Origin of the sequence: Variovorax boronicumulans (assembly GCF_030812215.1) — a bacterium.
Classification (GTDB): Bacteria; Pseudomonadota; Gammaproteobacteria; order Burkholderiales; family Burkholderiaceae_C; genus Variovorax; species Variovorax boronicumulans_C.
Genome location: NZ_JAUSSG010000008.1, coordinates 113292 through 227735, shown reverse-complemented (window position 1 = coordinate 227735; position 114444 = coordinate 113292). Strand labels below are relative to the sequence as shown.

General features: G+C 67.2%; 96 protein-coding genes and 1 pseudogene (2 of these 97 running past the window's edge). 39 read left to right on the top strand and 58 right to left on the bottom strand.

The window, feature by feature from the left end; genetic code table 11:
- The 4 genes from J2W23_RS21700 to J2W23_RS21685 form a co-directional block, all read left to right on the top strand.
- On the top strand, positions 1–1052 hold the final stretch of the coding sequence (locus J2W23_RS21700; RefSeq protein ID WP_307650204.1) for a phosphocholine-specific phospholipase C. The gene continues 1195 nt to the left of window position 1, outside the view; only the last 1052 of its 2247 coding nucleotides appear in the window; its start codon lies off the left edge, out of view; it ends in the stop codon at positions 1050–1052.
- Between the two features lie 168 nt (positions 1053–1220).
- The gene (locus tag J2W23_RS21695; RefSeq protein ID WP_307650203.1) at positions 1221–1415 is read left to right on the top strand and encodes a hypothetical protein; all 195 of its coding nucleotides are present in this window, start codon (positions 1221–1223) and stop codon (positions 1413–1415) included.
- Between the two features lie 33 nt (positions 1416–1448).
- A complete protein-coding gene (locus tag J2W23_RS21690) occupies positions 1449–3719 on the top strand; it encodes a phosphocholine-specific phospholipase C (RefSeq protein ID WP_307650202.1) in 2271 nt (756 codons plus the stop codon).
- An 18-nt stretch (positions 3720–3737) separates the two neighbouring features.
- Positions 3738–5135 (top strand): 8-oxoguanine deaminase, encoded by a 1398-nt coding sequence (locus J2W23_RS21685; protein ID WP_307650201.1) that lies wholly within the window; start codon positions 3738–3740, stop codon positions 5133–5135.
- Positions 5136–5222: 87 nt separating this feature from the next.
- Here J2W23_RS21685 and J2W23_RS21680 read toward each other — a convergent pair whose 3' ends face one another.
- Genes J2W23_RS21680 through J2W23_RS21670 form a run of 3 tightly spaced genes read right to left on the bottom strand, consistent with a single transcriptional unit; the run spans position 5223 to position 7406 of the window.
- Complete coding sequence (locus J2W23_RS21680; protein ID WP_307650200.1) at positions 5223–6506, bottom strand: c-type cytochrome; 1284 nt, start codon at positions 6504–6506, stop codon at positions 5223–5225.
- Positions 6507–6513: 7 nt separating this feature from the next.
- A complete protein-coding gene (locus tag J2W23_RS21675) occupies positions 6514–7221 on the bottom strand; it encodes a c-type cytochrome (RefSeq protein WP_307650199.1) in 708 nt (235 codons plus the stop codon).
- Positions 7218–7406, bottom strand: coding sequence for a DUF2970 domain-containing protein (locus tag J2W23_RS21670; protein ID WP_176660299.1), 189 nt, complete (start codon positions 7404–7406; stop codon positions 7218–7220). The genes J2W23_RS21675 and J2W23_RS21670 overlap by 4 nt, the downstream gene beginning before the upstream one ends.
- Positions 7407–7504: 98 nt before the next feature.
- Here J2W23_RS21670 and J2W23_RS21665 point away from each other — a divergent pair, with 98 nt between their 5' ends.
- Positions 7505–8935 carry an aminotransferase-like domain-containing protein gene (locus J2W23_RS21665; protein WP_307650198.1) on the top strand — a complete coding sequence of 477 codons (1431 nt, stop codon included), beginning with the start codon at positions 7505–7507 and terminating at the stop codon, positions 8933–8935.
- Here the strand turns inward: J2W23_RS21665 and J2W23_RS21660 are convergent.
- From J2W23_RS21660 to J2W23_RS21640, 5 genes are all read right to left on the bottom strand, one after another.
- Positions 8883–10151 carry an MFS transporter gene (locus tag J2W23_RS21660; protein WP_307650196.1) on the bottom strand — a complete coding sequence of 423 codons (1269 nt, stop codon included), beginning with the start codon at positions 10149–10151 and terminating at the stop codon, positions 8883–8885. The two genes, J2W23_RS21665 and J2W23_RS21660, sit on opposite strands and share 53 nt — an antisense overlap.
- A gap of 94 nt (positions 10152–10245) precedes the next feature.
- The gene (locus tag J2W23_RS21655; RefSeq protein WP_307650195.1) at positions 10246–10380 is read right to left on the bottom strand and encodes a hypothetical protein; all 135 of its coding nucleotides are present in this window, start codon (positions 10378–10380) and stop codon (positions 10246–10248) included.
- 66 nt (positions 10381–10446) lie between these two features.
- Positions 10447–12162, bottom strand: a complete 1716-nt coding sequence (locus tag J2W23_RS21650) for a putative 2-aminoethylphosphonate ABC transporter permease subunit (protein WP_307650194.1) — start codon at positions 12160–12162, stop codon at positions 10447–10449.
- A 2-nt stretch (positions 12163–12164) separates the two neighbouring features.
- On the bottom strand, positions 12165–13238 hold the full coding sequence (locus J2W23_RS21645; protein ID WP_176660295.1) for an ABC transporter ATP-binding protein: 1074 nt from the start codon (positions 13236–13238) through the stop codon (positions 12165–12167).
- Between the two features lie 22 nt (positions 13239–13260).
- On the bottom strand, positions 13261–14295 hold the full coding sequence (locus J2W23_RS21640; RefSeq protein WP_307650193.1) for a putative 2-aminoethylphosphonate ABC transporter substrate-binding protein: 1035 nt from the start codon (positions 14293–14295) through the stop codon (positions 13261–13263).
- 175 nt (positions 14296–14470) lie between these two features.
- On the opposite strand from J2W23_RS21640, the gene J2W23_RS21635 reads away from it, so the two are divergent.
- Together J2W23_RS21635 and J2W23_RS21630 are read left to right on the top strand one after the other, a co-directional pair.
- Positions 14471–15031 carry a phosphonate degradation HD-domain oxygenase gene (locus tag J2W23_RS21635; protein ID WP_307650192.1) on the top strand — a complete coding sequence of 187 codons (561 nt, stop codon included), beginning with the start codon at positions 14471–14473 and terminating at the stop codon, positions 15029–15031.
- 108 nt (positions 15032–15139) lie between these two features.
- Positions 15140–16933 carry an ABC transporter ATP-binding protein/permease gene (locus J2W23_RS21630; protein ID WP_176660292.1) on the top strand — a complete coding sequence of 598 codons (1794 nt, stop codon included), beginning with the start codon at positions 15140–15142 and terminating at the stop codon, positions 16931–16933.
- On the opposite strand, the gene queC is transcribed toward J2W23_RS21630, so the two are convergent.
- Entirely contained in the window at positions 16915–17628 is a 714-nt protein-coding gene (gene queC, locus J2W23_RS21625; RefSeq protein ID WP_176660291.1) for a 7-cyano-7-deazaguanine synthase QueC, read from the bottom strand. The genes J2W23_RS21630 and queC overlap by 19 nt on opposite strands.
- A gap of 78 nt (positions 17629–17706) precedes the next feature.
- Between queC and J2W23_RS21620 the strand changes: the two genes are divergently transcribed.
- Both J2W23_RS21620 and J2W23_RS21615 read left to right on the top strand, forming a co-directional pair.
- Positions 17707–18117 carry a DUF2177 family protein gene (locus tag J2W23_RS21620; protein WP_176660290.1) on the top strand — a complete coding sequence of 137 codons (411 nt, stop codon included), beginning with the start codon at positions 17707–17709 and terminating at the stop codon, positions 18115–18117.
- An 86-nt stretch (positions 18118–18203) separates the two neighbouring features.
- Positions 18204–19349, top strand: coding sequence for an acyltransferase family protein (locus J2W23_RS21615; RefSeq protein WP_307650191.1), 1146 nt, complete (start codon positions 18204–18206; stop codon positions 19347–19349).
- A gap of 22 nt (positions 19350–19371) precedes the next feature.
- Here the strand turns inward: J2W23_RS21615 and J2W23_RS21610 are convergent, their stop codons facing one another.
- Both J2W23_RS21610 and J2W23_RS21605 read right to left on the bottom strand, forming a co-directional pair.
- On the bottom strand, positions 19372–19854 hold the full coding sequence (locus J2W23_RS21610) for a cyanophycin metabolism-associated DUF1854 family protein (protein ID WP_176660288.1): 483 nt from the start codon (positions 19852–19854) through the stop codon (positions 19372–19374).
- Positions 19851–22124: a cyanophycin metabolism-associated ABC transporter gene (locus tag J2W23_RS21605; RefSeq protein WP_176660287.1), complete on the bottom strand. Its 2274-nt coding sequence runs from the start codon at positions 22122–22124 to the stop codon at positions 19851–19853. Before J2W23_RS21605 ends, J2W23_RS21610 begins: the two co-directional genes overlap by 4 nt.
- A 139-nt stretch (positions 22125–22263) precedes the next feature.
- Between J2W23_RS21605 and J2W23_RS21600 the strand changes: the two genes are divergently transcribed.
- The 5 genes from J2W23_RS21600 to J2W23_RS21580 all read left to right on the top strand — a co-directional run bounded on the left by J2W23_RS21600 (position 22264) and on the right by J2W23_RS21580 (position 28572).
- Positions 22264–24501 carry a cyanophycin synthetase gene (locus J2W23_RS21600; RefSeq protein ID WP_307650190.1) on the top strand — a complete coding sequence of 746 codons (2238 nt, stop codon included), beginning with the start codon at positions 22264–22266 and terminating at the stop codon, positions 24499–24501.
- A 37-nt stretch (positions 24502–24538) separates the two neighbouring features.
- Positions 24539–27106, top strand: coding sequence for a cyanophycin synthetase (gene cphA, locus J2W23_RS21595; RefSeq protein WP_307650189.1), 2568 nt, complete (start codon positions 24539–24541; stop codon positions 27104–27106).
- Positions 27107–27256: 150 nt separating this feature from the next.
- A complete protein-coding gene (locus J2W23_RS21590) occupies positions 27257–27667 on the top strand; it encodes a hypothetical protein (RefSeq protein WP_176660284.1) in 411 nt (136 codons plus the stop codon).
- Between the two features lie 31 nt (positions 27668–27698).
- Positions 27699–28166, top strand: a complete 468-nt coding sequence (locus J2W23_RS21585) for a hypothetical protein (RefSeq protein WP_307650188.1) — start codon at positions 27699–27701, stop codon at positions 28164–28166.
- A 151-nt stretch (positions 28167–28317) separates the two neighbouring features.
- The gene (locus tag J2W23_RS21580) at positions 28318–28572 is read left to right on the top strand and encodes a hypothetical protein (RefSeq protein ID WP_176660282.1); all 255 of its coding nucleotides are present in this window, start codon (positions 28318–28320) and stop codon (positions 28570–28572) included.
- A 26-nt stretch (positions 28573–28598) separates the two neighbouring features.
- Here J2W23_RS21580 and J2W23_RS21575 read toward each other — a convergent pair whose 3' ends face one another.
- Complete coding sequence (locus J2W23_RS21575) at positions 28599–29345, bottom strand: SDR family NAD(P)-dependent oxidoreductase (protein ID WP_307650331.1); 747 nt, start codon at positions 29343–29345, stop codon at positions 28599–28601.
- A gap of 140 nt (positions 29346–29485) precedes the next feature.
- On the opposite strand from J2W23_RS21575, the pseudogene J2W23_RS21570 reads away from it, so the two are divergent.
- A pseudogene (locus J2W23_RS21570) lies at positions 29486–30355 on the top strand (LysR family transcriptional regulator); the annotation flags it as partial.
- A 46-nt stretch (positions 30356–30401) separates the two neighbouring features.
- Here J2W23_RS21570 and J2W23_RS21565 read toward each other — a convergent pair.
- The 10 genes from J2W23_RS21565 to J2W23_RS21520 form a co-directional block, all read right to left on the bottom strand.
- Positions 30402–31319 carry a dihydrodipicolinate synthase family protein gene (locus J2W23_RS21565; RefSeq protein ID WP_307650187.1) on the bottom strand — a complete coding sequence of 306 codons (918 nt, stop codon included), beginning with the start codon at positions 31317–31319 and terminating at the stop codon, positions 30402–30404.
- Between the two features lie 11 nt (positions 31320–31330).
- On the bottom strand, positions 31331–33079 hold the full coding sequence (locus J2W23_RS21560) for an IlvD/Edd family dehydratase (protein ID WP_307650186.1): 1749 nt from the start codon (positions 33077–33079) through the stop codon (positions 31331–31333).
- A 36-nt stretch (positions 33080–33115) separates the two neighbouring features.
- Positions 33116–34150, bottom strand: a complete 1035-nt coding sequence (gene yjfF / locus J2W23_RS21555) for a galactofuranose ABC transporter, permease protein YjfF (RefSeq protein ID WP_307650185.1) — start codon at positions 34148–34150, stop codon at positions 33116–33118.
- Positions 34147–35181: an ABC transporter permease gene (locus tag J2W23_RS21550; RefSeq protein ID WP_307650184.1), complete on the bottom strand. Its 1035-nt coding sequence runs from the start codon at positions 35179–35181 to the stop codon at positions 34147–34149. Before J2W23_RS21550 ends, yjfF begins: the two co-directional genes overlap by 4 nt.
- Complete coding sequence (locus J2W23_RS21545; protein WP_307650183.1) at positions 35178–36701, bottom strand: sugar ABC transporter ATP-binding protein; 1524 nt, start codon at positions 36699–36701, stop codon at positions 35178–35180. Before J2W23_RS21545 ends, J2W23_RS21550 begins: the two co-directional genes overlap by 4 nt.
- 4 nt (positions 36702–36705) lie before the next feature.
- A complete protein-coding gene (gene mmsB / locus J2W23_RS21540) occupies positions 36706–37920 on the bottom strand; it encodes a multiple monosaccharide ABC transporter permease (RefSeq protein ID WP_307650182.1) in 1215 nt (404 codons plus the stop codon).
- Positions 37907–39433, bottom strand: coding sequence for a multiple monosaccharide ABC transporter ATP-binding protein (mmsA, locus tag J2W23_RS21535; RefSeq protein WP_307650330.1), 1527 nt, complete (start codon positions 39431–39433; stop codon positions 37907–37909). Before mmsA ends, mmsB begins: the two co-directional genes overlap by 14 nt.
- Positions 39434–39468: 35 nt before the next feature.
- Positions 39469–40539, bottom strand: a complete 1071-nt coding sequence (chvE, locus tag J2W23_RS21530) for a multiple monosaccharide ABC transporter substrate-binding protein (protein WP_307650181.1) — start codon at positions 40537–40539, stop codon at positions 39469–39471.
- A gap of 142 nt (positions 40540–40681) precedes the next feature.
- Positions 40682–41647 (bottom strand): ABC transporter substrate-binding protein, encoded by a 966-nt coding sequence (locus tag J2W23_RS21525; RefSeq protein ID WP_307650180.1) that lies wholly within the window; start codon positions 41645–41647, stop codon positions 40682–40684.
- A 63-nt stretch (positions 41648–41710) separates the two neighbouring features.
- The gene (locus J2W23_RS21520) at positions 41711–43165 is read right to left on the bottom strand and encodes an aldehyde dehydrogenase family protein (protein WP_307650179.1); all 1455 of its coding nucleotides are present in this window, start codon (positions 43163–43165) and stop codon (positions 41711–41713) included.
- A 142-nt stretch (positions 43166–43307) separates the two neighbouring features.
- Here J2W23_RS21520 and J2W23_RS21515 point away from each other — a divergent pair, with 142 nt between their 5' ends.
- Positions 43308–44267 (top strand): LysR family transcriptional regulator, encoded by a 960-nt coding sequence (locus J2W23_RS21515; protein WP_307650178.1) that lies wholly within the window; start codon positions 43308–43310, stop codon positions 44265–44267.
- Between the two features lie 117 nt (positions 44268–44384).
- Here the strand turns inward: J2W23_RS21515 and J2W23_RS21510 are convergent, their stop codons facing one another.
- The gene (locus J2W23_RS21510) at positions 44385–45158 is read right to left on the bottom strand and encodes an SDR family NAD(P)-dependent oxidoreductase (RefSeq protein ID WP_176660271.1); all 774 of its coding nucleotides are present in this window, start codon (positions 45156–45158) and stop codon (positions 44385–44387) included.
- A 115-nt stretch (positions 45159–45273) separates the two neighbouring features.
- Here J2W23_RS21510 and J2W23_RS21505 point away from each other — a divergent pair, with 115 nt between their 5' ends.
- Positions 45274–46209 (top strand): SMP-30/gluconolactonase/LRE family protein, encoded by a 936-nt coding sequence (locus J2W23_RS21505; RefSeq protein ID WP_307650177.1) that lies wholly within the window; start codon positions 45274–45276, stop codon positions 46207–46209.
- Positions 46210–46218: 9 nt separating this feature from the next.
- Here the strand turns inward: J2W23_RS21505 and J2W23_RS21500 are convergent, their stop codons facing one another.
- The 5 genes from J2W23_RS21500 to J2W23_RS21480 all read right to left on the bottom strand — a co-directional run bounded on the left by J2W23_RS21500 (position 46219) and on the right by J2W23_RS21480 (position 55284).
- Positions 46219–47292 (bottom strand): aldose epimerase family protein, encoded by a 1074-nt coding sequence (locus tag J2W23_RS21500; protein ID WP_307650176.1) that lies wholly within the window; start codon positions 47290–47292, stop codon positions 46219–46221.
- The gene (locus J2W23_RS21495; protein ID WP_307650175.1) at positions 47289–48275 is read right to left on the bottom strand and encodes an alpha/beta hydrolase family protein; all 987 of its coding nucleotides are present in this window, start codon (positions 48273–48275) and stop codon (positions 47289–47291) included. The genes J2W23_RS21500 and J2W23_RS21495 overlap by 4 nt, the downstream gene beginning before the upstream one ends.
- A complete protein-coding gene (locus J2W23_RS21490) occupies positions 48272–53041 on the bottom strand; it encodes a CapA family protein (protein ID WP_373423970.1) in 4770 nt (1589 codons plus the stop codon). The genes J2W23_RS21495 and J2W23_RS21490 overlap by 4 nt, the downstream gene beginning before the upstream one ends.
- Positions 53042–53149: 108 nt before the next feature.
- The gene (locus J2W23_RS21485) at positions 53150–54196 is read right to left on the bottom strand and encodes an OmpA family protein (protein WP_307650173.1); all 1047 of its coding nucleotides are present in this window, start codon (positions 54194–54196) and stop codon (positions 53150–53152) included.
- A 209-nt stretch (positions 54197–54405) separates the two neighbouring features.
- Positions 54406–55284 (bottom strand): LysR family transcriptional regulator, encoded by an 879-nt coding sequence (locus J2W23_RS21480; RefSeq protein ID WP_307650172.1) that lies wholly within the window; start codon positions 55282–55284, stop codon positions 54406–54408.
- 133 nt (positions 55285–55417) lie between these two features.
- Between J2W23_RS21480 and J2W23_RS21475 the strand changes: the two genes are divergently transcribed.
- The 3 genes from J2W23_RS21475 (at position 55418) to J2W23_RS21465 (ending at position 58252) form a co-directional block, all read left to right on the top strand.
- Positions 55418–56401: a DMT family transporter gene (locus J2W23_RS21475; RefSeq protein WP_307650171.1), complete on the top strand. Its 984-nt coding sequence runs from the start codon at positions 55418–55420 to the stop codon at positions 56399–56401.
- A 4-nt stretch (positions 56402–56405) separates the two neighbouring features.
- Positions 56406–57527, top strand: coding sequence for an NADH:flavin oxidoreductase/NADH oxidase (locus J2W23_RS21470; RefSeq protein WP_307650170.1), 1122 nt, complete (start codon positions 56406–56408; stop codon positions 57525–57527).
- Positions 57528–57619: 92 nt separating this feature from the next.
- Positions 57620–58252, top strand: a complete 633-nt coding sequence (locus J2W23_RS21465; RefSeq protein WP_307650169.1) for a LysE family translocator — start codon at positions 57620–57622, stop codon at positions 58250–58252.
- A 14-nt stretch (positions 58253–58266) separates the two neighbouring features.
- Here J2W23_RS21465 and J2W23_RS21460 read toward each other — a convergent pair whose 3' ends face one another.
- The 3 genes from J2W23_RS21460 to J2W23_RS21450 form a co-directional block, all read right to left on the bottom strand.
- Positions 58267–58812: a DUF2147 domain-containing protein gene (locus J2W23_RS21460; protein ID WP_307650168.1), complete on the bottom strand. Its 546-nt coding sequence runs from the start codon at positions 58810–58812 to the stop codon at positions 58267–58269.
- Between the two features lie 111 nt (positions 58813–58923).
- Positions 58924–59463 (bottom strand): GNAT family N-acetyltransferase, encoded by a 540-nt coding sequence (locus tag J2W23_RS21455; RefSeq protein WP_373423969.1) that lies wholly within the window; start codon positions 59461–59463, stop codon positions 58924–58926.
- Positions 59464–59468: 5 nt separating this feature from the next.
- Positions 59469–60077: a helix-turn-helix domain-containing protein gene (locus J2W23_RS21450; RefSeq protein WP_307650166.1), complete on the bottom strand. Its 609-nt coding sequence runs from the start codon at positions 60075–60077 to the stop codon at positions 59469–59471.
- 130 nt (positions 60078–60207) lie between these two features.
- On the opposite strand from J2W23_RS21450, the gene putA reads away from it, so the two are divergent.
- Positions 60208–63969: a trifunctional transcriptional regulator/proline dehydrogenase/L-glutamate gamma-semialdehyde dehydrogenase gene (gene putA, locus J2W23_RS21445; protein WP_307650165.1), complete on the top strand. Its 3762-nt coding sequence runs from the start codon at positions 60208–60210 to the stop codon at positions 63967–63969.
- Positions 63970–64253: 284 nt separating this feature from the next.
- On the opposite strand, the gene J2W23_RS21440 is transcribed toward putA, so the two are convergent.
- The 14 genes from J2W23_RS21440 to J2W23_RS21375 all read right to left on the bottom strand — a co-directional run bounded on the left by J2W23_RS21440 (position 64254) and on the right by J2W23_RS21375 (position 82813).
- On the bottom strand, positions 64254–64646 hold the full coding sequence (locus J2W23_RS21440) for a carboxymuconolactone decarboxylase family protein (protein ID WP_307650164.1): 393 nt from the start codon (positions 64644–64646) through the stop codon (positions 64254–64256).
- Complete coding sequence (locus J2W23_RS21435) at positions 64643–65317, bottom strand: phytanoyl-CoA dioxygenase family protein (protein WP_307650163.1); 675 nt, start codon at positions 65315–65317, stop codon at positions 64643–64645. Before J2W23_RS21435 ends, J2W23_RS21440 begins: the two co-directional genes overlap by 4 nt.
- A gap of 22 nt (positions 65318–65339) precedes the next feature.
- Positions 65340–66572 (bottom strand): lipopolysaccharide biosynthesis protein, encoded by a 1233-nt coding sequence (locus J2W23_RS21430; protein WP_307650162.1) that lies wholly within the window; start codon positions 66570–66572, stop codon positions 65340–65342.
- A 5-nt stretch (positions 66573–66577) separates the two neighbouring features.
- Positions 66578–67843, bottom strand: coding sequence for a hypothetical protein (locus J2W23_RS21425; RefSeq protein ID WP_307650161.1), 1266 nt, complete (start codon positions 67841–67843; stop codon positions 66578–66580).
- Positions 67840–68910 carry a glycosyltransferase family 4 protein gene (locus J2W23_RS21420; RefSeq protein ID WP_176660256.1) on the bottom strand — a complete coding sequence of 357 codons (1071 nt, stop codon included), beginning with the start codon at positions 68908–68910 and terminating at the stop codon, positions 67840–67842. Before J2W23_RS21420 ends, J2W23_RS21425 begins: the two co-directional genes overlap by 4 nt.
- Before the next feature lie 10 nt (positions 68911–68920).
- The gene (locus J2W23_RS21415) at positions 68921–70084 is read right to left on the bottom strand and encodes a polysaccharide pyruvyl transferase family protein (protein WP_176660255.1); all 1164 of its coding nucleotides are present in this window, start codon (positions 70082–70084) and stop codon (positions 68921–68923) included.
- Complete coding sequence (locus J2W23_RS21410) at positions 70081–71160, bottom strand: hypothetical protein (RefSeq protein ID WP_307650160.1); 1080 nt, start codon at positions 71158–71160, stop codon at positions 70081–70083. The genes J2W23_RS21415 and J2W23_RS21410 overlap by 4 nt, the downstream gene beginning before the upstream one ends.
- Positions 71157–71882: a sugar transferase gene (locus J2W23_RS21405; protein WP_176660254.1), complete on the bottom strand. Its 726-nt coding sequence runs from the start codon at positions 71880–71882 to the stop codon at positions 71157–71159. Before J2W23_RS21405 ends, J2W23_RS21410 begins: the two co-directional genes overlap by 4 nt.
- A 329-nt stretch (positions 71883–72211) precedes the next feature.
- On the bottom strand, positions 72212–74473 hold the full coding sequence (locus J2W23_RS21400; protein ID WP_307650159.1) for a polysaccharide biosynthesis tyrosine autokinase: 2262 nt from the start codon (positions 74471–74473) through the stop codon (positions 72212–72214).
- Positions 74470–74925 (bottom strand): low molecular weight protein-tyrosine-phosphatase, encoded by a 456-nt coding sequence (locus tag J2W23_RS21395; protein WP_307650158.1) that lies wholly within the window; start codon positions 74923–74925, stop codon positions 74470–74472. Before J2W23_RS21395 ends, J2W23_RS21400 begins: the two co-directional genes overlap by 4 nt.
- Before the next feature lie 26 nt (positions 74926–74951).
- Positions 74952–76106, bottom strand: a complete 1155-nt coding sequence (locus J2W23_RS21390; protein WP_176660251.1) for a polysaccharide biosynthesis/export family protein — start codon at positions 76104–76106, stop codon at positions 74952–74954.
- Positions 76107–77013: 907 nt separating this feature from the next.
- Positions 77014–77217, bottom strand: coding sequence for a hypothetical protein (locus tag J2W23_RS21385; RefSeq protein ID WP_176660250.1), 204 nt, complete (start codon positions 77215–77217; stop codon positions 77014–77016).
- A 454-nt stretch (positions 77218–77671) separates the two neighbouring features.
- Entirely contained in the window at positions 77672–78556 is an 885-nt protein-coding gene (locus tag J2W23_RS21380) for a winged helix-turn-helix domain-containing protein (RefSeq protein WP_307650157.1), read from the bottom strand.
- A gap of 654 nt (positions 78557–79210) precedes the next feature.
- Positions 79211–82813 carry an indolepyruvate ferredoxin oxidoreductase family protein gene (locus J2W23_RS21375; protein WP_307650156.1) on the bottom strand — a complete coding sequence of 1201 codons (3603 nt, stop codon included), beginning with the start codon at positions 82811–82813 and terminating at the stop codon, positions 79211–79213.
- Between the two features lie 92 nt (positions 82814–82905).
- Here J2W23_RS21375 and J2W23_RS21370 point away from each other — a divergent pair, with 92 nt between their 5' ends.
- Entirely contained in the window at positions 82906–83430 is a 525-nt protein-coding gene (locus tag J2W23_RS21370; protein ID WP_307650155.1) for an Lrp/AsnC family transcriptional regulator, read from the top strand.
- Positions 83431–83444: 14 nt separating this feature from the next.
- Here the strand turns inward: J2W23_RS21370 and glmS are convergent, their stop codons facing one another.
- Entirely contained in the window at positions 83445–85325 is a 1881-nt protein-coding gene (glmS, locus tag J2W23_RS21365) for a glutamine--fructose-6-phosphate transaminase (isomerizing) (protein WP_176660246.1), read from the bottom strand.
- Positions 85326–85463: 138 nt separating this feature from the next.
- Here glmS and J2W23_RS21360 point away from each other — a divergent pair, with 138 nt between their 5' ends.
- Positions 85464–85946 carry an Lrp/AsnC family transcriptional regulator gene (locus J2W23_RS21360; RefSeq protein ID WP_307650154.1) on the top strand — a complete coding sequence of 161 codons (483 nt, stop codon included), beginning with the start codon at positions 85464–85466 and terminating at the stop codon, positions 85944–85946.
- A gap of 12 nt (positions 85947–85958) precedes the next feature.
- Here the strand turns inward: J2W23_RS21360 and glmU are convergent, their stop codons facing one another.
- Positions 85959–87401: a bifunctional UDP-N-acetylglucosamine diphosphorylase/glucosamine-1-phosphate N-acetyltransferase GlmU gene (gene glmU, locus J2W23_RS21355; RefSeq protein WP_307650153.1), complete on the bottom strand. Its 1443-nt coding sequence runs from the start codon at positions 87399–87401 to the stop codon at positions 85959–85961.
- Between glmU and J2W23_RS21350 the strand changes: the two genes are divergently transcribed.
- Positions 87400–88287, top strand: a complete 888-nt coding sequence (locus J2W23_RS21350; protein WP_307650152.1) for a DUF6279 family lipoprotein — start codon at positions 87400–87402, stop codon at positions 88285–88287. The two genes, glmU and J2W23_RS21350, sit on opposite strands and share 2 nt — an antisense overlap.
- Before the next feature lie 49 nt (positions 88288–88336).
- Here J2W23_RS21350 and J2W23_RS21345 read toward each other — a convergent pair whose 3' ends face one another.
- A complete protein-coding gene (locus tag J2W23_RS21345; protein ID WP_307650151.1) occupies positions 88337–89107 on the bottom strand; it encodes a Crp/Fnr family transcriptional regulator in 771 nt (256 codons plus the stop codon).
- 89 nt (positions 89108–89196) lie between these two features.
- Between J2W23_RS21345 and J2W23_RS21340 the strand changes: the two genes are divergently transcribed.
- Positions 89197–89601, top strand: coding sequence for a BLUF domain-containing protein (locus tag J2W23_RS21340; RefSeq protein WP_307650150.1), 405 nt, complete (start codon positions 89197–89199; stop codon positions 89599–89601).
- A 79-nt stretch (positions 89602–89680) separates the two neighbouring features.
- Here the strand turns inward: J2W23_RS21340 and J2W23_RS21335 are convergent, their stop codons facing one another.
- The gene (locus J2W23_RS21335) at positions 89681–90004 is read right to left on the bottom strand and encodes a DUF2917 domain-containing protein (RefSeq protein ID WP_176660242.1); all 324 of its coding nucleotides are present in this window, start codon (positions 90002–90004) and stop codon (positions 89681–89683) included.
- Between the two features lie 175 nt (positions 90005–90179).
- Here J2W23_RS21335 and J2W23_RS21330 point away from each other — a divergent pair, with 175 nt between their 5' ends.
- Positions 90180–91163 (top strand): LysR substrate-binding domain-containing protein, encoded by a 984-nt coding sequence (locus tag J2W23_RS21330; RefSeq protein WP_307650149.1) that lies wholly within the window; start codon positions 90180–90182, stop codon positions 91161–91163.
- A gap of 89 nt (positions 91164–91252) precedes the next feature.
- On the opposite strand, the gene J2W23_RS21325 is transcribed toward J2W23_RS21330, so the two are convergent.
- Positions 91253–91870, bottom strand: coding sequence for a 5-formyltetrahydrofolate cyclo-ligase (locus J2W23_RS21325; protein WP_176660240.1), 618 nt, complete (start codon positions 91868–91870; stop codon positions 91253–91255).
- Between the two features lie 36 nt (positions 91871–91906).
- On the opposite strand from J2W23_RS21325, the gene J2W23_RS21320 reads away from it, so the two are divergent.
- The 3 genes from J2W23_RS21320 to J2W23_RS21310 all read left to right on the top strand — a co-directional run bounded on the left by J2W23_RS21320 (position 91907) and on the right by J2W23_RS21310 (position 95251).
- Complete coding sequence (locus J2W23_RS21320) at positions 91907–93910, top strand: lytic transglycosylase domain-containing protein (RefSeq protein WP_307650148.1); 2004 nt, start codon at positions 91907–91909, stop codon at positions 93908–93910.
- Position 93911: 1 nt separating this feature from the next.
- Positions 93912–94469, top strand: a complete 558-nt coding sequence (locus J2W23_RS21315) for an MgtC/SapB family protein (RefSeq protein WP_307650147.1) — start codon at positions 93912–93914, stop codon at positions 94467–94469.
- Between the two features lie 98 nt (positions 94470–94567).
- The gene (locus J2W23_RS21310; RefSeq protein WP_307650146.1) at positions 94568–95251 is read left to right on the top strand and encodes a glutathione S-transferase family protein; all 684 of its coding nucleotides are present in this window, start codon (positions 94568–94570) and stop codon (positions 95249–95251) included.
- A 25-nt stretch (positions 95252–95276) separates the two neighbouring features.
- Here the strand turns inward: J2W23_RS21310 and J2W23_RS21305 are convergent, their stop codons facing one another.
- A complete protein-coding gene (locus tag J2W23_RS21305; protein WP_307650145.1) occupies positions 95277–96002 on the bottom strand; it encodes an OmpW/AlkL family protein in 726 nt (241 codons plus the stop codon).
- Between the two features lie 200 nt (positions 96003–96202).
- Here J2W23_RS21305 and J2W23_RS21300 point away from each other — a divergent pair, with 200 nt between their 5' ends.
- From J2W23_RS21300 to otsA, 5 genes are all read left to right on the top strand, one after another.
- Complete coding sequence (locus J2W23_RS21300) at positions 96203–97468, top strand: multifunctional CCA addition/repair protein (protein ID WP_307650143.1); 1266 nt, start codon at positions 96203–96205, stop codon at positions 97466–97468.
- A 142-nt stretch (positions 97469–97610) separates the two neighbouring features.
- Positions 97611–99434, top strand: coding sequence for an ATP-binding response regulator (locus tag J2W23_RS21295; protein WP_307650142.1), 1824 nt, complete (start codon positions 97611–97613; stop codon positions 99432–99434).
- A gap of 159 nt (positions 99435–99593) precedes the next feature.
- Positions 99594–100412 (top strand): trehalose-phosphatase, encoded by an 819-nt coding sequence (otsB, locus tag J2W23_RS21290; protein ID WP_176660234.1) that lies wholly within the window; start codon positions 99594–99596, stop codon positions 100410–100412.
- Positions 100409–102331, top strand: coding sequence for a glycoside hydrolase family 15 protein (locus J2W23_RS21285; protein WP_307650141.1), 1923 nt, complete (start codon positions 100409–100411; stop codon positions 102329–102331). Before otsB ends, J2W23_RS21285 begins: the two co-directional genes overlap by 4 nt.
- 109 nt (positions 102332–102440) lie before the next feature.
- Positions 102441–103826 carry an alpha,alpha-trehalose-phosphate synthase (UDP-forming) gene (otsA, locus tag J2W23_RS21280; protein ID WP_176660232.1) on the top strand — a complete coding sequence of 462 codons (1386 nt, stop codon included), beginning with the start codon at positions 102441–102443 and terminating at the stop codon, positions 103824–103826.
- Positions 103827–103992: 166 nt separating this feature from the next.
- On the opposite strand, the gene J2W23_RS21275 is transcribed toward otsA, so the two are convergent.
- The gene (locus J2W23_RS21275) at positions 103993–104325 is read right to left on the bottom strand and encodes a hypothetical protein (RefSeq protein WP_307650140.1); all 333 of its coding nucleotides are present in this window, start codon (positions 104323–104325) and stop codon (positions 103993–103995) included.
- A gap of 201 nt (positions 104326–104526) precedes the next feature.
- Here J2W23_RS21275 and J2W23_RS21270 point away from each other — a divergent pair, with 201 nt between their 5' ends.
- Positions 104527–105990 (top strand): aminotransferase-like domain-containing protein, encoded by a 1464-nt coding sequence (locus J2W23_RS21270; protein WP_176660230.1) that lies wholly within the window; start codon positions 104527–104529, stop codon positions 105988–105990.
- Here J2W23_RS21270 and J2W23_RS21265 read toward each other — a convergent pair.
- The 5 genes from J2W23_RS21265 to hisN are packed head-to-tail and all read right to left on the bottom strand — an operon-like array spanning position 105987 to position 109930.
- Positions 105987–106436, bottom strand: coding sequence for a DUF1877 family protein (locus J2W23_RS21265; protein WP_176660229.1), 450 nt, complete (start codon positions 106434–106436; stop codon positions 105987–105989). The genes J2W23_RS21270 and J2W23_RS21265 overlap by 4 nt on opposite strands.
- Positions 106433–107971, bottom strand: coding sequence for a tetratricopeptide repeat protein (locus tag J2W23_RS21260; protein ID WP_307650139.1), 1539 nt, complete (start codon positions 107969–107971; stop codon positions 106433–106435). The genes J2W23_RS21265 and J2W23_RS21260 overlap by 4 nt, the downstream gene beginning before the upstream one ends.
- A 30-nt stretch (positions 107972–108001) precedes the next feature.
- Positions 108002–108928, bottom strand: a complete 927-nt coding sequence (locus J2W23_RS21255) for an ROK family protein (protein WP_176660227.1) — start codon at positions 108926–108928, stop codon at positions 108002–108004.
- Positions 108929–108949: 21 nt separating this feature from the next.
- The gene (locus J2W23_RS21250) at positions 108950–109144 is read right to left on the bottom strand and encodes a DUF2905 domain-containing protein (RefSeq protein WP_013539508.1); all 195 of its coding nucleotides are present in this window, start codon (positions 109142–109144) and stop codon (positions 108950–108952) included.
- A gap of 9 nt (positions 109145–109153) precedes the next feature.
- A complete protein-coding gene (hisN, locus tag J2W23_RS21245) occupies positions 109154–109930 on the bottom strand; it encodes a histidinol-phosphatase (protein ID WP_307650138.1) in 777 nt (258 codons plus the stop codon).
- A gap of 275 nt (positions 109931–110205) precedes the next feature.
- On the opposite strand from hisN, the gene J2W23_RS21240 reads away from it, so the two are divergent.
- From J2W23_RS21240 to J2W23_RS21225, 4 genes are all read left to right on the top strand, one after another.
- Entirely contained in the window at positions 110206–110604 is a 399-nt protein-coding gene (locus J2W23_RS21240; protein ID WP_307650137.1) for a DUF5329 family protein, read from the top strand.
- 183 nt (positions 110605–110787) lie between these two features.
- Complete coding sequence (locus J2W23_RS21235) at positions 110788–111636, top strand: lipase family protein (protein ID WP_307650136.1); 849 nt, start codon at positions 110788–110790, stop codon at positions 111634–111636.
- Positions 111633–113099, top strand: a complete 1467-nt coding sequence (locus J2W23_RS21230) for an alkaline phosphatase D family protein (protein WP_307650135.1) — start codon at positions 111633–111635, stop codon at positions 113097–113099. Before J2W23_RS21235 ends, J2W23_RS21230 begins: the two co-directional genes overlap by 4 nt.
- Before the next feature lie 9 nt (positions 113100–113108).
- Positions 113109–113930 carry a hypothetical protein gene (locus tag J2W23_RS21225; protein WP_307650134.1) on the top strand — a complete coding sequence of 274 codons (822 nt, stop codon included), beginning with the start codon at positions 113109–113111 and terminating at the stop codon, positions 113928–113930.
- 19 nt (positions 113931–113949) lie between these two features.
- Here the strand turns inward: J2W23_RS21225 and J2W23_RS21220 are convergent, their stop codons facing one another.
- Positions 113950–114444 carry the 3' portion of an ABC transporter permease gene (locus J2W23_RS21220; RefSeq protein WP_307650133.1) on the bottom strand. It continues 375 nt past the right edge of the window, so 495 of the gene's 870 nt are visible here — the last part of the coding sequence; the start codon falls outside the window, past its right edge — the gene reads right to left on this strand; it ends in the stop codon at positions 113950–113952.

Here is a 114444-nt window from a genome sequence, read left to right as displayed (position 1 = left end):
CCTACGCCGGCAAGACGACGCTGCCCGATGCGGACCTGGGCGCCGAGTACTTCACGCACCCGGCACCGGCCGGCAGCAGCAGCCAGCCCAAGCCCGACGGCCGCGTCTACGGTCCGGGGCCGCGCGTGCCGCTGTACGTGATCTCGCCGTGGAGCCGCGGCGGCTGGGTCAGCTCGCAGGCCTTCGACCACACCTCGGTGTTGCGCTTCCTCGAGACGCGCTTTGGCGTGAAGGAACCCAACATCTCGCCGTTCCGGCGCGCGGTGTGCGGCGATCTCACGAGCGCCTTCAACTTCGCGACGCCCAACACCGAGGCGCTGCCCACGCTCACGGGCCGCACGACGAAGGCCGATGCCGACAGGCTGCGCAACGACCAGCAGGCGCTGCCGCAGGTGCCGCTGCCGCTGGACCCGCAGCTGCCGCGCCAGTTCACCGGCACGCGGCCTTCGCGCGCGCTGCCTTACGAGCTGCATGCGAGCGCCAAGGCCGACACGATCGGCGGCAAGGTGCAACTGCTGTTCTCGAACACCGGCAAGGCGGCTGCGGTGTTCCACGTCTACGACAAGCTCAACCTCGACCGCTTGCCCCGCCGCTACATGGTGGAGCCAGGCAAGATGCTCGACGATTCGTGGAACGCGATGACCGACAACAGCGGTTTCTACGACCTGTGGGTGCTCGGGCCGAATGGCTTTCACCGTCACTTCAAGGGCGACCTCAACCGCCTTCGCGCGGGCGATGCGGCGGTGCCTGAAGTTCGCGTGTGCTACGACATCGCGAACGGCAACGTCTATGTGAGCATGCGCAACGACGGCAAGAATCCTTGCACGTTCACCGTGCGTGCGAAGGCCTACCGCAACGATGGTCCGTGGACCGCCACCGTCAATGGCGGCGCTGCTGTTGACCAGCACTGGGAGCTCGCCGCGAGTGGCCAGTGGTACGACTTCGCGGTGACCTGCGATGCCGATGCCGGCTACTACCGCCGCTTTGCGGGCCGCGTGGAAACCGGCAAGCACACGGTGAGCGATCCGGCGATGGGCTTGGCCGACCTCTGAGCGTTCGTGCCTCGTGGGCGAGGTGAAAAAAGAAGTGCGTGCAACGCGCGCTTACACCTCGCCCCCTCTGGTTCATGCCGATGTCATGGGCGCTTTCTAGCCTCGAGTGCAGCGGCCTCCACGACGTCCGTGGAGTGCCCGCTCAACACTCCAAGAGGATCTCCCCCGATGCGACTTCTTTCTTATTCCGCGCGGCTGGCACCCGCATTGATCGTGGCCTGCGTGCTCTCCGCCTGCGGCGGTGGCAGCGATGGCGGCGGTGGATTCTTCGGTGGCCTGCCCGGCGCCGGAGCACCCCCGACCACTCCGCCCGTCACGCCGCCCGACACCGGCGTCAAACCCGAGATGCGTTGCGCGCCCTGAAGATTGCGTTAAAAAAACCAGAACAACACGACCATGACCTCACGCCGCAAATTCCTCACCGGCACCGCCACCACCGGTGCCGCCGCACTCGCGCTCTCGGCCTTTCCGCCGAGCATCCGCCGCGCCCTCGCCATTCCGGCCAACAACAAGACCGGCACGATCATGGACGTCGAGCACGTCGTGATCCTGATGCAGGAGAACCGCTCGTTCGACCACTACTTCGGAACGCTCAAGGGCGTGCGCGGCTTCGGCGATCGCATGACCATCCCGCTGCCCAACGGCCTGGCCGTGTGGCAGCAACTCGACGATGCAGGCAAGCAGGTGGTGCCCTACCACCTCGATGCGACCAAGGGCAACGCGCAGCGCGTGAGCAGCACGCCGCACACCTGGGTCGACTCGCACAATGCATGGGACGGCGGCCGCCTCTATCAATGGCCGCGCTACAAGAAGGTGAACAACAAGGCGCCCTTCACGCAGTCGATGGGCTACCTCACGGAGGCCGAGCTTCCGTTCCAGTTCGCACTGGCCAACGCCTTCACGATCTGCGACGACTACCACTGCGCGATGCACACCGGCACGCACGCCAACCGCTCGTTCCACTGGACCGGCACCAATGGTCCCAACAGCTCGGCCGGTGGCAACCAGGCCTACGTGAACAACGTCAACCCGTGGAGCTCGACCGGCCCTTCGACCGAGGGCTACGAGTGGAAGACCTATGCGGAGCGCCTGCAGGAAGCCAACGTCAGCTGGATCGTCTACCAGAACATTCCGAACAACTACGGCTGCAATCCGCTCCTGGGCTTCAAGCCGTACCGCAAGGCGAACGAGGCCTCGGGCAAGCCGGTGAGCACCTCGCTGCCGCAAGGCGCATCGCCCGCCTACGCGCCCGGCGACGATGCCGGCAATCCACTCTACAAAGGCACCGCCAACACGCTGCCGGTGGCCGACCAGGCGGCCTTCGATGCGGGCGCGATCTTCGATGCGTTCCGCGCCGACGTGAAAGCCGGCCGCCTGCCGCAGGTGTCGTGGATCATTCCGCCGGACGTGTACTCCGAGCACCCCGGCCCGTCGAGCCCGGTGCAAGGCGCCTGGTACATCCAGGAAGTTCTGGACGCGCTCACCGCGGTGCCCGAGGTGTGGAGCAAGACGGTGTTCATCGTCAATTTCGACGAGAACGACGGCTACTTCGACCACGTGCCCTCGGCCTCCGCGCCCTCGCCCATTCCCTCGGCCGACCCCGGCGTGAAAACCTTCGCCGGCAAGACCACGCTGCCGGACGCGGACCTGAGCTACGAGTACTTCAACCATCCGAAGCCCCCGGGCATGACCGCCTCGCAGCCCACGCCCGACGGCAACGTCTACGGCCCGGGCATGCGCGTGCCGATGTATGTGATCTCGCCGTGGAGCCGCGGTGGCTGGGTCAACTCGCAGACCTTCGATCACACCTCTGTGCTGCGTTTCCTGGAAGCACGTTTCGGCGTGAAGGAAACCAACATCAGCCCGTTCCGCCGCGCGGTGAATGGCGACCTCACGAGCGCCTTCAACTTCGCCACGCCGAATGAAGAAGCGCTGCCCACGCTCGCAGGCCGCCGCAGCAAGGCCGAGGCCGACCAGGTGCGCGCCGCACAGGACGCGCTGCCGCAGGTCACGCCGCCGGGCGACGGCAAGCTGCCCGTGCAGGCCACCGGCACGCGGCCTTCGCGCGCGCTGCCCTATGAGCTGCACGCCAGCGCCAAGGTCGACACGGCCGGCGGCAAGGTGCAGTTGCTGTTCTCGAACACGGGCAAGGCCGCGGCTGTGTTCCATGTCTACGACAAGCTCAACCTCGACCGCCTGCCGCGCCGCTACATGGTGGAAGCGGGCAAGTCGCTGGACGACACCTGGGCCGCGGCTGCCGACAACGCCGGCAAGTACGACCTGTGGGTGCTCGGGCCGAATGGCTTTCATCGCCACTTCCAGGGCGACCTCGGCACCGTGCGCGCAAGCGGCGTGGCGATTCCCGAGGTGCGCGTGTGCTACGACATCGCCAACGGCAACGTCTACCTGAGCATGCGCAACGACGGCAAGGCCGCCTGCAAGTTCACCATCCGCGCCAAGGCCTACCGCGGCGACGGCCCGTGGACCGCGACCGTGAACGGCGGCGCCACCGTCGACCAGCATTGGGATCTTGCAGCGAGCGGCCAGTGGTACGACTTCGCGGTGACCTGCGATGCCGATGCCGGCTACTACCGCCGCTTCGCCGGCCGCGTGGAAACCGGCAAGCACACGGTGAGCGATCCGGCGATGGGCCTGCCCGACCTCTGAGCCGCGCAAAATGCCGGCATGCTGATCCTCCAACATGCCGACATCCTCGTCACCATGGACGCCGCCCGGCGCGAAATCGCCGACGGCGCCGTGGTGACCGACGGCCCCGCGGTGGCCTGGGCCGGCCCCACCACCGAGCTGCCCACCACCTACCTCGACGCCCTGCAGAGCGGCCAGGCCGAGGCTCTCGACATGCACGGCCATGTCGTGATGCCCGGCCTGGTCAACACGCACCACCACATGTACCAGAGCCTCACGCGCGCCGTGCCCGAGGCGCAGGACGCGGAGCTCTTCGGCTGGCTCACGAACCTGTATCTGCTGTGGGCGCGTCTCACGCCCGAGATGATCCGCGTCTCGACGCAGACCGCGATGGCCGAGCTGATGCGCTCGGGCTGCACCACCACCAGCGACCATCTCTACCTGTTCCCCAACGGCTCGAGGCTCGACGATTCGATCGAGGCGGCCGATGCGATGGGCATGCGCTTTCATGCCGCGCGCGGCAGCATGAGCGTGGGCCGCAGCGCCGGCGGCCTGCCGCCCGACGAGGTGGTGGAAACCGAAGAGGCCATCCTGCGCGACAGCGAGCGGCTCATCGGCCGCTGGCACGATGCCTCGCGCCATTCGATGCGCCGCATCGTGCTCGCACCCTGCTCGCCGTTCTCCGTCTCGCGCGACCTGATGCGCCTGTCGGCCGAGCTGGCGCGCGAGCGCGGCGTGTCGCTGCATACGCACCTGGCCGAGAATGACAACGACGTCGCCTACTCGCGCGAGAAGTTCGGCATGACACCCGCCGAGTACGCCGAAGACCTGGGCTGGGTCGGCCGCGACGTGTGGCACGCGCACTGCGTGAAGCTCGACGAGGCGGGCATCGCGCTCTTCGGCCGCACCGGCACCGGTGTGGCGCATTGCCCTTGCTCGAACATGCGGCTGGCCTCGGGCATCGCGCCCATCGGTGCGATGCGGCGCGCGGGCGTTCCCGTGGGCCTGGGCGTGGATGGCAGCGCGTCGAACGACGGCGCGCACATGCTGGGCGAAGCACGGCAGGCCATGCTGCTGCAGCGTGTGGGATACGGCCCCGCGGCGATGACAGCGCGCGAGGCGCTGGAGATCGCGACGCTCGGCGGTGCGCGCGTGCTGGGGCGCGACGACATCGGCGCGATCGAGCCGGGCATGTCGGCGGACATCGTCGCCTTCGACATGCGCGGCGTGGCGCATGCAGGGGCGTGGCATGACCCGGTGGCGGCGCTGGTGTTCTGTACGCCGGGGGAAGTCTCGCTGAGTGTGATCAACGGGAAGGTCCGCATCCGAGGCGGGCGCTTCACGGGGTTGGAGTTGGCGCCGTTGCTGGCGAGGCATCGAGGCCTGGCGCAAACGCTCTACGAAGGCGCGCGGCATCCGCACATGGCGGGGCGATGAGGGGAAAAAATCCAGTTCGAGCGAGCCGCTCGAACGAGCGCCTGCCGCCTGGGCCACGCGCCCTCGCGCACGGACATCCGGCGGCGCTCAGCGCCGCATGGTGTCCAGCTGCGTGACGGGCGCGCTGTCGTTGCCCCATGAGCCGCGGATGTAGGTGAGCACCGCCGCCACTTCCGCGGCATCGAGCACCTGCCCGAACGGCGGCATGCCGTAGGGACGCGGGTTGCCCGCCGTCGATGGCAGGAAGCCGCCGTGCGAGACGACCTGGATGAGGTTCGTCGGCGGCGACATGTTCACCGCGCGATTGCCCGCGAGCGGCGGGTAGGCGCCGCTCGCGCCCTGGCCCTGGTCGCCATGGCAGTAGGCGCAGCGCTGGTCGTAGATCTTGCCGCCGCGCGCCATCGCACCGGCATCGCGGCGGACGGGCGCCAAGGGGCGCGCAGGCTCGTCGACCTTGGGAACATCGGGCAGGTCTTTGAGGTAACCCGCCATCGCCGCGAGGTCGGCTTCGCTCAGGTGCTGCGTGCTGCGGAACACCACGTCGGCCATCGGCCCCATCACCGAGCCGCCCGGCGCGGTGCCGGTCTTGAGCAGCGCCACCACGTCGGCCGTGGGCCATCCGGCCACGCCGGCCTGGCGCTTGTCGGTGAGCGACGGCGCATACCAGTTCTCCACCGCGATCAGTCCGCCCGAAAGGCCGAGCTTGGTCTCGGTGGCACCCAGCGAATTGCGCGCGCCGTGGCAGGCGATGCAATGGCCGAGGCCATCGACAAGGTAGGCGCCGCGGTTCCATTCGGCCGGCTTGCCCGCGTTGGCCACGAAGGGCTCGGGCTTGAACGAGAGCGCACGCCACACGGCCAGCGCGGCCTGCGTGTCGTAGGGAAAGCGCAGCCGGTGCGCGAGGTTCGGTGCGGGCGCGGGAGCCACGGTGCGCAGGTACGCGTAGATGGCGTCCGAGTCCTCGCGCGTCACCTTGGTGAAGTTGGGGTACGGGAACGCCGGGTAGAGCAGGCGCCCGTCCTTGCTGCGGCCGTTGTGCATCGCGCGCCAGAAATGCGCGCTGCTCCAGCTGCCGATGCCCGTCTCGGGATCGGAGGTGAGATTGCTCGAGTAGATGGTGCCGAAGGGCGTCTCCAGCGGCAGCCCGCCCGCGTAGGGCTGGCCGCCGCGCGTGGTGTGGCAGCCGGCGCAGTTGCCGGCCAGCGCGAGGTAGCGGCCGCGCTCGACCTGTTGCGGCGTGGCGTCGAAGGCTTGCGGCTGCTCGGGCAGCGGGTCTTCGCCGCGCAGGTTCATCGCCACGAGCACGCCGGCGCACACGGCCGCAAGCACGATCAGGGTCAGCAGGGTCCAGCCGAGGTGTCGCAGTTTCATCGGCGGCTCACTTCGGCATGCCGCCGCAGGCGACGGGCAACGGTGCGGGCAACGAAGCCGCGGGCTTGGTGTTCGCCGGCATCGGCTGCACGGCCAGCCAGCTCGCGACCGCGTTGATGTCGGCCGTCGTCATGTGGCGTCCCACCTCGGCCATGCAGTCGGGCGCCATCGCATGCCGCTCGCTCGTGAGCCATGCGCCGAGCTGCGACGACACATAAAGCCGCGGCAGCCCGAGCAGCCCCGGGATGGCCGGCTGCACGCCGGTGAGCGCCGCGCCGTGGCATTGCACGCAGGCCGGAATGCCGCGCGCCGCGTCGCCTTCGAGCGCGAGCTTCCGGCCGCGCTGCAGCTGCTCGGGTGTCGCATCGCTGTTGGGGGAGATCGGCGGGTACGGCAGGTCGAGCCCCGCGAAGTACTCGGCCATCTCGCGGAGGTACGCGTCGGAGAGGTGCTGCACCATGTAGGCCATGTCGGCGTTGAAACGGCGGCCGTCGCGAAAGCTCACGAGCTGGTTGAAGAGGTAGCCCGCAGGCTTGCCGGCCAGGCGCGGAAAGAAACCCGCATTGGTGGTCGCGCCTTCGCGGCCGTGGCAGGCAATGCAGGCGGCCACGCGCTGCTCGATGGTGTCGGGCACGGTGGCCGGCGGCGCGGCACTCGCCATGCCCTGCACGAGGAACAGCAGCGCGAGCGCGAAGGAGCGGAGACCGGTGCTCATGTGCCGGCCACGAAGCGCGCCAATGTGATCAGGCCCGCAACCAGCAACAGCACCACGACCAGCGCGACGCCGATCAGCGGCAGGATGCCGACCTGCGCGGTCCGCTTGTCGGCGTCGGCACGGCGGCCACCCAGCCCGATGAAACTCCAGAGAACGGCGCGCACTGCGCGCAAGAGATTGGACATGCACCGACTGTGCCCTAGAAAGCCCCGAAAAAACAGATGCAGATCCGGCCTGATTCACCGGTGCAGATAAAGTCCGTGCGAATGACGAACCACGCGCCATGAAACGTTACGAAGCCCTCGCCGCCGACCTCGAGGCCTCGATTCGCAATGGCACGCTGAAGACCGGCGACCGCCTGCCCTCGGTGCGCCACACGGGCCAGAGCCGCGGCGTCAGCGCATCGACGGTGTTCCAGGCGTACTACCTGCTCGAAGCACGCGGCCTCGTGCGTGCGCGCGACCGCTCGGGCTACTACGTCACGGGCAGGGGCCTGCGCGATGCGCCGCCCGAATCCACCCTCACCTCGCGCCCCGCGGAGGGGCCGATGTCGCTCGACGTGAGCGACCGGGTGTTCGACATTCTCGAAGCCAGCATGTCGCGCAAGGTCGTGCCCTTCGGCTCGGCGTTTCCGAGCCCGCTGCTCTTTCCGCTGGCACGGCTCGGCCAGTTCATGGCCGCGAGCGCGAAGTCGCTCGACCCGTGGAGCACGGTGGACGACCTCACGCCGGGCAGCGCGGCGCTGCGACGGCAGATCGCGCTGCGCTACCTCGCTGACGGCATGCAGGTACCGGCCGAGGAGATCGTCATCACCAATGGCGCGCTCGAGGCGCTCAACCTCTGCCTCGCGGCGGTCACGCGGCCGGGCGATGCGGTGATCGTGGAGTCGCCCACCTTCTATGCCGCGCTGCAGGCGCTGCAGCGCATGGGGCTCAAGGCCATCGAGGTGCCGACGCATCCGGGCGAAGGCATCGACCTCGGCGCGCTCGAAGAAGCCATCGCGGCGCACAAACCCAAGGCCTGCTGGCTCATGACGACCTTCCAGAACCCGCTCGGCAGCCTGATGCCCGATGCGAAGAAGAAGGCCTTGGTCGAACTGCTCGCGCGCCACGAACTGCCGCTGATCGAAGACGACGTGTACGCCGAGCTCTACTTCGGCGAGCGCAAACCCGCGCCGGCCAAGGCCTTCGACACGCAGGGGCTGGTGCTGCATTGCTCGTCGTTCTCCAAATGCCTCGCGCCGGGCTACCGCATCGGCTGGACCTCGGCCGGGCGCTTTGCGCGCAAGGTGGCGCGGCAGAAACTCACGTCCACGCTCAGCACCTCGGCGCCCGCGCAGCTTGCGCTCGCGACGTACCTGGAAAAGGGCGGCCTCGACAAGCATCTGCGCAAGCTCCGCCAGACGCTCGCGATGCAGCAGGCGACTTTCGCACAGGCGGTGGGGCATTACTTTCCCGAGGGCACGCGCGCCACACGGCCGCTCGGCGGCTACTTCCTGTGGGTCGAATTGCCGGCGCAGGTGAACGCGCTCGAGATCCATCGCGAAGCGCTGGCGCTCGGCATCAGCGTTGCGCCGGGACCGATCTTTTCAGCGACGCGGGCCTTCACGCATTGCCTGCGCCTGAACTACGGCCACGCGTGGAATGCAGAGAGCGAAAAGGCTATGCGGACACTGGGCCGCCTGGTGGCCGAAGCTGGAGGCGATACAGCCTGAAGAGCAGGAACGATGCGATGCAGAGGTTCAGCAGGTTCCAGCCGATGCCGTTGACGAAAGCCGCGTGGTAGCTGCCGGTCAGGTCGAAGACCTTGCCCGACATCCACCCGCCCAGCGCCATGCCGAACAGCGAGAACATCAGCACCGTGCCCACGCGCGCGCCGGCTTCCTTCGGCGGAAAGTGCTCACGCACGATGATCGCGTAGGACGGCACGAGGCCGCCCTGGAAAAGCCCGAACAGCGCCGAGATCACATAGAGCGACACCAACCCGTCGAACGGCAGGAACAGCAGCAGCGCGATGCACTGCAGCACGCCGCCCAGCAGCAGCGTGCGCAGGCCTCCGATGCGGTCGCAGATCGCGCCCGACACCAGCCGGCTCACCACGCCGAAGCCGAGCATCAGCGACAGCATCATCGCGCCCTGCGTGGGCCCGTAGCCGAGGTCGCCGCAGTAGGCCACGATGTGCACCTGCGGCATGGCCATCGCCACGCAGCAGGCCACGGCCGCGACGCACAGGAGGCCTTGCGCGGTCGTCATGCTCAAGCCGAAGGGGCGTGTCATGTCGCGCGGCGCCGTTGCATTCGATGCATTGCCGGCGACCGGTGCAACGGCCACCGCCGGCGGCCGCGCGCGGAAGAAGAGCGCCAGCAGCGCCATCGCGACGCCGCAGAAGATGCCCATGCCGATGTAGGTCTGTCGCCAACCGACCGTCTCGATGAAATGCTGCGCAATGGGCGGCCAGATGGCACCGGCGACATAGTTGCCGCTCGCGCAGATCGCCACCGCGATGCCGCGCCGCTTGACGAACCACAGCGATGTGTCGGCCACCAGCGGCGCGAAGGCGGCCGAGCTGCCCAGCAGGCCGACCAGCAGGGCCTGTGCGACGGTGAACGAGACGATGCCGCCCGACAGCCCCGTGGCGATGTAGCCCGCACCAAGAAAAACCGAACCCATCAGCAGCGGCCACATCACGCCGAAACGGTCGGCCAGCCGGCCCATGAGCACGCCGCCGAAACCGAAGCCGAGCATCAGCCAGGTGTAGGGCAGCGAGGCATCGGCGCGGTCGATGCCGAACTCGGCCTGCACCGCGGGAAGCATCACCGAGACCACGTACATGCCGCTGCTGCCGACCGTCATGATCAGGAGCGTGAGGGCAAGGCGAAGCATGGCGTAGCGCGAATCCGCCGCGTGGGCGGTTGTCTCGGATGTCTTCATTGTTTTCTTCTCCTCGCCGAGGATACCCCTCGGCGCAAAGATGCGGGCGCGCCATGTCCGGCGGCACGGGCCGCCTTCGCGCGCGAGACGCGGATCAGCTCACCGAGACGACCGGCAGCGTGACGTTCGCCGAAGCCTTGGGCATCGGCCCACCCGGCTTGGGCTTGTCGTCGCAACCGGCCGCGATGAGGCCGATGCAGAACAGAAGAGCAAGTGCAGTGCTTCTCATCCGGAAGATGCTATGCCTGCCGCCTTGCCAGTCAAGTCGGACACCGCGCCGACAAGACCCTGTCGGCTACCGGCTTCTCCAGGCCTGCGTGCGCTTGAGCGCCCAGTGCCCGGCCAGCGCGAAGACGCCGCGCCCGATCGCCGCCGTGAGCATGATCAGCGAGGCCATGGCAGCCGCGGGCGCGACGTCGCCGGCATCGTCCATGTTGAGCACGGCGATGGCGGCCAGCGTGGTCTGCGGCGAATAGAGGAACACGACGGCCGACACGGTGGTCATCGCGTTGACGAAGAAATAGCCGCCCACGTTGAGCACCGTCGGCAGCGCCACCGGCAGGTGCACGCGCCAGAGCGTGCGCCAGAACGGCACGCCCATCGACTCGGACACGAGTTCGTACTCGCGGTCGAGCTGGCGCAGCGCGGCGAGTGAGGTGAGGTGCGCCACCGAGAAGAAGTGCGCCACCGTACAGATGACCAGGATCGTCATGCCGCCGTAGAGACCGTTCAACGGATTCGACGGCGAGATGAAGAAGAAGATGTAGCCCACACCCAGCACCAGCCCCGGCACCGCGAGCGGCAGGTTGGCGAGCAGGTTGAGCAGTTCGCGCAGCAGGCCGAAGTGGCGCGGCTTCTCCACTAGGTAGGCAGAAACGAAGGTGACGAGCGCGCCCGCCACCGCGGCACACAGCGCAAGGCGCAGCGAGTTGAAGTAGCTGCCCCAGCCGCCGCCGTCCATGTTGCTGAAGTCGTAGTTCTTCAGCGACGGCGTGAGCTTGTACGGCCAGTAGGTCGCGAGCGATGCGAACACCGCCATGCCGATCATCACGAGGATGGCGCAGGCCGTGAGCGTGCAGAACACGAGCAGCGCGCGGTCGCGCGACGCCACGGGTTCGGGCTGGTAAGGTGTGGCGCGCGCGGAGAGCGCCGCGGCCTGCTTGCTGCGCACGCGGCGCTCGACCAGGAAGGACAGCACCGCGGGAATCAGCAGCACGAGGCCGACCACCGCGCCCATCTGGAAGTTCTGCTGCCCGACCACCTGTTTGTAGATGTCGGTCGCGAGCACGCCGGTCTGGCCGCCCACCACCTTGGGCACGCCGAAGTCGGTGATGACGAGCACGAACACCACCATCGCGGCCACGATGAGGCCGTAGCGCGAGGACGGCAGCGTCACGGTGCGGAAGATGCGCCAGCGCGAGGCGCCGAGCGTCTGCGCCGCTTCGTACAGGCGGCCGTCGGACGTGGCCATGGCGGTCGTGAGGATCAAAAGCGCATGCGGCAGCGTCCAGAACACCGAGCCGAGCACGATGCCCAGCGGCCCGTAGATCGAGGCATCGCCCATCAGCCCCTTGAACAACCCCTGGTTGCCAAAGAGATAGACCAGGCTGATGGCCGGCAACAGCGAAGGCGCGAGCAGCGGAATGAGCGCCACCGCGCGCAGCACGCCCTTGGCCGACATGCACGAGAGCGTGAGCGCGTAGGCGTACACATAGGCGATGGCCGTGCAGATCACGGCGCTGATCGCGGCGAGCCACAGGCTGTTGAAGGCCGATTGCACGAGCGCCGGGCTGTCAAGGTAGCGCGCAAAGTTCGCGAGGCCGACAAAAGCGCCGGCGCGGTCGAAGAAGCTCTGGCCGACCAGCGCGCCGACGGGCAGCGCGACGATCACGACCAGCAGCAGGACGACGAGGGCAACGGCCGCGCCGGTGAGCCAGCGCTCGCGGTCGAATGCACTGCTGCGCGCCATCACCACCGGCACTGCGGCGATGGCGCCGGGAGAACTGCTCATGCTCAATGCGCCAGCACGGACAGCGCGTTCAGCGGCAGCTGGATGTGCACCATGCTGCTGGGCACCAGCGGCTCGTCGCCGCCGCTGCGCGCATCGGCGGGCAATTCGGCCTCGATCTCGATGCCCAGCGGTTCGCAGGCCAGCCGCGCCGAGGTGCGGTTGCCGAAGAACTCGGTGTCGAGCAGGCGTGCCGCAAAGCTGTTGGCGCCGAGCTCGGTGCCGAAGCGCTTGACCACCACATGTTCAGGGCGGATGCCCACGGTGGCTTGCGAGCCCACGCTGAGGTTGCCGGGCGCGCAGAAGAGTTCGCTGTCGCGCACGCGCACCTTGCCGTCGGCCAGCACGGTCGCGGGCAGCATGTTCATGCGGCCGACGAAACCGGCCACGAAGCGGGTGCGCGGCTGGCGGTACAGCTCGTCGGGCGTGCCGGCCTGCTCGATGCGGCCGTTGTGCATCAGCACCACGCGGTCGGCCATCGAGAGCGCTTCTTCCTGGTCGTGCGTGACCATGATGGTGACGATGCCCAGGCGCTTCTGCAGCGCGCGGATTTCGCTGCGCAGGCTCGCGCGCACCTGCGCGTCGAGCGCGGAGAGCGGCTCGTCGAGCAGCAACAGGCGCGGGTTCGGTGCAAGGGCGCGCGCCAGCGCGATGCGCTGCTGCTGGCCGCCCGAGAGCTGCACGGGGTACTTGTCTGCATGTGCCGTGAGGCCGACGAGGTCGAGCATTTCGCGCGAGCGCTTGGCCATCTCGCGTGCCAGCGCGCCGGTGGGGTGCAGGCCGTAGGCGATGTTCTGTGCCGCCGTGAGGTTCGGGAACAGCGCATACGACTGGAACACCACGCCGAAGCCGCGCGCCGCGGGCGGCAGGCCCGCGATGTCCTGCCCGCCGAGCAGGATCTGCCCGCCGTCGGCACGCTCGATGCCGCACACGATGCGCAGCAGCGTGGTCTTGCCGCAACCCGAGGGACCGAGCAGGCACACGAATTCGCCCGGCTCGATGTCCAGATCGATGCCGTCGAGCACGCGGGTGGCACCAAAGGACTTGCCGATGCCGCGAAGGGAGAGAAAGCTCGTCATGTGCTGCTGTCCGGAAACCTGATCACATCGGCTTCTTTTCGGACTTCGATTCGTAGCGCTTCGACCATTCGGTGAGGATGCGGTCGCGATTGGCAGCAGCCCAGGTGAAGTCGTTCTTGGCGAGCAGCTTCTCGACGTCGCCCGGCACGAACTCGAGCTTTTCCTGGATGCCCGGCAGCGCGAGCACGGCGAAGTTCTTGGCGTAGAGCTCGTTGGCCTGCTTGGTGACGGCCCAGTCGGCGAGCGCCTTGGCGGCGTCCTGCTTCTTGCTGGTCTTGATGATGCCGGTGGCTTCCATGTCCCAGCCGAGGCCTTCCTTGGGCAGCACGATGTCGATCGGCGCGCCGTCGCGCTTGGTCTTGTTGGCGCGGTATTCGAAGGACATGCCGAGCGCGAATTCACCCGCGCCGGCCTGGCGGCAGGGCTTGCTGCCCGATTGGCTGTAGATGCCGATGTTCTGGTGCAGCGCGTCCATGTACTTCCACGCCTTTTCCTCGCCCATCATCTGGATCCAGCCCGACACCATCAGGTAGCCGGTGCCCGATGCCGCGGGGTTGGGCATGGTGATCTGGCCCTTGTAGACCGGGTTGGTGAGGTCGGCCCAGCTCGTGGGCTTGGGCAGGTTCTTCTTCGTGGCTTCGGCGGTGTTGAAGCAGATGGCCGACGACCACACGTCCATGCCGACCCACTTGGGCGGGTTGGCCGGATCGCGCATGGTGGCCTTCACCGCATCGAGGCCCTTGGGCGCGTAGGGCTGGAGCATGCCTTCCTTGTCGAGCAGCATCAGCGAGGTGGCGGCCAGGCCCCACACCACGTCGGCCTGCGGGTTGGCCTTTTCGGCCAGCAGCTTGGCGGTGACGATGCCGGTGGAATCGCGCACGAACTTCAGTTCGATGGTCGGGTTTTCCTTTTCGAACGCGGCCTTGTAGGCCTGCACCTGGTCGGCTTCGAGCGCGGTGTAGACCAGCAGTTCGGTGCGGCCTTGCGCGGAAGCGGCGAACGCCAGCGAGAACAAGGCGGCCGGCACGGCGGCACGACGGATGAAGCGAAGCAGCATGATGGGAAATCCCTGGCGATGATGGAAATGACGCGGACAAAAGTACGCACGGCGTGGCCGTGACCGCGGCGATGCTCGCAGCGGCATGTGACAGGGGTTTGTCAGATGCGTCACACGGGGGTCATGGCACGGGGCGATGCTTCCCGGGCTGTCGCATGCGCTCCGTTTCACTTTCATGACACTCGACCTCGCCGAGATCGCCCGCCTGTTCGCCGAACGCGGCGGGGTTGCGTACGCGGGCGAGCCGGTGTCGCAGCTGGAGCATGCGCTGCAGTGCGCGTGGCTCGCCGAAGAGGCGGGTGCGAGCGATGCGCTGGTCACTGCCGCGCTGCTGCACGACCTCGGCCATCTGCTGATCGCCGAGCACCAGACGCTGTCGCAATCGCCCACCGAGCTGGGCATCGACGACCGCCATCAATACATCGCATTGCCTTTGCTGCGCGGCGCCTTCGACGTGGAAGTGCGCGAACCGATCCGGCTGCATGTGGACGCCAAGCGCTACCTGTGCGCGACGCGGCCGGACTATTTCTCGAAGCTCTCGCCGGATTCGGTGCGCAGCCTGGCCTTGCAGGGCGGGGTGATGGATGCGGAGGCGGCGAGCCGTTTTGCCGAGCATCGCTGGGCCGGCGATGCGGTGCGGCTGCGGCTGTGGGATGAAGAGGCGAAGGTCGAAGGGCTGAAGACGCCGCCGCTGGCGCACTTTCTGGCGACCGCTGCGCGGGTTCTGCTGCGCTGAAGAAGGGGTTTCCGCCCTTCGGCCGATTTCAGGCCGCTTTAAGAAACATTTGTCTACGATGGGTTCCTCACGATGTCCGGCGCACCCGCGCCCACCGAGGAACCCTGCATGTCTTCATCCGTCACGGCGCGAGCCGCCACGTTCGCCCAGGTTCTGAAGCGCGTCTTTGCGCTGTCTGCGCCCTATTTCAGGTCCGAGGAAAAGTGGCGTGCGCGCGTCATGCTGCTGGGCATCGTCGCGCTGAACCTGTTCTACGTGTACGTGGCGGTGCTGGGCAACGAGTGGTACGGGCGCTTCTATGACGCGCTGCAGAACAAGGATTCGGTGGCCTTCTGGCGCGAGGTGGGCGTCTTCGGCTGGATCGCCTTCTTCAACATCGCGGTGCAGGTGCTCAAGTTCTATGTGACGCAGTTGCTGCAGTTGCGCTGGCGCAGCTGGATGACGCGCGAATACCTGTCGCGCTGGATGGCCAACCACACCTTCTATCACCTGGAGCTCGCGCGCTACGCGAACCAGGACGGCCGCGTTCCCGACAACCCGGACCAGCGCATCCAAGAGGACATGCAGATGTTCACCAGCGCCACGATGTCGCTGTCGATGGGCCTGCTGAATGCAGTCGTCACCTTGGCGAGTTTCGTCGGCCTGCTCTGGGTGCTGTCGAGCAGCGTCTCCTTCACCGTCGCCGGCACGACCTACCAGGTCGTTGGCGCCATGGTCTGGATCGCGCTGGGCTACTCCGTCATCGGCACCGTCATCACGCATTTCATCGGCCGTCCGCTGATCAAGCTGAATTTCATGCAGCAGCGCTATGAAGCCGACTTCCGCCACCACCTGGTGCGCGTGCGCGAATACAGCGAGGCCATCGCGCTGGACAAGGGCGAGAAGGTCGAACGCGGACAACTCGATCTGCGCTTCTCCAGCGTGCTGCGCAACTACCTGCAACTGATCAAGCAGCAGAAGAACCTGGTCACCTTCACCGCGTTCTTTGGCCAGGCGGCCGTGATCTTTCCGTTCATCGTCGCGGGATACCAGTACTTTGCCGGCGCGTTCCAGCTCGGCCACCTGATGCAGATCCGGTCGGCTTTCGGCAGCGTGCAGGAAGCGCTCAGCTGGTTCGTCGACAACTACGACAGCCTGGCCGTGTGGCGAGCCGTCACGGACCGTCTCACCGGTTTCGACGACAGCATGACCGCCCATGCCGCGCAGGAACAGGCCCTGCAGCGCACGCCCGCAGCCGCACTGGATGCCGACGACCTGGCAATCGCCCTGCCCAACGGAACACCGCTGCTCGCCGGCGCCGCGCTGGCCGTGAAGCCCGGGGACAGCGTGCTGCTGCAGGGGCCCTCGGGCAGCGGCAAGTCCACGCTGTTCCGCACCTTCGCGGGCATCTGGCCTTTCTCGAAGGGCCGCCTGCAGGTGCCCGACAACGTCGCCTTCATGCCGCAACGCCCCTACGTGCCCGACGGCAAGCTGCGCGACGCCCTGACCTATCCGAACCCCGCCGCCGATTTCACCGACGACCAGCTGCGCCAGGCCCTGACCGACGCCCTGCTTCCCGACCTGGCCACCCGCCTCGACGACAGCGATTCATGGAGCCAGAAGCTCTCCGGCGGCGAGCAGCAACGTCTTGCCATCGCGCGCGTGCTGCTGAAAAAACCCGCGTGGCTCTTCGCCGACGAGATCACCAGCGCCCTCGACGCGAAGGCCGAGGGCGAGCTGTACAAGCGGTTGTCGGACACGGTGCATGCGGCGGGCGGCGCGATGGTGTCGATCGCGCACCGCGCGGCCGTGGGCGATTTCCACAACCAGCGCTGGACGCTGGTGCCGCAGGAAGAAGGCGCGGCCGGTGGGGCGCGCTACCGGTTGAACGTCTCCGCTGCCGCTCAGCCGGCAGCGGCCTGACCGGAATAGCGCTCCCAGCCCTTCTTGCGCAGGTCGCAGGCGGGGCATTCGCCGCAGCCGTAGCCCCAGGCCTGGCGGTGCACCCGGTCGCCGAGGTAGCAGGTGTGGGTCTCTTCCACGATCAGGTCGACCAGCGGTTCGCCGCCGAGGCGGTGCGCCATCTGCCAGGTCTCGGCCTTGTCGATCCACATGAGCGGCGTCTCGATGACGAGGCGGCGCTCCAGCCCGAGCGAGAGCGCGAGCTGCATCGCCTTCATGGTGTCGTCGCGGCAGTCGGGGTAGCCGGAGAAATCGGTCTCGCAGACGCCGGTGACGATCACCTGCAGCCCGCGGCGGTAGGCCAGCGCGCCGGCCAGCGTGAGGAACAGCAGGTTGCGCCCGGGCACGAAGGTGTTGGGCAGGCCGTCGGCCTGCATCGCGAACGCCACCTCCTCGGTGAGCGAGGAGCCGCCGAGCTGGGCCAGCGCGGCGAGCGTGAGCACATGGTCTTCGCCCAGGCGCGGCGCCCACTCGGGAAAGCGCTCGCGCATCTGCGCGAGGATGGTGCCGCGCACGTCGAGCTCGACGCGGTGGCGCTGCCCGTAGTCGAAGCCCAGCGTCTCGACGCGCTGGTACTTCGAGAGCGCGTCGGCCAGGCAGGTGGTCGAGTCCTGGCCGCCGGAGAACAAGACGAGGGCGGTGGTGTGCAGGGGCATGTGCGTCAGCGGAAGGCGCTGTAGTCCAAAGACGCGATTTTCGCAGGGCTCCCCCGGTGCGCGGATACGATCCCGCGAATGAGCACCAAACACCTCGTCGCATGGGCCGCCACCTTCATCGTGCTGTTGGTGATCGACATGCTCTGGCTCGGCGTCGTCGCCAAGAACATGTACCAGCAGGCCATGGGCGACCTGATGTCGCCGGAGCCCCGGTTGGCCTTCGCGGCGGTGTTCTACCTGCTCTACCCCGTCGGCTTGCTGATCTTCGCGATCCTGCCGGGCATCGAGGCGCAGAGCGTGACGCGGGCGGCGGTGCTGGGCGGGCTTTTCGGTCTCTTCTGCTACGCCACCTACGACCTGACCAACCTGGCGGTGATCCGCAACTGGCCGCTGGCCCTGTCGTTCATCGACATCGCCTGGGGCACGCTGGTGAGCGGCGTGGCCGCCGCGGCCGGCGCCCTGGCCTTGCGCTGGTTCGCCGGGCGTTGATTTCGTCCCAGACCATGACTTTAGTCAGGGGGCCGTAACCCCCTGCCGGGGCAAAATCCTGCACCAGCAATGCAGGGGACACAGGAATGAGCGAGCGCGGTACCGCGATCAGCTTCGAAGATTTTCAGGACACACGCAATTTCGCCGCGCTCGATGGCCTGCGGGCCGTCTCCGTCTTCCTTGTCTTCAGCGACCATTTCGGCGGCATCGGCTGGACGCGGTTCTCGGGCTGGCTCGGTGTCCACGCCTTCTTCGTGCTCTCGGGCTTCCTGATCACCACGCTGCTGTTGCGCGAGCGCGACGGCACCGGCGGCATCTCGCTCAAGGCCTTCTACATCCGCCGGGCCACACGGCTGCTGCCGCTCTACCTGCTGGTCTTCCTGGCGGTGCTGGGCCTGAGCCATGGCGCGCACGACGGCACCTGGGAGCAGATGAAGGCGGCCACGCCCTACTACCTGACGCTGCTCAACGAGCTGGCCGACATGGCCCCGCTGCACATGACCTGGACACTGGGCGTGGAGTGGAAGTACTACCTCCTCTGGCCCACGCTGCTCGTGGTCTTCGGCACGACGCTGCGCTCCGGGCTCGCCACCGTCGGCTTCGGCCTCGCGGCGCTGGCCATGATCGGCATCGGCGATTTCCAGTGGAAGCTGCTGCTTCCGCAGAACTATGTCGGCATGCTGTTCGGCTCGGGACTGGCCATCCTGATGCACGCGCGCCGCACCTTCGGGCTGGTTCGCTGCCTCATGAACCAGGGCGTGGCCATCGCGCTCGTGCTCGTGCTGCTGGTGGTGCACAGGCGCTATCCGGTGATCGCCGGGCGCATCGGCGATGCCTCGGCCATCGCGATCTACAGCCTGCTGATCGCAATGCTGATCCCCGCGCTCATCGCCGCCCGCACCTGGGTCGCCCGGGCGCTGGCGTCGAAGCCGCTGGTGTTCATCGGGCACCGCTCGTATGCGATGTACCTGGTGCAGTACACCGCCGCCCACGCGGTGATCGCGGTGCTGCCGGGTCCGACCATCGTGGGCGGCACCCTGCTCTTTCTCTCGTTCGCCGTGGCGCTGGTGCTCTCGGACCAGCTCTACCGCTGGTTCGAGAAGCCGATCACCGACTGGGGCCACCGCTGGGCCAAGGCGGTGAAGCAGGCGGCGTTGTCGAAAACGCCGCTGCCGGGCTGCGACGCAGCCGCCGCGGCGCTGCAGCCGGGCCGCAACCGCAGCCCCCTCTAGATAGATACAGGCGGGATCGGTTCTAGAGGAACCGCTCGAGCAGCTTGCGCGAAGGCCGGTCCAGCGCCTTCGCATCGGGAATCCGGAACTGCACGCCGTGCGCGCTGGCAATCAGCAGCGCGCCGCCTTCGAGCCGGCGGATGTCTTCCTCGGCCTTGAGCACGAAGCTGGTGTCGCCGCGGTCGGTGCTCACGGTCCAGGTGCTGGGCACGCCGAAGCTGGAAACCTTGTGCAGCTTCAGCAGCGTGGGCGCGAAGTCGCGCACCGCGAGCTCTTCCTCGAGCAGCGCCCGGATCGGCGCCGGCAACGTCTCGAGGCGATCGATCCAGACCAGCTCGCGGCCGTCGCCGCCGACCAGCGAAATGCCCTCGCCGGGCGCGGTGAGCGGAAAGGCGCGCACGGGCGTGATGCCCACATGGCGCTCGCCCTGGGCATCGGTCAGCACGAGGCGACCGAAGGCGTCGCGCGCCAGGGCGAAGGTGGGGGTGGTGTTGTCGGGTGTCATGCGTCACCTGCCGGATGGGCTGCGTGGCTGATCAGCGGCAACTGCGCGCCGGCGCGTTCGTCGACCGCGCCTTCGCTCGCATCGTCGTCGGCTTGGCGCAACTGCGCCTGGTAGAGCCGCCAGTAGGCGCCCTGCCTGGCCATGAGCGCATCGTGCGGCCCGACCTCGACCACCTCGCCGCGGTCCATGACCACGAGCCGGTCGGCCTTGCGCAGCGTCGACAGGCGGTGGGCGATGGCGATGGTGGTCCGGCCCTGCACGAGGTTGTCGAGCGCCTTCTGGATTTCCTTCTCGGTCTCGGTGTCCACCGCCGAGGTGGCCTCGTCCAGGATCAGGATGCGCGGGTCGATGAGCAGCGCGCGCGCAATGCTGATGCGCTGGCGCTCGCCGCCCGAGAGCCCCTGGCCGCGCTCGCCGACCAGCGAGTCGTAGCCGTGCGGCAGGCGCAGGATGAAGTCGTGCGCATGCGCGGCGCGGGCGGCGGCCACCACTTCTTCGCGCGTGGCGTCGGGCTTGCCGTAGGCGATGTTCTGGGCGATGGTGCCGAAGAAGAGGAACGGCTCCTGCAGCACCAGCCCCACGTGCCGGCGGTAGTCGGCCACGGCAAAGCGGCGGATGTCGGTGCCATCGACCTTGATTGCGCCGTCGGTCACGTCGTAGAAGCGGCAGATCAAATTGACCAGCGTGCTCTTGCCCGAGCCGCTGTGGCCCACGAGGCCGATCATCTCGCCGGGTTCGATCACGAGGTCCAGGTCGTGGATCACCGCGCGCGAGCCGTAGCGGAAACCGAGGCCGCTCATCTCGATGCGGCCCTGCACGCGCTCCACCTTCACCGGGTTCACCGGCTCGGGCACGTTGCTCACGTGGTCGAGGATGTCGAAGATGCGCTTGGCGCCGGCCGCGGCCTTCTGCGTGACCGAGACGATGCGGCTCATCGAATCCATGCGCGTGTAGAAGCGGCCGATGTAGGCGATGAAGGCGGTGAGCACACCCACGGTGATGCTGCCGCGCGCCACCTGCCAGATGCCGAAGCCCCACACCACGAGGAGGCCGATTTCGGTCAGGAGCGACACCGTCGGCGTGAACACCGACCAGGTGCGGTTGAGCTTGTCGTTCACCTGCAGGTTGTAGGCATTGGCGGTGCGGAAGCGGTCGGCTTCGCGGCGTTCCTGCGCAAAGGCCTTGACCACGCGGATGCCGGGAATGGTGTCGGCCAGCACGTTGGTCACCTCGGACCAGACGCGGTCGATCTTCTCGAACCCGGTGCGCAGACGGTCTCGCACCACGTGGATCATCCAGGCGATGAAGGGCAGCGGCACCAGCGTGACCACCGCCAGCAGCGGGTTGATGGAGATCAGGATGGCCGCCGTCATGACGATCATCAGCACGTCGTTGGCGAAATCCAGCGCGTGCAGCGACAGGAAGACGTTGATGCGGTCGGTTTCCGAACCGATGCGCGCCATCAGGTCGCCGGTGCGCTTGCCGCCGAAATAGTCGAGCGGCAGGGTCAGCAAGTGCTCGTAGGTGCTGGTGCGCAGGTCCGCGCCGATGCGCTCGGACACCAGCGCCAATAAGTAAGTGCGCGCCCAGCCGAGGCCCCAGCCCAGCAGCGCGGCGCCGAGCAGGCCGCCCAGGTAGAGACCCACCAGGCCCGGATCGATCTGCTTGCCGTTCTGGAACGGGATCAGGATGTCGTCCATCAGCGGGATGGTCAGGTACGGCGGCACCAGCGTGGCGGCGGTGGAGAGCAGGGTGAGGAAAAACCCCAGGAAAAGCTGCTTGCGGTACGGCTTGGCGAAGCGGCCCAGGCGCAGCAGCACCCAAGTCGAGGGCGGGGTCTGGAGTTCGGTGTCGGCTGGCTCGTCGCCGTCGATGGCTTCGGGTGTCGCTTCCGTGACACCGGCCGCGCGCTGGCCGAACAACTTGAGGAGGCGCAGCGCATTGGCCTGGCTGGCCAGGGTGTAGCGCCAGCGGGCCAGGCGGCCGTCGGGGCCGATCAGGTCGAGCGTGCCGACCCCTGAATGGTCGGCCAGCAGCAGCTGAAGCGCGGATTCTGTGAGTGGCCACTCACGCCACTCGCCGCCCGGTTCCAGCGCAATCAGGCGCTGGTCAGTCAGGGCAACCAAGCCGGAAGCGAAACGAAGTTCGTAATCGAGGTCAACCGCCAGTGTTACCAGAACGTTTTCCGCGACTGCGAGCCGGTTTTTCAGCGCGCCTGAAGCCGCCTCGATTTCGCCCTCCCGGGTGCCGACTGGATCGTGATGTTGCATTGTGTTTCTTTGACTCTTGCCCGTCGCGGGCCGCAGGGACCGCGCCTTGGCGTCCTTTGTCGGGCGCCGATTCTGACCGATTGCCATGGGCGCGCTTGAAGGCGCCGTGGTGCTCGGCCAAAGCACATCGAACGTTTGCATGACCCGTTTCGACGACATCCGCCTGCTGCGCATCAACTATTTGCGCGGTCCCAACCTCTGGACCTACCGTCCGGTGCTCGAAGTCTGGCTCGATCTGGGCCAACTGGAAGACTTCCCCTCCAACAAGATCGACGGTTTCACCGACCGCCTCACGGCCCTGCTCCCGGCGCTCATCGAGCACCACTGCGGCGTGGGCGAGCGCGGCGGATTCATCCAGCGGCTGACCGAAGGCACCTGGTCAGGCCACGTGCTCGAACACGTCGTCATCGAACTGCTGAACCTGGCCGGCATGCCGACCGGATTCGGGCAAACCCGCAGTACTTCGGAGCACGGCGTCTACCGCATGGTGTTCCGGGCGCGCGACGAGCAGGTCGCCCGGGTGGCGCTGGCCGAGGGCCACAAGCTCCTGATGGCCGCCATCAACAACGATCCGTTCACCGCCGGCGACGTGCAGAAGGCCGTCGACGCGGTCAAGGCCAAGGTCGAGGACTGCTACCTCGGCCCGAGCACCGCCGCCATCGTGTCCGCCGCCACCGACCGCGGCATCCCGCACATGCGGCTCAACAGCGGCAACCTCGTGCAACTGGGCTACGGCGCCAACCAGCAGCGCATCTGGACCGCCGAGACCGACTACACCAGCGCCATCGGCGAATCGATCGCCAGCGACAAGGAACTGACCAAGTCCCTGCTCGCGAGCTGCGGCGTGCCGGTGCCCGAAGGCCAGATCGTCGCCAGCGCCGAAGAAGCCTGGGAAGCCGCCGAAGACATCGGCCTGCCGGTGGTCGTGAAACCCTCGGACGCCAACCACGGCCGCGGCGTGTCGCTCGAACTGACGACGCGCGAAGAAGTGATGGCCGCCTTCGCAGTTGCGGAGCCCGAAGGCAGCGATGTGATGGTCGAGCGCTTCATCCGCGGCCACGAACACCGCCTGCTGGTGGTGGGCGGCGAAGTGGTGGCGGCCGCGCGCGGCGAGATCATCACCGTGACCGGCGACGGCAAGCTCAGCGTGGCCGAACTCATCGAAAAGCAGCTCAACAGCGACCCGCGCCGCGGCGCCGAAGAGGAATACCCGCTCGACCTGATCGTGCTGGCCACCGACGCCAAGCTGCAGCTCGAGCTCAAGCGCCAGGAACTGGACGGCGCCTCGGTGCCGGCCGCCGGCCGCGTGGTCACGATCCAGCGCAACGGCAACATGGCCAACGACTGCACCGACCAAGTCCACCCCGAAGTCGCGCACGCCGCCGTGCTGGCCGCGCGCGTCGTGGGCCTCGATATCGCGGGCATCGACCTCGTGGCGCAGGACATCTCCAAGCCGCTCGGCCCGCAGCGCGGCGCGATCGTCGAAGTCAACGCCGGCCCGGGCCTCCTGATGCACCTGAAGCCGGCCGTCGGCTCGCCGCGCCCGGTGGGCCGCGCGATCTGCGACCACCTGTTCCCCAACGACGCGCCCGGCCGAATTCCCGTGGTCGGCGTAGCCGGCTCGCAGGACACCGCGGTGCTCGCACGCCTCGTGGCCTGGCTCATCAACCTGGGCGGGCGCCACACGGGCCTGGCCTGCCGCGACGGCCTGTTCCTCGAACGCCGCCGCGTCGATGCGCGCGACAGCGCCAATTGGGAAGCCGGCCACCGCCTGCTCGTGAACCGCGCCGTGCAGGCCGTGGTGATCGAGAACGGCGCCGAGACCATCCTGCGCGACGGCCTGGCCTACGACCGCTGCGAAGTCGGCATCGTCACCGACCTGGAAGGCGCCGAGGCGCTCGCCGACTACGACATCACCGAGAGCGACCAGATGGTCAAGGTGCTGCGCACGCAGGTCGACGTGGTGCTGGGCGAAGGCACGGCCGTGCTGAACGCGGCCGATGCGCGCGTGGCCGGCCTCGCGCCGCTGTGCGATGGCGCCGTCATCCTGTATTCGGCCGACCCGCAGGCCGCCGCGCTCACCGCGCACCAGACCGCCGGCGGCAAGGCCGTGCTGGTGCGGCAGGACCGCGTGGTGCTGGCCAACGGCAGCAGCGAATCGTTCCTGCCGGGCCTGGGGCGCCTGACGATCTGGCGCGCCACCCATGCCGGCGTGACGCTCGAAAGCCTGCTGGCCGCCGTGGCCGCCGCCTGGGCAATGGGCATTCCGCTGAACCTGATCGGCGCCGGCGTGGAGGCTTTCGAAGCCGACCTGCAGGCCGCCCTGGCTTCGCTGCAACTGTCGCAAACGCAGCCTCTTCAACCCCAATTCGTCTGAGGCGCCCAGCGCCCGACTGCCAGCTCCCGCAAGCCCCATGAAAGTCACCCGCATCCGAGCCCTTCGCGGGCCCAATCTCTGGAGCCGCCACACCGCCATCGAGGCGGTCGTGGCCTGCGAAGGCGATGAAAACGCCATCAGCAAGCTCGCCGGTTTCGAAGCGCGCCTGCGCGCCCGCTTCCCCACCATCGGCGAACTGCACCCGATGGTGCTGGGCCAGCCGCTGGCGCTTGCCCACGTGCTCGAAAACGCCGCCGTGGCGCTGCAGGCGCAGGCCGGCTGCGCCGTGAACTTCGGTCACACCTCGCAGACGGTGGAAGAAGGCGTCTACCAGGTCGTCTTCCAGTACAGCGAAGAAGCCGTGGGCCGCCGCGCGATCGAGCTGGCCGAGCAGTTGATCGCCGCCACGCTGGCCGACACACCCTTCGACGCCACCGCCGCCATCACCGATCTGCGCGACCTGGACGAATCCGAGCGCCTCGGCCCGAGCACCGGCTCCATCGTCGATGCAGCCGTGGCACGCGGCATTCCGTACCGGCGCCTCACGAGCGGCAGCCTGGTGCAGTTCGGCTGGGGCTCCAAGCAGCGCCGCATCCAGGCCGCGGAGGTCGACAGCACCAGCGGCGTGGCCGAATCGATCGCGCAGGACAAGGAACTGACCAAGCAGCTGCTCAACGCCGCCGGCGTGCCGGTGCCGCTGGGCCGCCCCGTCTCCAGCGCCGAAGACGGCTGGGCCGCCGCGGAAGAAATCGGCCTGCCGGTCGTGGTGAAGCCGCAGGACGGCAACCAGGGCAAGGGCGTCACCGTCAACATCACCACCAAAGAGCAACTGACCTCGGCCTACGACTCGGCCGCCGTCTACGGCGAGGTGATGGTCGAGAAATTCCTGCCGGGCTTCGACTTCCGCCTGCTGGTGGTGGGCGACCGGCTCGTGGCCGCCGCGCGGCGCGATCCGCCGCAGGTGATCGGCGACGGCCAGCTCACCGTGCGCCAGCTCGTGGACACCGTGAACCGCGATCCGCGCCGCGGCGAGGGCCACGCCACCTCGCTCACCAAGATCCGCCTGGACGACATCGCCATCGGCCGGCTCGAATCGCAAGGCCTCACGCCCGAGAGCGTGCCCGAGCGCGGCCAGCGCGTGGTGCTGCGCAACAACGCGAACCTTTCCACCGGCGGCACCGCCACCGACGTGACCGACACCGTGCACCCCGAAGTGGCCGCGCGCGCGGTCGATGCGGCGCAGATGGTGGGCCTGCACATCTGCGGCGTCGACATGGTCTGCGAGAACGTGCTGCGCCCGCTCGAAGAGCAGCACGGCGGCGTGGTCGAAGTGAATGCCGCCCCGGGCCTTCGCATGCACATCTCGCCCTCGTTCGGCCGCGGCCGCGCGGTCGGCGAAGCGGTGGTCGACACCCTGTTCGCCCACGGCGACGACGGCCGCATTCCCGTGGTCGCGGTCACCGGCACCAACGGCAAGACGACCACCGCGCGCCTCATCAACCACCTGCTCGCCTCCAGCGGCCTGCGCACCGGCATGACCAACACCGACGGCGTGTACGTCGATGGCCGCCAGACCGACAGCGGCGACTGCAGCGGCCCGAAGAGCGCGCGCAACGTGCTGATGCACCCCGACGTCGATGCGGCGGTGTTCGAAGTGGCCCGCGGCGGCGTGCTGCGCGAAGGCCTCGGCTTCGACCGCTGCCAGGTGGCCGTGGTCACCAACATCGGCAGCGGCGACCACCTGGGCCTGAACTACATCACCACCGTCGAAGACCTCGCGGTGCTGAAGCGCGTGATCGTGCGCAACGTGGCCGCCGACGGCTACGCGGTGCTCAACGCGGCCGACGTGAACGTCGCCGCGATGGCGGCCGGCTGCCCCGGCCACGTGATCTTCTTCACCGCCGACCGCATGCATCCGGTGATGGCCACGCACCGCGCACAGGGCAAGCGTACCGTGTACGTCGACCAGGACACGCTGGTCGCGGCCGAAGGTTCGTGGCGCGAGCGCATTGCGCTGCGCGATGTGCCGATCACGCGCAACGGCACCATCGGCTTCCAGGTCGACAACGTGATGGCCTCGGTCGCCGCTGCCTGGGCCGTGGGCCTGGACTGGGACACCATCCGCAGCGGCCTTGCAAGCTTCATGAACGATGCGGCCGGCGTGCCCGGGCGCTTCAACGTCATGGACTACCGCGGCGCCACCGTCATCGCCGACTACGGCCACAACACCGACGCGATGCGCGCGCTGGTCTCGGCCGTGGACACGATGCCGGCCAACAAGCGCTCGGTGGTGATCAGCGGCGCGGGCGACCGGCGCGATTCGGACATCCGCGACCAGACGGCCATCCTCGGCGAAGCCTTCGACGACGTGATCCTGTACCAGGACGCGGCGCAAAGGGGCCGCGCCGACGGCGAAGTCATGGCGCTGCTGCGCCAGGGCCTGCAGGGCGCGGGCCGCACGCGTTACATCGACGAGATCCGCGGCGAGTTCGTGGCGATCGACACGGCGCTGGCAAGGTTGCAGCCGGGCGACCTCTCGCTGATCCTCGTGGACCAGGTCGAGGAAGCGCTCGCTCACCTGGCACAGCGCATCGCAGCAGGCTGATACACGGGTTGACGGACATGTCCCACACACAGGGGCGTGTCCGGCCCGCCCGCTGAACGGGGCTGTCCCACAGACCCCGCACCCCGGCCAGCAGCAGACTGTGGCTCCGGTCGCGAACCTCTCGGAGGAGCGCCCCAACCAGGAGCCCGCATGACAACAACAGTTCGTTCCCTTCTTTCCGCCACGGCCCTCTTCGCCGCGAGTGGATTCATCGTCTTCGGCGCACAGACCGCCAGCGCGCAGGCGCCCGGCACCGACGCCCGCGCGCAGAAGGAACGCGCCGTGTGCGACGGCGTGCAGCAAGACCGTGCAGCGTGCCTGCGCGAAGCCGGCGCCGCGAAGCAGGAAGCCGGACGCGCCGGCCTCACCACGCCAAGCCCGGCCCGCGGCCAGGTCAACGCCCTCGCGCGCTGCGCCGAACAACCCGCAGCCGACCAGGCCGACTGCGAAGCCCGCATCAAGGGCGGCGCCCGCACCACCACCGAAGGCAGCGTGATGGGCGGCGGCGTGATCCGCGAAACCGTGACGCCTCTGCCGGCGCAACCCGCACCGGCACGTTGATTTGCAGATCGATCACTCCAAGGAGCACATCATGAAGAGCAACACCCGTTCGATCGTCCTCGCCCTGCTTGCCGTTGGCGGCATGGCAACCGCTGGCATCGCCTCCGCACAAGGTTCGCGCGGCAGCACCTACCAGCAGGAACTCGCGGTTTGCGGCCACAACCAGCAAGACCGCGCAGCCTGCATCCGCGAGGCCGGCGCAGCCCGCCAGGAAGCCGCACGCGGCGGCCTGACCGGCGCACCCGACTACCGCGCCAATGCGCTCGCGCGCTGCGGCCTGCAACAGTCGCCCGGTGACCGCAGGGATTGCGAAGCCCGTGTGCTTGGCGGCGCGGGCAACACCAGTGCCAGCGTCGAAGGCAGCGTGATGGGCGGCGGCGTGATCCGCGAATCGGTCACCACCATCGTGATGCCGGCGCCGACGCCCATGGAACGCGCGCCCGAACCGATCATGGCACCGCGTCCGATGCCGATGCCGATGCCGGCACCGATCCGCTGAATCGGCGCGGAAACGAAGCCATGGGCACTCGCTTGGGAGGCGGGTGGCTTCGGCCGCCGGGCGATGGCCTTGATTGTCACGAGACTGTCATAAAAGGCAGTCGCCTGCTAGCTATAGTTCTCGGTCCCTGCCCACCGAGGAACTCTTTCCCATGAATGCCATCAAGGTCGCTCGCCGATTCATAGAAACGGACCCGGCCAACGAATCGGCCAAGATCCTGGCCCAACTCGTGTTGGCCCTGGAGTCCGAACACAGCTTCGAGCTCGTCACGCTCTACTCCCTCGACTACAAGAGCTTCGAGCTCGCCATGGACATCCTGAAGGAATGGCGGCTCGACCGCTACTACGCCAGCAAGTCCAAGCTGTTCGACCTGTCGCTGCAGGTCACCGAACTCGAAAAGAGCTAGCAAGCATCTCCAGGGCGCGGGCGCGCTCAGACCATCATCCCGCCCGATACCTCGATGCGCTGGGCATTCACCCAGCGATTCCTCTCCCCGAGCAAGCCTGCGATCGCACCGCCGATGTCGTCGGGCTTGCCCGCGCGCCCCAGCGCGGTGAAGCCCGCCACCATTGCGTTCACCTGTGCGTTGTCGCGCACCATGCCGCCGCTGAAGTCGGTCTCGATCGCACCCGGCGCGATCGTGTTCGCCGCGATGCCGCGCGCGCCGAGTTCCTTGGCGAGGTAGCGCGTCAGCACTTCCACGGCGCCCTTCATCGCGGCATAGGCCGAAGCGCCCGCCATGGCGAAGCGCGTCAGCCCCGTCGACACGTTGACGATGCGCCCACCGTCGTTGATCAGCGGCAGCAGCTTCTGGGTGAGAAAGTATGTGCCCTTGAAGTGGATGTTGTAGAGCGTGTCGAACTGCGTTTCGGTCATGTCCTCGAAGTTCACATGCAGGCCCACTCCGGCGTTGTTCACCAGGAAGTCGAAACGCTCCCGCTGCCAAGCGGCCGCCAGCGCCGCCTTCACCGAATCGGCGAACGCGGCGAAGGCCTTGCTGTCGCCGACGTCGAGCCTGAGCGCGACGGCGCGGCGCCCTTTCGCTTCGATCTCCGACACCACCGCCTGCGCGGCGGCTTCGTTCGACACGTAGGTCAGGATCACATCGACGCCATCCGCGGCGAGCGCCAGCGCGGCGCTGCGGCCGAGGCCACGGCTGCCGCCGGTGATGAGTGCGATGCGGGATGCATGGGGGGGGTGGAAGCGGTCATTTCTAAGTCCTCGATGAGTGGATGGGTGGACTTTAAAAATTACCGGCAGCAAGATAAATCCCGCCAGGCGTTGCACACTGTTATCCAACAAGGAAACAATCTGCCGCCATGAACATCGACGAACTGCGCATCTTCTCGAGGGTCGCCGAGCTCGCGAGCTTCAGCCGCGCCGCGGACCAGCTCGGCCTGACGCGCGCACGCGTCTCGGTGGCCGTGCAGCACCTCGAAGAGCGCCTGGGCACGCGGCTCTTGCAGCGCACCACGCGCAGCGTGCGCCTGACCGAGGACGGCGAGCGGTTTCTCGACCGCTGCAAGGAATACCTGTCCGAAGGCGAACAGCTCGCCACCATGTTCCGCTCGAACATCGGCGGCCTCACGGGGCGCCTGCGCATCGACCTGCCCGCCACCGTGGCGCGCGACCTCGTCATTCCGCGCCTGCCTGAGTTCCTTGCGCGGCATCCCGCACTGGAGATCGGCATCAGCACCACCGACCGCCGCGTCGACCTCGTGAACGAGGGCTTCGACTGCGTGCTGCGCGTGGGCGTGCTGGGAGATTCCGAACTCGTCGCGCGGCCGCTCGGCCTGATGCGGATGGCCAACGCCGCCAGCCCGGCCTACCTGCAGGCGCATGGCACGCCGCAAACGCTGGCCGACCTCGCGCAGCACCGCATCGTGCACTTCGCGCAGACCCTCTCGCCGAACGACGCGGGCTGGGAATACTTCGACGCAGCCCAAGGCCGCTACCGGATGCAGCCGGTGCGCGCCATCGTCACGGTGAATGGCACCGATGCCTACAACGCCGCGGCGATCGCAGGCCTCGGGCTGATCCAGGCACCGATCGGCGGCCTCCTGCCCTGCTTTGCAGCCGGCTCGCTCGTGCAGGTTATGGCGGCCTTCACCGCGCGCCCGATGCCGGTGTCGCTGGTGTACGTCAACCGGCGCCAGCTCGCACCGCGCGTGGTCGCGGTGATGAACTGGCTGACCGAGATCCTCGCGCCCTACTTCGTCGAAGACAGCGAACTGGCTATCGCCCCCAGCGCAGCACCAGCGGATCGAGCCGCTTCGCCGTCTCGATCAGGCCGGCACGCGTCGCGGGATGCATCGCCGGCAGCGGATGCCGCGGCGCCTCGCAAGCGATCACGCCGCCCTCCTTCATGAGCGACTTGCAGGCCAGGAGGCCCGCCTGCCGGTTCTCGTAGTTGATGAGCGGCAGCCACTGCTGGTAGAGCGCAAAGGCCTTGTCGCGGTCGCCCGCGCGGTGCGCCTCGATGATCGGGCGAATGCCATCGGGATAGCCGCCGCCGGTCATCGAGCCGGTCGCGCCGGCATCGAGGTCGGGCATCAGCGTGATGGCCTCTTCGCCGTCCCACGGGCCTTCGATGGCGTCGCCGCCCAGGCGGATCAGTTCGCGCAACTTTGCCGCCGCACCGGCCGTCTCGATCTTGAAATACGCGACGTGCTCGATCTCCTTGGCCATCCGTGCAAGGAATGGCGCCGACAGCACCGTGCCGCTGGCAGGCGCGTCCTGGATCATGATCGGGATGCTCACCGCATCGGAGAGCCGTGCATAGAACTCGTGGATCTGCGGCTCGGGCACGCGGAAGGTGGCGCCGTGATACGGCGGCATCACCATCAGCATCGCCGCGCCCATGTCCTGTGCGCGGCGGCTGCGCTCGGCGCAGACCTTGGTGCTGTAGTGCGTGGTGGTCACGATCACCGGCACGCGGCCTTTCACGTGTTCGAGCATCGTGCGCGTGAGCACCTCGCGCTCTTCGTCCGACAGCACGAACTGCTCCGAGAAATTCGCGAGGATGCACAGGCCGTCGGAGCCCGCATCGATCATGAAATCGACACAGCGCTTCTGGCTTTCCAGGTCGAGCGCGCCCTGTTCGGTGAAGGTGGTCGGCACCACCGGGAAGATGCCGCGGTATCTGGGGGTCATGGTGTGTGTGGTCAGTGGGAATGACGTGGAACGGCGGAGCCTCTGCAGCCCACCAGAAAGTCGAAGTCGCAGCCTTCATCGGCCTGCAGCACGTGGTTGACGTAGAGCTTCTGGTAGCCGCCGCCGCGCGTGCTCATGGGCTGCGCATCGGATGCGGACAGCGAGGCCAGGCGCGATGCGAGCTCCTCGTCGCTGATGTCCAGGTGCAGGCGCCCCGCATCGCAGTCGAGCTCGATCCAGTCGCCATCGCGCACCGCCGCGAGCGGCCCGCCATCGGCGGCTTCGGGCGCGACGTGCAGCACCACCGTGCCGTAGGCCGTGCCGCTCATGCGCGCATCCGAGATGCGCACCATGTCCTTCACGCCCTGGCGCAGCAGCTTCGGCGGCAGCCCCATGTTGCCCACCTCGGCCATGCCGGGGTAGCCCTTGGGGCCGCAGTTCTTCAGCACCATCACCGAGCTCGCGTCGATGTCCAGCGACTCGTCGACGATGCGTTCCTTGTAGTGCTCCAGGTTCTCGAACACCACGGCACGGCCGCGGTGCCTGAGCAGCTCGGGCGTTGCCGCCGAGGGCTTGAGCACCGCGCCGCGCGGCGAAAGATTGCCGCGCAGGATGCGGATGCCGCCATCGGCGATCAACGGGTTGTCGAGCGGGCGGATCACCTCGTCGTTCAGGCTCGGCGCCTCGCGCACGTTGTCCCAGATCGACTGGCCGTTGACGGTGAGCGCGCCGGGGTGCGGCAGCAGGCCGCCCTCGCCCAGGCGGCGCAGCACCGCGGGCAGCCCGCCCGCGTAATAGAACTCTTCCATCAGGAAGCGCCCGGAGGGCATCAGGTCGACGATGGTCGGCGTGTGGCTGCCGATGCGCGTCCAGTCTTCCAGTTCGAGGTCGACGCCGATGCGGCCCGCGATCGCCTTCAGGTGGATCACCGCGTTGGTCGATCCGCCGATGGCCGCATTCACGCGAATCGCGTTCTCGAACGCCTCGCGCGTGAGGATCTTCGAGAGCGTGAGCCCTTCCTTGGCCATCTGCACCGCGCGCGCACCCGACATCTGCGCGAGCACGTAGCGCCGCGCATCGACCGCCGGAATCGCCGCGTTGTGCGGCAGCGAGGTGCCCAGCGCCTCGGCCATGCAGGCCATCGTCGAGGCGGTGCCCATCGTGTTGCAGGTGCCCGCCGAGCGCGACATGCCGCCCTCGGCCGAGAGGAACTGGTGCAGGTTGATCTCGCCCGCCTTCAGCGATTCGTGCAGCTGCCACACGGCGGTGCCCGAGCCGATGTCCTTGCCGTCGAGCTTGCCGTTGAGCATCGGCCCGCCCGTCACCACGATGGCCGGGATGTCGCAGCTTGCCGCGCCCATCAAGAGCGCCGGCGTGGTCTTGTCGCAGCCGGTGAGCAGCACGACGGCATCGACCGGATTGCCGCGGATGGCCTCTTCCACGTCCATGCTCGCGAGGTTGCGCGTGAGCATCGCGGTGGGGCGCAGGTTCGATTCGCCGTTCGAGAACACCGGGAACTCGACGGGGAAACCGCCGGCTTCGGAAATGCCGCGCTTCACATGCTCCGCGATCTTGCGGAAGTGCGCATTGCACGGCGTGAGCTCCGACCAGGTGTTGCAGATGCCGACGATCGGCCGGCCGTCGAACTCATGGTCCGGAATGCCCTGGTTCTTCATCCAGCTGCGGTACATGAAGCCGTTCTTGTCGGCCGAGCCGAACCATTCGGTCGAGCGCAGTTTCTTCGGAGGGGTGTCCGGCATGCGAAGGTGTCCTGAGAGAAAAGAGAGAAAAGAAGGTCAGCGCCGGGGTGCGCGCGAGGTGAAGAAGCGTTGCAGCAGGCAGAACACGAAGAGCAGCGCGCCCACCACGATGCGCGTCCACCACGAGCTCAGCGTGCCGTCGAAGGAAATCAGCGTCTGGATGATCCCGAGCATCAGCACGCCGAACAGCGTGCCCGCCACATAGCCCACGCCGCCGGTGAGCAGCGTGCCGCCGATCACCACCGCCGCGATGGCGTCGAGCTCCAGCCCGAGCGCATGCAGGCCGTAGCCCGAGAGCATGTAGAAAGTGAAGATCACGCCGGCCAGCGCCGAGCAGAAGCCCGAGAGCGTGTACACGCCCACGAGCGTGCGGCGCACCGGCAGGCCCATCAGCATCGCCGAATGCTCGCTGCCGCCGATGGCGTACACGGCGCGGCCGAACGGCGTGCAGTGCGCGATGAACACCGCGGCCAGCAGCACCACGATGGCGATCACCGCGCTGATCGAGACCGAGGCCTCGCCCCAGACCGGAATGCGGATCTGCGAGACCTCCGAGTAAAACTCGTTGGTGATGCTGATCGAATCGATGCTGATCAGATAGCAAAGCCCGCGCGCGAGGAACATGCCCGCGAGCGTGACGATGAAGGGCTGCAGCCGGAAGCGCTCGATGAGCAGGCCCATGAAGGCGCCGAAGGCCGTGCCCATCGCCAGCACCAGCGGGATCACGATCGCCGGGCTCCACCCGTGCTTTTCGACCAGCGAGGCCGACACCATCGTCGTGAGCGCGATCACCGAGCCCACCGAGAGGTCGATGCCGCCCGAGAGGATCACGAAGGTCATGCCGACCGCGACGACGATCAGGAACGCGTTGTCGATCAGCAGGTTGAGGAACACCTGTGCCGAGAAGAAGCCGTCGTAAAACACCGAGCCCAGCGTCGCCATCAGCATGAACAGCGAGATGGTCGCGGTGAGCGGCAGGTACTTCGGGTTGAGCCCTGCCTTGCCTCCTCTCCCGCTCGCGGGAGAGGGCTGGGGTGAGGTCGCAGCCACAGTTTCGATGACCGCGCTCATGCCCGTCCCCCTTCATGCGCAGGCCGCTGAACAAGCGACCTAACCTCTGCCCTGAACTCCGGCGACTGCAACAGCATCACCACGAACACCACCACCGCCTTCACCACGAGGTTGATTTCGGGCGGCACACCGAGCGAATAGATCGCATAGGTGAGCGTCTGGATGATGAGTGCGCCGATCACGCTGCCCACGAGGCTGAAGCGACCGCCCGTGAGCGCCGTTCCGCCGAGCGTGACCGCGAGGATGGCATCGAGCTCCAGCAGCTGGCCGGCGTTGTTGCCGTCCGCGCTCTTCACGTTCGAACTGATCAGAAGGCCCGCCACGCCCGCGCAGACGCCGCAGAACGCATACGCACCGACGACGAGCCGCCGCGACTGGATGCCCGCCACGCGCGCCGCGGTCGGGTTGATGCCCACCGCCTGGATGAACAGGCCGAGCGCCGTGCGCGTGATCGCGAGATACAGCAGCACGAACACCGCCGCCACGATGAACAGCGAGAACGGCAGGCCCAGCAGGTAGCCACTGCCGAGGAAGAAGAAGGGCTTGTAGTAGATCGTGATGATCTGCCCGTCCGCGACGAGCTGCGCGATGCCGCGGCCCGCGACCATGAGGATCAGCGTCGCGATGATCGGCTGCATGCCGACCTTGGCGACCAGCAAACCGTTCCACAGGCCGCACAGCAGCGCGACGCCGAGCGCCGCGAGGATCGCAAGCGGCATCGGGAAGCGGCTCACGTCGCTGGAGACGGAGCCGCCGATCATCCAGGCCGCGACCGCCGCCGCAATGGCCACCACTGCGCCGACCGAAATGTCGATGCCGCGCGTGGCGATCACCAGCGTCATGCCGAGCGAGACCAGCACCAGCGGCGCCGCTCGGTTCACGATGTCGATCAGGCTGCCGTAGAGATGGCCGTCGCGCCATTCGAGGTGCAGGAAGCTGGCGTTGAACGCGGTGTTGATCGCGAGCAGCAGCAGCAACGTGACAACGGGCCAGGCGAGCCGGTGGCTCATGAGGGACGAGAAGCGGTTCATGCGGCGGCAATCATTTCGTAGACCTCGTCCTCCGTGGAGCCGCCTGGCAGCTCGCCCACCTTCTGCCGGTCGCGCAGAACCACGATGCGATGCGCCACGCGCACCACTTCGCTCATCTCCGACGAGATGAAGATCACCGCCATGCCCGCACGCGCGAGGCGCAGGATCTCTTCCATGATTTCCTGCTTGGCGGCCACGTCGATGCCGCGCGTGGGTTCGTCGAGGATCAGGAGGCGCGGCTCGGTGGCGAGCCAGCGCGCGATCATGGCCTTCTGCTGGTTGCCGCCCGAGAGCAGGCCGATGGGGGTTTCGATGCTCGCCGTCTTGATGCCCAGCGAGGCGACGAATCGTTCGGCCATCGCGGTCTGCTCGGCATGCGAGAGAAATTTCCGCGTGCCGAGCCGGGCCTGCAAGGCCAGTGCGATGTTCTCTCGCACCGACAGCTCGGCCACGATGCCATCGGTCTTGCGCTCTTCGGGACACAGCGCGAGGCCTTCGCGGATCGCATCGGCCGGATTCGAGAAGCTGACGGAGCGGCCGTCGATCTTCAGCACGCCACGGTCGGGCGACTCCAGGCCGAACAGCAGGCGCGCAAGCTCGGTGCGGCCCGCGCCGAGCAGGCCGGCGATGCCGACGACCTCGCCGGCACGCACGCGCAGGTCAGTCGCCTGCAACTGCCCCGCCTGCCCCAATCCTTCGGTCTGCAGCAACGCCGACGCAGCCTCGTCGAACGCGGGCAGCGCGGCGGGCCGTGCCGATTGCGCGGCCAGCTCGCGCCCGAGCATCGCCGCGATCAGCGCCTGCGGGCCGAGGTCCGCCGCTTTCCATTCGCCCACCCAGTTGCCGTTGCGCAGCACCGTGATGCGGTCCGACACGGCATACATCTGGTTCAGGAAGTGCGTGACGAAGACGATGGCAAGGCCCTCGCCGCGCAGCCGACGCAGCACCTCGAACAGCTTCTCGACCTCGTCGTCGTCAAGGCTCGATGTCGGCTCGTCGAGGATCAGCACCTTCGACGACACGCCGAGCGCGCGCGCGATCGCCACCAGCTGCTGCACCGCGACCGAATAGCTGGACAGCAGGCGCGTCACGTCGATATCGAGCCCGATGCGCGCCAGCAATTCGGCCGCGCGGCGGTTCACCGCCGCCCAGTCGATGCGAAAACCCTGCATCGCGCCGCAGCGCGGATAGCGCCCCGCGAACACGTTCTCCGCCACCGAGAGGTTCGGGCACAGGTTCACCTCCTGGTAGACCGTGCTGATGCCCAGCTTCTGCGCCTCCAGCGGCGAGCCGGGCCGGATCGCCTGGCCGTCGAAGAACATCTCGCCGCCGCTGGACGGCAGCACGCCGGTGAGCACCTTGATGAGCGTCGACTTGCCCGCGCCGTTCTGCCCCATCAGCGCATGGACCTCGCCCGGGTACAACCGCAGCTGGACATCGTTCAACACCGGGATGCCGCCGAACTGCTTGCGGATGCCCCGCAGCTCGAGCACGGGGGCTGTGGTCGTGCGCTCGGTCATGCGGCTACTTGTTCTTGTTGTAGACGTCGATGAACACCGCCGCCAGCAGCACCAGCCCCTTGATGACCTGCTGGTAGTCGATGCCGATGCCCAGGATCGACATGCCGTTGTTCATCACGCCCATGATGAAGGCGCCGATCACCGCGCCCATCACCCGGCCCACGCCGCCCGAGGCCGAGGCACCGCCGATGAAGCAGGCCGCGATCACGTCGAGCTCGAAGCCCAGGCCCGCCTTGGGCGTGGCCGTGTTCAGGCGCGCCGCGAACACGAGGCCGGCCAACGCGGCGAGCGCGCCCATGTTCACGAAGGTGAGGAAGGCGAGCCGCTGCGTCTTCACGCCCGACAGCCGCGCCGCCTTCTCGTTGCCGCCCAGCGCATAGATGCGCCGGCCGATGGTCGTGCGGTTGGTGACGAAGTCGTACACCACGATCAAGACCGCCATCACCACCAGCACGTTGGGCAGGCCCTTGTAGGTGGAGAGCAGGTAGCTGAAGAAAAGGATGATCGCCGCGAAGAACAGGTTCTTCACGAGGAAGAAGGCATAGGGTTCCTGTTCCATGCCGTGCGCCTTGAGCTTGGCGCGCCCGCGCAGCTTGAAGAACACCAGCGCCGCCGCGGCCAGCGCGCCGACCACCAGCGAGGTGGTGCGCAAGGTGTCGCCGCCGAGCGGATCGGGAATGAAGCCCGAGCTCAGGCGCTGGAACTCCACCGGAAACGGCCCCACCGACTGCCCCGCCAGCAATGCCAGCGTGAGCCCCTTGAACACCAGCATGCCCGCGAGCGTGACGATGAACGAGGGGATCTTGCGGAACGCGACGAACCAGCCCTGCGCGGCACCGATGACGGCGCCGGCCACGATGCTGATGATCGCGGTCGGGATGAAGTGCCATTCGTACTCCACCATCAGCACCGCCGCGAGCGCGCCGATGAAACCGCACACCGAGCCCACCGACAGGTCGATGTGCCCCGCCACGATCACCAGCAGCATGCCCAGCGCCATGATGACCACGTAGCTGTTCTGCAGCAGCAGGTTGGTGAGGTTCAGCGGGCGCAGCAGCGTGCCGTCGGTCAGCACCTGGAACAGCACCATGATCGCGACCAGCGAGATCAGCATGCCGTATTCGCGCAAGTTGTTCTTCAAAAAGCCCACGTGGAGCTTCGCAGTGACCGGCGTCGTGGGTGCGGCGCCCTGCACCGCGTTGGCTTCAGGCTGCGACATGGACGGTGCTCCCTGCGCTCACGATCGCATGCATGATGCGCTCCTGCGACGCCTCGGCCGCGGTGAACTCGGCCACGAAGCGCCCCTCGTTCATCACGTAGATGCGGTCGCACATGCCCAAGAGCTCGGGCAGTTCGGAAGAAATCATGAGAATGCCTTTGCCCTCGTTCGCGAGCTGGTCGATGATGGTGTAGATCTCGTACTTGGCGCCCACGTCGATGCCGCGCGTGGGTTCGTCCAATATCAGCAGTTCCGGCTTGGTGAAGAGCCACTTGCTCAGCACCACCTTCTGCTGGTTGCCGCCCGACAGGTTGACCACCAGCTGCTCGACGCCCGAGCAGCGGATGTTCAGCGCCTTCCTGTAGTCGTTGGCGACCTTGAATTCGCGGCCGTCGTCGATCACCGAGCGTTCGGAAATCGCATCGAGGTTCGCGAGGCTGATGTTCTTGCGGATGCCTTCCTCCAGCACCAGCCCCAGGCCCTTGCGGTCCTCGGTGACGTAGGCGATGCCGTGGTCGATGGCACGGCGCACGGTGCTCACGTCCACCGGCTTGCCGTGCATGAGCACCGAGCCGCTGATGCGCTGCCCGTACGACTTGCCGAACACGCTCATCGCGAGCTCGGTGCGCCCCGCGCCCATGAGGCCCGCGATGCCGACGATCTCGCCCTGGCACACATGCAGGTTCACGCCCTTGATCTGCTCGCGGTCGGCGTGCAGCGCGTGGTGCACGCGCCAGTCGCGCACCTCGAACACCGTCTCGCCGATCTTCGGCGAGCGCTGCGGGTAGCGGTGCTCCATGTCGCGCCCGACCATGCCGCGGATGATGCGGTCTTCGCTGATCGGCGCACCGCGGCAGTCCATCGTCTCGACCGTGGCGCCGTCGCGCAGCACGGTGATCGAATCGGCCACCTTGGCGATCTCGTTGAGCTTGTGCGAGATGAGGATCGATGCGATGCCCTGGCGCTTGAGTTCGAGCAACAGGGTCAGCAGCGCATCGCTGTCGTTCTCGTTGAGGCTGGCGGTGGGCTCGTCGAGGATCAGGAGCTTCACCTCCTTGGCCAGCGCCTTCGCAATTTCCACCAGCTGCTGCTTGCCGACGCCCAGGTCGGTCACCAGCGTGGTGGGCAGCTCTTTCAGGCCCACCTTGGCGAGCAGCTCGCGCGTCTTCGCATAGGCGGCGAACCAGTCGATCACGCCGCCGCTCGCGATCTCGTTGCCCAGAAACAGGTTCTCGGCAATCGAGAGCAGCGGCACCAGCGCGAGCTCCTGGTGGATGATGATGATGCCCAGCTTCTCGCTGTCGGCAATCGTCTTGAAGCGGCGAAGCTCGCCCTCGAAATGGATCTCGCCGGTGTACGAGTCGCACGGGTAGACGCCGCTCAAAACCTTCATGAGCGTCGACTTGCCCGCGCCGTTCTCGCCGACCACCGCGTGGATTTCCCCCGCGCGCACCGCGAGGTTGACGTTGCTGAGCGCCTTCACGCCCGGGAACGTCTTGGTGATCCCGCGCATCTCGAGGATCGTGCCTCCGTCTCCGCTCACCGTGCTCACTTGACCTGGCTTTCCTTGTAGTAGCCGCTGTCCACCAGCACCTGCTTCCAGTTCGAGGCGTCCACGCTCACCGGCTTGAGCAGGTACGAGGGCACGACCTTGATGCCGTTGTTGTAGGTCTTGGTGTCGTTCACTTCGGGCGTCTTGCCCGAGAGCATGGCGTCGACCATCGCGACCGTCACCTTGGCCAGCTCGCGCGTGTCCTTGAACACGGTGGAGGTCTGTTCCTTGCGCAGGATCGACTTGACCGAAGGCACCTCGGCGTCCTGGCCCGAGACGACGGGCATCGGCTGCGAACCCGAGCCGTAGCCCACGCCCTTGAGCGACGACAGGATGCCGATGGACAGGCCGTCGTACGGCGACAGCACCGCATCCACGCGGTCCTTGGTGTAGTAGGCCGACAGCAGGTTGTCCATGCGCGCCTGCGCCACGGCGCCGTCCCAGCGCAGCGTGCCGACCTTGTCCATGCCCATCTGCTTGCTGCGCACCACGAGCTTGCCGCTCTTGATGTAGGGCTCCAGCACCGACATCGCGCCGTTGTAGAAGAAGAAGGCGTTGTTGTCGTCCGGCGAGCCGCCGAACAGCTCGATGTTGAACGGGCCCTTGCCGCTCTTCAACCCCAGCGCCGCCTCGATGGACTGCGCCTGCAGCACGCCGACCTGGAAGTTGTCGAAGGTGGCGTAGTAGTCGACGTTCTTGGAGCCCTTGATGAGCCGGTCGTACGCGATGACCTTCACGCCCTTGTCGGCCGCCTTCTGCAGCACGTCGGAGAGCGTGGTGCCGTCGATGGCCGCGATCACCAGCACCTTGGAGCCCTTGGTCACCATGTTCTCGATCTGCGCGAGCTGGTTCGGGATGTCGTCGTCCGCGTACTGCAGGTCGGTCTTGTAGCCCTTGTCCTTGAAGTACTTGACCATGTTCGCGCCGTCGGCGATCCAGCGGGCCGACGACTTGGTAGGCATCGAGATGGCGATCAGGCCCTTGTCCTGCGCATTGGCAAGGGGCGTGAAGCCGACGATGGCGAAGGCCAGGCCCGCGAGCGAGGCCTTGAGGAAGTTGCGTTTCATGGTGCGATGAACTCCGTCTTTCTTTGATGGGCGTTGTCTTTTTCAAGGAACACCGCGGAACCGGCTTTGCCGGGCCGCTGGTGTTGCCCCCGGCGAGGGGGTTGGCGAAGCGACACGAAGTGCGCGTAGCCTGGGGGAGTACTCAATATTTGCGGTTCGGGAATTCTTTTGCGGCCACTTCCATCGGGAAGATGCCCTCTTCGGTCACGATGCGCTTGGGCAGCGGCTTGCCGGCCTTGATGTCCTTCACGGCCTGCATGAGCTGCGGCCCGAGCAGCGGGCTGCATTCCACCGACACATTGAGCTTGCCGGCGATCATGGCTTCGAACGCGCCCTTCACCCCGTCGATGGAGATGATGGTGATGTCCTTCGCAGGCTTCATGCCGGCTTCCTCGATGGCCTGGATCGCGCCGATCGCCATGTCGTCGTTGTGCGCGAAGAGCACGTTGATCTTCTTGCCGTCGGCCTTGAGGAAGGCTTCCATCACTTCCTTGCCCTTGGCGCGGGTGAAGTCGCCGGTCTGCGAGCGGATGATCTTGAACTTCGGGTCGGCCTTGATGATTTCCTCGAAGCCCTTCTTGCGGTCGATGGCCGGCGCGGAGCCCACGGTGCCCTGCAGCTCGACGATGTTCACCTCGCCCTTCTGGTCCTTCATCTTCTCGACGAGCCAGCGGCCGGCCTTGCGGCCTTCCTCGACGAAGTCGGAGCCCATGAAGGTCACGTAGAGCGTGTCGTCCTTGGTGTTCACCGAGCGGTCGGTCAGCACCACCGGGATCTTGGCGGCCTTGGCTTCGCGCAGCACGGTTTCCCAACCCGATTCGACCACCGGCGAGAACGCGATCACGTCGACCTTCTGCGCGATGTACGAGCGGATCGCCTTGATCTGGTTCTCCTGCTTTTGCTGCGCGTCGGAGAACTTGAGCTCGATGCCCGCCTCCTTGGCCGAGGACTTGATCGACTCGGTGTTGGCGGTGCGCCATTCGCTCTCGGCGCCCACCTGCGCGAAGCCGAGCACGAGCTTCTTCTGCGCGAGGACGGAGGCCGGCAGCATGCCGCCGAGAGCGGCGGCGGCGAGCGCGGTGTTGAGGGTGCGGCGATTCATGGTCATGGCTGTCTCCTTCTTGATGAGTCTGTGGTTCGTGTGATGGCGTACTCGATGAAACCCCGTCCGTCAGGCCAGCATGTAGCCGGTCTTCACGGTCGTGTAGAACTCCGCGGCATGGCGCCCTTGTTCGCGCGGCCCGTAGCCCGACCCCTTGCGGCCGCCGAAGGGCACGTGGAAGTCCACCCCCGCGGTCGGCAGATTGACCATCGTCATGCCGACCACGGCATGGCGCCTGAAATGCATCGCGTGCTTGAGCGAATTGGTGCAGATGCCCGCGCAGAGCCCGAAGGGCGTGTCGTTGCACAGCGCCAGCGCCTGGTCGTAGTCGTCGGCGCGCAGCACGCAGGCCAGGGGGCCGAAGATTTCTTCCCGCGCGATGCGGTGCGCCGGCTTCGCGAGGAACAGCGCGGGGCTCATGTAGTGGCCGGGCGTCGAGCGCTCGAGCGCCTCGCCGCCCCACACATGCTCTGCCCCTTCTTCCCGCGCGATGTCGACCCACGCGAGATTCATCGCCAGGCGCTCTTCGTCGGCCACCGGGCCGATGTCGATGCCGCGCTCGAGGGCGTGGCCGATCTTCAGTGTCTTCAGGCGCTGGCGCAGCTTCGCCACGAAGGCGTCGTGCACAGCCGCCTCGACGATGAGCCGGCTCGATGCCGTGCAGCGCTGGCCGGCGGAAAAGTAGGCGCCCTGCACCGCGCAGTCGACCGCGCGGTCGAGGTCGGCATCGGCCAGCACCACGAGCGCGTTCTTGCCGCCGGTTTCCAGCTGCACCTTCGCGCGCCGGGTGGCGGCCGCCTGCAGCACGCGCTCGCCGTTGGCGGCGGAGCCTGTGAAGCTCAGCGCATCGACCAGTGCGCTGTCGACCAGCGCCTGGCCCACTTCGCGGCCGCTGCCCATCACGAGGTTGAAGGCGCCCGCCGGGAGGCCCGCGCGGCTGATGATCTCGGCCAGCGCCCAGCCGCAGGCCGGCACCAGCTCGGCCGGCTTGAACACCACGCTGTTGCCATGGGCCAGCGCGGGCGCGATCTTCCAGGCGGGAATCACGAAGGGTGCGTTCCACGGCGTGATGAGCCCGGTCACGCCGACCGCCTCGCGCGTCACGTCGACCTGCACGCCGGCGCGCGTGGAGGCCATGTTCTCGCCACCGCCGCCGCGCAGCGCTTCGCCCGCGAAGAACTTGAAGACCTGCCCCGCGCGCGCCGTCTCGGCCACGGCCTCGGGCAGCGTCTTGCCCTGCTCGCGCGCCAGCAGCAGGCCCAGTTCGTCCTTGCGCGCCAGGAGCTCGGCGCCGATGCGGTCGAGCACGTCGGCGCGGCGCTGCGGGGTGCTGTGGCTCCAGTGCGGAAAGGCCTCGGTGGCCGCGCGGATGGCGGCTTCGGCCTGGCGGCGGTCGGCACGTGCGTACTCGGCGACCACCTCGCTGGTGTCCGACGGATTGGCACTCACACCGGTGGTCGCGCTGGTTTCCCAGCGGCCGTTGATGTACTGCCGCACGTTCTGATGGATCTCACCGTGGATCACGAGGGCGCCGATCTTTGTCTCTTTGTTTGAAGTGGCGTGAGTCTAGGAACAGAATTGATATCGATCCAATCGTTTTTTCGACAAAATGCATATCGATCAAAGGATTCTGGAAAACCCGATAAGCCCTTAGTTCCACCAAGTCATGACCAACTACAACCACTGGTTTATTCGCGCGCGGCTCAAGACACGGCAGCTCCTGCTGCTGGTCGCGCTGGCGGAAGAAGGCAACATCCACCGCGCGGCGCAGGTGCTCAACATGACGCAGCCGGCCGCGTCGAAACTGCTCAAGGACCTGGAGGACGTGCTGGAGGTGCCGCTGTTCGATCGCCTGCCGCGCGGCATGCGGCCCACCTGGTACGGCGAGACGATGATCCGCCACGCCCGCGTCGCGCTCGCGAGCCTGAACCAGGCGCACGACGAACTCACCGCGCTCAAGGCCGGCCGCTTCGGGCAGGTGAGCGTGGGCGCCATCACCGCGCCGGGGCTGGCGCTGCTGCCGCCGGCCGTCGCGATGGTCAAGCGCGAGCAGCCCGACCTGCGCGTGTCGCTGGAAATCGAAACCAGCCCGGTGCTGATCGAGCGGCTCGAGCAGGGCAAGCTCGACATCCTCGTGGCCCGGCTCTTTGCCGAACACGACAAGTCGCAACTGCGCTACGAGGCGCTGAGCGAGGAGCCGGTGTGCGCGCTGGTGCGGCCGGGCCATCCGATGCTCGGCGAGAGCGGGCTCACGCTGCGCGACGTGGTCGGCGCCGGCTGGATCGTGCCGCCCGCGGGCAGCGTGCTGCGCCACCGCTTCGAGCTGATGTTCCAGGAAGAAGGCCTCGCGCCGCCGACCAACACCATCGAGAGCTCGGCGCTGCTCTTCATCACCCGCATGCTGCAGCAGAGCGACATGCTGGCGGTGCTCGCGACCGACGTGGCGCGCTACTACGCATCGCACGGCATCGTGTCGCTGCTGCCGCTGGACATGCCCTGCCACATGGACCAGTTCGGCATCATCACGCGCACCGACCGGCTGCTGTCGCCCGCGGCCCGCGTGATGATGAAGGCGCTCAAGACCGCCAGCATGAGCGTCTACGGCCGAAAACTCGAGATCGACTGACCGACGGGTTCATTCGGGGAATGCCGCGGAACCGGCTTCGCCGGGCCGCTGGCGTTGCCCCGGGCGAGGGGGTAGGAGAAGCGACACGAAGTGCGCGGAGCCTGGGGGAGTGCCTGTTCAGGTCCAACCGGCGTCCACAGTGAACTCCTGCGCGGTGCACATCTTCGCGTCGTCCGACGCGAGGAACAGCACCATGCGCGCGATGTCTTCCGGCATCAGCTTGTCGGGCAGGCATTGGTTGCGCTTGAGGGCCTTCTCACCCTCTTCATCGAGCCACAGCTTCACCTGCCGCTCGGTCATCACCCAGCCGGGCGACACGGTATTGATGCGGATGCGGTCCTTGCCCAGGTCCACCGCGAGACCGCGCGTGAGGCCGTTCACCGACGACTTCGCAATGGCATAGCAGGGATAGCCCGAGCCCTTCGTCTGCCAGCCCGTGGAGCCGAGGTTCACCACCGAGCCGAAGCCCAGCCGCTTCATGCCGGGCACCACCGATTGAATGGCGAACAGCGCCGGCCGCTCGTTGATCGCCATGCGGTTGTCGTAGTAGTCGGGCGTGACCGATTCGAGCGTGTGGCGGTCGTCGCTCGCCACGTTGTTGACCAGCACCGCGAAGTCGCCGAGCGCGGCGGCCGCATCGGCGATGGCGCCTTGCAGCGCGCCGATGTCGCGCACGTCGCAGGCGCGCCACCAGGGCGCCGCATGGCCGGCCTCGACGATCTGCTGCGCGAGCGCCGCGCTGGCGCTCTCGGCGATGTCGATGAAAGCCACCCGCGCGCCTTGCGCCGCAAAGGCGGCGACGATGGCCGCGCCGATGCCGCTGCCACCACCGGTGACGAACACGGTGCGGTCTTTCAGGCTCGGATGGATCGAGAGTTGGGGTGAATTCAAGAAGGGTCTCCGGTGAGATGGAAAACTGACATTGCAAAAAGCATATCGATCTATTCCATATTGTTTGATTTCAATTATCAATATGCCTTGATACGATCCGCCGCGTCAAGGAGACATGACAAGGAAAACAATGACGAGCTACACCGCGCCCTCGATCGAGGGCTCCCCCGAATGCATCTGGCCGGCCGAGGCGAACCTGGGCGAAGGCACGCTGTGGTCAGAGCGCGAGCAGGCGCTCTACTGGATCGACATCCTCACGCCGCGCCTGTTCTGGTTCCGCCCGTCGGACGGCGCGCGGCGGGCCTGGCAGTTCGATGAGGAGATCACCGCGATCTCGGAACGCGCGAACGCACCGGGCCTCGTGCTCACGCTGCGCCGCGGCTTCGCGCTCTTCGACACGACCCAGCTGCCGGGCGCCGGCGCGAAGCCGCGCTACCTGCACCAGCCCGAACCCGAGCGCACCAACAACCGCTTCAACGACGGCAAGTGCGACAGCCGCGGCCGCTTCTGGGGCGGCAGCATGGACTTCGACTGCAAGGCGCCCACCGGCGCGCTCTATCGCTACGACGCCGACGGCCGCTGCACGAAGCACGACGACGGCTTCGAGGTGACCAACGGCCCCACGTGGTCCGCCGACGGACGCACCATGTACTTCAACAACACGGTGCTCAACAACCTCTACGCCTACGACTTCGACATGGAAGCGGGCACCGTGTCGAACCGCCGCGTGTGGCACCGTTTTCCCAAGCCGGACGGCCTGCCCGACGGCATGACCACCGACGCGGCCGGGCGCCTGTGGATCGCGCACTGGGACGGCGCCTGTGTCACCTGCCACGACCCGGTGACCGCGGCGGAACTCGCCCGCATTCCGCTGCCCGCGAGCAACGTCACCGACTGCGCCTTCGGCGGCGCGGACATGCAGACGCTCTACATCACGACCGCGCGCAACGGCCGCACCGAAGAACAGTTGAAGAGCGAGCCGCTGGCCGGCGGCCTGTTCGCCGTGCGCATCGGCAGCCCCGGCGTGCCGGCCGCCTTGTTCGCCGGCTGACACGAGGCTTCAGCCGGCGACGCTGAAGCGGTGTTCCGTCGTGCTGCGGAACACCTCGCCCGGCCGCAGCACGGTCGATGGAAAGCCGGGCTGGTTCGGCGAATCCGGGTAGTGCTGCGTCTCCAGGCAGAGGCCGTCGCCCTGGCGCAGGCTCGCCCCCTGCGCCCCCATGAGGCTGCCGTCGAGGAAATTGCCCGAATAGAACTGCACGCCGGGTTCGGTGGTGTGCACTTCCATCACGCGGCCCGAGGCTTCGTGTAGCAGGCGCGCGGCCCATGCGAGGCCATCGCCGCCGCGGTCCCCATCGAGAACCCAGTTGTGGTCGTAGCCGTGCGCGCGCAGCAACTGCGCGTGCCCTTCGCGGATGCGCTCGCCGATGCGCGACGGTGCCCGGAAATCGAAGGGCGTCGCGCCCACCTCTTCCAGCCCGAGCGGGATCAGCGTCGCATCCACCGGGCAGTAGCGGCTTGCGGGCAGCGTCAGCACATGGTCCATCACATCGCCGCTGCCGGCGAGGTTGAAGTAGTCGTGGTGGCTCAGGTTCAGCACCGTCGGCTTGTCGGTCGTCGCGCGGTAGTCGATGCGCCAGGTGTTCTCGTTCGCCGAGAGCGTGTAGCGCACCGTGAGCTGCACTTCGCCCGGATAGCCTTCTTCGCCATCGGCGCTCGTGTAGCGCAGCTCGATGGCGATGTCGCCGCGCGCATCCTCCGCGGACACCGGCTCGATCTGCCAGAAGCGCGTGCCGAAACCCTTCGCGCCGCCGTGCAAGGAATTCGCGCCGTCGTTCAGGCCCACCTGGCAGGCGGCGCCATCGAGCGAGAACCGCCCGGCCGCGATGCGGTTCGCATAGCGGCCGACGATGGTGCCGAAGTGCGGATGCGGCTTAAGGTAGTCGTCGAGCGAGGGCAGCCCCAGCACGATGTTCGCAGCCTGTCCGTGCCGGTCGGGCACGCGCAGCGCGGTGACGATGCCGCCGTGGTTGATGGCGCGGAGGCTGAGGCCGCGGCCGTTGTCCAGGGTGTATTCGGTCACGACGCGCCCATCGGGCATGCGGCCGTATTCATGTGAAGTGATGCTGCTCATTCGGCTCCAGGGATGGGTGGAAACAGCGCCTCGCGCGCGCACAGCGATGCGGTCTGCAGGCCGATGCGATCGGTGAGGTCGTGGTAAGTGGGTGGCTCCGCCGCATGCGTTTTCAGCTCGATGCGATGGCCCGCCTTCGCCACCGCATCGCCGAAGCGCTGCTGCAGGGCGAAGGGCGTGTTCCTGTCGTTGGGATTGCCGATCAGCACGATGCGCCGCGCCGGGTCGCGCACGATGCCGTCCACATGATCGAGCGGATCGTAGAACTGCGTGCTGCCCGTGGTGTCGGTGCGTCCGCCCTTCGACATGCCCAGCATGCGCGCGCGCTCCAGCAGCCCGTAGGCGCCCGAGGTCAGTACCGCGCAGGCCACGCGCGTGCGGCCCATGGTGAGCAGCGCGGCACCGGCGGTCGCGCCGCCGCTGTGCCCCAGGATCACGATGCGCTGCAGCTGGTGGCGCTGCATGAGCGCATCGAGCGCCGCATCGAGCGCGTGGAACTCCACGGGCTCGCGGCGCCTCCGGTGGTCGCCCGAAGAGCCGTACGTGCCGGGCCGCGCCATGAAGATCCACGGCACGCCCGCGCGGTCGCGGCTGCGTTGCGCATCGAGCGTGCGCAGCGCCTCGGTGTTGCCGGAAATGCGCGTGGGCGGCTGGTCCATCACGCTGTCGCGATCGCCCGAGAACTGCACGATGGCCACGCGCGCGCCATCGATCTCGTCGCTCGCGAAGTAGCGGATGCAGGCCGGCCCCTCGACCGGCTGCACCCAGAGGTAGCCGCGGCGGTCGGGGCAGTTCGCGCGCACGGCCGGCTGGTTCCAGTGCAGCACCTCGTCTTCGGCGGCCGCCCCGCGTGCGGTCGGTGTGCCCGGCGCGCGCAGGTCGGCGCCGGCGCGCTGCGCACAGGCGGCCTGCATCAACGCGAGCAGCACGAACGCGAGGCGCCGATGTCGCCACAGGGCGGGCATGACAGGCGGCGTGGTCACAGCTTCTTCAACAGCGAAGGAATGGTGCCGAAGTCCGAGCGGTCGCGGTCGCCTTTCACCAGCAGCAGGTCGCCATCGCGCAGGAACTCGCCGAGGTAGAGGGTCAGTTCGGCCGCGTTGTCGAAATGCGGGCCGAGCAGGCTCGCGGGCACCTCTTCGCGCAGCCAGCGCATCTCGTCGCCGTGCGTCACCAGGTGCGCGATGCCCGAGGCCAGCAGCGGCTCGGCCAGCCCGCGGTGCATCGCCTCGGCCTGCTCGCCCAGGTTCACGATGCGCCCGAGCACGCCGACCTTGCGGGCGACCGGTGCATTGCCGGACGGTGCGCGGTAGCTGCGCACGAAGCTCATCGCGTTGCGCATCGACATGACCTCGGCGTTCCAGCTGTCGTCGACCAGCGTGACCAGCGCACCGCTGCGGGTGCGCAGCGGCTCCACCTGCATCACCGAGGCAGGCAGCCGCACGTGGGGCATGCGCGCGCTGGCTTCCTCGGCATCGAAGCCCATCGCCACGATCGCGGCGAAGGCCAGCGCCGAGTTGCGCACCAGCCCGATGCTGGCCACCGGAAACAGGTACTCGTGGATGCGCCCCTTGAACGAGAGCCGCACGCGGCAGCCCGAGGATTCGGGGCGCGCATCGAGCAGGCGGATGTTGTCGCCCGGCCCGGTGCCCACGGTCCACACCTTGGCGGCCGTGCGCATCACGGCCTTCACGACCTTCGCGAGGTAGGGAATGTGCCCGCTCACGACGGCGATGCCGCCGGGCTCCAGCCCGAGGAAGATGCGCGACTTGTACTCGGCCGTCTTCTCCAGCGTGTTGGTCTTGGCGGTTTGCGAGATCCCCACCTCGGTGAGGATCGCCACATGCGGGCGCGCCTCCAGCGAGATCGGCCCGCGGTCCATCCACAGCGCGCTCTGCGCCATCTCCAGGATGCAGACGTCCACGTCGGGCCCCAGGCTCGCCATGGCACCGGGCACGCCGACGCGCGAGTTGTTGTTCTCCACCGTGGTGAGCACGCGCGCGCCCGGCGGCAGCAGGTCGCGCACCATCGCGATGGTGGACGACTTGCCCACCGTGCCGGTGACGCCCACCACCAGCCCCTTGTAGCGCGCCCGCGCGGCCGCGCCGAGCGAGAGCAGCGCACGGATCGGGTCGGGCACCTGCAGCAGCGGAAAGTCCGGCGGCAGCCCTTCGACCGCGTGCTGCACGATCGCGCCCGCGCACTGGGTGTGCAGGCGCGGAAGGTCGTCGTGCTGGTCCCAGTCTTCCAGCGCGTGGCTGAAGTTCTCGTGCGCGGCCAGCGTGCGGTAGTCCGATGCGACGAACAGCGCCGGCCCCGGCCGCACCTTCAGGTGCATCGGAAGGCGCACCACCGACTGCACCGACCAGCCCGCGGGCGGCGGCACCAGCCACTGGCCGCCGGTGATCTGCGCGAGCTGCTCGGCCGTCCACACCGGTCCGGACTCGCGGCTGGCACCCGGCAGGTTGACCGAGAGCACCGGCGCGCGGGTCTCGGGCAGCGGCACCGGCACGCCGGGCATGCGCAGGCCGCACCACACGGGAAGCCGCCGCGCCGCGGGCAGCTCGGGCGCGCCGCGCAGGCGCACTTCGAGCTGCAGCACATCGCTTTCCATCTGGCGCGCGAGCGGCGGCCGCAGGCCGTAGCGGTCGCGGTAGATGCGCCCGGGCGTCCAGCGGCTGGTCGGCCACATCCAGTCGCAGGGGTCGTGGTCCATGCCCTCGCCCCAGGCCGGCATGGTCTTGCTGCGCATGGGCAGCGCGCGGAACTGCAAGCGCAGGTCGGCATCGACCGGCGCGTCGACCGTCCAGAACGACTCCACCCACAGCAGCTGGCGGCCGAAGACCTGGTTGGGCATGCAGCGCATGCCCACGAGGCGCAGCGGTCCGATCTTCAGCGGCGGCATGGCCGCGTCCGCGGGCACGGCATCGACGACCCAACCGGGCCTGGCGCTGCGCAAGGGCGGCGAGGCGGGGCGCGCCACCGTCGCTTCGGCCGTCACCGGTTGCAGCGGTTGTCGCGGCAGCACCTCCCGCGCCGGTGGCGCCAGGTGCAGCACGCAGCCGCCCTCCGGCGTCGGGAAGACCTGCGTGCCCAGCGCGTGGCATTGGGCGGCGAAGCGTTCGCTCGCAGCACGCGCGCGATCGCCTTCGTACGCTTCGGAAAAACCGAAGTCCACGCGGATGGGCGTGAACTGCACCCGCTCGACACCGTGCGGATGGAGCGTGAGCGAGAAGATGCCCGCGCTCCACGCATCGCCGCGCATCGCATCGAACAGCAGGTCGCCCGCGTCGTGGATGATCGGCCGCCCGCGGTAGATCTCGATGCCCTGCAGCACATGCGCCGAGGTGCCGAGGATGGCATCGGCGCCCGCATCGATGATCGCGTGGCCCACCGCGATCTCGGCGCGCGAGGGCACGGTCTCCAGGTTGTCGCCCCAGTGCACCGCCACCAGCACCACGTCGGCGTGCGACCGCGCCCGCGCGATGCGCGGCGCGAGCGTCGCGGTCCATTCGGCGGGGTCGGCCAGCGGCAGATACGCGCCGCCCGGATGCCAGGCCGTGGCCGCGAATTTCGGCTGCGTGGCATCGAGCGAGAACAGCGCCACGCGCACCTCGCCGGCGCGGGCCATCACCGGCTGCAGCGCGGCCTCGAGGTCGGGGCCGGTGCCCGCCGAACCGATGCCCGCGGCGTCCAGCAGCGTCTTCTGCTCCAGCAGGGCCTGCGGGCCGTAGTCGCCGCTGTGGTTGTTGGCGGTGCTCACGAGGTCGATGCGCGCGGCCGTCAGCACGTCGATCATCTCGGGCCGCGCACGGTAGTAGTAGGCGCCGGTCTCGTCCTTGTCGGCACCCTGCTCGCCGGTGGTCGCGACCACGCATTCGAGATTGACGATGCGCAGGTCCGCATCGCGCAACGCGGCGATGTTGCCGAGCATCGCCTGCGGTCCGCCCAGTTCGGCCACCCGGTAGTGCTGGCGCCGGCCCAGGTTCACGTCGCCGCCCCAGGCCACCACGCCGCGCGGGCCCGATGCGGCGGCCGTTTCCGCGGCACCGGCTTCGGCCTGCTGCGCCTCGCGCTTCTGCAGCATCCGGTGGTACGCCACATAGCCCGAGAGGTAGTGCTCCACGTCGTCGATGCGCACCCGGAAGCTGTGGTGCTTGATGAAGAACGAGCCCGCGATGCGGTCCGGGTTGCGGAAGAACATCGCCAGCTCGGGCCAGAAGTGGCCGTTGGCCAGATAGCGCGCGCGATGCTCCAGCGCGCGGTCGAACTTCTCGCGGTCCAGGCCCGCCAGCAACGGGCGCAGCGCCGGGTCGGCATCGATGCGCAGCACCATCTCGCGCGCCGCCATCATCAATTCGAGCAGCGTCGGGAAGGTGGTGATGCGCTCCAGCACGAAGTCCAGGTACCCGGCCACGTTCTGCAGGCCGAACTGGTAATAGCGCGTCTCGGGCCGGTAGCGCGTGAGCTCGTTGACGCAGTAGCTCAGCCAGTGGTCGTGCGCCTGCCAGTGCTTGGCGGCGATGAAATGGTCGAAGGCTTTTTCCACCACCGCGAGCCAGCGCTCGTCGCGCGTGAGCCCATAGAGGCGCATCAGCCCGAAGGCGGCCTCGCCGTCGTAGTAGATGACCCGGAACGCATCCTTGATGTCGAGCTTGGGGAAGTTGAGCACATGCACGAAGCGCCCGCTCTTCGTGTCCTGCATGGCGCGGATGCCCAGGGCGAGCTGCTCCATCAGCGTCATGTACTGCCGGTCGCCGGTGAGCTCGGTGTACTTCACCAGTGCGAGCAGGCAGACCGCGTTGCCGCCGAGCTTGACCTCGTTGCCGACGTCCACCAGAAGCGCCGCCTGCGCGCCGTCGGGCAATGGCACCTGCCGGATCAGCCGCTGCGTGAGGATGCCCAGCGAGCGGTCGATGGCCGCCTTCTGCGTGGCGCTGCGGGTGAGCTCCCAGGCTTCGAGCATCGCGTAGGTGGTGCTGGCGTGGCGCAGGGTGTTGTAGGTGGGAATGGCGCGGTCGAAGCAGGGGAACCAGCCGTAGTGGAATTCGCCCGTGGGCTTGACCTGTTCGGCGAGGTAGTCGCTCGCCGAATCGATCATGGCGCGCACCTGCCGCGCGTTCCAGTCGTCCAGCCGGCGAAAGCCCGCGGCCTGGCCTTCGGCGGTGATCGGCCAGGCGCCCGCGGCATCGACGTACACCGCGCGGGTGGTGAAGCACCACACGGGCGCGGCGTCGTCCGAGGGGAAGTCGATCTCCGTGCCGAAGCGGCGCTTGGCGTACAGCCGCAGGTTGGCGAGGTTGGGCAGTGCGTGCTCGACCTCGCCGCTGTAGAGAACCGCCGCGCCCTGCATCTCCTGGGCAAGCATCGCGTGCTTGAAGCGCGCGTCGAAGGCGATGCCGAGGTTGAAGTAGTTGCGCTTGGTTTGCGCCATCTTCGCCTTCAACTCGCCCCAGCTCATGGCCGTGACCGTGTCGACGATTTCCGCGCGCAGGCGCTCGAAAGGCCGGTCGCCGCGCTTGGCCTGGAGGGCCGCCGCATCGGCGCCCCGCTTCCATGCGGCCTCGATGTCCGGCCCGCGTCCGGACGCCACGCGGGCCCGGCTTTCGCCTTCGCCCATGGCGAAGAACACCACGCATCCCGCCTCCGCGGTGGCGGGCGATGCAAGGGGCAGTGCGCCCCCGGCATCGGCCAGGGCAAGCCTGGCGCGGTTCAACAGATCGGCGAGAGAGTTCGGTTCGTGCGTCATTCCACCGCGAATGATGACAGGGCACGACGCCGCCTGCCATCCCGATAACCCGGGACGCCGGGCACTCTTCGGGCGCTACTTCATTCAGGCAGTGCTCAGGTAGAGGGGCTAAAGGCGCATCAGCTCCACGCGCCGGTTTTTCGCGCGGCCCTCCTCGCTCGTGTTCGGTGCCACGGGCTCCTTCGATCCGGCGCCGCGCGAGGTGAATCGACGGCCATCGACACCCGTCTTCGCCAGCGCCGCGATGACCGACACGCTGCGGCGGCGCGAGAGGTCCGCGTTGTGCGGCTCCTCGCCCTGCGCATCGGTGTGGCCCACCACCTGCACGCGCAGTTGCGGGTTGGCGCGCATGAGCTTGGCGATCTCGTCGATGGTGGGCTGCGACTCGGGCTTGATCGTGTCCTTGTCCAGGTCGAAGTGAATGCCGTAGAGGTTGACGCGGCCTTTCTCCGCGAGCCCCTTCTGCATGGCGGTGGCATCGACGAAGACGATCTTGTCGGCTTCCATCGCCTTCGTCTCGACCACGCGAACGAAGGCGAAGTTGCCCTTGCCCGGCGTGCTCTCGGCCAGCGCGATGCTGGCGTACACCGTGCCGGTCGGGCCGTCGTACTGCGCGAGCACGTAGCGGCCGCTGTTCTCGAAGTAGTTGCTGACGAACTGGCGCCCGCGGCCGATCTGCGGCCACTCGGGCGTGTCGATGGCGTTGGCCAGGCCCGAGACATCGGTGTACGGGGTCTCGCGGTCCGGGTCCTTCCTGTAGCAGCTGCCATCGGTCGTCGCGCAGCTGAACTTCAGCTGGAAGCCCTTGGCCTTGAGGCTGGCTTCGTAGTTGCGCTGCACCTCGAGCAGCGAGCGCCCGTCAGGCAGCTTGTAGTAATAGAGCGAGACCTTGCCCGCCACCTTGAGCGCATCGGGGTTCGTCTTGTCCGCGTGCTTGATGGGCCCGCGGATGAGGCCGACTTCGTCATAGGCGTTGCTCTGGAACGCGTCGAGCACGGAACCTTCGTAGCGCCCGACCAGCGGATGGTCCTTGGCCGGTTCGGCGGCCGATGCGAAAGCGGTGGCCGCGAGCAGCGCGACCGAGGCCAGGAGGTGGTGCCAGCGCAGTCCGGCGCAGCCGGTCCGGACGGACGACGGCAGTGAAGAATGAGCCATGTAGTTTTCCGTTTTTCCAATGCAGATCGCGCTCCGGATGGAGCGCGATTCGAAGGTAGCGGCGGCGCGACGAGCCGGTCAATAAGCCGTTCGTCATGGCCGTAAGACGAAACTCGTAAGAACCGTGGCGGGCAGATGTAAATATTGCCGGGCGGTGTCGCGCACGCTACTTGCCGGGCGGTTCGGGGCGGGTGCCGCCCCGAACGATTTCAGGCCCAGGCGTCCATCACCGCGCCACGCACCGCATCGACCGACACGGCACGCCTGCCATCGACAGGCGCGACCCAGCACAGCCACGTGTGCGACCGCCAGCCATTCCATATCGCAAGCTCTCCATGGCGCGCCCCCTGCTCCGCCTGGTCGAGCCGCATCATCCCCGCGCCCATGCCGCTCGCGACCATGCTGCGGATCGCACTTTCGCCGTCGGCGGTGCGGCCCTGCTGGTACTCGCGGCCCGCGCTCGCGAAGAGCTTGTCGAGGTGCACGCGCAGGATGCAGGACGTCGGCGTGCCCACCCATGGCAGGTTCACGAGCTCGTCGAGCGAGAGATCGGGATGCGCCTCTGCCACCGGCAACGGCAGCACCACGGCCAGGTCGACCACGCCGAGGCGCCGCAGTTCCAGCCCTTCGGACTGCTCGCTGTCGCTGAGCACGTAGGCGCAGTCGAGGTCACCGCGCTGCACGCCGGCCAGCGTCTCGAACGACAGCCCCTGCTTGAGCTGCAGCGTGACCTGCGGATGCCGCTCCGCGAGCTTCACCAGCACCTCGCCCAGCTTGAGCGACACCGGATCGACCACCGTGCCGAAGCGCACCACGCCCTGCGCCGCGCCGCGCAGCTGGTCGGCGGCCGAGCGCATGCGCATCGCCGAGGCCAGCGTGCGCTCGGCCTCTTCGAGCAGGCTGTGGCCGGCTTCGGTGGGCACCATGCCGCGCGGAGTGCGGTCGAAGAGCTTCACGCCCAGTTCGTCTTCCAGTGCCTTGAGCTGCGCGCTGACCGCCGGCGCGCTGGTGAACACGCGCTCGGCGGCGCGGGTCAGGCTGCCCTCCTTGGCGATGGCGACAAAGGTCTTGAGTTGGTAGAGCTCCATGGCCCGGATTGTGAGCACTTCGGTGCAAGCCGGCCATTCGCTTTTTTGGAGGGCCCGGTCCAAAGAAGCGAATGGAAATCGGGCGGCAGAACCCCGATTCTTGGAGCCATCGATTCATTGCAAGAGGCTCCCCGTGTCGCTCACCATCTCCCCTCGTCAACGCCTGCTCGGCATCGCCGCGCTGCTGCTCGCCACCTCCAGCTGGGGCGGCATGTTCCTCGTCAGCAAGGGCGTGCTCCATCACGTCGAACCCGTGTGGTTCACGCTCACCCGCTACAGCATGTCCGCGCTGCTGTTCGTGCTGCTCATTCTTCCGCGCGGCATGGCGCCCTGGCGCAAGCTCCGGCTGCACGCGGGGCCGCTGGCGCTGCGCGGATTTGCAGGCTTCGGCATCTTCAGCGTGATGCTGCTGGTGGGCCTCGCGCATTCGGTGCCCTCGCACGGCGCGGTCATCGTGGCGACCACGCCCATGACCACGCAGTTGCTGCGCTGGGCGCTCGACGGCGTGCGCCCCGCGCGCTCGACGCTGCTGGCATCGGCGCTGGCGCTGCTTGGGGTGGCCATCGTGTCGGGGCTGCTGTTCGGCAACGCGGCAGCGGGTGAATCGACGCTCTTCGGCGATGCCGTGGCCTTCGTCGGCACGCTGGGCTGGGTCTGGTACACGCGCGGCGCGGCACGCTTTCCGGGGCTGGACGTGATCGAGTACAGCGCGCTCACCGTGCTGGCTGCGTGGCCACTGCTGCTGGCCACCGCCGTCGCGGCGAGCGCGCTGGGCCTCTCGCACATGCCGAGCGCGGAGGGCCTGCGCCTGTCGTGGGAAGCGCTGCTCTACGTCGGCCTGGTGTCTTCGGCCATCGCGGTGCTGGCTTTCAACTATGGGGTGAGCACCCTCGGGGCCGTGACGGGCACGGCCTTCTTCAACTTCGTGCCGGTGTCGGCGCTGCTGATGAGCATGGCGATGGGCAAGATGCCCACGGCGAACGAAGCCGTCGGCATGGCGATGGTGATCGCAGCGCTGCTGATCCATACCGCGGCGGGCCGCAAGGCTTCTGCGGCGCCGGCAGCAGAGGCCGTGCCGCCGCTCCAGAATCGCGGCACCTGCGCAGCCACTTCATGAAAACATGAGCCAAGCCCAACTCTTCACGCCCCTGCACCTCGGCACGCTTCGCCTGGACAACCGCATCGTCATCGCGCCGATGTGCCAGTACTCCGCCACCGAGGGCACGCCGGGCGACTGGCACCTGATCCACCTGGGCCACCTCGCGCTCTCGGGCGCGGGGCTGATGATCCTGGAGGCGACGGCGGTGGAGGCCGAAGGGCGCATCTCGCCGGGCGACCTCGGGCTCTACTCGGATGCCAATGAAGAGGGGCTGGCCCGCGTGCTCGCGGCGATGCTGGCCCACTCCCCCATCAAGATCGCGATGCAGCTCGGGCACGCGGGGCGCAAGGCATCGAGCCGTGCGCCATGGGAAGGCGGCAAGCAGATTGCGCCGGGCGAGCCGGATGGATGGAAGGCGTACGCCCCCTCCGCCGTGCCGCATGCGCCCACCGAAGACCCGCCGCTCGCACTCGACGCAGCAGGCCTCGCGCGCATCCGCAACGCTTTTGCCGATGCCGCACGGCGCGCGGCACGGCTGGGCCTCGACGGTCTGGAGATCCACGCGGCACACGGCTACCTGCTGCACCAGTTCCTCTCGCCATTGGCGAATCACCGCGACGACGAATACGGTGGCAGCCTCGAAAACCGCATGCGCTTTCCACTGGAGGTGTTCGATGCGGTGCGCGAGGCTTTCCCTGCCGACAAGCCTGTGTGGGTGCGCGTGTCGGCCGTCGACTGGGTGCCGGACGGGTGGGACCTCGAAGGCACCGTCGCTTTCGCGAAGGCGCTCGAAGCGCGCAGCTGCGCGGCGATTCATGTGTCCAGCGGTGGCGTCTCGCCAAAGCAGGCCATCGCACTCGGCGCGGGCTACCAGGTGCCGTTCGCCGAACGCGTGAAGTCCGAGGTCGGCATGCCGGTCATCGCCGTGGGCCTCATCACCGAACCGCGGCAGGCCGAGGAGATCATCGCGAAGGGACAGGCCGATGCGGTGTCCCTCGCACGCGCGATCCTGTACGACCCGCGCTGGCCCTGGCATGCGGCCGCCGAACTGGGCGCGCAGGTGAAGGCGCCGCACCAGTACTGGCGCTCGCAGCCGCGGGAGTTCAAGGACCTGTTCGAGAACGCGGCGTTCGGGGCGCGCTAATTGACTGGTTAATCAACCAGTCAATCAGGTCATCGGCGGCGAGGATCGCCCATGTACGATCCGCCGATCGCCCGCACCGAGGACATTCGGCCATGCCATCTTTCCAAGACCTGCTGACCTTCTCTCTGCTTGCGTTGGGGTTGGTCGCCACGCCGGGCCCCAACATGATCTACCTGGTATCGCGCACCTTGTCGCAGGGTCGCAAGGCGGGTTTTGTTTCCTATGCCGGCGTGGTGACCGGTTCGGTCTTCTACCTGGCATGCGCGGCGCTGGGCATCACGACGTTGCTGTTCGCGATCCCCTACGCCTATGACGCCCTGCGGTTCGCGGGCGCCATCTATCTCGGGTATCTGGCCTGGCAGACACTGAGGAAGAACGGGCCCTCCGCATTTCAGCTTCAGGACCTGCCTGCCGACAGTCCGCGCCGCCTGTACATCATGGGCTTCCTGACGAACCTCCTCAATCCGAAGCAGGCATTGTTTTTCCTCGCGGTCCTGCCGCAATTCATCGACGCACAGCGCGGCAGCATCGTCGGCCAGTTCCTGCTTCTTGGCGCCCTGCAGATCGCCATCAGCATGGTGGGCAACACGCTGATCATGCTGGCTGCCGCCCGGGCTGCTTCGGCGCTTCAGCGACGCAGCCGCTGGAGGCTGGCCCAGCGCTGGATCATGGGAACGGTGCTGGCCGGGCTTTCCGCAAAGCTCGCACTGCAATCGCGCAGCTGAGAGCTTCGCGCCGTTCAACGGTCGGCAGCGGCACGCACCCAGCGCTGCGTCTTGCCAAAGAGCGGAATGCCGACATACGCATGCAGCAGCAGCTCGCCGGCCGCATTGCCCGCAGTGCTCACCGTCATGTTGCAGCGGTAGGTCTTTCCGTTCTCGCGGTTGTAGATCTGGCCGGCCCATTCGGTGGGTGCGCGCGAAGGGTCGGTCGCATCGACGGGCGTGAAGTCCTTCAGCAGCGTCATGCCCAGCGCCGGGCGCTTGTCGGCCGCTTGCATGTCGCCGCCGCCGGGTGCCATCGAGCGGTTGCCGAAGACCTTGGTGACGGTGCCGCACAACGCGGCGCCGCAGGGCGCGACCTCCACTTCGAGATTGCCGTTCGCGGTGACCCAGCGGCCTCGCGGGTCGGAGGCCGGAGAAGACTGCGCCTGCGCGGCGAAAGTTGCAGCAAGCAGCAGGACCGCGGCGAACGCACGGCCTGAACGATGGAGCGAGGGCATGGTCATGGCGGGCTTCGTGTCGAGTGGATGAGGCGCCCATTCCATCGCGGCACGCGCCTTCATGTGTTTCGATCCGCCCGCTGATTCGTCGCGCTGCGTATCTGGCGGGGCGCCAGACACGGTGCGATACAAAAATCTGTGCCGTTCAGCTGGCCGCGATGTCCGGCGAACCGCTCATGCCTGCGCCTCCAGCGCGAGATAGAAGAAGGTAGTGCCGCACGGCTCGCCCTCCGGCAGCAGCGCGAAGCCGGGAATCACGCCCACGCGCTGCCAGCCCATGCGCGCATAGAGCCGTTCGGCCTCGGCGCTCGATGTGTCGAGCACCAGCAGCGTCTTGCGGTGCGCGCGCGCCGCGTCCTCGGCCGCCTGCATCAGCAGCGCGCCGATGCCCCGGCGCCGCGCCCGGCGGAACACGAGCATCTTGGAGACCTCGCCGCGGTGCGGCTGGTTCTCGGGCTGGTCGAGCACGACCTGCACCGTGCCCAAGAGGCCCTCGGCGTCTTCGGCCACGAGCAGCACGCGTTCGCCGCGCGCCACGCCGTCGGCCACCTTGCGCCAGAACGCGAGGGCGCGTTCGCGCGTGATCGGCAACATGAAGCTCACCGACGCGCCGCCTTCCACGCAATCGATCAGCAGATCGGCCAGTGCGTGCACCTCCGCATCGCTCACCACCGCAAGGGCACGGATGCGGGGCGTTTCTTCGGTCGTCGTCATGTCGTTCATCTCCAGGAGGTGGGTGCCGTGGTGATCACGACGGCGTAGCGCGCGCTCTTGCGCGTGGGGTTGTGATAGCTCATCGGGTGGTCGAGCGTGAGCGCGAGGCAGTCGCCCGCGTCGAGCCGGTGCAGGTCGTCGCCGACCGTGACCTCGATGCGGCCTTCGAGCACCCACACCTGCTGGTGGATGCGCGGCTCGCGCGCGCCGGTCTCGTAGGTCACGCGGGCCTTGGGTGGAAAGTTGACCTCGACGATCTGGATCGGCGAGATGGCGCCGCCGGGCGACACGTTCCGGCGCACGTAGCCGGAGTGTGGGTCGCGCCACTGGAGTTGATCGGCCAGGCGCGACACGGGACTGGCAACGGGCTCGGCTTGGTCGAACAGCGAGGCGAGCGGAACGCCGAGGCCGGTGGCGAGTTTTTCGAGCAGCACGGCGGTCGGACTGCTCTCTCCGCGCTCGATCAGAGAGATCATCGAGCGGCTGACACCGCAGTGCGTGGCCAATGCATCGAGCGACAGGCCGCGGGAGGCGCGAAGGTCGCGCACGCGCTGGGCGATGCGGTCGTTGAGGGTGGTGGCTGTGGCGGCCGGGCCTGGCGTTGATTCCGTCATATTGGATGAAATATCCATCAAATAAGAAACCTCGTCAACCCGTCATTTGCTCGGCCGCGTGGCCATTCTTCGAACGAATATTCGCCAAGAAGGTTGAGATCATTCAACAACTCACCAGCACGGATCCGACATGAGCGCCAACAACCCCGACCCTCTGCCCTCCTCGTTCATCGATTTCGCCGACGGGCTGGCCCCGCCTTCGGCATTGCGTGCGCCGATCACCGCCGCTTGCCGGCGCCCCGAAGCCGAGGCATTGCCGCCCCTTCTCGAACAGGCGCGCCTGCCGGCCGGCCAAGCCGAAGCAGCACACGCCCTCGCCCATCGCATCGCCGAGCAGTTGCGCAACCGCAAGAGCGCCGCCGGCCGCGCCGGCCTCGTGCAAGGCCTGCTGCAGGAATACGCGCTCTCCTCGCAGGAAGGCGTCGCGCTGATGTGCCTGGCCGAGGCGCTGCTGCGCATTCCCGATGCCGAAACGCGCAACGCCCTGATCCGCGACAAGATCGCGCACGGCCAGTGGCAGTCGCATGCGGGGCGCAGCCCCTCGGTGTTCGTCAACGCCGCGACCTGGGGCCTCTTGCTCACCGGCAAGCTGGTGGCCACGCACAGCGAGACGGGCCTGTCCACCGTGCTCACTCGCCTCATCGGCAAGGGCGGCGAGCCGCTGATCCGCAAGGGCGTGGACATGGCGATGCGCATGATGGGCGAGCAGTTCGTCACCGGCGAGACCATCGCGCAGGCGCTGGACAACGCGCGCGAGCTGGAGGCCGAGGGCTTTCGCTATTCGTACGACATGCTCGGCGAAGCGGCGCTCACCACCGAGGATGCGAAGCGCTATCGCATCGCGTACGAAGACGCGATCCACGCGATCGGCAAGGCAGCGAACCACCGCGGCGTGTATGCGGGGCCGGGCATCTCCATCAAGCTCTCGGCGCTGCACCCGCGCTACAGCCGCGCGCAATATGCACGCGCGATGGACGAGCTGTACCCGGTGCTGCGCGCGCTCACGCTGCTCGCGCAGCAGTACGACATCGGCATCAACATCGACGCGGAGGAAGCCGACCGCCTCGAACTCTCGCTCGACCTGCTGGAGCGCCTGTGCTTCGAGCCGGCGCTTGCGGGGTGGAACGGCATCGGCTTCGTGATCCAGGGCTACCAGAAGCGCTGCCCCTTCGTGATCGACTTCGTGATCGACCTTGCGCGCCGCAGCCGCCACCGGCTCATGGTGCGGCTCGTGAAAGGCGCGTATTGGGACAGCGAGATCAAGCGCGCGCAGATCGAAGGCCTGGAGGGCTACCCGGTCTACACGCGCAAGGCCTACACCGACGTCTCGTACCTCGCCTGCGCGCGCAAGCTGCTCGATGCGCCCGAGGCGGTCTACCCGCAGTTCGCGACGCACAACGCCCACACGCTCGCCGCGATCTACACGATGGCGGACCCGTCGCGCTACCAGCCGGGGCAGTACGAATTCCAGTGCCTGCACGGCATGGGCGAACCGCTCTACGAGCAGGTGGTCGGCCCACTCGGCCGGCCGTGCCGCATCTATGCCCCCGTGGGCACGCACGAGACGCTGCTCGCGTACCTCGTGCGGCGGCTGCTGGAGAACGGCGCGAACACCTCTTTCGTCAACCGCATCGCGGACCTGACGATTCCGCTCGAAGCACTGGTGGAAGACCCGGTCGCGACGGTGGAACGCATGGCCGCAAAGGAAGGCGCCCTCGGTCTGCCGCATCCGGCCATTCCATTGCCCGCTGCGCTCTACGGCAAGCAGCGCGTCAACTCGCAAGGGCTCGACCTCGCGAACAACGACAGCCTGCGCCTGCTGGGTGAAGCGCTCCGGGCCACGGCCGCCGAACCGTGGCGCGCAGAACCGCTGCTCGCCGAAGGCGCGCCGCGCGATGAAGCCTCTCATCGGTGGGCCGATGTGCTGAACCCCGCGGACCATCGCGATGTGGTCGGACAGGTACGCGAAGCCACGCTGGCCGATGTCGAATCCGCCGTATCCCAGGCCCAAGGCATCGCAACGACATGGGCTGCAACGCCGCCTGCGGAACGCGCCGCCCTGCTCGACCGCGCGGCCGGCCTGCTCGAAGCACAGCAACCCCGCCTGCTCGGCCTCCTCGCACGCGAGGCCGGAAAGACCTATGCCAACGCCATCGCCGAAGTGCGCGAGGCGGTGGACTTCCTGCGCTACTACGCGGCGCAGGCACGCACCGATTTCTCCAACGACACGCACCGCGCGCTCGGGCCGATGGTGTGCATCAGCCCGTGGAATTTTCCGCTCGCGATCTTCACCGGCCAGGTGGCCGCTTCGCTCGCGGCCGGCAACCCGGTGCTGGCCAAGCCCGCGGAGCAGACGCCGCTGGTCGCCGCCGAGGCGATCCGCATGCTGTGGCAGGCGGGTGTGCCGCACGCCGCCGTTCAACTGCTGCCGGGCCGCGGCGAGACTGTCGGCGCCGCACTGGTCGCGGATGTGCGCGTGCAAGGCGTGATGTTCACCGGCTCGACCGAGGTCGCGCGCATTCTTCAGAAGACGCTGTCGGCAAGGCTCGGCATCGACGGCGCGCCCGTGCCGCTCATCGCCGAGACAGGCGGACAGAACGCGATGATCGTGGACTCCTCCGCGCTGATCGAACAGGTCGTCACCGACGTGGTGGCCTCGGCCTTCGACAGCGCCGGCCAGCGTTGCTCGGCGCTGCGCGTGCTGTGCGTGCAGGAGGAAGCGGCCGACCGGCTCATCGAGATGCTCAAGGGCGCGATGGCCGAGAGCTGCATCGGCAACCCGGCGCGGCTGGCCGTCGACGTGGGCCCGGTGATCGACGCCGAGGCGCGCGACAACATCGAGCGCCACATCGCCACCATGCGCAGCCGCGGCCGCCGCGTCTACCGGCAGGGCCGCGAGTACGCGCACGACACGCGCCAGGGAACCTACGTGATGCCCACGCTGATCGAGCTCGACAACATCGCGGAGCTGCAGCGCGAGGTGTTCGGTCCGGTGCTGCACCTGGTGCGCTATCGCCGCCGCGACCTGGGCGCGCTGGTCGGCCAGATCAACGGCACCGGCTACGGGCTCACGCTGGGCGTGCACACGCGCATCGACGAAACCATTGCGCAGATCGTGGAACACGCGAAGGCGGGCAACGTCTATGTGAACCGGAACATCGTCGGTGCCGTGGTGGGCGTGCAGCCGTTCGGCGGCGAAGGCCTGTCGGGCACGGGGCCGAAGGCGGGCGGGCCGCTCTACATGTACCGCATGCTGTCGAAGCGGCCGGACGATGTGCTGGTGCGCGCGATGGCGGATGCGGACCCGGGCAACGCATCGCCGACGCGGGCCGGTGCATCACCCGTCGCGCTGTCGGCTTTGGCCCGTTGGGCCAGCGAAACGAACCGCGCGGCACTGGCCACCCAATGCCAGCGCTTCGGCGAACTCTCGCGCTCGGGCAGCTCGCGCACGCTGGCCGGCCCGACGGGCGAGCGCAACGTCTACACGCTGCAGCCGCGCGAAGCCGTGTTGTGCCTGGCCGATGCGGAAGCCGACCGGTTGACGCAGCTCGCGGCCGTGCTGTCGGTGGGCAGCACCGCGATCTGGCCGGCGGATGCGGGTGCGCAAGGTCTGCGTGCATCGCTGCCGGCCGAGGTGCAGCAGTCGGTGGCCGTTGCGAGCGACTGGACTTCGGAGACCGTGGTGTTCGACGCGGTTCTTCATCACGGCGATGCGGCAGGGCTCACTGGCGTCGTGCATCGCATCGCATCGCGGGCGGGGCCGATCGTCGGTGTGCGCGCGTTCGCTCTGGGGGACACGGGCATCCCGCTTGAAAGCCTTGTGGTGGAACGTGCGCTGAGCGTGAATACCGCGGCTGCTGGTGGAAATGCGAGCTTGATGACCATCGGTTGATGCTGTTGTCATTCAGGGCGGGTGCACAGGCCACCGGGTACTCCCCTCCGCGAATGTCCCCCGGGGCTTCGCCCCTCCTCCTTGATTTCGCTGCGGGGAGCACCCGATGCCCTGCGCACTTGGGCACGCTGCGGGTGTATCGCCGATCAACCACCGCTCTGAAAGCGCTCGCGCTGGCGGTGGGCTCTGTTTCGCGAAATCAAGGGGGAGGCCGCAGGCCGGAGGACATTCGCGAAACAGAGCCCACCGTCGGCGCGAGTGCCGCCCCGAACGAACCCAGCGCCCTACTTGTCGAACGCCGGATCGACAGGCACGCGATACCCGTTGACCAGCCGGTTGGTCTCGTTCGCCATCCCGACCACGGCCATGAGTTCGCCGAACATCTCGGGCGTCATGCCGGCTTTTTCCGCACCCGCGTGGTGGCTCGCGATGCAGTAGCCGCATCCGTTGGAAACGCTCACCGCGAGGTAGATCATTTCCTTGACCACCGGGTCGAGCGCGCCGGGCGCCATCACTTCCTTCAGGCTCGACCAGGTGCGCTTGAGCGTCGCGGGGTCGTTGGCCAGGTACTTCCAGAAGTTGTTGACGTCGGGCACGTTGCGCGATGCCTTGATGTCGTCGAACACGGCTTTCACTTCGGCCGAGGCGTCTGCGTAATCGATCGGTTGGGGTTTCATCGGGTCTCCTGGGTCATCGATGCCCCGAGGATAGGCCGTCCACCATGCCATGCGGCTCCGTGGGTCTCCAGCGGTGAGCGGTGCCTCAAGGCCAGTCGGTCGTCTGCATAGAGGATCGCGAAGGCCTTGCGCTTCTCGCTGAAGTTCACGTTGGCGCCCGCATGGTGCAGCGACCGGTAGTTGAAAGCCACCACGTCGCCCGCGTCGACCTCGTAGCCCACGATGTCGAAGGCGCGGCGGTTGGCCTCGATGTCGCGCACCTCGATGCGCCCGGCCCAGCCGCGCTCCACCTTCCAGAGGTGCGAGCCGCGCACGACCTCGATGCCGGTCTCGCGCGGCACGTGGTCCACCGGCATCCACACGCGCACGATGCGGTGGCTGTCGGCAAGGCCGTACGAGGTGTCCTGGTGCCAGGGGGTGCCCGCCACCGAATCGCCGGGGTCGCTGCTGTCGAACAGCTGGTCGTAGATCCAGCGCAGGCGTCGCGTCACGGTGAGCTGCCGCGCGACCTCGCCGGCGCCGGACTCGAACATCACCTGCTCGTGCTCGACACCGTCCTGCGCGCGCCGCACCCACTCCGGCGAGATGATCTGGCGCAGGCACACCACGCCGTCCCGCAAAAAGCGCAGGCGCTCGTCCAGGCGGACATCGCGGAGCAAGGGGTTGTGCATGGACATCTCCAGGGGTCACCTCTCAGGCGGCTCGCCTTGGCGCTCGCATGAGAAAGAACAGCCAGCCGATCATCAGCGCGGCCATGCAGGCAAAGCCCAGGGTCATCGCGTGGATGGTCTGGATGTACGAGACCGGCGGCCTGGCCGCGAGCATCGCGATGCCGAACACCACCGCGCCGACGACCGAGCAGAACAGCAGCGCACCCGGCCGCGCCGCGGCGCGGAAGCCCGTGCGCAGGCACATGGTGAGGCCGAAGATGGCGGGCGCGTAGTAGAACGGCGAGAAATCCATGTGGCGGTAGTTCTCGCCGAAGGCCAGCACCACGAGGTGCGGCCCGAGCAGGCCCAGCACCACGCCGGCGATCTCGGCGATCAGGAACCCCAGCAGCACGAACATCGCGAAGAGCCGGTGCACGCTCTTGCGGTCTTCGGCATGCCAGCGGGCCGCCAGTTGCGGCAGCAGGTAGTAGCCGAGCGCCGCGAGCACGTACTGCATCGGCAACAGAAAGGTGATGTAGATCTTGAGCAGCCCGCCCTGCTCCGAATCGGCCGACGAGCCCAGGAGCAGGATGGCGCCGCCGGTCATGATCCAGCTCATGAACTGCGAGAGGCTGGCCTTCCAGCCGTAGGCCATCGATTCCTTCACGGTGAGCCCTTGCGCATCTTTTGCGGCGGGCAGCGCGGGCATGACGTTGCGCAGGTTCAGCAGCACGAGCACCAGGAATGGAAGCTGCAGCGCCGAGACCAGCAGCAGCGCCTCGGCCCATGTCGCGGGCTTCTCCACGCCGAGCACCGCGACATACCCCGCGCAGATCAGCACGCCGGTGATGCACAGCATCGCGTAGCGCCGCCCGGTGAGCAGCAGGCTGCGCGAGAGCCAGAAGATCTCGTAGCCGACGATGAGCGCCACGCCCACCCAGCGCAGTTGCCCGGGAAACACGATGAGCTGCCAGCAGAGGTAACCCGCGAGCGAGAAAAGCGCCACGAGCCCCCAGCTCGTCCACGCCGCCGACCGGCTCACATAGAAGCGCCGGATCAGCAAGGGCTCGTGCACCATTGCCGTGTGCAGGATGTACTGGAAGCTCACCACCGCCAGGAACGCGGAGGCGATGCCGAAATCCGAAGGCGACAGCACGCGCGCGAGCGCAAAGCTCAGCAGCAGTTGGCTCGCGCTGTAGATGCACTGGTCGGCGATCGCGAAGACCGGGCCGCCCAGGCGCTTTCGGAGCCCCGAGAGGCGGGAGACGAGCGCCATCGCATCTAGTCCGAGATGGACAGCAGCACGGGATAGGCCGAGGCCTTCGCGGAGAACCCGCCTCCCGCGCGCGGCCCGCAGCTGCCGCGGCGCACCTGCGGGAAGAAATCGACGCGCGTGCACTTCTTGCCTTCGGCGACGGGGACGGTCACGTCTTTTTCGGAGCCGGGGGTCCACAGCACATGCAGCAGCGCGTCGTCGCGCTTGAGCACCAGCTGGTTCACGCCCTTCGCGTCGTCGTAGGAGACTTTCTTCGAGTGTCTGGCGATCTTCAGGAATTCGGTGAGCGCGGAGAACGCCTCCTTCTTCTCGCCCGCGTTCGACATGATCCCGAAGTTGTCTTCCTTGGAGAACGACGAACGGCCGCGGTCGCGCCAAGCGTAGAGGTTCAGCAGCTTGATGCCGGCTGCCGCGTTGATGAGGTATTCGCGAAACACCAGCGAGGCCTGCGTGCTCTGGCTGCGCACCGGCAGGTACGAGGCATAGCCCCATTCGGAGATGGCGATGCCGGTCTTCTGCAGTTGCCGCCGGTCGAGCTGCGCGCGCAGCTTCTCGTAGTCGCCGAAGGCCGTCTCGGGCACCGGACGGTACGGATGGATGGAGATGTCGGTCAGGCAATCGGACTTCGCGGCCGCGACGAAGGCGTTCTCCAGCTGCGCCGGCACCTTGCCGCCCACGAACGGCAGGTTCGCGAAACCGAAGCCGACGACGATGTTCGGCTGCACCTTCTGCCTGGCCATGTTGGCGCACAGCTCGGACGATGCGGCCTCGAAATCCGACAGCATCGCGGGGTTCAGGAAGGTCTTGTGATCGGGCTCGTTCCACACCTCCCACACGGCCACGTCGTCGGTGTGCGCCTTCATGAAGCCGACCGCGAAGTCGGAGAACAGGCTTTCCTTGCGGGCGCCCGCGCGCAGATCTTCGGGTTTTGCGCCCCAGATCGCGTTGCCGCCGAACAGCGTCACGATCGCTTCGAGCTTGGCGTTGCGCACGCGCTTGATGAGGCGCGGATAGTCGATGAGGCCGGGGTTCACGCTCTTGAGCGGCGGGCGCACGCCGAAGCGCACGAACTCGAAACCGGCCGCGCGGATTTCGTTGAGGTCGGCGTCGGTGATGGTGGCGGGGTCGATCTGCACGCTCAGTGCCACCGGGTAGTCCGTGTCGATGCCGTTCACGCCCCGGGCTTGCGCCGGCTGGCCCGCGAGCATCCACGCGCCCAACAACGCAAGGACCTGCAGGAAGCGCCCGGCGCGGCAGGAAAAAATCTTCATCGGAGAACCGACTCCTTGTACAGGTTGACGATGGCCGTGTTCATGCGCTGCGAGGTGAACTTCTCTTCGAAGATCCGCCGCCCGGCCTCGCCCATCTGCCGCAGGGCGGCATCGGAGAGGCCGTCGATGTCGCGCAGCGCCTGGTCCATCTGGTCGAGGGAAAAGAGCCGGCCGCTGGTGCCGTGCTCCACGATGTCGACGAGGCCGCCGACGGCCGAGGCGAACACGGGCTTGCCGCGCGCCATGGCTTCCACGGCGACGAGGCCGAAGCCTTCCCACCGCGACGGGACGATGGTGGCGTCGCACGCGCGATAGACGGCATCGAGCGCGTCTTTCTCGAGCCAGCCCTTGAACTCGACGTGCGCGGGCTGCGCGAGCTGCAGGTCCTTGCGCACGGAATCGCCGACCACGATGAGCTTGAAGTTCGGCCGCACTCTGGCGTAGGCATCGAGCAGCGCGTCGATGCCCTTCTGCTTGTCGAGCCGTCCGACGAAGAGCACCTTGCGCGGCTCGGCGGCGCCCGCTGGCTCGCTCTGCAACAGCACCGGCTGCTCGATGCGGTCGATGCCGTTCGGAATGCACTGGCAGCGCCGGATGCCGAACTCCTCGGCGATGCGGATCTCGTGCTTGCTGATGCAGATGATCGCGTCGCTGCGCCAGGAGAGCAGCCGCTCGATCCAGCGGTAGGCCATGTTCTTGTACGCGGGGCCGGTCTGGTCGAAGGCCCAGCCGTGCGAGCAATAGACGATCTTCACGCCGCGCGGAATCTGCCCGGCGAGGGCCATGGCGCGCACGACGCCGCCGGCAATCGAGCTGTGCAGGTGAAGAATCGCCGGGCGTTCCGCCGCGATGATCCTTCGCACGCTCCTGGCGTACCCGAGCAGCGCCGAAGCCTTGCGTGCCGTCGGCACGACATGCGTGTTTTCCGCGCCCAGCCAGTCGACCTGACCCGGCAGCACGAACTTCACCTGGCTGATGTCGGGCGAGGCAGCCTGGTGGCTCGCGACGATGCGCAGGTAAGTTTCCAGCCCGCCCTTGAGCGTCTCGGCAACGTGCAGTACTTTCATGAGGGCGCGCTCAGATGAGGGCGTGCGTGCCGGCGATGACTTCGCCCTGCAGCACGTCGAGCCGTTCGCGGTCGGCGTTCTTCTCGCGCAGCAGTTGCAGCACCGAGGCCTTGAGCTGGTCCGGGCGCGGCGACAGGTCGAACAGGTACTGCGTGCGGCCGGTGAGGCGGAAGAACGATTCGACCTTCTTGTCCCAGTTCATGCCCACCGAGGGAATGTTCAGGCTGTAGGCCACGATGTTCGCGTGCAGCCGGTGCGCCGCGATGCACGAGCACGCGCTGATGAGCGCGACCAGGTCGTCGGGCCGCTTGGGCACGAGGAAGGCGGTTTCCGCCGTGTTCGCGCCGGCACTGGCCGGACGCGACGAAATCTCGGCCATCACGCGGTTGTCTTCCGCCGCGCCGTTCGTGAAGTAGAGAACGCGCGCGCCCTCCTGCTGCAGCGCCTCGGCGAGGTTCGCGAAGAAATCGGCCGAGCCGATGGCGTTCGATTCGCCGTACTCCGAGTTCATGACCAGCGCATCGAGGCTGCTCACGCAGATGCCCACGTCCCATTTCTTCTCGGGCGAGAGCTCGCTCGAAAACGCGCTCTCGCAGACCAGCGCCGGATCGGGCACCACGCGGATGTCGGGCCGGGGAATGCGGAAGATGTCGTGCAGGTTCTTCGCCGACTCCGCGTCGCGGGTCGCGAAGAACACGGGCGCAGCGTTCTTGAAGAACTTGCCCACGAGCACCTTGCCCCAGTACGACCACTTGGCCGTGACGCCGACCGACACCACCGCCACCCGCTTGCCGCGCAGGAGCCGGCTCAGGAGAAAGAGCTTGGCCGGGAAGTTCAGCGCCACGTCGCAAAAGAGCTGCCCGCCGCCGACGATGACCAGATCGGCGTCGCTCACCGCCGCCTTCCAGTGCGCACGCCAGCGCAGGAAATAGTTCTTGAGGCAATAGGCGAACACGATGGCCGAACGCAGCAGCGCCGGCAGTTTCTGGAAAACGCCGAACGCACCGCCGCCGCGCAGGTTTTCTTCGTCGAATCCGTGCCGCCCGGCAATGTCGAGGAATTCGACGCGAGCATCCGGGTATTTGAGGCCGGCAATGTGCGCGAGCGACGCCGCAATGACCCCGTCACCGAGGTTGTCGCTGAATGGCACGGCGCAAATCAGGATTTTTTTCATCTGAGGAATGGTTTTCTCTCGGCCACCTTGATGGCAATGAGATAAAGCAGCACCGATGTCAAATGGCGGGTAAAGCTGCCGAGATCGGGCTCGAATATCAATTGCACCACGATGTGCGCAATGAAAAGGCTGGCAAAGAATCTGGCTTCGAAGCGGTCATGCCCGCGCCGCGCCTTTTTGCGGGCCCGGTAAAGAATGATCAGCATCGCGCCGATCATCAATTGCATGAAAAAGTCGCTCGGCGTCTGGAAATAAAGAACCGGCGTGATCAATACCGTGCCGGCATAGACGTAATTGACCAGGAATCCGGGGCCGGTGGCCGGCGACGCGATATTGGTAAATGCCGTCCGGTTGTCGCTGCCGATTTGCTCCGCATAGGCGTTCGACGTATCCCGTGGCGATTGCAGCGTCTGCAAGACACTGGACGGCGCCGCCAGAATTGCACCCGCCGCCATAATGGCCGCAAGCACATGGTATTTGAGCGGACGTCGCCAGAGCCAATAAACGACGAAGAACACGCCGACAATCAGCAAATAGTATTGGCGGACGAATATTCCATAAACTGCGTAAAGGAACAGAAACGAAATGAAGGTGTATTTCTTCGAAGTCCGGAAATAGATCGCCGATACGGTGATGAACATCGTCATGATGAGCACCACTGTTTCCTTCGACGGTGCAAACATGTTGAGCATGATGCACGGCGCAATCAGGAGCAATCTGGTAAAGAAATCCCCGGCCCGTCGAATATCGTGGGTCGCAAACAGCAGGAACAGCGCGCTCACGCTGCAGGTAAAGACATCCAGGTTGTCCACGCCAATGAGGCCGAACAGCGCCGCGGTCACCGCGAACGAATTGTCCAGGTCGCCGCCTGCGCCGCCGTAATTCAGGATCTCGATGATCTTTGCCGAATCGACGCTCCATTTATCGGGAAGCGAACCCCGAAAATAGACGTAGATGACCGTGTAGACGAACACGATCGAGATCCCGGCAATCGAATAGGGATTGACGCGCCCCGGATTTCTTTTTGTTCTTCTTGTTGCCGTCGCTGGATATCCCTGCTGGATGGCGTGGCTCACCGCGACCCATGGCCGACAGCGACCACCCATATCGTCCGGAGGAAGATATCGACGTCTTTCACGACGGAAAGCGTCTCGACATACCTCACGTCCAATGCGACGCGTGCGTTATAGGTCAGCTGATTGCGGCCACTCACTTGCCAGAGGCCCGTGATGCCTGGCCGCACGGCGCAGTAATGCACCCAGTCGTGCCCGTACAGCGCCTTCTGCTCGAGCATGCAGGGGCGCGGGCCGATCAGGCTCATTTCGCCGATGAGCACGTTCCAGAATTGCGGCAATTCATCGAGGCTGGTCTTGCGGATGAATTTTCCGAAAGGCGTGATCCGCGGGTCGTTTTCGAGCTTCTGGTATTCGTCCCACTGCCGGCGCGCCTCGGGGTTGTTTTTCAGGTGCTCCTCGAGCACCTGCGCCGAATTGGCCGTCATCGAGCGGAATTTCCAGAAGCGGAATACCCGTCCGTCTTTTCCATAGCGCGGCTGCGAATAGAAGACGGGCGCGCCGGAACTGATCATCACGCACAGGCCGATCAATACGAACACCCAGCCGAAGGCAATGAAGAAGAAAAGCGCGGCGGCAATGTCCACCGATCTTTTTCCAATTCGAAGCATGACCGGATGCTGCACCCGGTTCTGCCCGATGTCGTAGGGCGATTGGCTGTGCGGGTGTTCCGAACTGTCCCAACCTTGCGGGACCAGTGATTCTTCAGGTCGGAGGTTTCTCATGGCTTTCTCCATCCAGAGGTGAAACGCGAAAGAATTTCTTCAGCAAGGTATTTCATTGGCGACGCACCTTTCCACATGCGGGCAAAAACGCCCGCATCTCTTCGGTTATGGCCTTTGATTTTTTGGCCGACACGACCCGCGCAAATGCCTCGTAGCTTCTGCAGTGCAAAAGCTATTGCGCGGTCAACGGACTCGATAGACGTAGTAAAAATGAATTGCCGCTCATTGGTACTACATAGGTTTGACTGAATACAAATTGAGTATGAACTCAATGCGCCCATCTAAATGTCAAGCGCATCGAGGTGAATTTAACTCCAATTTTTCACGGTCTAGGTGGAATCCCTGTTGGCTTTGTATGTGTATTGTAAGTGCTTGTAAGCGCCGTACTTATAGCCCCCACTGCCTGCATGGCGGCGCGATAGGTCAATAGCATTCAGAATTACGCCATTTACCGAACGGCCCGCATGCGCGAGGCGCCGGACGCTTTCATTCAATTCGCCGAGCTGGGTCTTTTCGGCCCGCGCGACCAGAAGGAAGGTGCTTGCCAGCGGTGCCACCGAGGCGGTATCCGCGGCCACCAGAACGGGCGCCGTATCGATGACGACAAGGTCGTAGCCCGGCGAAAGCTTGTCCAGCACCTGCACGAAGGATTCGCTCATCAGCAATTCGGCCGGATTGGGCGGCAGCACGCCGGTGGTGATGATGTCCAGGTTCGGCAGCACCGAAGGGCGTACGGCCTTTTCGTAGCTGAGGGTTCCTGCTATCAATTCCGACAATCCCGAGGACCGGGGAATCGACAGGAATTGATTGACGCGGCCTTTTCGCAAATCCGCGTCAATCAAAAGAACTCTTTTTCCGGCGGCGGCGGTAATGGCCGCGAAATTGACCGAAATAAACGTTTTACCTACCCCGGGGGTCGCACCGGAAATCAGCAGGCGGTTGTTGGTCGCCTCCAGCATGGCGAACTGCAGCGCGGTGCGCAGGCTGCGCAGGCTCTCGACCGCCGGGTCTTCCGGCTGCAGGTGCGCAAGCACATGCACGCCGGCCACCTTGTTCTCGATGTTCCGGTCGATCGTGCGCTGGGCCGCGCTCAGCGGAATGCTGCTGTAGACGTTGAGCCCGGTGTGGGTCTCGATCTCGCCCGGGTTGCGGATGCCGCCGAAGAACGAGCTGCGCGCCACCGCCGCCGCCACGCCCGCGGCGAGCCCGAGGAGGAGCGCGAGCGCGATGACCAGCGGGCGCTTGGGCCACACCGCTTCTTCGGGAACGATGGCCTCGTCGAGCAGGCGCACGTTGCCGACCTTGCCTTCCTTGGCCAGGCGCATCTGCAGCGAGCTGTTGAGCAGCGACACGTAAAGGTCGGTGTTGACCTTGATGTCGCGCTGCATGCGCACGGTGTTCTGCTGCAGCTCGGGCATCTTGCGGATGCGCGCATCGATGGTGGCGAGCGCCGCCTTCCATGCCACGACCTGGGTGTCGAGCGTCTGCACCGCGGGGTGCTCGTCGGTGAATCGCGCGGCGAGCTCGCGCCGCTTCTGCTCGGCTTCGAGCAGCTTGGATTGCAGGTCGACGGTTTGCGTGAGCGCGTTCTTGGCCTCGTCGTCCAGGCTCACCGTGCCGTTCTGGTTGCGGTAGCGGTTGTAGATGTCTTCCGATTGCTCCAGCTGCTTCTTGAACTGCGGCAGCGCGGAGTCGAGGAAGCCCAGCGTTTTCTCGGCCTCGGCGGCCTTGCGCTCCATGTTCTGGCGCACGTAGAGGGTGCCGATCTCGTTGAGCAGCTGCGTGAGCTTTTCGGGGTCGGCGCTCTTCCAGCTCACGTCGAGCACGCCCGACTGCTTGCCCTTCTCGACGACCTTGAGCGCGTCCTGCAGCGCGAGCAGCGTCTGCTGCGTCGACGAGCGCACGAGCTGGAACTGCGCGCCCGGCTTGGCGCTGATGCTGGTGACCATCAGGCTCACGCTGCCGTTCGCGACATTCGGCACCTTCGCCGAGAGCAGCGTGCCGACCGTGCCTTTCATCGGCGTGTCGATGTCGGGGTTGCTCAGCTCGTACTGTCCGTTGGTGCCGACGGTCAGCGTGAAGGGCTTCTCTTCGAAGTCGGGCGGCACGTCGAAGCGCGGCACGAGGATTTTTTCGGTGCCGGTGACATAGCCCGAGAGCCCCATGAAGCCCGGCTCCGAGAGGTCGGTGGCGCGGCGCGAGAGGTAGCTGCCCACGAAGGGCGCATAGCGCGGCCGCGCGCTGATGTAGAGCCGGGTGTTCTCCACGGCCTTGCCGAGGATGGCGCGCGAGCGGAGGATTTCGATCTCGCCCGCGGCCGGCGTCTTCACGCTCAGGAGCGACGAGGCCGCGTCGCCGAGGAAGCTGCCGGCGGAGTTGCCGGAGTCTTCCACCTGCACCGCGAGGTTGGCTTCGTAGACGGGCTTGCCCAGCAGCGCGTAGGCCGTGCCGAGGAACAGGAAAACGGCCACCACGGCTGCGACCAGCCAGCGGTTGTCGACCAGGATGTCCCAGTACTCCGCGGGATTGATGCCTTCGCCTTCGTCGTCCGGCGCTTGCATCGGTGGGGCGGCTTGCGGGGATGCATTCATGTGAGTTGATGCTCGGGTTTTGTGATCTTCAGGACGCGCTCGATCCACGAGCGGGCGCCGGCCTCGATGAGGGCCAGCGCATCGGTGAATGCGGCTTCGCCTTGGCGGTAGGGATCGGGCACGTCTTGCGCCAGGGTGTCGGCGATGCGGAACACCTTGCCGCGCACGAAGGGATAGGTCGACTCGAGGTGGCGGCGCTGCGCGAGGTCCATCACCAGGATGAGGTCGGCCTGGCGGCACAGCAGCTGGCTCACCTGCTGCGCGACGTGGCCCGAGATGTCGATGCCGCGCGCCCGCATGAGCTTCTGCGCGGTGGCGTCGGCCGGCTGGCCCACGAGCGCGCCGGTGCCCGCGGACATCACGCGCAGGTGCGGCAGCCCCGCCGCGAGCAGGCCTTCGGCCATGGGGCTGCGGCAGATGTTGCCGATGCAGACTGTGAGCACTGATTTCATCGCTGCCTCATCAGGGTTCACCGGGTTCATCGGTGGTTCATGTAGATGCGGTCGCCGATGTCCAGCACCTGGGCGGCGGGCAGGATCAGGCTGGCCACGCGGTTCCAGCTCACGAGCGGCACCGAGTCGATGTAGACGACGTCGCGCGGCTGCAGCGGAAAGCGGTCGGCCAGCGCGAGCGCGGCGGGGTTCTTCGCGTTCAGGTGGAACACGGCCGGCGTGCCCTTGGCGGTGTTGCGCACCACGTAGATCTGCCCCGTGTTCGCGGTGCCCAGGCTCGCGCTGCCGGCTTCGCCCAGCGCCTCGTTCAGGCTCAGGCGCCCGTTGTGCATGAGCAGCGCCGAGGGGCGCAGCACCTCGCCCATCACCACGACCTTGTTCTCGTCGCGGTTGCGCACCAGCACCACGTCGCCGTTCTGCAGCGGAATGCTGCCGGCGCCGCTGCCCAGGTCCTGCAGGCGTGTGAGGTCGATGAGCGTGGTGCGATCGCCGCGCGTGAGCGTGACGAACGAACGGTCGCCGTTGGGGGTGATGCCGCCGGCGCGGTTGAGCGCTTCGGCCAGCGTCATCGGCACGTCGGTGAAGATCTGCAGCCCCGGCGAGCGCACCTCGCCTTCGACGAATGCGCGGCGGCTGCGGAACGACTGGATGCGCACCGTGACCTGCGGCTCCTTGATGTAGCGCGCGATGCGCTTGGCAATGAGGTCGGAGGCCTCGATCTCGGTGAGCCCCTGCATCTTCACGCGGCCGATGTAGGGAAAGCTGATCTCCCCGTTGGCGCCGACGATGAAGCCCGGCGCCACGCTGATGCCGGTCGGGTCGACCTGCTGGGTGATGACGGCGCCGGCGTTCGGGAGCAGCTCGGGGTGGTCGTAGACGATGACGCCCACGACGTCGCCCGGGCCGATGGTGTATGGGGCGGCCTCGCCGAACAGCGCCTTCACGTCGGCCGGCACCGCGGTCGATTGCGCATCGGCCATCGCGCGGATGAGCGCCGGCGAAATCGGCGTGAGCGCGCCTTCGGGCGAGCCGTCCGCGGACAGGGCGGGCGCCGGGCCGAGGTCGGGCTCGGAAGCCGCCATCTTGCCGAAGCCCGGCGCACAGCCCTGGAGCAACATCGCGCCGGCCAGGGCAGCGCTCCACCCCATCAGGTACACGTAGCGTGTCAAATTGATCTCCATTGCAAAACTGATTTCTTTCAACTGCGGCCCTATGCAAAGGTCGAGCCCGGTTGGAGGGTCGGCCTTTTGATCGCGGCGCACCACAAAGCGCAGCCCGGGTTTTATCGGCTGCGCAGGTCGAAAACCGAATTGTCGCTGCGCCCCAAGATGCATTTTTTCGTCGCGCAGGCGAAAAAAACGTGTCTATTCGTGGCGCAACCCTGTGCTATGCAGGGTTATCTGTCATCGCACTCTCCGGAACGGCGTTTTCATTGGGAAAACCGGCCTTGAAACAGCATTCCGGAATGCTGTTTTTTCGATTGAAATGGCGACTTATTAATTACCCCGCAGCGCGGGGAGATCGTGGCGCCTGTGCCACGAAATTGGTTTTTTGAGGGTTTTTGATATTGCACGTCTATTTGTAAGATTTTGTGTGTTCGTGCAGTGTAGGAGAACTTCCCGAGTGAAGAACGACTACCACATCCTTCGACCGGACGTGCAACAGCACCCGGAAGGGGCGCCGAAACGGTGATCCGTGCCCCGATTTGAATGGTTGTAGGTTTTTCGATTTACCTGGAATTCGTCCTGCCGAGGACGCAGATGGCACCAATACCGTGCAACCATTGCTCACAAAGTTAAATGAATAATTTCACATTCATTTTCCAGCTAAAACTTTTGCATTGTTTTTCAATTCAAGTCATCCAGATGCCATGAATCCTTCGCATTTCGGTCACGCAAATCCGATTCAATCATTCAACCGGCAGTCGAATGAGAAAAAAGAATTCAGGCCGAATATGGATATACGAATTCCACGATGAAAGCCATCGGGAATTGGAATACTGCGCGCGGGAAAATCAAATGAAAAAGGCCTCCCAAAGGAGGCCCAGTCGGTGATCGATGCAGGCTCGCGGGCCTGCAGGCGCGGCGCCTACGGCTCCTGGTCGTCGCCGGGCTGGCCCAGCTTCTCCTTGGTGGCGCGAACGCCCCGGAGCACGAGGAACAGGACGATGCCGACGAGGACGAGAAAGCCGGCGAGCGCCCAGCCGCCCATGCCGAAGGCCCACCACCAAAAAAGGCCGCTCAAGGGCAGCAGCACCAAGGCCAACAGCAATTCGATGAAGATCAAGCGCATTTGTCTCTCCCCCTTCGCTCGGGCACGCGTCAGCCCCATGGATGTGTAAAAAATCGCTACGCGTCGGGTGCGAGAGGATAGCCCAAGAAAAGCCGAGGATATGCAGGTCCCCTGACGCTGCATAGAGAGTATTTGCGCTGAACCTGCGCACTGGCTGACCGCGCTTTTCCCTCTTCTTCCGATCGTTGTTCGCCTGCTACGCCTTGCGCGGTGCGCGCACCGAAGTGGACGCCCAACCGCGCACCGCACGATTCGCCGGCACGCGGTCGGCGGTGAGCGCGGCGGATACGCGACCAGCGCGGCCAAGGTGCGGCGATTGACCATCCGCCTCGTGCTGGACGGCGGCGGCATCCACTGCACTACTGCACGCAGCAGCAGCAGCAGCCGCCGCCACCACCACCACCACCACCACCACCGCCACCGCCACCGCCACCGCCACCGCCACCGCGTTGAGTCACACCTGCGATTTCAAGTGCGCTCCGTTGCGCATTGAATTTATCTCGTAGCCGCGCCCGTAGATCGATCGCAGGATCAGCCCTCTTTCCGGCACGAGCTTCAGTTTTCTGCGCACATTGGAAATGCAGACATCGAGCGCCCTCGAGCCGGGCGAGCGGGGGCGCCCGCGCCACAGGAAGGCAAGCTTTTCGCGGGTGACCAATGAATTCATGTTTCGGAAAAGCTCGAGCGCCAGATGAAATTCCATGGGTTTCAAAGGCACGCTTTGCTCTTCGAGCCACACCTGGCGCCGGTCGATTTCGAAGCGGTATTCATCCCACACGAAATCCCGGACGCTCTGACTGGCAGCCTGCTTGCGGTGAACCAGCATTTCCAGTCTCCATTCGATCTCCCGATCGCTGGAGAAAGGAAGCACGACATCCATTTTTCCAAAGCTTGCCATTTCTTCCTTCAAATCGGAAAGGGCGCCCAGGTATTCGGGAAGCGCGACCAGGAGCAAAGGCACGTCGGAATCGATGAGGATCGATTTCAATTGAGGCTTGAATTCCTTGTTGGAAATTGCCATCACGATGCATTCGAACTTCTTTCCTGCGCGCAGGTTGGCGAAGAGGTCGTCTATCGAATCGAGTGCCAGGGACGCGCATCCGAGCGCATCGAGGCGACCACGCAGCAGGTTTCTTTGTGTCGCATCGCTGTCCACCAGCGCGACAAAGAGGCTTTTCTCCTTGATGGCGGCGTGCGATTGCCTTGATTGATCCAATGAAGTCATGAATTCATTTTTGATAAGAAGGGAAAACTCGGCTTCATCACAAGCCCCGGTCATCTTCGATTTATTTTTGACCGATTGCACTGATTCGAAAGCACGGCGCAGCCGTTTTGGCAAGCTTTTGAGAATATTCGGGAAAACAGTTTTTCAATGTGAACTTGAATTCAAGCGGCTCCATCTACGGAAGCTTGAAATGAAAACAAAAGCCAATTTTTTCGCCTGCTCGGAGCCTCGTCATTGAATGACTTTCGACCCGGTGCATTCAGCGCGGCGCCCAATGAGAAAGAAGGAGAATGCGATGGTCGAATCCGGCCTTGATCTTTCCGGCGGCCATTGCTCAAAAAGGTGAGAAATTCTTCACCTATCTAAACCAGGCCCAGTTTTTGAATGTCAAGGAAACGACTTTTTGGCGGGAAAACTTCTCAAGCTTGGAAGTATTTCACTTAAGAATCCGGCCATCTTTCGCCGCGCGGGACGGTCAACCGGGAGTGCTTTTCAGCGGTGCAGCTATTGCGCAGTGCCCCGGCCAACGGTGGGCGGTGCAGTGCTCGGCGCGTCGTTCAGCGCGCCACGCGCCTGCGGCGGACAGGTCGCGAGCTGTCTTGGCTGGGCGCCGGCCAGCGCCTGCGGCCGATGGGCGCGCGCAGACTCGATTTCGACATGGACATGGAAGCGCATGAAGAGATCGAGGCAGGACCCGCGAGGAGAAAGATCGTCGCCGAGGTCCGCAGTCAACAGCAGCAGGCGCGCGGTTGCCGTGGGAATGGCCGCTCAGCGCGACACGACGGCGATTCCGCGGAACTGCCCCGCCTTCGCGTTCTTCTCGGGCCTCGGATAACGCTGCGGCGAGAAGCGGTGCAGCAATTCCGCCTCGCGGTCGGTGGCGAGCGCCAGGTTGGCCAGCTTCACATGCCCGAAGCCGCGGATCGTCAATGGCAGCGCCGCGATCTGCGCGGCGAGCGACTGGTTGGCGGCAGACAGATCGGCGGCCAGTTCGTCGAGCCGCCGGTCGAACTTGGCGATGAGCGCACGCTCCATCCGGCGCTCCTGCGTGTAGCCGAACAGGTCGAAGCCCGTGCCGCGCAGCCGCTTGCCGTGGGCCAGCCATTTCATCGCCGGCAGCATCCATGCGCCCAGGCGGATCTTGGCGGGCGCCTGACCGTGTGCCGGACGCGAGAGCAGCGGCGGGGCCATGTGGAATTCGAGCTTCAGGTCGCCTTCGAACTGGTCTTTCAGCTTCTGCAGGAACGCGCCGTCGGTGTAGAGGCGCGCGACCTCGTATTCGTCCTTGTAGCTCATGAGCTTCAGGAGGCTGCGCGCCGCGTTGCGCGTGAAGGGCAGGCGCGCATCGCCGCCCGGCAGCGCGGACTCGGCCGCCTGTAGTGCGCGGATGCGCTTGTCGAAGCGCGCGGCCCACGCGGCGTTCTGGTAGCCGGTGAGATGGCGGCGTGCATCGGCGAGCAGCGCGTCCAGCGGGCGCTCGTCGGCTTGCTGCGCCTGCGCATCCATCGGCGCGGCGCGCAGCTGGTCGAGCGCCGCGGGGTTCCCCGCCGCGAGCCGGCCCAGCGAGAACGCCGACTGGTTGGCCGCCACGGCCACGCCGTTGAGCTCGATCGCGTGCATCAGCGCCTCCAGGCTCAGCGGCACCAGGCCGCGCTGCCACGCATAGCCGGTCGCGACGATGTTTGCGGCGAGCGTGTCGCCGAGGAATTCCTCGGCCAGGCTCTGCGCGTCGAAGGTCTCGACTTGCTCTTCACCTGCGACAAAGCGCATCTTCTCCAGCAGCAGGTCGACGTGCAGGTCGGCATCGGGGTTGCGCAGCGACTCGGCCACCGGAATCTCGTGGATGTTCGCCAGCACGCGCGTGCGTCCGTGCCGCACGGTCTGCAGCGCGTCCGGCGAGGCGCCCACCACCACGTCGCACGCGAGGATGGCGTCGGCCTGCTGCGTGTCGATGCGCACCTGGTTCAACCGGTCGGGCGTGTCGGCCAGGCGCACGAAGCTCAGCACCGAGCCGCCCTTCTGCGCAAAGCCCATGAAGTCGAGCACGCTGGCGGACTTGCCCTCCAGGTGAGCCGCCATCGCGATGACCGCGCCCACCGTCACCACGCCGGTGCCGCCCACGCCGGTCACGAGCAGGTCGTAGGGGCCGGACCACGCATGCGACGCGGGATGCGCGAGCGCGGCCACGCGGTGCAGGAAGGCATCGCGCCCGGCCGCGAGCGCCCCGCTCTTTCGGCGCAGCTTGCCGCCGGTGACGCCCACGAAGCTCGGGCAGAAGCCCTTGGCGCAGGAATAGTCCTTGTTGCAGCTGGTCTGGTCGATCTTGCGCTTGCGGCCCATCGGCGTCTCGTGCGGGAGCACGGCCACGCAGTTGCTCTGCACGGTGCAGTCGCCGCAGCCTTCGCACACGGCCTCGTTGATGTAGAGGCGCTTGGGCGGATCGGCCAATTCGCCCTTCTTGCGGCGACGGCGCTTCTCGGCGGCGCAGGTCTGTTCGTAGATGAGCACGGTCACGCCGGGCATTTCGCGCAGGCGCCGCTGCACCTCGTCGAGCGCGGCGCGGTCGTGGAACTCGGTGCCGTGCGGAAAGCGGTTCCTGATGGCGTCGTACTTGCCGATGGCGTCGCTCACGACCACCACCTTGGTGACGCCTTCCGATTCGACCTGCCGCGCGATCGCATCGACGCTGATGACGCCATCGACCGGTTGCCCGCCGGTCATCGCGACCGCGTCGTTGAACAGGATCTTGTAGGTGAGCGTGGCCTTGGCCGCGACGGCCTGGCGGATCGCGAGATAGCCCGAGTGGTAGTAGGTGCCGTCACCGAGGTTCTGGAACACGTGCGGCGTCTTGGTGAACATCGCGTGCGAGATCCAGTCGACGCCCTCGCCGCCCATCTGGATGAGGCCCGCGGTGCTGCGGTCCATCCAGTTGGCCATGAAGTGGCAGCCGATGCCCGCGCGCGCCGTCGAGCCCTCGGGCACCTTGGTGCTGGTGTTGTGCGGACAGCCGGCGCAGAAGTACGGCAGGCGCTTGACGGCATCGCTCGCGTTGCCCAGCAGGTCGGGCGGCGTGAAGTCGCGCACATGCTGCAGGTGGTCGCCGAGGTCGTGGTTGTCGGGGAAGTGCACGGCCAGCCAGTGCGCGACCAGCTCGATGAGGCGCGAGGGGCGCAGCTCGCCGAGCGCCGACACCAGCGGCTGGCCTTCGCGGTCGTGCTTGCCCACGAGCACCGGGCGCGCATCGGGCGGCGCGTTGTAGAAGATGTCGCGCAGCTGCGTCTCGACCACCGCGCCCTTCTCTTCCACGACGAGGATCTCGTCGAGCCCGCGTGCGAATTCTTTCAGGCGCGTCTGCTCGAGTGGAAAGCTCAGCCCCACCTTGTAGAGCCGCACGCCGACGCGCGCGAGTTGCTCGGGCGAGAGCTCCAGGCGGCGCAGCACCTCCATCAAGTCGTGGTGCGCCTTGCCGCAGGTGACGATGCCCACCTTCGCATGCGGGCTCACGATGACGTGGCGGTCGATGCTGTTGCGTTGCGTGAACGCGGCCACGGCGGCGAGCTTGTCTTCCAGCCGCGACTCGATGCGCAGCGACGGCAGGTCGGGCCAGCGGTAGTGCAGGCCGTCAGGCGGCGCAGCGTGGCCGGTGGCCGTGCGCACGGCATCGGCGTCTTCCCAGGCGGCGACGCGCGCGTTCACCGCGTCGAGGTCCACGGTGCCCGCGCTCTCGACGATTTCGGACAGCGCCGCCATGCCGACCCACGCGCCCGAATAGCGCGAGAGCTCGTAGCCGTACAGGCCGAACTCCAGGTACTCGGCCACGCTCGCGGGCTGCATCACGGGCATGCGCCAGGCCATGAAGGCGTGGTCGCTCTGGTGCGGCATCGACGACGACACGCAGCCGTGGTCGTCGCCCGCCACCACCAGCACGCCGCCGTGCGGCGACGAGCCATACGCATTGCCGTGCTTGAGCGCATCGCCCGCACGGTCCACGCCCGGCCCCTTGCCGTACCACATGGCAAAGACGCCGTCGACGGTGCGCTCGGGATCGGACTCCACGCGCTGCGTGCCCAGCACCTGCGTGGCCGCAAGCTCCTCGTTCACCGCGGGCACGAAGCGGATGCCGGTCTCCTTGAAGCGATCGCCCGCCTTCCAGATGGCCTGGTCGACCATGCCCAGCGGCGAGCCGCGGTAGCCGCTCACGAAGCCTTGCGTGCGCAGGCCGCGCGCCGCGTCGCGCTGCTTTTGCATCGCCAGGATGCGGATCAGCGCCTGCGTGCCGGTGATGAAGACCGAGCCGGCGTCAGCCCAGAGGTTGTCGGAGAGCTGGTAGTCGGGCCGTCGAAGCGCGGCCGTCTTGTGTGGGGCGTTCATGCCCGGAATTGTTCTGCCGCACCCCGAGTAAGTGTTTCTTCAATACACTGGCGCAGACCCTTGTTTGAAGAAGAATCCCCTCGGAAATCACGATGAACGTCGATTCTGTTTCTCTGGATGAGCATTGCCTCAAGATCCTTTCTGCACTGCAGCACGACGGCCGGCAGACGGTGCAGCAGATTTCAGAGGCTGTCGGGCTCTCGCCCACACCCTGCTGGAAGCGCATCAAGGACATGGAGGCTGCGGGCGTGATTCGTGGCTACACAGCCATGATCGATCCCGAACTGGTGGGCCTGCACGTCTCGGCCGTGGCCGAGGTCAACCTCGACCGCCACAGCGAGGCGATGGTGCAGCGCTTCGAGGAGGTGGTGGCCGCGAGCCCGCAGATCATCCGCTGCGTCTCGGCCACCGGGCCGGCGGACTACATCCTCCACGTGACGGTGCCCGACATGAAGCACTACGAGCGCTTCCTGCACGAGGTGCTCTTCAGCCTGCCGGGCGTGACGCACGTGCGCTCGAGCATCGTGCTGCGCGAGATCAAGTCGGAGGTGGCGTTGCCGCTCGGGCACCTGACGGGTGCCAAGACGAAGGCGGGCGCTGCGCCGTCGCGGCGCTGACGCCCGCGGCGCGTTTACTCCACCGTCACGCTCTTCGCAAGATTCCGCGGCTTGTCCACATCGGTCCCCCGCGCGCACGCGGTGTGATACGCCAGCAGCTGCAGCGGCACCACATGCAGCAGCGGCGACAGTTGCCCGTAGTGCTCCGGCATGCGGATCACGTGCAGCCCTTCGCCGCTCTTGATCTTCGTGTCGCCGTCGGCCAGCACATAGAGAACGCCGCCGCGCGCGCGCACTTCCTGCAAGTTGCTCTTGAGCTTTTCGAGCAGCGCGTCGTTCGGCGCAACCGCGACCACCGGCATCTCGCTCGTGACCAGCGCGAGCGGGCCGTGCTTGAGCTCGCCCGCCGCATACGCCTCGGCGTGGATGTACGTCACTTCCTTGAGCTTGAGCGCACCTTCGAGCGCGATCGGGTAGTGCAGGCCGCGGCCGAGGAAGAGCGCGTTGTCCTTGCGCGCGAAGTCCTCGGCCCAGCCGATGATCTGCGGCTCCAGCGCGAGCACCGACTGCAGCGCGACCGGCAGGTGGCGCATTTCCTTCAGGTAGCGCGCCTCGTCGGCCTCGGTGAGATGGCCCTTGGTCTGCGCGATGGCCAGCGTCAGGAGGAACAGGCCGGCGAGCTGCGTGGTGAAGGCCTTGGTCGACGCCACGCCGATCTCCACGCCGGCGCGCGTGATGTACGCGAGCTTGCACTCGCGCACCATCGCGCTGGTCGCGACATTGCAGATCGTCAGCGTCTGCTCCATGCCGAGCGAGCGGGCATGCTTGAGCGCGGCGAGCGTGTCGGCCGTCTCGCCCGACTGGCTGATGGTGACCACCAGCGTCTTGGGGTCGGGCACCGACTCGCGGTAGCGGTATTCGCTCGCGATCTCGACCTGCGTGGAAATCTTCGCGATGCTCTCGAGCCAGTACTTGGCGGTGCAGCCGCTGTAGTAGCTGGTGCCGCAGGCGAGGATGAGGATCTTGTCGATGTCCTTGAAGACGCGGTGCGCGCTGGCGCCCGTGGCGCCGTCTTGCCCGATACCGTCGAACAGCTCCGGCACGATGCCCGCCACGCCTTCGAGCGTGTCGCCGATGGCGCGCGGCTGCTCGAAGATTTCCTTTTGCATGTAGTGACGGTACGGGCCGAGTTCGGCCGCGCCGCTGTGGGCCAGCACGGTGCGCACCTGCCGGGTCACGGGCTTGTGGTTCTTGTCGACGATCCAGTACTTGCCCGGCTGCAGGTCGACCACGTCGCCTTCTTCGAGATAGATGATCTGGTCGGTCACGCCCGCGAGCGCCATCGCGTCGCTCGCGAGGAAGTTCTCGCCGCCTTCCTTGCCCGCGCCCAGGATCAGCGGCGAGCCGGCGCGCGCGCCGACCACGCGCTGCGGCTCGTCGCGGCAGATGACGGCGATGGCGTAGGCGCCGTGCAGTTGCAGCACCGCGGCCTTCACGGCCTCGAACAGGTCGCCGTTGTAGAGGCTGTCGACCAGGTGGGCGATGACCTCGGTGTCGGTCTGGCTCTCGAACACGTAGCCCTTGGCCTCGAGTGCGGCGCGCAGCGTTTCGTGGTTTTCGATGATGCCGTTGTGCACCAGCGCAATGCGGCCGGGGCGCGCGCCCTGCGCATCGGCGCCGGGGCCGTGGCTGAAGTGCGGGTGGGCGTTGTGCACCGCCGGCGCGCCGTGCGTGGCCCAGCGCGTGTGGGCGATGCCGGTCAGGCCCTCGACCTTGTCTTCGCGCACCTGCGTGACAAGGTCCGCCACGCGCGAGGTGGTGCGTGCCCGGGTGAGACCGCCCGCATGCACCGCGACGCCGCAGGAGTCATAGCCGCGGTACTCGAGCCGCTGGAGGCCCTGGACGAGGACCGGAACGATGTTGCGATGGGACGCTGCCCCGACGATGCCGCACATGGTGAGCTGCCTTTGAATGAAGAGGAGGCCAGATGGTAGGGAAGCGAAGAAAAAATATGCCTTCGAAATTTCATGAATTTCAAAGTTTTATTTCATCATTTCTTCTATTTGTATTTTTATTCCATAATTTATCCAAATATGGAATCAATCTCCCTCGATGCAACAGACCTCCGTCTGCTCGATGCGCTCCAGCGCGACGCTTCGCAAACCAACCAGCGGCTGGCCGCCGACGTGGGCATCTCCCCGCCCACATGCCTGCGGCGGGTACAGCGGTTGAAGGACGAAGGCCTCATCGAGCGCCAGGTCGCGCTGCTCTCGCCCGACCGGCTGGCCACGGTGCGGGGCCACGGATTGCAGGCGGTGGTCGAGATTTCGCTGGACCGGCAGGACGCCGCCGCGCTCGACGCCTTCGAAACCCGCGTGATCGCCGACCACGCAGTGCAGCAGTGCTGGCGCGTCTCGCCCGGCCCCGACTTCGTGCTCGTTGTCGCGGCGCGCGACATGCCGGACTACGGCGCGCTGACCCAGCGCCTGTTCACGGCCGACGCCAACGTGCGCAACGTCAAGGCGTTCTTCAGCCTCAAGCGCGCGAAGTTCGAACCCGCGGTGCCGCTGGGCTGACGCCTTTTCTTCTCAGGCTTTCGGTTTTTTCTGCGGCCGCTTCCAGTTGGGAAAGCTCACCGGCTTGCTGCGCGCCACGGTCAGCGCGCCCGGTTCGGTCGACTTGTTGACCGTCGACCCGCCCCCGATGGTGCCGCCCGCGCCGATGGTGACCGGCGCCACCAGCACGCAGTTGCTGCCGATGTGCACGTCGGCCTCGATCACCGTGCGGTGCTTGTTGGCGCCGTCGTAGTTGGCGGTGATGCTGCCCGCGCCGTAGTTGACGCGCTCGCCCACCGTCGCATCGCCCAGGTAGGCCAGGTGGTTGGCCTTGGCGCCGGCGGCGAGCGTCGAGTTCTTCACCTCGACGAAGTTGCCGATGTGCACTTCGGTGCCGAGCTGCGCACCGGGCCGCAGGCGCGCGAACGGGCCGATCAGGGCGCGCTCGCCCACCGTCACGCCGGCCTTCTCGCCGTCGATGTGGGTGAACGGATGGATCACCGCGCCGGCCTCGATGCGTGCGTTGGCGATCACGCAATTCGCGCCGATGCGCACGCCCTCGCCCAGCGAGACCTGTCCCTCGAACACGCAGTTGACGTCGATCTCGACATCGGCCGCGCATGCCAGCGTGCCGCGCAGGTCGAAGCGCGCCGGGTCGGCCAGGCGCACGCCCTGCTCCATCAGTGCATTCGCCTGGCGCAGTTGCCACGCGCGCTCCAGCGCCGCGAGCTGCACCGGGCTGTTGATGCCCGCCACCTGCAGCGCATCGGTCGTGATGTGCGCGACCACCGGCACGCCATCGGCGGCGGCGAGCTTCACGACGTCGGTCAGGTAGTACTCGTTCTGCGCATTGCGGTTGTCCAGCCGTTCGAGCCAGCCCTTGAGCAGGCGCGCGGGCACGGCCATCACGCCGCTGTAGATCTCGCGCACCGCGCGCTGCGCCTCGTTGGCATCCTTGTGCTCGACGATGGCGGTGACCGCCCCGCCGGCCGCGCTGCGGATCACGCGGCCGTAGCCGCTCGGGTCGTCGAATTCGATGGTCAGCAGCGCAAGGCGCCCGCCCGCGCTGGCCGCGACCAGCGCGCGCAATGTTTCTTCGCCGATGAGCGGCACATCGCCCGAGAGCACGACCACCGTGCCGTCGTCCGGCAGCAGCGGCGTCGCCTGCTGCACGGCGTGGCCGGTGCCCAGCTGCGGCTCCTGGCGGGCAAAAAGCGGCGTCGCGCCGCCCACGGCCCCGGCCATCGCGGCCTCGACCTCGGCCGCGCCGTGACCGGTCACGACCACCACGTGGCGGGCGCCGATGCGCGCGGCGGTATTGGCCACATGCGCGATCAGTGCGCGGCCGCCCAAACGATGCAACACTTTGGGCAGCCTGCTTTTCATGCGCGTGCCCTTGCCGGCCGCCATGATCACCACGTCGATCGCCCCCTGGATGTCTTGCTGTTGTTGTTGCTGCTGCGGAGTCTGATTCATGCTTGTGTTTTCCCGGATGCGTTGCGCGGACCTGGCGCGAATTATCGGCGTGCTGCTGTTGGCCTTCGCGCTGGGCGCCTGCAGCGCAGTGAAGCTGGCCTACAACAACCTGCCCGAGGTGAGCTATTGGTGGCTGGACGGGTATTTCGACTTCGACAGCACCCAGACGCCCAAGGTGCGCGACGAACTCGCCCAGTTGCTGGCCTGGCACCGGCAGAACGAGCTGCCCAAGGTCATCGCCCTGCTGCAGGAGGCGCAAGGCCTCGCGCCGGGAGAGGTGACGCCGGCGCAGGCCTGCAAATTCGCCGACAGCATCCGCGAGCGCCTGCTGGCCGCGGTCGAGCGCGCCGAGCCGGCCACCACCGACCTTGCGCTGACCCTGAGCGAATCGCAGCTGCAGCAGCTCGAACGCAAGTACGCCAAGCTCAACAACGAGTACCGAAAGGACTGGCTCGACCGCACGCCCGCGCAGGTGCAGGAAAAGCGCTACGACCAGTTCCTGGACCGCATGGAAGACTTCTACGGCCGGCTCACGGCCGAGCAGCGCGACCTGCTCAAGCAACAGGTGGCGCAGTCGGTGTTCAACCCGCAGCTCGCGGACGCCGAGCGCCGCAAGCGCCAGCAGGAGGCACTGGCGATGCTGCGCGGCTTCAGCGCGAAGAAGCCGTCACCCGCCGAGGCGCGCTCGGCGCTGCACGCCTACCTGCTGCGCATTGCCGATCCGCCGCCCGGCCCCTGGCGCGACCAGCAGCAGGCGCTGCTGGAGGAAGGCTGCCGCAACCTCGCCGCCCTGCACAACGGCACCAGCGCCAGCCAGCGCGAGCAGGCGGTGCGCCGGCTCCAGGCCTACCAGAGCGATCTGCGCCAGCTGGTGGCTGCGCGCTGAGGAGGTGTGAATCACGCCTCCTGAGTCCGCGGCGAACGCGGCGCCTTCTTCAGATGAGGGGAACGGGCCGCAGCGGCCGCTCGAAATAGTCGCCCAGCGCCTCCAGCGCATGCGGCTCCAGGATGCGCAGCCACCCCGCATCGAGCTTGTGAAGCCCCAGGCGCTGCAGGCGGCGCAGCGTCTTGTTGGTGTGCACCAGCGAAAGCCCCAGCGCATCGGCGATGTGCTGCTGGTTGAACGGAAACTCCACCCAGCCGTCGCGCACCATGCCCACGCGCTCGGCGCGCCGGTACAGGTGCATGAGCAGCATCGCCACCCGCTCGCCCGCGTTGCGCCGGCCGGTGGTGACGAGGTTGTCGTCCACCATCTTTTCCTCGCGTGCGGCCAGCCAGGTGATGTCGTAGCCGAGCTTGGGCTGGGCATGGAAGAGCGGCCAGAGGCGGTCGCGCGAGAAGGCGCACAGCGAAACGTCGGTCACGGCTTCCACGCCGTGGGTCTGGCCGTCGGCGAACTCGTCCTGCAGGCCGATGAAGTCGCCGGGCAGCAGAAAGCTCAGGATCTGCCGGCGCCCGTCGGTCAAGGTCTTGTAGCGGAATGCCCACCCCGAATAAAGGGTGAACAGCTGGGCGCTGGGCCGGTGCTCCTCGACGATCGAGCCGCCCGCCGCGACGCGCCGGGCGCCGACGCGAAACGACTGGATGGTCTTGAGCTCTTCCGACGATGCGGGCAGGAACGCCTCGAGCCGGCGCAGCGCGCAGTCGTCGCAAGGATTCACCCCTTGGGGAGGGGACGCGGCAACGGGATAGTCATCGAATTTCACGCGGCACTATAGGCTTTTGCGCTATGTCTTTTTACATTTCGCCGGGCGTCGCCGCTGTCTAGACTCCGCAGCGTTTTCTCCCAAGACGCATGACAGACGAACAGCCGCTCCACGAGATTTTCTATTGCAGCGTACTCGCGCAAGACCTGCCTCCCAATGCCGTAGGCGCCATCGTCAGCCAGGCACGGGCCCGCAACGCCGAGCGAAAGATCACCGGCCTCCTGGTCTTCGACGGCATGCGTTTCTGCCAGCACCTGGAGGGCCCGTGCGATGCGGTGAAGGCATTGATGCGAAGCATCGAACGAGACTTCCGGCACACCGACGTGCGGGTGGTCCACGAGGGCCCGCTGGAATCCCGCCGCTATAGCGGCTTCGGCCTGGGCCTGGCCGAGAGCGAAGGCCCCGACCTCATGGCCGGCGTGCACGCCCTGGAAGGGGAAGCCGCGCTCAAGCATTTCCTGGCGCTGCGCTCCAGCTTCGACATCAGCGGCTGAAAAAAAGCACCGAAGCCGCCACAAAAAAGAAAAAGGCGGCCGAAGCCGCCTTTGTGCGTCCATGGGAACCAGCGACCGTTCAGGCCTGATCCCATGTGTAGGTGGCACCGTAGCCATCCCACGCTTCCATCACGATGCGCTGGCCGGCGGCCACCGTCATCGATTCGCCCGGTGCGAGCACCAGGTCTTCGCTGGGATTGGCCAGCGTGGCGTCGGGCGTGATCCACACCCGGCCCTGCTTGACGCGCAGGACGCTGGCCGCACGCGCCTTCAGGCTCATCGCCTCGCCGGGGGCGATCTGCCAGGCGCCGCGGCGCACGGCCGGCGGCACGGCGGCGGCAGCGGTACGGGCGGGGATCGACAGGGAAGCAAGCGATTGGGTGGTGCAGACGGCGGTGGACATGATGAAACTCCTTGGGCTTTCCGAAGTGCGATTGACAGGACGGAGGCAATGGCGCAGTTCGGGAATGAATGATCGTTTTTGCGGCGTTGTGGGTCCAATGAAAACGAAGTAGCCTACTGATGCCCATATCGCATCAATCGACCCGACAGCCGGACCGCTCCCGGAAGCCCCATCCATGCAGCATTCGCAAACCCACCTGCGCTCCCGCCCCATCTCCGCCGGGCACCTGCGCGCCTTCGAAGCCGTCGCCCGGCACCTGAATTTCCGCGCTGCGGCGGAAGAAATGGCGCTGACCCAGTCGGCGGTCAGCCGGCAGATCCAGTCGCTGGAGGAGGAAGTGGGCGTGTCGCTGTTCCTGCGCCACACCCGGGCGGTGGAGCTGACCAGCGCGGGCGCGCAGCTGCTGCTCGCGGTGCAGCAGTCGCTGCCGCGCATCGACATGGCGGTGCGCCAGATCCGCCAGAGCGCGGGGCGCAAGAGCGTGTCGCTCACCACCTTTGCGTCGTTCGCCTCGATGTGGCTGATCCCGCGGCTGGAGGCCTTCCAGCGCGACAACCCCGAGATCGACATCCGCATCGACGCCAGCGACGTGGCGGTGGACCTCGAAGTGGCCGACGTGGACATCGCCCTGCGCTACGGCCCGCGCGAGGCCATGCCGCCGACCGCGGTGCGCCTGTTCGGCGAGAACCTCACGCCGGTGGCGAGCCCGTGGCTCATCAAGAGCAGCCCGCCGATCAAGACGCCGGAAGACATCACCCGCTTCACGTTGATCGAGGCCGGCGACGCGCACCGCACGCACCTCGAATGGCTGACATGGCGGCGCTGGTTCGAGGTGAATGGCCTGGAGCGCGCGCAGCCCAAGCGCTGGCTCTATTTCAACTACGCCTACCAGATGGTGCAGGCCGCGCTCACCGGCCAGGGCGTGGTGCTGGCGCGCAGTTCGCTGATCGCCGAAAGCCTGGCCAACGGCGACCTGGTCGAGGTGCTGCCCCGGCACCGCATGGATTCACCGATGGCCTACTGGCTCATCGCCGGCCCGCGCAATGCGCTGCGGCCCGAGATCAAGGCCTTCTGGGACTGGCTGCTGCTGCAGGCCGTGACCACGCGCGAGACCATTGGCGAGGTGCCCGATCCGGACACCATCGACAACCTCGACTGAATGGAGATGCGGCCGCCGCCGGGCCGCCCCAAGGCGGGCCGCGTCTCCCCTCGGGAGGCGGAGTTACACGAAGTGAAAAGCCGGGGGGCTCAAGACGTCGGCCAAACGACGCCGTTGTCGTTGAGGATGGCGTCCAGGGGCAGGTCGTGCGCTTCGGGCTCGAAGTCTTCGAGGAAGCCGTGCGTGAAGCCCAGCCCCACCGTGAACGGCCGCGGCTCCAGCGCCGCCAGCGTGCGGTCGTAGAAGCCGCCGCCGTAGCCCAGCCGGTAGCCGCCGGCGCTGTAGCCCACGCAGGGCACGAACAGCAGGGTCGGCACGATCAGCTCGGTGTCCTTGGGCTTGGGGATGCCGTAGGCGTCTTCTTCCATCTGGCAGCCCGGATACCAGGCATGGAAGGTCAGGGTCTTGTGAACCTTGTCGATCACGGGCAGTCCGATGCGGCGACGCTGCGTTTCTTCCATCAGCTCGCCGTCTTCCTTCCAGCGGTGCAGGGCTGGCAGCGGATCGAACTCGCCCTTGATCGGCCAGTAGGCGCCGATCACGGTGTCGGGCCGGCCGACCAGCCAGATGCGCATGACACGCTGCAGCAGGTCGGCGCGCGTCAGCCGGTCCGGCATCGCCAGACGTTGTTCGATCAATGCCTTGCGCAACTGATCCTTCAGAAAACTCGCCGTCGCCGAGGTGTCGGCTCCCTTTGACTTGTCCATAATCCCCCGATGCAGTTCCCAAGCATTTTGGCATCCATGCGCAGCCGCCCGCGCAACGCAACGCCAGCCGTTGCTTTTTCCCTCGTCCTGACTGCCGCCGCGCTGCTCTTTCATCCACCCGCCAGCGCACAGACCAACACCAACGACGACGTGCTGGTGCAGATGAAGCAGGCCTTCCAGCGCGGCGACAAGGCCCGCCTCACCGCCCTCTTGCCGCAAGCCCGCGGCCACGCGCTCGAACCCTGGGCCGCGTACTGGGAATTGAAGGCCCGACTGCAGGAAGCCGCGCCGAACGAAGTACAGGATTTCTACGCCCGCTACCCCGGCACCTACCAGGAGGACCGCCTTCGCAACGACTGGCTGCTGCTGCTCGGCCAGCGCCGCGACTGGGACGGCTTCTCCGCCAACGTGGCCGGCTATCGCATGGGCGACGACGCGCAAGTGCGCTGCTACGCGATCCTGGTCGACACGTTGCGCTCGGGCACCGCCACCCAGGCCCAGGCCGACGAGGTGCGCCGCAACTGGTTCAGCCAGAAAGAAGCCGACGACGGCTGCCTCACCGCCGCCGACCGCATGGTCGCCGCCCGCCTCATGTCGACCAACGACGCATGGAAGAAGGCGCGCCTGGCCATCGAGGCCAACCGCCCGCAGGCCGCGCGCGGCGCCGTCACCATCGCCGCGCCCGATGCGCTGCCGCTCTTCGAGGAACTCAACGCGAGTTCGGCCAAGTTCCTCACCGGCCGCGCCTTCGTCGCCGCCAAGTCGCGCAAGGAGCTGGTGGTGCTCGCGCTCATCAAGGTTGCCATTGCCGACCCCGACATGGCCGCCTCGCAGCTGGACAGCAAGTGGGGCCCGATGCTCTCGGCCGAGGAGCGCAACTGGCTCTGGGGCGCCATCGGCCGCGCATCGGCCAACAAGCTCTCGCCGCAGGCCGTGGGCTACTTCGGCAACGTCACGAAGAACAGCGACCTGTCGGACGACATGCTCGGCTGGCGCGTGCGCGCCGCGCTGCGCGCCGGCCAGTGGAAGGACGTGGCGCCCGCCATCAACGCGATGAGCGAAACCGCCCAGCTCGACCCGACCTGGGTCTACTGGAAGGCCCGCGCGCTCGCCAGCGAACGCAGCGACGAGCGCCGCGCCCAGGCCCGCGAGCTCTATACGAGCATCGCCGGCACGCGCGGCTTCTACGAAATGCTCGCGCTCGAAGAACTGGGCCAGCGCGTCGTCGCGGCCACCCGCCCCGCACCGCTCACGCCCGAGGAAAAGGCGGCCGCGCGCAGCAACATCTCGCTCAATCGCGGTCTCTACGCGATCGCGATCGGCCTGCGCTCCGAAGGCACGCGCGAATGGAACTACGCCACCAACCTGCACGACAAGGGCGGCATGGACGACCGCGCGCTGCTGGCCGCAGCCGACTTCGCCTGCCAGCGCGAGGTGTGGGACCGCTGCATCAACACCAGCGAACGCACCAAGGGCACGATCGACGTGGAGCAGCGCTTTCCCATGCCCTTTCACGACACGGTGCTGCGCAAGAGCCAGGACATCGGCCTGGACCCAGCCTACGTGTACGGCCTCATCCGTCAGGAGAGCCGCTTCATCATGGACGCCCGCTCGGGCGTCGGTGCCTCGGGCCTGATGCAGGTCATGCCCGCCACCGCGCGCTGGACGGCCCGCAAGATCGGCATGACCGATTTCACGCCCGGCCAGATCAACGACCGCGAGACCAACATCACCATCGGCACCAACTACCTGAAGCTCGCGCTCGACGACTTCGACGGCTCGATGGCGCTGGCCGCCGCCGCCTACAACGCCGGCCCGGGCCGGCCGCGCAACTGGCGCAACGGGCCGGTGCTCGATGCCGCGATCTGGGCCGAGAACGTGCCCTTCAGCGAGACGCGCGACTATGTGAAGAAGGTGCTGGCCAACACCACCAACTACGCGGCAATCATCAGCGGCCGGCCGCAGTCGCTGAAGGAGCGCCTGGGCCGCGTCGGCCCCCGCGACGCTTCAGAACCCGAGCCCAACAAGGACCTCCCCTGAGATGAGCTGGCGCGACGAGGTGCTCGACACCATCGCGTCCGAGTTCTCGGACGTGACCGACGTCGCGCAGCTCACGCGCATCGTCCTTCGCCTCACGCTCGCGGCCGCGCTCGGCTTCGTGCTGGGCTTCGAGCGCGAGCAGCAGGGCAAGGCGGCCGGCGTGCGCACCCACATGCTGGTGGCGATCGGCTCGGCGATGTTCGTGCTGATCCCGCAGCAGACGGGCATCGTGCCGGCCGACATGAGCCGGGTGATCCAGGGGTTGGTGGCGGGCGTGGGCTTTCTCTGCGCCGGCACCATCCTCAAGCAGGGCAAGGACGAATCGCACGTGCAGGGCCTCACCACCGCCGCGGGGCTCTGGATGACGGCCGCCATCGGCATGGCCTGCGGGCTCGGCCGCGAGGCGACCGCCTTGCTGAGTGCGCTGCTGGCGCTGGCCGTGCTGTCGCTGGTGCCGCGGCTGGTGAGCCTGCTGGAGCGCACCGTCGCCAAGGACAGCGCGCAACAAGGCGCGCCGCGCGTGATCGCCTCGCCGGACGACAAGCCGCGCGACCGCTGACATCAATTCACGCCGCGTTCGGCATCAATGCCGGTGCGCCGCGCGGCTAGCATCGAAGGCTTTGCCCTGAACCGAGAACCCAACCGGAGGAATCCCAGATGCGCAAGCTCTACATCGGCAACAAGAACTACTCGTCCTGGTCCATGCGCCCCTGGGTGCTCATGAAGCAGGCCGGCATCGCCTTCGAGGAGGTGATGGTGCGCTTCGATTCGTTCGAAGCGGAGTCGCAGTTCAAGCACACCATCGCGGCGCTGAACCCGGTGGCCAAGGTGCCGGTGCTGGTCGATGGCGACCTGGTGGTCTGGGACACGCTGGCCATCGCCGAATACCTCGCCGAAACCTTTCCTGAAAAGCAGCTGTGGCCCAAGGCCGCGGCCGACCGGGCGCGGGCGCGCAGCATCTGCGCCGAGATGCATTCGGGTTTCGGTGGCCTGCGCGGCCATTGCGGCATGAACATCGAGGCCTCGCTGCCAGAAGTCGGCGCGAAGCTGCTCAAGGAACAGCCCGACGTGCGCAGCGACCTGGACCGCATCGTGCAGATGTGGAGCGACCTGCTCGACAACCACGGCGGCCCGCTGCTGTTCGGCGACTTCACCATTGCCGATGCGTACTTCGCGCCCATCGGCACGCGCATCAAGACCTACGGGCTGCCGGTGCCGCCGGCCATCGGCGCCTACATCGAACGCGTGCAGGCGCTGCCCGGCGTCAAGGCCTGGATCGACGAAGCGCTGGCGGAGAAAGACTTCCTGCAGTTCGAAGAGCCCTACCGCACAGCGCGATAGGGCTTGCTCGCGCAGCAGGCGGGGATCAGAACCTGTAGGTCGCCGCCAGGTAGGTGACGATCGGGTTCAGCTTGAGGCTTGCTTCGCTGCGGGCGACCGGCAGGCCGGTGATCGACGTCGTCGTCAGCTTGGCCTTGGTCTTCAGCGGGATGTACGACACCGAGAACGAGATGCCCCAGTGCTTGTCGAACTGGTAGGCGATACCGGCGTTGAGCACGGGCGCGAACGAGCTGTCGAGCTTGGCGGTGGTGTTCACCGAGTACGGCGACTGGCGGAACTGGCTGGCCAGCGCGCTCTGCAGGTTCGAAGTTAGCTTCACGTCGCTGTACCAGACGTAGGTGGCACCCAGGCCGACGAACGGACGGAAGGCGTCGTTGCCTTCGTTGAAGTTGTACTTGACCAGCACGGTCGGGCTCCACTGGCGGGCTTCGCCCAGTTCGCCCACGCGGGCCAGCGTGCCCTTGCCGTTGAGCTTGAACTTCGGCGGAATGCCCAGGACGCCTTCCACAGCCCAGTGGCTGTCGATGAAGTAGGCCAGGCTCAGGCCCAGCGTGTCCGAGTCCTTGACGCTGGCGCCCGAACCCTGGAGCACGCTCTGCACCGGCGCCGTCACCTGGAGCGGCTTGCTCGAGTCCTGGGGCGCGAGGTGGAACCAGCCTGCCCCCGCGACCCAGTCGCCGGCGTTTTGCGCGAACGCACTGCCGGAAGCCAAGGCACCCAGAGCCGCCAGCGCAAACATTGTTTTCTTCATGATGTGAATGCTCCTTTGGTTGAAAAATCCCGGTGAACGCGACGCCGGCCGGTGGTCGGCGCTGCGTTCCAGCAAATAAACGAACGTTCGTTCGGTTTGCAGCCCGAATTATCGAACGCTCGTTCTATTTAGCGGGTGCGGGGTATCCCTATCCCTCATTTCCGCCTCATTCCCCGTCTCCCCATCCCTACACTGCGGCCATGAAAATCTTTCTCGTTGGCGGCGCCGTCCGCGACCGGTTGCTCGGGCGGCCGGTTTCCGACCACGACTGGCTGGTCGTCGGCGCCACGCCCGAAGACATGGCCCGGCGCGGCTACCTGCCCGTGGGACGCGACTTTCCGGTGTTCCTGCATCCGAAGACGCGCGAGGAATACGCCCTCGCCCGCACCGAGCGCAAGAGCGCGCCCGGCTACCGCGGCTTCACCGTCCACACCGCGCCCGACGTCACGCTGGAGCAAGACCTCGCCCGCCGCGACCTGACCATCAACGCCATCGCGCTGCCGGCCGAACTGGTGGGCACCGACGGCCAATTCGAACCTGACCCCGAAAAACTGGCCGACCCCTTCCACGGTCAGCGCGACCTGCAGGGCAAGGTGCTGCGCCATGTGACCGACGCCTTTCGCGAAGACCCGGTGCGGATCCTGCGGCTGGCGCGCTTTGCCGCGCGCTTCGACGATTTCTCGGTCGCCCCGGAAACCATGGCGCTGATGCGCGAGATGGTCCGGGCCGGCGAGGCCGATGCGCTGGTCCCCGAGCGCGTCTGGCAGGAGCTTGCGCGCGGCCTCATGGAAGCGCGCCCCTCGCGCATGTTCGAGGTGCTGCGCGAATGCGGCGCGCTCGCCGTGCTGCTGCCCGAAGTCGACCGCCTCTGGGGTGTGCCGCAGCCCGAGGCGCATCACCCCGAGATCGACACCGGCGTGCACCTGATGATGGTCATCGACACCAGCGCGCGGCTTTCGGCCACCCTGCCGGTGCGCTTCGCCTGCCTGATGCACGACCTGGGCAAGGGCACCACGCCCGCCGACGTGCTGCCGCGCCACATCGGCCACGAGAAGCGCAGCGTCGACCTGCTGCATGCGGTGTGCGACCGCTGGCGCGTGCCGGTCGATATCCGCGAGCTGGCCGAGGTGGTCGCGCGCGAGCACGGCAACGTGCACCGCAGCGGCGAGCTCGATGCGGCGCCGCTGGTGCGCCTGCTGGAGCGCTGCGACGCCTTCCGCAAGCCCGCCCGCTTTGCCGAGGTGCTGCTGGCCTGCGAATGCGATGCGCGCGGCCGGCTCGGTTTCGAGGACAGGCCCTATCCGCAGCGCGAGCGCCTGCTCGCCGTGCTGGCCACCGCCGCGGCCGTGCCCACCGATGTGGTGGCGCGCAAGGCGCAGCAGTCGGGCGCGACCGGGCCGCAGATCGGCGACGCCATCCACCGCGCGCGCATCGAGGCCGTGGCGGCATCGCTGCAGGAAACCTGAAGAAAAAACCGCGGTCCGCCTTGCGTGGACATGGCAGGCATGACTTCTGGCACTTCTCCCTGCGAATCGGCCCGATAGCATCGATCGGGTGAATGCCACCGAGCCGACGCTGTCACACGAATCCCCGACGCCCCGCCCGGGGGTGCCGAGCGATCTTGGCCTCCGCGTGCTGCGGGAGCATGTGGCGTCGGTGTACGCGGCGTACAACGCGTCGATCCTGGTGCACTTCGGCCTCGGTGCGGCGCTGGGTGTGGTCATGTACGTGCACCGCCCCCGGTGGTGGATCCTCGCCTGGATGGCCGCCCACCTGAGCTTCGGCCTCGCCCTCTTCCTCATGCCGCGCTGGCACGCCGATGTGCCGCTGCAGGACACCACCCGCTGGGCGCGCCGGCATTCGCGCACCGTCACGCTGGTGAGCATGGCGACGGCCACCGCGCCGTGGCTCTTCATCTCCGCCGACGACCTGCCCACCACTTCGGTGCTGACCGTCGTCATCATCGGCAGCTGCGCCCGCGCCATGCAGCTCCTGTGGCCGCTCAAGCCCGCGCTCTACGGCTACACCCTGCCGATGATGCTGAGCCTGATCGCCGCGCTGGCCCGGCAGGGCGATGCGATGCACCTGTTCCTCGCGGTATTCAGCCTCGGCTACCTGCTGTTCACGCTGCGCGTGGGCGGCCAGCAGCACAAGCTCCTGACCGATTCGCTGGTGCTGCGCTTCGAGAACGAGGCGCTGGCCGCGCAACTGGGCGTGCAGATCGCCGCCGCCGAGCGCGCGAGCGCCGAGAAGACGCGCTTCCTCGCCACCGCCAGCCACGACCTGCGCCAGCCGCTGCATGCCATCGCGCTCTTCGGCGCCGCGCTGGAGAACGAACTGCGCGAGCACCACGGCAGCCGCAACGCGCAGCGGCTGATGCGCGCGGTGAACGCGCTGGGCAACTCGCTCGACACCATGCTGGACGTCTCGCGCCTGGACGCGGGCGTGATCACGCCGGACATCGCGCCGGTGTCGCTGGACGCGATGTTCCGCTCCCTCAACCACATGTTCGCGGCGCAGGCCGAGCAGCGCGCGCTGCAGCTGCGGGTGCGCGCGAGCGGCCTGTGGGTGCACAGCGACCCGCAGCTGCTCTACCGCATGCTCTCGAACCTCGTGGACAACGCGCTGAAATACACCGCGCACGGCGGCGTCTCGGTGCGCGCGCGCGCGCGCGGCGGGGTCGTGTGGATCGAGGTGCTGGACACCGGCATCGGCATTGCGCCCGAGCAGCAGGACCGCGTGTTCGAGGAGTACTACCAGGTGCAGAACCCGGGCCGCGACCGCGCGCAGGGCCTGGGCATCGGCCTGTCGATCGTCGAGCGGCTGTCGCGGCTGCTCGACCATCCGGTGCAGGTGACTTCGCGCGTGGGCCGCGGCACGCGCTTTCGCCTTCAGCTGCCGCTGGTCGCGTCCGCGCCGCAGCACGAACAGCAAGCGGCCGTGCCGATGCAGCAACAGCGACCGGCTGCCGCTCCGACAGCGCCCGCCGAGCCCGCCGTGCACACATCGCCATCGGCCAAGGCACCACAGGCAGCGCACGGCCGCGTTCTCCTGATCGACGACGAGGCCGAGATCCGCGAGGCCATGGCGCGGCTGCTGCAGGGCCACGGCATCGCGGTGGAGACGGCGGCCAACGAGGCCGAGGCCATCGACGCGCTCGGCCGGTCCGGCGCGCAGGCCGAGCCCTTCGTGCTGCTGCTGTGCGACTACCGCCTCGCCAACGGCGACAACGGCCTGGACGTGGGCCAGCGGCTGCAACGCCGCTTCGGGCTCGACGCGCCGCTGGTGCTGGTCACCGGCGAGACCGCCCCCGAGCGGCTGCAGCGCGTGCGCGCCTCCGGCGTGCCCGTGCTGTTCAAGCCGGTGAACGCGGCCACGCTGCTGCGCATGCTGGGCGATTTCATGCCGGGCCTGGCCACCCGCCCTGCCTGACCTGCCTGATTCGTGAAACACCGCGGAACCGGCTTTGCCGGGCCGCTGGTGTGGCCCCCGGCGAGGGGGACGGAGAAGCGACACGCAATGCGCGAAGCCTGGGGAGTACCGGCTTTCGCCGACACGCGCCGTCAAAAGCGCGTGTTATGGTTTTTCCCAATGCCAAAGTCCTCCGACAGCAACGACCAGTTGCCACCTCCGCTGGGCCGGAACGCCGCCCTTTTTCTCGACTTCGACGGCACGCTGGTCGGCCTTGCGCCCACCCCCGAGGCCATCGAGATTCCCCCCGCGCTCGTCGCCCTGCTGAGCGACCTGCGCGACCAGTTGGGCGGTGCGCTGGCCGTCGTCTCGGGGCGCCAGATCGACTCGATCGACCGCTTTCTCGCGCCGCTGCGGTTGCCCGCGGCCGGCGAGCATGGCGTGCAGCGCCGCGATGCCAAGGGCCACATGCAGGAGCAGCACGCGCCCGATCTCGTGCCGATCCTGGACATCGCCAACGAACTCGCGCGCGTGCACGAAGGCCTGCTGGTGGAGCGCAAGCACGCCGCCATCGCCCTGCACTACCGGCTCGCGCCGCAGCTGGAAGCGGTGTGCCGCGATGCGATGTCGCGCGCCATCAACGGTCGGCCGGCGCTCGAGCTCATGCACGGCAAGTTCGTCTTCGAGGTGAAGCCCGCGGGCGTCAACAAGGGCATTGCCATCGATGCCTTCATGACCGAGGCGCCCTTCGCGGGCCGCACGCCGGTCTTCGCGGGCGACGACACCACCGACGAGAGCGGCTTCGCGGTCGTGCAGCCGCGCGGCGGCATCGCCATCAAGGTCGGCTCCGGGCCGAGCCTGGCGCTGCACCGGCTCGAATCGCCGCGCGCGGTGTACGAATGGCTGGTCGAGGCGCGCGACATGCTGGTGGCGAAGCCCTCGGCGAATCCCGAAGAAAACACGCAAGAGAAAACCGAAGAACCGAGGAGCCCCCGATGAGCGAACAACAACTGTCGAAGGCGCCCCAGGACCGCGCCGGCGAGGCGCTGGCCGACGCCGCCGGCCCCGACGACCGCGCGCCGGTCGACGCGCAGGCCGCCACCGCGCCCGGTCCGCGCGGCTTCGCGCCCCCGGCCGATCCTTCGCTCGATGTCGGGGTGATCGGCAACTGCGCCTACAGCGCGCTCATCGATTCCCGCGGCCGCGCCGTGTGGTGCTGCCTGCCGCGCTTCGACGGCGACCCGGTGTTCAACGCGCTGCTGCATCCCGGCGAAGGCGCGGGCGCATGGAGCATCGACATCGAGGACTTCGCGCAAGCAAAGCAGTGGTACGAGCCGAACACGGCCGTGCTGCGCACGCAGCTCTTCGACAGCGCAGGCCAGGGCATCGAGATCACCGACTTCGCGCCGCGCTTCTACAGCCGCTCGCGCTACTTCCGCCCGCTCATGATGGTGCGCCGCGTGCGGCCGATTGCGGGCGCGCCGCGCATCCGCGTGTCGCTCGATCCGCGATTCCAGTGGGGCGCTTCGGAGCCGATCGAGGTGACGCGCGGCAGCAACCACATCCGCTATGTCGGCCCCGACGTCACGCTCAGGCTGAACACCGACGCCTCGATCTCGCACATCCTCGCGCGCCAACCCTTCGTGATCTCGCGCGAATACAACTTCATGTTCGGCGTGGACGAAACGCTGCTCGACGGCATCGCCGACACGGCGCGCAAGTTCGAGCAGGAAACCATCGCCTACTGGCGCACCTGGAGCAAGCGCCTCGCGATTCCCTTCGAGTACCAGGACGCGGTGATCCGCGCGGCCATCACGCTCAAGCTCTCGCTGTACGAGGACACCGGCGCCATCGTCGCCGCCATGACCACCAGCATTCCCGAGGCGCCGGGCAGCCAGCGCAACTGGGACTACCGCTACTGCTGGCTGCGCGATGCCTTCTTCGTGGTGCGCGCGCTCAACTCGCTGAGCGAAGTGGGCACGATGGAAGACTACCTGCGCTGGCTCGGCAACGTGGTGATCGGCTCGCACGGCGAGCACATCCAGCCGCTCTACGGCATCGGGCTGGAACGCGAGCTGCCCGAGTCCTTCGTCGAAGGCCTTCCCGGCTACCGCGGCATGGGGCCGGTGCGCGTGGGCAACCAGGCGCAGGAGCATTTCCAGCACGACGTGTACGGCAACATCGTGCTCGGCGCGGCGCAGGCCTTCCACGACCACCGGCTGCTCGCCCGCGCGGGCCGGGCCGAGTTTCCGCACCTGGAGGCGGTCGGCGAACGGGCGGTGAGCGTCTACGGCACGCCCGATGCCGGCATGTGGGAGCTGCGCACCCGCGCCCGCGTGCACACCAGTTCCGCGCTGATGAGCTGGGCCGCCTGCGACCGGCTTTCCAAGATCGCACGCGCACTGGAGCTGCCCGACCGCGCCGCCTACTGGCATGGCCACGCCGCGCGCATGAAGGAAGAAATCCTGGCCAAGTCGTGGTGCGAGGAGCGCCAGGCCTTCGCCGAGAGCTTCGGCGGCCACGAGCTCGATGCGAGCATCCTGCTGATGGTCGAGGTGGGGCTGATCGACGCGCGCGACCCGCGCTTCATCTCCACTGTCGACGCCATGGAGAAGTCGCTCTGCGACGGCCCCTACATGCGCCGCTACGAGGCGGCCGACGATTTCGGCAAGCCCGAGACCGCCTTCAACATCTGCACCTTCTGGCGCATCGACGCACTTGCCAAGATCGGCCGCAAGGCCGAGGCACGCCAGATCTTCGAGACCATGCTCGCGGCGCGCAATCCGCTCGGCCTGCTCTCGGAAGACACCCACCCGGTCACGGGCGAGATGTGGGGCAACTTTCCGCAGACCTATTCGATGGTCGGCATCATCAATGCGGCCGTGCGTCTGTCCGCCCCCTGGGATTCCTGCATATGACAACGACAGCCCCCCGGCTTTTCACTCGCTTCGCTCCTGTAACTCCACCCACCGAGGGGGAGGCGCGGCCCGCCTTGGGGCGGCCCGGCGGCGGCCGCAGGGAGGCTCCATGAGTCGCCTCGTCGTCGTTTCCAACCGCGTGGCCGACCCACGCAAGCCCGCAGCCGGCGGCCTGGCCGTCGCATTGGGTGAAAGCCTTCAGCAAAGCGGCGGCCTCTGGTTCGGCTGGAGCGGCCAGATCGTGGAAGACGGCCCTACGGGCGAAGGCGAGCTGCACAAGCAGCAGGCCGGCAAGGTAACGCTCGCCACCATCGACCTGAGCCGCGAGGACCACGACGCCTACTACCTGGGCTACAGCAACGACGTGCTCTGGCCGGTGTTCCACAACCGCCTGGACCTGGCCCACTTCGAGGCCGGCTTCATCGGCGGCTACCGGCGGGTGAACCAGCTCTTCGCGCGCAAGCTGCTGCCGATGCTGAAGGACGACGACGTCATCTGGATCCACGACTACCACCTGATGCCGCTCGCCGCGGAGTTGCGCGCGATGGGCTGCAAGCAGCGCATCGGCTTCTTCCTGCACATTCCGCTGCCGCCGCAGATCATCGTGGCCGCCATCCCGCAGCACGAGTGGCTGATGCGCTCGCTGTTCTCCTACGACCTGATCGGCTTCCAGGCGCAGCAGGACGTGCAGCACTTCGAGCACTACGTGCGCAACGAGGCGCAGGGCGAATACCTGGGCAACGACATGTACCGCGCCTACGGGCAGACCGTGCGCTGCAGCGCCTTCCCGATCGGCATCGACGTCGACGAATTCGCCGCGCTCACGCATGCGAAGGAATCGCGCGACATGTACGAGACCATGAAGCGCGAGTATTCGAGCCGGCGCCTCCTCCTGGGCATCGACCGGCTCGACTACTCCAAGGGCATTCCGCAGCGCGTGCGCGCATTCCGCGAACTGCTCGCGAACTACCCCGAGAACCGGCGCAGCGCGACGCTGATCCAGATCGCCTCGCCCACGCGCGAGACGGTCGATGCGTACGGCGACATCCGGCGCGAACTCGAATCGCTGTGCGGCGCGATCAACGGCGACTACGGCGAGCTCGACTGGATGCCGGTGCGCTACATCCATCGCATGGTGGCGCGCAAGCGGGTGCCGGGGCTGTGCCGCGCAGCGGCGGTGGGCCTGGTCACGCCGCTGCGCGACGGCATGAACCTCGTCGCGAAGGAATACATCGCGGCGCAGGACCCGGCCGACCCGGGCGTGCTGGTGCTGTCGCGCTTTGCCGGTGCCGCGGAGCAGTTGAAAGAAGCGCTGCTGGTGAATCCGTACGACACGCACGGCACGGCGGAGACGGTGCAGCAGGCGCTGCAGATGCCGCTGGAAGAGCGGCGCGAACGGCATCAGAAGTTGCTGTCGCGCATTCGCGAGCAGGACATTCACTGGTGGCGGCGCACCTTCCTCGACGCATTGCGCGAAGCGGCCAGCGAACGCTGAGGTGTTTGCCCAGGGCAGTCGTTGATCGGCCGTTCACCCAGAGCGTTCCCAAGTGCGCAGGGCATCGGGTGCTCCCCGCAGCGAAATCAAGGAGGAGGGGCGAAGCCCCGGGGGACATTCGCGGAGGGGAGTACCCGGTGGCCTGCGCACCCGTCCTGAATGCCTCCTACCAGCCAGTGAGCAACCGCACAAAGCGCATCACAGGCCGAGCCTCGGAACAAGCAGAAACCGGCGCCCCCTTCGGTGCATGAACCCGCAGGTGCACCGGCGTCAGCGCCGACACCTCGATCCACCCGCCGAGCGCCATGCGGTGCACGTCGCCTTCATCGAGCACCGTCTCGCTCATGAACACCGCGCCGCCGAACCAACCCGGCGGGGACACGACCCGCACGCGCCCTTCGGCCACCTGCAGCCAGCTACCCGCATCGACGCAGGTGCGCAGGGACTGGCCGGGCTCCAGGACGATGGAGTCGGGTGCTTGGGGCAGGGTGGTGATCATGGCGGGCCTCGGAGGTGGGTGAGTCAGTCAGTGGAAAAGCGATTCGGCGAGTCCAGATCGTAGAAATTCGGTCGCTCGAAAAACAGGCACAACCACCGCCTATTCGCACCGGAACAGCCGGCCGGCAGCCCATCTGTTATGGTCGTTTCCCCGTTCAACTGCATCTGTTTTCGGATGCCCGTTTGGGGGAGCATCGACGCCATGGACTCGCTACCGCTCTACCGGCAACTCGCAGCGCACTACGTGGACGCGATCCACACCGGCTCGCTCAAGCAGGGCGACAAGCTGCCCTCGCTGCGCAGCCTCATGCGCCTGCACGAGATCAGCCTCTCGACCGCGCTGCAGCTGTGCCGCGCGATGGAGAGCGACGGCTGGGTCGAGGCACGCGACCGCTCGGGCTACTTCGTGCGCCGGCCGCAGCGCCTGGCCATCGCGCCGATGGAAGAGCCCGTGGCCGACGTGCCGCCGGATCCTGCGCAGTTCGTCAGCATGCGCACCCGCATGGCCAACTTCATGGCGCGCGGGCGCCACGCGGGTGTGAAGCTCAACTTCGCCATCGCGCGCGCCGCCCCCGAGCTGTACCCCGCCGAGGCCCTGCGCAACTCCATGACGCGGGCGCTGCGCCAACGGCCCGAGCTGCTGACCACCGCCTCGTCCCAGAAGGGCCACGAGCAGTTCCGCGAAGCCGTGGCGCAGCGCAACCTGCGCATCGGCATGACGGTGGCGCCGGACGAGGTGCTGGTCACCAACGGCTGCATCGAGGCGCTGAACCTCGCGCTGCGCGCCGTCGCCAAGCCCGGCGACACCGTGGCCGTGGAGTCGCCCACCTTCTACGGCCTGCTGCAGGTGCTCGAAAGCCTGGGCATGCGCGCGCTGGAGATCCCGACCAGCCCGCAGACCGGCATCTCCATCGAGGCGCTCGACCTCGCGATCCACACCTACGACGACATCAAGGCCGTGGTGGTGGTGCCGCACCTGCAGAACCCCATCGGCAGCGTGATGCCCGATGCCCACAAGCAGCGGCTCGTGCAGCTGTGCGAGAGCCACGGCATCGCGCTCGTCGAGGACGACACCTACAGCGACCTGGTGGAAACCGAGGTGCCGCTGCGCGCCGCGAAGTCATGGGATCGCACGGGCAACGTGATCTATTGCGCCTCGCTGCACAAGGTGCTGGCGCCGGGGCTGCGCCTGGGCTGGATCACCGCCGGGCGCTGGCATGCGCAGGTGGAAATGCTCAAGTACGCGCAGACCCGCAACAACGAGGCATTGGCGCAAATCGCCGCGGGTGAGTTCATCGCGAGCGGCGGCTACGACCGGCACCTGCGGCGCCTGCGCGACCGGCTGCACGTGCAGCGCGACCAGACGGCGGACGCCATCGCGAAGTACTTTCCGCCGGGCACGCGGCTGAACCTGCCGCGCGGCGGCCTGCAGCTGTGGGTCGAGCTGCCCGAGCAGCGCTCGTCGGTCACCGTGTTCGAGGCGGCGCTGCGCGAGCACATGCTGGTGTCGCCGGGCGCGCAGTTCTCCAACTCGGGGCGCTTCGACAACTACTTGCGGATCAACTGCGGCTGGCCGTACTCGAAGGCGGTGGACGCGGGGTTGCGGCGCCTCGGGGAGATCGTGTCGTCCACGCGCAAGCTGCCGCGCGCACCGGCAGCCGCCTAGACGATGTAGAAGACGACGGCGTCGCGTCGCGCCGCCGCCTCCGCGAAAAAGCGCTTCACGCCTTCCATGAAGCCTGCAAGCTCCTCGGCGCCGCCCTGCCAGGTCTTCGCCCAGTAGAGCTCGGCGAACTGTGCCGGCTCGCCGGTGAACCGCGCCACCAGCTCGGGCACGCTGCGCCGCGCCAGCCGGGCCGCTGCGCGCTCGACATGGCTGGCCGTGAGATAGATGCAGCCCAGGGCCTCCGTGCCTTCGAGCGCTTCGCCGTCCACGGCCTCGGGCAGCAGCGCGCGCACCACGTCCCACGCCTGCTCCACCGTCTGGCTGGCATGCGGTCCGCCCTTGTCTTCGGGCGTATGGAAGAGGAAACCCGACACGCTCGACGGATCGATGACCAGTCCGCGCAGCCGGTAACGGTCGAAGGCGTAGAACGCGCCCCCGATGCTCACGTGCTCGGCTCCAGCCGCGCGGCCCGCGCGACCGCCGCCAGCGCGAGGCTCACGTTGTCGATGTTGCGCTGCGCGTTCGCGAGATTGCCGAAGTGGTCCGGCGCGCAGATCTGGTTGAGCAGCAGCGTGCGCTTGAAATGCTTCAGCGCCTCGCGCAAGTCGCCCTGCTCCTGCGCGATGAGGCCCAGGTCGTTGTGGGCGGCCGCCGCGCTGGTGGAAATGCCCCGGCAGCTGCGCTCCTGGATCGCCAGTGCGCGTTCGAACAAGGGCTTGGCGTGCTCGGCCTCGTTGCGCGCCATGTGCAGCTGCGCAAAATTGATCAGGAGGTCGGCGTGCAGGTCGGCGTCGCCCTCCCCCGTCTCTTCCGGCGCGAGCTTGTCCAGGTGCACCATGGCCCGCGCATAGCAGAGCTCGGCCTTCTCGTCCTGGTCGGTGTTCGCGTAGAGAAATGCCAGGTTGTTGAAGGCGCGCACCACCTCGTCGGTCGAGTTGCCCTTGCTGAGCGCGACGGCCATCGCGATGGTCTTCTTGTACAGGACCTCCGCCTCGTCGGAGCGGCCGGCGCCGGCATGCAGCAGCGCGAGCGTGTTGCTCGGGCCGAGCCGCCAGCTGTCGTCCAGGCCCAGCTGGTCGATGATGGCCAGGCATTCATCCAGCAGCGACACGGCCTTGTCGTGCCATTGCAGCTGCCGGCAGAACTCGGCGTGATGGATGAGGTGCAGCACGACGGCCTTGCCAAGCCCGCCCTCGCCGCACAGCTGGCGGCTGGTGTGCACGGCCTCGGCGCAGAGCCGCTCGGCGAGCGCCAGGTCGCGCCGCTCGAAGGCGGCCTTGTAGCGCCGCTCCTGGTCTTCGAGCAGGCCCAGCAGCACGGTGTCGTCGCCGGGGCCGCGACCGGCGGGCAGGCCCGCGCGCAGCTGTCGCGCGGCGTGGTGTTCGCCGATGGCGGCCACGGTCATGGCCAGCGCCTTGCGCACGATGTCCATGTCTTCCGCCGGCATGCCGATCTGGCGGCCGATGGCCAGGCTTTCCTCCAGGCTGGCCTTGGCCTCGTCGAAGGCCTTGAACTGGCAACAGGCCTGGCCGTGCATGCACAGCGACATCGCGAGGTTCTGGTGCGGACCCTTGAAGACCTTGCGCGCGTTGGCGACGATCTGCTCGCTCAGGGCCACGGCCCGGGCCCAGTCGTGCATCTCGGCGGCGGCGACGAAGCGCTCGCGCAGCGCGTCGGCGTGGCTGAGCGCTTCGAGGTCGTAGGTCTTGGCGGCCGGCCGGCGCGCGGCGTCGCTTTCGTCTTGCCGCTTCAGGCGCACATGGACCCAGTAGATGTCGAACAGGAGCCAGGGGCCGAGCAGCCCCAGGCAGAACCGCGCACCCGGCAGGCTGCTGACTCCAACGAGCAACAGCAGCAATTGCGCCGCCCCGCCCAGGTAGCTGCCCAGATAGAAACGGTGCGCGCCCAGGAAACCCCCGACCACCAGCAGCAGCCAGGCGAGCGGCTTGCGACGGGGAGACCGGGGCGGCGGGATGCGCATGATTCGCCGAGGGTATTGCGGCGCGGCCGCTCAGTCCAGCAAAGCCAGCGCAGCGTAGTCGCCGACCTTCTCGCCGAGCCCCGCGGGCACCAGCAGCACGCCGCGGGTGAGCGGCGGCAGCTTGCCGTCCACGTGGGCCTGCAGGCGCGGCAGCAGGAACTCGCGGTGGTGCCAGAACACGCTGCCGCCCAGGCTGATGCGCTGCAGGTCCAGCGTGGCGACCAGGTTGTAGAGCATGCGGCCCATCACGCGGCACAGCGCATCGACGATCTCGAGCGAGTGCGGCTCGCCCGCGGCCGCCGAGGTGAACAGATCGGCCGCCGGCTGGCCGAAGCGCCGTGCGATGGAGTTGCCGGCGATCAGCCCTTCCACGTCTCCGACGTTGCCGCAGCCGCAGAGCGCGCCGCTCGCGTCGTCGACCACGAAGCTGTGGCCCGCATGGCCCGCGTTGCCGTTCTTGCCGCGCAGCGCACGGCCGTCGACGCACAGGCCCACACCGACGCCGGTGCTCCAGGTGACGTAGGCGCAGTGGTCCATGCCTTTGAGCGCGCCCCAGTGCCGTTCGGCCTCGAGCGCTGCGACGGCGTCGTTCTCGACGCGCACGCGGCCGAAGCGCCTGGCGAGCGGAGCCTCGACCAGCGCCGTCATCCAGTTGTTGGGAAGCCCCCGCGCCGGGCCGGCAATGCCGCCGCAGATGTTGGGCGTGGCCAGCTCGACCATGCCGTCGTGCAGCTCGAAGGGCCCCGCCGACGACACGCCCACGCGGTCGATCGTGGCCGGATCGATCCCTTGCTCGGCGCAGACTTCGTCGATCATCCGCATGATCTGCACCGCCACGGCGTCGTTGTCGCCGGTCTTGGCGGTCGGCTCGCTGCGGCGGCCGATCAGCGGCGCGTCGGCCGAGGGGGAAAGGCTCACGGCCACCTTGGTGCCGCCGATGTCAACGCAGGCTCTCATTGCGGGTTTTCTTTTCTCTGTCTAAAGAAGGCGCGCCACCAGCGCCGCGATCATGCTGAGCACCAGGGTGCTTGCAATCGGCAACTGCCAGTCGCGGCCGAAGGCGCGAAACTCGAAATCGCCGGGCAGGCGTCCGAAGCCGAAGCGGCGCAGCCACGCGGTCAGCCCGCTCATGAGCACCAGTGCGAGGACGACGACGATCAGCCAGCGGAACATGGGGACAGTCTAGGCCGCAAGAACGGCCATGGCTTGTCGGTGGAGTTCGGGCGTTGCCGCGGCAATCACCCTGCCGTCGGACTTCAGGTTCAGCGGCTGGCCCTGCCAGTCGGTGATGACGCCGCCCGCGGCCTCGATCAGGCCGGCGGGGCCCAGGTAGTCGTACGGCTGCAGGCCGGTTTCCACCACGAGGTCGATGGTGCCGCCCGCCAGTTGCGCATAGCCGTAGCAATCGCCGCCGAAGCGGCGCATCGCGCATCGGCGGCTGAGCCGGTCGAAGGCCTGCCAGTCGGCGGGCGCGAAGATGTCCGGCGAGGTGGTGACGATGCGGGCCTTGGCCACTTCGGTGCATGTACTCGCGTGCACCGGCTGGCCGTCGCGCGTGGCGCCCTTGCCCGCCTGGCCGATCCAGCGCTCCTTGAGCACCGGCATGTCGATCACGCCGAGCACCACGCGTGCGCCCTGCAGCACGCCGATCAGCGTGCCCCACAGCGGCGAGCCGGTGATGAAGCTGCGGGTGCCGTCGATCGGGTCGAGCACCCAGATGCGATCGGCGTCCAGCCGCTCGGGACCGTGCTCTTCGCCGTAGATGCCGTCGGCCGGCACGCGCGCACCGAGGATCTCGCGCATCGCCGTCTCGGCCGCGCGGTCGGCCAGCGTGACGGGGCTTTCGTCGGCCTTGGTGATGATGTCCAGCGGCGTGCGGAAGTGGCGCATCGACAGCGCCGCGGCCGCGTCGGCCAGCGCCTCGGCAATCAGCGACAGATCGGGAGTGGAAGAGCTCATGGGGGAGAGTGAACGCGTGCCAAAAGCTGCGATTAGACCCGAGCCCGCGTGGGTTTGACACGACAAGGGCTGTCGCCCTGGTACGTCGCCCCGGAGATTTCGAAACATGACGAAAGCGATGGATTCGCGCCGAGGGCAAGGCGCAAACCGCAGCGATACCCGCAGGTATCGCGAGAATTTGCAACGCCGCCATCGGGGCGAAGACGCGCTTTCGTGTTTTGAAATCTCCGGGGCGGCGTACTAACATGGCGCGAAAATTGCCAGGGACATAACCGATGGCCTCCTTCAGATTCCTGCGCGCCGCGCTCCTCGCCCTGCTGCTCGGCGCCTCGGCCGTGCTGGCCCACGCCACGCCTTCCGACGCCGAGGAGAAGCTGATCGACACGCTGATCCAGCGCGTCTCGAAGATGAGCGCCATGGTGTTCCTGCGCAACGGCAACGAATACAACGCCGCCGATGCCGCCAAGCACATGCAGGCGAAGTACGACTACTTCAAAAAGGAACTGGCCACGGCCGAGGACTTCATCGACCGCTGCGCCTCGCGCTCCGAGATGACCGGGCAGGCCTACAAGGTCAAGCTCACCAACGGCGTGGTGCGGGACGCCAACGAGTTCCTCAACAGCGAGCTGCGCATGCTGCGGCAGCAGGCGAAGGCCTCCGGAAGCCGCAGCTAGCAGCACTGTCCTGCGCCTTTTTCCGCCGCCCGGAATACCTCTTTTGTGGGATTCCATTTGATCCGGGGCGTTCGAAGATGCATCCGGAAGCGGCCGTACAAGCCGCAGGTCGAGTTCAGGCCCAACGCCGATCCCTGTTTTCAGCACCAGGCTGTACCAGGCGGCAAAACCGACGGAGCCGCCATGATCGAATTTGATCCCTCGCGCTCGGCGCTTTACACCCCGGAAAAACGTGGGACCGTGTTCTCGGGCGCGCACTCGTACTCGATCGTCCAGCTCGGGGTGGAGGCCTCGCGGTTGGCCTACCTTCGCACGGAGGCGGCGCAGTCCGAGCAGCAGGCACTGTCGCAAGCGCTGGGCCTGGCCGGATTCGGAACACCGAGGATGTTCTCGGATCAGCAGACGAGCACGCAGGCATTCGGCGCCTTCCGGGCATCGGATCGCACGGCGCTTCTCGCATTCCGGGGAACCCAGCCGGACGAAGCCGGTGACCTGGGCACGGACCTGCAGGCGGACATGGTTGCATGGCCCGAAGGTGGCGGCCGCGTGCATGCAGGCTTCGCAAGGGCATTCCGCGCGATCAGGCCGGCGATCGACGAATGGCTTGCCGGTGAATGCGCTGCACGAAGTGAGTTGATTCTTGCGGGTCACAGCCTGGGCGCAGCGCTGGCCACCCTGGCGGCAACGGTCTGGAAACCCGCGCAGCTGGTTACGCTGGGCTCGCCACGTGTGGGCAACCCGGAATTTGCCGCCACCTTTGCAGGCGTGCCCGTGGTGCGCGTGGTCAACTGCTGCGATGCAGTGACGCAGATTCCCCCGGAGTCGCCCTGGTACACCCATGCCGGGCCGATGACCTATGTGCGCAGCGACGGAACGCTCGTTTCCCACCCCGACGGACCGACCGTAGTCAGTGACCAGTTGAAGGCGCGCGCCCGCTATCTGGTGGACCACTCCTGGCGAGCAGGTGCGGTCCTCGTGCGGGATCTCGCGGACCATGCCCCCATCAACTACGTGCGGGCCTTCTTCCTGTGATCCTCACGGTCCACGCCCAGGCCTGCGTGGCAGGCGCCATCCAGTTGTGGGTCGGGATGTTCGGCGCGCAAAACCCGCCGATACCGCAATTCTTCATCGACGGCGTCCCGGCCACACCGCTCACCCCCTCGGCGATGGCGCCGATCCGCGACCACCATGCGGGCGCCGACGGCAAGCCGATCAACCATCGTGGAGTTTTTCGTTTTTCGGTTGCTCTTGCCGAAGACATTCACCCCATCCGGATCGTCGCCGGCACCGAACACTGCGAGCTGATCGTCCGGACGCTCCCGAAAGAATTGCCCAGTTCGCTGGACGGCGAGTTCAACATCCTCCTGTGCTCGTGCTACTTCCAGCCCGAAGACAAGAATGGCCTCCTGGGCACGATCGCTTCGCAGATCAAGCTGAAGCCGCATCTCGTGTTGATGGCGGGGGATCAGGTCTATCTGGACCTGCCCTTGCTGGAGGACATGCCGGAGTCGGAACCCGCGCTGTCGCAACTCATCGGTGACAAGTACTTCCGAAACTGGGCTTCGGCATCGCTCAACACCGCGGGCCTCGAGCCCGTGTTGTCGAAGGCCGCGGTCGTGTCGATTCCGGACGATCACGAATTCTGGAACAACTATCCGTTTCCGCAAGCCCAGTTGCCCAACACCTGGAACAAAGAAGTCAGGGATCGCTGGAAAGCGGCGGCACAGGCGCTCTATGAGGACTACCAACTTGCCGGCGACCCCAGTACTGCGGGCGCGACTCGAATCGACGTTGCGCCTCTCAGGATGCTGTTTGTCGACATGCGCATCGATCGCGACGACAAGTTTCGTCGCCTGATGAACGATGCCGCGGAGACGGCCTTCAGGTTATGGGTGGACGACCTGATCCGGGACAGGAAGGCAGATCGTCCTGCGGTGGGCGTGCTGGCGTCGGGGCAGGCGCTGTTCATCGATCCGCCCACGAGCGATTTCACGAAACACACGGCCGATGCGGAGATGGGGAACTACCAGCAGTTCGACTTCGCGAAGAAGGAACTGATGCGCCTGGCCGACGAAGGCATTCCGTTGCTCTACCTGACCGGAGATGTCCACTGGAGCCGCGTGGCCGGCGCGAAGGACCGGCAGCACCCCGGGCAGCCTCTTTTCTACGAGGTCATTTCGTCGCCCTCGTGCCTGATACGCACCCCTTTCGTCGATGCCGCAAAAGAATCCTCCAATGCCGTGAAGGGCATCTTCGGAGCCAAGGATCCCTGGCCGCGACACAGCGATCCCGAGAAGGTGCCTGCCAACTTCGGCCCCGGCAACCGCTTTTCACTCGAGCGCAAGTTCGAGCGCAACGGCGACCAGATCGCCATGGTCTCGTTTGCCCGCGCGGGAAACGGCGTGGATGCGCGGGTGACCTACTTCGCCATCTCACCCGACAAGAAACTGTCCAGATCCGAAACGGTCGACACCCTTCAACTTCGTCCTGTGTAAGGAGTCATCATGCTGCGGCAAGCCCGATCCGGATCGACAGAAGAGAACGTCCATTTCACCGAGTTCGAACGCGAGGGGCGCGAAACCAACACGCAATGGGGCGCCAGGGCGGTCGCCCACATGAAGACCGGCGGCTCCAATGACTGGACCTACATCGTGTTGCTGGGAGGCAGCGATTCGATGTCGTTCCGGGTGCGCGTGGCCCAGTCCCACCTACGTTCCGACATGCTGCCGTCGTATTGGTCGCAAGCACTTCTCGTGGAGCTCACAGGGGATTCGGTGGCCAACGCCAATGCGATCCATGTCCCGCTGCTGCAGCCCGACGGACCGGAGTTTGCCGCCCGCACGAACGGCGTGGTCGTGCAACCGCTGAGCGACTTCGACGATCCGGTGCGCTTTCCCAACATCGCCGTCGTCGCCATTCCGGTGGCGCAGTCGCTGATCCTGAAATGCGTCGAGAGCTTTCGTCGATCGCGCCCCACGCTCGATGCGCTGGAACACGTCGTGCGCTGGCTCGCTTTTGCCTGGGGGGCGGCGCGCACACCCAACCCCTTGCACGAAAACTACGGCCTCCCTTCCTCCTGCATGCTGGAGACCGTCTGCGCAGCTGCCAACTTCGATCTGACGCCGGGCCTGGAGTCGCGTGCCTCGTGCCCCGAAGCCATCTGGGCCACCGCACGCTATTGGCAGAAGTACATTGAAAAATTCAGCGGGCGCGCACCTGCGGGGCGGTATTGGCGACCGCACAGGTATCCGATCACCGAGCCCGACGACGCAACGACGCCCCGGCAACCCGCACGCAAGAGTACGCGGACTGCGAAGAGAAAGTGAAGCCCGGCGAACGCGCGCCTCAGCGCTGCTGCCCCCAGCGCCGCACGGTCAGACGCTCCAGCGTCTTGAAGCCCAGGCTTTCCACCAGGAGGCCGATCAGCACCACCATTGCGAGGCCCGCGAACACGCGGTCGGTATAGAGCTCGTTGCGGTTCTGGAAGATGTACCAGCCGAGGCCGCCCTTGCCCGACGAAGCACCGAACACCAGCTCCGCTGCGATCAGCGTGCGCCACGCAAAGGCCCAGCCGATCTTCAGGCCCGAAAGAATCGACGGCAGCGCCGCCGGCACCAGGATCTGCAGCACGTAGCGCAGGCCCTTGAGCCCGTAGTTGCGCCCCGCCATGCGCAGGGTCTCGGGCACGCCCTGGAAGCCCGCATAGGTATTGAGCGCCAGCGGCCACAGCACCGAATGGATCAGCACGAACACCAGGCTGCCGCGGCCGAGTCCGAACCACAGCAGCGCCAGCGGCAGCAGCGCGATGGCGGGCAACGGGTTGAACATCGACGTCAACGT

What these genes read in the sequence shown, in the direction of transcription:
- J2W23_RS21695 (WP_307650203.1), top strand. Translation starts at nt 1,221, where the DNA reads ATGCGACTTCTTTCTTATTCCGCGCGGCTGGCACCCGCATTGATCGTG.
- J2W23_RS21690 (WP_307650202.1), top strand. Translation starts at nt 1,449, where the DNA reads ATGACCTCACGCCGCAAATTCCTCACCGGCACCGCCACCACCGGTGCC.
- J2W23_RS21685 (WP_307650201.1), top strand. Translation starts at nt 3,738, where the DNA reads ATGCTGATCCTCCAACATGCCGACATCCTCGTCACCATGGACGCCGCC.
- J2W23_RS21680 (WP_307650200.1), bottom strand. Translation starts at nt 6,506, where the DNA reads ATGAAACTGCGACACCTCGGCTGGACCCTGCTGACCCTGATCGTGCTT.
- J2W23_RS21675 (WP_307650199.1), bottom strand. Translation starts at nt 7,221, where the DNA reads ATGAGCACCGGTCTCCGCTCCTTCGCGCTCGCGCTGCTGTTCCTCGTG.
- J2W23_RS21670 (WP_176660299.1), bottom strand. Translation starts at nt 7,406, where the DNA reads ATGTCCAATCTCTTGCGCGCAGTGCGCGCCGTTCTCTGGAGTTTCATC.
- J2W23_RS21665 (WP_307650198.1), top strand. Translation starts at nt 7,505, where the DNA reads ATGAAACGTTACGAAGCCCTCGCCGCCGACCTCGAGGCCTCGATTCGC.
- J2W23_RS21660 (WP_307650196.1), bottom strand. Translation starts at nt 10,151, where the DNA reads ATGAAGACATCCGAGACAACCGCCCACGCGGCGGATTCGCGCTACGCC.
- J2W23_RS21655 (WP_307650195.1), bottom strand. Translation starts at nt 10,380, where the DNA reads ATGAGAAGCACTGCACTTGCTCTTCTGTTCTGCATCGGCCTCATCGCG.
- J2W23_RS21650 (WP_307650194.1), bottom strand. Translation starts at nt 12,162, where the DNA reads ATGAGCAGTTCTCCCGGCGCCATCGCCGCAGTGCCGGTGGTGATGGCG.
- J2W23_RS21645 (WP_176660295.1), bottom strand. Translation starts at nt 13,238, where the DNA reads ATGACGAGCTTTCTCTCCCTTCGCGGCATCGGCAAGTCCTTTGGTGCC.
- J2W23_RS21640 (WP_307650193.1), bottom strand. Translation starts at nt 14,295, where the DNA reads ATGCTGCTTCGCTTCATCCGTCGTGCCGCCGTGCCGGCCGCCTTGTTC.
- J2W23_RS21635 (WP_307650192.1), top strand. Translation starts at nt 14,471, where the DNA reads ATGACACTCGACCTCGCCGAGATCGCCCGCCTGTTCGCCGAACGCGGC.
- J2W23_RS21630 (WP_176660292.1), top strand. Translation starts at nt 15,140, where the DNA reads ATGTCTTCATCCGTCACGGCGCGAGCCGCCACGTTCGCCCAGGTTCTG.
- queC (WP_176660291.1), bottom strand. Translation starts at nt 17,628, where the DNA reads ATGCCCCTGCACACCACCGCCCTCGTCTTGTTCTCCGGCGGCCAGGAC.
- J2W23_RS21620 (WP_176660290.1), top strand. Translation starts at nt 17,707, where the DNA reads ATGAGCACCAAACACCTCGTCGCATGGGCCGCCACCTTCATCGTGCTG.
- J2W23_RS21615 (WP_307650191.1), top strand. Translation starts at nt 18,204, where the DNA reads ATGAGCGAGCGCGGTACCGCGATCAGCTTCGAAGATTTTCAGGACACA.
- J2W23_RS21610 (WP_176660288.1), bottom strand. Translation starts at nt 19,854, where the DNA reads ATGACACCCGACAACACCACCCCCACCTTCGCCCTGGCGCGCGACGCC.
- J2W23_RS21605 (WP_176660287.1), bottom strand. Translation starts at nt 22,124, where the DNA reads ATGCAACATCACGATCCAGTCGGCACCCGGGAGGGCGAAATCGAGGCG.
- J2W23_RS21600 (WP_307650190.1), top strand. Translation starts at nt 22,264, where the DNA reads ATGACCCGTTTCGACGACATCCGCCTGCTGCGCATCAACTATTTGCGC.
- cphA (WP_307650189.1), top strand. Translation starts at nt 24,539, where the DNA reads ATGAAAGTCACCCGCATCCGAGCCCTTCGCGGGCCCAATCTCTGGAGC.
- J2W23_RS21590 (WP_176660284.1), top strand. Translation starts at nt 27,257, where the DNA reads ATGACAACAACAGTTCGTTCCCTTCTTTCCGCCACGGCCCTCTTCGCC.
- J2W23_RS21585 (WP_307650188.1), top strand. Translation starts at nt 27,699, where the DNA reads ATGAAGAGCAACACCCGTTCGATCGTCCTCGCCCTGCTTGCCGTTGGC.
- J2W23_RS21580 (WP_176660282.1), top strand. Translation starts at nt 28,318, where the DNA reads ATGAATGCCATCAAGGTCGCTCGCCGATTCATAGAAACGGACCCGGCC.
- J2W23_RS21565 (WP_307650187.1), bottom strand. Translation starts at nt 31,319, where the DNA reads ATGACCCCCAGATACCGCGGCATCTTCCCGGTGGTGCCGACCACCTTC.
- J2W23_RS21560 (WP_307650186.1), bottom strand. Translation starts at nt 33,079, where the DNA reads ATGCCGGACACCCCTCCGAAGAAACTGCGCTCGACCGAATGGTTCGGC.
- yjfF (WP_307650185.1), bottom strand. Translation starts at nt 34,150, where the DNA reads ATGAGCGCGGTCATCGAAACTGTGGCTGCGACCTCACCCCAGCCCTCT.
- J2W23_RS21550 (WP_307650184.1), bottom strand. Translation starts at nt 35,181, where the DNA reads ATGAACCGCTTCTCGTCCCTCATGAGCCACCGGCTCGCCTGGCCCGTT.
- J2W23_RS21545 (WP_307650183.1), bottom strand. Translation starts at nt 36,701, where the DNA reads ATGACCGAGCGCACGACCACAGCCCCCGTGCTCGAGCTGCGGGGCATC.
- mmsB (WP_307650182.1), bottom strand. Translation starts at nt 37,920, where the DNA reads ATGTCGCAGCCTGAAGCCAACGCGGTGCAGGGCGCCGCACCCACGACG.
- mmsA (WP_307650330.1), bottom strand. Translation starts at nt 39,433, where the DNA reads ATGCGCGGGATCACCAAGACGTTCCCGGGCGTGAAGGCGCTCAGCAAC.
- chvE (WP_307650181.1), bottom strand. Translation starts at nt 40,539, where the DNA reads ATGAAACGCAACTTCCTCAAGGCCTCGCTCGCGGGCCTGGCCTTCGCC.
- J2W23_RS21525 (WP_307650180.1), bottom strand. Translation starts at nt 41,647, where the DNA reads ATGACCATGAATCGCCGCACCCTCAACACCGCGCTCGCCGCCGCCGCT.
- J2W23_RS21515 (WP_307650178.1), top strand. Translation starts at nt 43,308, where the DNA reads ATGACCAACTACAACCACTGGTTTATTCGCGCGCGGCTCAAGACACGG.
- J2W23_RS21505 (WP_307650177.1), top strand. Translation starts at nt 45,274, where the DNA reads ATGACAAGGAAAACAATGACGAGCTACACCGCGCCCTCGATCGAGGGC.
- J2W23_RS21500 (WP_307650176.1), bottom strand. Translation starts at nt 47,292, where the DNA reads ATGAGCAGCATCACTTCACATGAATACGGCCGCATGCCCGATGGGCGC.
- J2W23_RS21490 (WP_373423970.1), bottom strand. Translation starts at nt 53,041, where the DNA reads ATGACGCACGAACCGAACTCTCTCGCCGATCTGTTGAACCGCGCCAGG.
- J2W23_RS21485 (WP_307650173.1), bottom strand. Translation starts at nt 54,196, where the DNA reads ATGGCTCATTCTTCACTGCCGTCGTCCGTCCGGACCGGCTGCGCCGGA.
- J2W23_RS21480 (WP_307650172.1), bottom strand. Translation starts at nt 55,284, where the DNA reads ATGGAGCTCTACCAACTCAAGACCTTTGTCGCCATCGCCAAGGAGGGC.
- J2W23_RS21470 (WP_307650170.1), top strand. Translation starts at nt 56,406, where the DNA reads ATGAGCCAAGCCCAACTCTTCACGCCCCTGCACCTCGGCACGCTTCGC.
- J2W23_RS21465 (WP_307650169.1), top strand. Translation starts at nt 57,620, where the DNA reads ATGCCATCTTTCCAAGACCTGCTGACCTTCTCTCTGCTTGCGTTGGGG.
- J2W23_RS21460 (WP_307650168.1), bottom strand. Translation starts at nt 58,812, where the DNA reads ATGAAGGCGCGTGCCGCGATGGAATGGGCGCCTCATCCACTCGACACG.
- J2W23_RS21455 (WP_373423969.1), bottom strand. Translation starts at nt 59,463, where the DNA reads ATGACGACGACCGAAGAAACGCCCCGCATCCGTGCCCTTGCGGTGGTG.
- J2W23_RS21450 (WP_307650166.1), bottom strand. Translation starts at nt 60,077, where the DNA reads ATGACGGAATCAACGCCAGGCCCGGCCGCCACAGCCACCACCCTCAAC.
- putA (WP_307650165.1), top strand. Translation starts at nt 60,208, where the DNA reads ATGAGCGCCAACAACCCCGACCCTCTGCCCTCCTCGTTCATCGATTTC.
- J2W23_RS21440 (WP_307650164.1), bottom strand. Translation starts at nt 64,646, where the DNA reads ATGAAACCCCAACCGATCGATTACGCAGACGCCTCGGCCGAAGTGAAA.
- J2W23_RS21435 (WP_307650163.1), bottom strand. Translation starts at nt 65,317, where the DNA reads ATGCACAACCCCTTGCTCCGCGATGTCCGCCTGGACGAGCGCCTGCGC.
- J2W23_RS21430 (WP_307650162.1), bottom strand. Translation starts at nt 66,572, where the DNA reads ATGGCGCTCGTCTCCCGCCTCTCGGGGCTCCGAAAGCGCCTGGGCGGC.
- J2W23_RS21425 (WP_307650161.1), bottom strand. Translation starts at nt 67,843, where the DNA reads ATGAAGATTTTTTCCTGCCGCGCCGGGCGCTTCCTGCAGGTCCTTGCG.
- J2W23_RS21420 (WP_176660256.1), bottom strand. Translation starts at nt 68,910, where the DNA reads ATGAAAGTACTGCACGTTGCCGAGACGCTCAAGGGCGGGCTGGAAACT.
- J2W23_RS21415 (WP_176660255.1), bottom strand. Translation starts at nt 70,084, where the DNA reads ATGAAAAAAATCCTGATTTGCGCCGTGCCATTCAGCGACAACCTCGGT.
- J2W23_RS21405 (WP_176660254.1), bottom strand. Translation starts at nt 71,882, where the DNA reads ATGAGAAACCTCCGACCTGAAGAATCACTGGTCCCGCAAGGTTGGGAC.
- J2W23_RS21400 (WP_307650159.1), bottom strand. Translation starts at nt 74,473, where the DNA reads ATGAATGCATCCCCGCAAGCCGCCCCACCGATGCAAGCGCCGGACGAC.
- J2W23_RS21395 (WP_307650158.1), bottom strand. Translation starts at nt 74,925, where the DNA reads ATGAAATCAGTGCTCACAGTCTGCATCGGCAACATCTGCCGCAGCCCC.
- J2W23_RS21390 (WP_176660251.1), bottom strand. Translation starts at nt 76,106, where the DNA reads ATGGAGATCAATTTGACACGCTACGTGTACCTGATGGGGTGGAGCGCT.
- J2W23_RS21385 (WP_176660250.1), bottom strand. Translation starts at nt 77,217, where the DNA reads ATGCGCTTGATCTTCATCGAATTGCTGTTGGCCTTGGTGCTGCTGCCC.
- J2W23_RS21375 (WP_307650156.1), bottom strand. Translation starts at nt 82,813, where the DNA reads ATGAACGCCCCACACAAGACGGCCGCGCTTCGACGGCCCGACTACCAG.
- J2W23_RS21370 (WP_307650155.1), top strand. Translation starts at nt 82,906, where the DNA reads ATGAACGTCGATTCTGTTTCTCTGGATGAGCATTGCCTCAAGATCCTT.
- glmS (WP_176660246.1), bottom strand. Translation starts at nt 85,325, where the DNA reads ATGTGCGGCATCGTCGGGGCAGCGTCCCATCGCAACATCGTTCCGGTC.
- J2W23_RS21360 (WP_307650154.1), top strand. Translation starts at nt 85,464, where the DNA reads ATGGAATCAATCTCCCTCGATGCAACAGACCTCCGTCTGCTCGATGCG.
- J2W23_RS21350 (WP_307650152.1), top strand. Translation starts at nt 87,400, where the DNA reads ATGCTTGTGTTTTCCCGGATGCGTTGCGCGGACCTGGCGCGAATTATC.
- glmU (WP_307650153.1), bottom strand. Translation starts at nt 87,401, where the DNA reads ATGAATCAGACTCCGCAGCAGCAACAACAACAGCAAGACATCCAGGGG.
- J2W23_RS21340 (WP_307650150.1), top strand. Translation starts at nt 89,197, where the DNA reads ATGACAGACGAACAGCCGCTCCACGAGATTTTCTATTGCAGCGTACTC.
- J2W23_RS21335 (WP_176660242.1), bottom strand. Translation starts at nt 90,004, where the DNA reads ATGTCCACCGCCGTCTGCACCACCCAATCGCTTGCTTCCCTGTCGATC.
- J2W23_RS21330 (WP_307650149.1), top strand. Translation starts at nt 90,180, where the DNA reads ATGCAGCATTCGCAAACCCACCTGCGCTCCCGCCCCATCTCCGCCGGG.
- J2W23_RS21325 (WP_176660240.1), bottom strand. Translation starts at nt 91,870, where the DNA reads ATGGACAAGTCAAAGGGAGCCGACACCTCGGCGACGGCGAGTTTTCTG.
- J2W23_RS21320 (WP_307650148.1), top strand. Translation starts at nt 91,907, where the DNA reads ATGCGCAGCCGCCCGCGCAACGCAACGCCAGCCGTTGCTTTTTCCCTC.
- J2W23_RS21315 (WP_307650147.1), top strand. Translation starts at nt 93,912, where the DNA reads ATGAGCTGGCGCGACGAGGTGCTCGACACCATCGCGTCCGAGTTCTCG.
- J2W23_RS21310 (WP_307650146.1), top strand. Translation starts at nt 94,568, where the DNA reads ATGCGCAAGCTCTACATCGGCAACAAGAACTACTCGTCCTGGTCCATG.
- J2W23_RS21305 (WP_307650145.1), bottom strand. Translation starts at nt 96,002, where the DNA reads ATGAAGAAAACAATGTTTGCGCTGGCGGCTCTGGGTGCCTTGGCTTCC.
- J2W23_RS21300 (WP_307650143.1), top strand. Translation starts at nt 96,203, where the DNA reads ATGAAAATCTTTCTCGTTGGCGGCGCCGTCCGCGACCGGTTGCTCGGG.
- otsB (WP_176660234.1), top strand. Translation starts at nt 99,594, where the DNA reads ATGCCAAAGTCCTCCGACAGCAACGACCAGTTGCCACCTCCGCTGGGC.
- J2W23_RS21285 (WP_307650141.1), top strand. Translation starts at nt 100,409, where the DNA reads ATGAGCGAACAACAACTGTCGAAGGCGCCCCAGGACCGCGCCGGCGAG.
- otsA (WP_176660232.1), top strand. Translation starts at nt 102,441, where the DNA reads ATGAGTCGCCTCGTCGTCGTTTCCAACCGCGTGGCCGACCCACGCAAG.
- J2W23_RS21275 (WP_307650140.1), bottom strand. Translation starts at nt 104,325, where the DNA reads ATGATCACCACCCTGCCCCAAGCACCCGACTCCATCGTCCTGGAGCCC.
- J2W23_RS21270 (WP_176660230.1), top strand. Translation starts at nt 104,527, where the DNA reads ATGGACTCGCTACCGCTCTACCGGCAACTCGCAGCGCACTACGTGGAC.
- J2W23_RS21260 (WP_307650139.1), bottom strand. Translation starts at nt 107,971, where the DNA reads ATGCGCATCCCGCCGCCCCGGTCTCCCCGTCGCAAGCCGCTCGCCTGG.
- J2W23_RS21255 (WP_176660227.1), bottom strand. Translation starts at nt 108,928, where the DNA reads ATGAGAGCCTGCGTTGACATCGGCGGCACCAAGGTGGCCGTGAGCCTT.
- J2W23_RS21250 (WP_013539508.1), bottom strand. Translation starts at nt 109,144, where the DNA reads ATGTTCCGCTGGCTGATCGTCGTCGTCCTCGCACTGGTGCTCATGAGC.
- hisN (WP_307650138.1), bottom strand. Translation starts at nt 109,930, where the DNA reads ATGAGCTCTTCCACTCCCGATCTGTCGCTGATTGCCGAGGCGCTGGCC.
- J2W23_RS21240 (WP_307650137.1), top strand. Translation starts at nt 110,206, where the DNA reads ATGGCCTCCTTCAGATTCCTGCGCGCCGCGCTCCTCGCCCTGCTGCTC.
- J2W23_RS21235 (WP_307650136.1), top strand. Translation starts at nt 110,788, where the DNA reads ATGATCGAATTTGATCCCTCGCGCTCGGCGCTTTACACCCCGGAAAAA.
- J2W23_RS21225 (WP_307650134.1), top strand. Translation starts at nt 113,109, where the DNA reads ATGCTGCGGCAAGCCCGATCCGGATCGACAGAAGAGAACGTCCATTTC.